General features: G+C 70.3%; 97 protein-coding genes, 1 tRNA gene and 1 pseudogene (2 of these 99 cut by a window edge). 49 read left to right on the forward strand and 50 right to left on the reverse strand.

Annotation, left to right across the window (positions count from 1 at the left end):
• A protein-coding gene (gene sppA / locus LAJ50_RS04375) for a signal peptide peptidase SppA (RefSeq protein WP_138654924.1) crosses the window boundary here: on the forward strand, positions 1-355 show its final stretch. The gene continues 1556 nt to the left of window position 1, outside the view; 355 of the gene's 1911 nt are visible here — the last part of the coding sequence; the start codon falls outside the window, past its left edge; its stop codon occupies positions 353-355.
• Between the two features lie 114 nt (positions 356-469).
• Here the strand turns inward: sppA and LAJ50_RS04380 are convergent, their stop codons facing one another.
• Positions 470-691 (reverse strand): hypothetical protein, encoded by a 222-nt coding sequence (locus tag LAJ50_RS04380; RefSeq protein WP_130550707.1) that lies wholly within the window; start codon positions 689-691, stop codon positions 470-472.
• A 60-nt stretch (positions 692-751) separates the two neighbouring features.
• Between LAJ50_RS04380 and LAJ50_RS04385 the strand changes: the two genes are divergently transcribed.
• Both LAJ50_RS04385 and LAJ50_RS04390 read left to right on the forward strand, forming a co-directional pair.
• On the forward strand, positions 752-1162 hold the full coding sequence (locus LAJ50_RS04385) for a GNAT family N-acetyltransferase (protein ID WP_130550708.1): 411 nt from the start codon (positions 752-754) through the stop codon (positions 1160-1162).
• Positions 1163-1173: 11 nt separating this feature from the next.
• Positions 1174-1953: an SDR family oxidoreductase gene (locus LAJ50_RS04390; RefSeq protein ID WP_138654922.1), complete on the forward strand. Its 780-nt coding sequence runs from the start codon at positions 1174-1176 to the stop codon at positions 1951-1953.
• Positions 1954-2032: 79 nt separating this feature from the next.
• Here LAJ50_RS04390 and LAJ50_RS04395 read toward each other — a convergent pair whose 3' ends face one another.
• From LAJ50_RS04395 to LAJ50_RS04410, 4 genes are read right to left on the reverse strand one after another with little or no spacing between them, the layout of a single operon-like run.
• Entirely contained in the window at positions 2033-2758 is a 726-nt protein-coding gene (locus tag LAJ50_RS04395) for a DUF2894 domain-containing protein (protein WP_224096470.1), read from the reverse strand.
• A gap of 1 nt (position 2759) precedes the next feature.
• The gene (locus LAJ50_RS04400) at positions 2760-3380 is read right to left on the reverse strand and encodes an OmpA family protein (RefSeq protein WP_130550711.1); all 621 of its coding nucleotides are present in this window, start codon (positions 3378-3380) and stop codon (positions 2760-2762) included.
• Positions 3377-5734 (reverse strand): DUF802 domain-containing protein, encoded by a 2358-nt coding sequence (locus tag LAJ50_RS04405; RefSeq protein WP_138654920.1) that lies wholly within the window; start codon positions 5732-5734, stop codon positions 3377-3379. The genes LAJ50_RS04400 and LAJ50_RS04405 overlap by 4 nt, the downstream gene beginning before the upstream one ends.
• A complete protein-coding gene (locus tag LAJ50_RS04410; RefSeq protein ID WP_138654918.1) occupies positions 5716-6480 on the reverse strand; it encodes a DUF3348 domain-containing protein in 765 nt (254 codons plus the stop codon). Before LAJ50_RS04410 ends, LAJ50_RS04405 begins: the two co-directional genes overlap by 19 nt.
• 302 nt (positions 6481-6782) lie before the next feature.
• On the opposite strand from LAJ50_RS04410, the gene LAJ50_RS20210 reads away from it, so the two are divergent.
• Together LAJ50_RS20210 and LAJ50_RS20215 are read left to right on the forward strand one after the other, a co-directional pair.
• Positions 6783-7895 (forward strand): class I SAM-dependent methyltransferase, encoded by a 1113-nt coding sequence (locus LAJ50_RS20210; RefSeq protein WP_255613090.1) that lies wholly within the window; start codon positions 6783-6785, stop codon positions 7893-7895.
• Positions 7892-8329, forward strand: a complete 438-nt coding sequence (locus LAJ50_RS20215) for a hypothetical protein (protein WP_205961562.1) — start codon at positions 7892-7894, stop codon at positions 8327-8329. Before LAJ50_RS20210 ends, LAJ50_RS20215 begins: the two co-directional genes overlap by 4 nt.
• Here the strand turns inward: LAJ50_RS20215 and LAJ50_RS04425 are convergent.
• From LAJ50_RS04425 to LAJ50_RS04435, 3 genes are all read right to left on the reverse strand, one after another.
• Positions 8245-9018 carry a glutaminyl-peptide cyclotransferase gene (locus LAJ50_RS04425; RefSeq protein WP_130550716.1) on the reverse strand — a complete coding sequence of 258 codons (774 nt, stop codon included), beginning with the start codon at positions 9016-9018 and terminating at the stop codon, positions 8245-8247. The two genes, LAJ50_RS20215 and LAJ50_RS04425, sit on opposite strands and share 85 nt — an antisense overlap.
• 117 nt (positions 9019-9135) lie before the next feature.
• On the reverse strand, positions 9136-10350 hold the full coding sequence (locus LAJ50_RS04430; RefSeq protein WP_171044672.1) for a serine hydrolase domain-containing protein: 1215 nt from the start codon (positions 10348-10350) through the stop codon (positions 9136-9138).
• A gap of 142 nt (positions 10351-10492) precedes the next feature.
• Positions 10493-11869, reverse strand: coding sequence for a short-chain fatty acyl-CoA regulator family protein (locus LAJ50_RS04435; protein ID WP_171044671.1), 1377 nt, complete (start codon positions 11867-11869; stop codon positions 10493-10495).
• Positions 11870-11993: 124 nt separating this feature from the next.
• On the opposite strand from LAJ50_RS04435, the gene LAJ50_RS04440 reads away from it, so the two are divergent.
• The 5 genes from LAJ50_RS04440 to mmsB are packed head-to-tail and all read left to right on the forward strand — an operon-like array spanning position 11994 to position 17562.
• Entirely contained in the window at positions 11994-13499 is a 1506-nt protein-coding gene (locus LAJ50_RS04440) for a CoA-acylating methylmalonate-semialdehyde dehydrogenase (RefSeq protein ID WP_138654910.1), read from the forward strand.
• A gap of 22 nt (positions 13500-13521) precedes the next feature.
• Entirely contained in the window at positions 13522-14703 is a 1182-nt protein-coding gene (locus LAJ50_RS04445; RefSeq protein ID WP_138654908.1) for an acyl-CoA dehydrogenase family protein, read from the forward strand.
• Entirely contained in the window at positions 14700-15494 is a 795-nt protein-coding gene (locus LAJ50_RS04450) for an enoyl-CoA hydratase (protein WP_138654906.1), read from the forward strand. Before LAJ50_RS04445 ends, LAJ50_RS04450 begins: the two co-directional genes overlap by 4 nt.
• Entirely contained in the window at positions 15491-16669 is a 1179-nt protein-coding gene (locus LAJ50_RS04455; protein ID WP_138654904.1) for an enoyl-CoA hydratase/isomerase family protein, read from the forward strand. The genes LAJ50_RS04450 and LAJ50_RS04455 overlap by 4 nt, the downstream gene beginning before the upstream one ends.
• Entirely contained in the window at positions 16666-17562 is an 897-nt protein-coding gene (mmsB, locus tag LAJ50_RS04460) for a 3-hydroxyisobutyrate dehydrogenase (RefSeq protein ID WP_138654902.1), read from the forward strand. Before LAJ50_RS04455 ends, mmsB begins: the two co-directional genes overlap by 4 nt.
• Positions 17563-17700: 138 nt before the next feature.
• Here the strand turns inward: mmsB and LAJ50_RS04465 are convergent, their stop codons facing one another.
• The 9 genes from LAJ50_RS04465 to LAJ50_RS04505 form a co-directional block, all read right to left on the reverse strand.
• A complete protein-coding gene (locus tag LAJ50_RS04465; RefSeq protein WP_224096471.1) occupies positions 17701-18813 on the reverse strand; it encodes a DUF4124 domain-containing protein in 1113 nt (370 codons plus the stop codon).
• Positions 18813-19436: a DUF4124 domain-containing protein gene (locus LAJ50_RS04470; RefSeq protein WP_138655455.1), complete on the reverse strand. Its 624-nt coding sequence runs from the start codon at positions 19434-19436 to the stop codon at positions 18813-18815. The genes LAJ50_RS04465 and LAJ50_RS04470 overlap by 1 nt, the downstream gene beginning before the upstream one ends.
• 54 nt (positions 19437-19490) lie before the next feature.
• On the reverse strand, positions 19491-20057 hold the full coding sequence (locus LAJ50_RS04475; protein ID WP_138655453.1) for a Sua5/YciO/YrdC/YwlC family protein: 567 nt from the start codon (positions 20055-20057) through the stop codon (positions 19491-19493).
• A 4-nt stretch (positions 20058-20061) separates the two neighbouring features.
• Positions 20062-22617, reverse strand: a complete 2556-nt coding sequence (locus LAJ50_RS04480) for a DNA topoisomerase I (protein WP_138655451.1) — start codon at positions 22615-22617, stop codon at positions 20062-20064.
• Positions 22618-22784: 167 nt separating this feature from the next.
• Complete coding sequence (locus tag LAJ50_RS04485; RefSeq protein ID WP_130550728.1) at positions 22785-23741, reverse strand: RDD family protein; 957 nt, start codon at positions 23739-23741, stop codon at positions 22785-22787.
• Positions 23742-23826: 85 nt separating this feature from the next.
• The gene (locus LAJ50_RS04490; RefSeq protein WP_130550729.1) at positions 23827-24510 is read right to left on the reverse strand and encodes a GYF domain-containing protein; all 684 of its coding nucleotides are present in this window, start codon (positions 24508-24510) and stop codon (positions 23827-23829) included.
• Positions 24511-24571: 61 nt separating this feature from the next.
• Entirely contained in the window at positions 24572-25045 is a 474-nt protein-coding gene (locus tag LAJ50_RS04495) for a DUF494 family protein (protein ID WP_130516831.1), read from the reverse strand.
• Between the two features lie 42 nt (positions 25046-25087).
• The gene (dprA, locus tag LAJ50_RS04500) at positions 25088-26206 is read right to left on the reverse strand and encodes a DNA-processing protein DprA (RefSeq protein WP_130550730.1); all 1119 of its coding nucleotides are present in this window, start codon (positions 26204-26206) and stop codon (positions 25088-25090) included.
• A 73-nt stretch (positions 26207-26279) separates the two neighbouring features.
• Positions 26280-27437, reverse strand: a complete 1158-nt coding sequence (locus tag LAJ50_RS04505) for a LysM peptidoglycan-binding domain-containing protein (protein WP_130550731.1) — start codon at positions 27435-27437, stop codon at positions 26280-26282.
• A gap of 146 nt (positions 27438-27583) precedes the next feature.
• Between LAJ50_RS04505 and def the strand changes: the two genes are divergently transcribed.
• From def to LAJ50_RS04530, 5 genes are all read left to right on the forward strand, one after another.
• Positions 27584-28096, forward strand: a complete 513-nt coding sequence (gene def / locus LAJ50_RS04510; RefSeq protein WP_138655467.1) for a peptide deformylase — start codon at positions 27584-27586, stop codon at positions 28094-28096.
• Between the two features lie 117 nt (positions 28097-28213).
• The gene (fmt, locus tag LAJ50_RS04515; RefSeq protein ID WP_130550733.1) at positions 28214-29134 is read left to right on the forward strand and encodes a methionyl-tRNA formyltransferase; all 921 of its coding nucleotides are present in this window, start codon (positions 28214-28216) and stop codon (positions 29132-29134) included.
• On the forward strand, positions 29131-30429 hold the full coding sequence (gene rsmB, locus LAJ50_RS04520) for a 16S rRNA (cytosine(967)-C(5))-methyltransferase RsmB (RefSeq protein WP_224096472.1): 1299 nt from the start codon (positions 29131-29133) through the stop codon (positions 30427-30429). The genes fmt and rsmB overlap by 4 nt, the downstream gene beginning before the upstream one ends.
• A 61-nt stretch (positions 30430-30490) precedes the next feature.
• Positions 30491-32224, forward strand: a complete 1734-nt coding sequence (locus LAJ50_RS04525; RefSeq protein WP_138654295.1) for a glycosyltransferase family 39 protein — start codon at positions 30491-30493, stop codon at positions 32222-32224.
• 35 nt (positions 32225-32259) lie between these two features.
• Positions 32260-33516, forward strand: coding sequence for an O-antigen ligase family protein (locus LAJ50_RS04530; protein WP_224096473.1), 1257 nt, complete (start codon positions 32260-32262; stop codon positions 33514-33516).
• A 34-nt stretch (positions 33517-33550) separates the two neighbouring features.
• Here LAJ50_RS04530 and LAJ50_RS04535 read toward each other — a convergent pair whose 3' ends face one another.
• Positions 33551-34381: a glycosyltransferase family 2 protein gene (locus LAJ50_RS04535; protein WP_138654291.1), complete on the reverse strand. Its 831-nt coding sequence runs from the start codon at positions 34379-34381 to the stop codon at positions 33551-33553.
• Positions 34382-34390: 9 nt separating this feature from the next.
• On the opposite strand from LAJ50_RS04535, the gene LAJ50_RS04540 reads away from it, so the two are divergent.
• The gene (locus LAJ50_RS04540) at positions 34391-35458 is read left to right on the forward strand and encodes a CDP-glycerol glycerophosphotransferase family protein (protein ID WP_138654289.1); all 1068 of its coding nucleotides are present in this window, start codon (positions 34391-34393) and stop codon (positions 35456-35458) included.
• 229 nt (positions 35459-35687) lie between these two features.
• Here the strand turns inward: LAJ50_RS04540 and LAJ50_RS04545 are convergent, their stop codons facing one another.
• The 4 genes from LAJ50_RS04545 to LAJ50_RS04560 form a co-directional block, all read right to left on the reverse strand.
• A complete protein-coding gene (locus LAJ50_RS04545) occupies positions 35688-37202 on the reverse strand; it encodes a PH domain-containing protein (protein ID WP_205961549.1) in 1515 nt (504 codons plus the stop codon).
• Positions 37199-37732 (reverse strand): PH domain-containing protein, encoded by a 534-nt coding sequence (locus LAJ50_RS04550; protein ID WP_205961548.1) that lies wholly within the window; start codon positions 37730-37732, stop codon positions 37199-37201. The genes LAJ50_RS04545 and LAJ50_RS04550 overlap by 4 nt, the downstream gene beginning before the upstream one ends.
• Before the next feature lie 261 nt (positions 37733-37993).
• Positions 37994-39109 (reverse strand): GTP cyclohydrolase II RibA, encoded by a 1116-nt coding sequence (gene ribA / locus LAJ50_RS04555; RefSeq protein ID WP_138654287.1) that lies wholly within the window; start codon positions 39107-39109, stop codon positions 37994-37996.
• Between the two features lie 131 nt (positions 39110-39240).
• Entirely contained in the window at positions 39241-40161 is a 921-nt protein-coding gene (locus LAJ50_RS04560; protein ID WP_138654285.1) for a lauroyl acyltransferase, read from the reverse strand.
• Positions 40162-40264: 103 nt separating this feature from the next.
• On the opposite strand from LAJ50_RS04560, the gene dtd reads away from it, so the two are divergent.
• From dtd to mdoH, 3 genes are all read left to right on the forward strand, one after another.
• Entirely contained in the window at positions 40265-40702 is a 438-nt protein-coding gene (gene dtd / locus LAJ50_RS04565) for a D-aminoacyl-tRNA deacylase (RefSeq protein WP_130516857.1), read from the forward strand.
• A 108-nt stretch (positions 40703-40810) separates the two neighbouring features.
• The gene (gene rpoD, locus LAJ50_RS04570; RefSeq protein WP_130550743.1) at positions 40811-42676 is read left to right on the forward strand and encodes an RNA polymerase sigma factor RpoD; all 1866 of its coding nucleotides are present in this window, start codon (positions 40811-40813) and stop codon (positions 42674-42676) included.
• A gap of 411 nt (positions 42677-43087) precedes the next feature.
• Positions 43088-45040: a glucans biosynthesis glucosyltransferase MdoH gene (gene mdoH, locus LAJ50_RS04575; protein WP_130550745.1), complete on the forward strand. Its 1953-nt coding sequence runs from the start codon at positions 43088-43090 to the stop codon at positions 45038-45040.
• Between the two features lie 183 nt (positions 45041-45223).
• On the opposite strand, the gene LAJ50_RS04580 is transcribed toward mdoH, so the two are convergent.
• The 4 genes from LAJ50_RS04580 to LAJ50_RS04595 all read right to left on the reverse strand — a co-directional run bounded on the left by LAJ50_RS04580 (position 45224) and on the right by LAJ50_RS04595 (position 48736).
• Positions 45224-46138 (reverse strand): hypothetical protein, encoded by a 915-nt coding sequence (locus LAJ50_RS04580; RefSeq protein WP_138654283.1) that lies wholly within the window; start codon positions 46136-46138, stop codon positions 45224-45226.
• A 241-nt stretch (positions 46139-46379) separates the two neighbouring features.
• Complete coding sequence (locus LAJ50_RS04585) at positions 46380-47087, reverse strand: alpha/beta hydrolase (protein WP_138654281.1); 708 nt, start codon at positions 47085-47087, stop codon at positions 46380-46382.
• 208 nt (positions 47088-47295) lie between these two features.
• On the reverse strand, positions 47296-48138 hold the full coding sequence (locus tag LAJ50_RS04590) for an alpha/beta hydrolase (RefSeq protein ID WP_224096542.1): 843 nt from the start codon (positions 48136-48138) through the stop codon (positions 47296-47298).
• Positions 48139-48364: 226 nt separating this feature from the next.
• Complete coding sequence (locus LAJ50_RS04595) at positions 48365-48736, reverse strand: hypothetical protein (protein ID WP_138654277.1); 372 nt, start codon at positions 48734-48736, stop codon at positions 48365-48367.
• Positions 48737-48832: 96 nt separating this feature from the next.
• Here LAJ50_RS04595 and LAJ50_RS04600 point away from each other — a divergent pair, with 96 nt between their 5' ends.
• Positions 48833-51865 (forward strand): sensor histidine kinase, encoded by a 3033-nt coding sequence (locus LAJ50_RS04600; RefSeq protein ID WP_138654275.1) that lies wholly within the window; start codon positions 48833-48835, stop codon positions 51863-51865.
• Positions 51865-52506 (forward strand): response regulator transcription factor, encoded by a 642-nt coding sequence (locus LAJ50_RS04605; RefSeq protein ID WP_130550751.1) that lies wholly within the window; start codon positions 51865-51867, stop codon positions 52504-52506. Before LAJ50_RS04600 ends, LAJ50_RS04605 begins: the two co-directional genes overlap by 1 nt.
• Before the next feature lie 93 nt (positions 52507-52599).
• Here the strand turns inward: LAJ50_RS04605 and LAJ50_RS04610 are convergent, their stop codons facing one another.
• The 4 genes from LAJ50_RS04610 to LAJ50_RS04625 form a co-directional block, all read right to left on the reverse strand.
• Positions 52600-52872, reverse strand: a complete 273-nt coding sequence (locus LAJ50_RS04610) for an EF-hand domain-containing protein (RefSeq protein ID WP_130550752.1) — start codon at positions 52870-52872, stop codon at positions 52600-52602.
• A gap of 35 nt (positions 52873-52907) precedes the next feature.
• The gene (locus LAJ50_RS04615) at positions 52908-53747 is read right to left on the reverse strand and encodes a copper resistance protein B (RefSeq protein WP_224096474.1); all 840 of its coding nucleotides are present in this window, start codon (positions 53745-53747) and stop codon (positions 52908-52910) included.
• Positions 53748-53911: 164 nt separating this feature from the next.
• Positions 53912-55765, reverse strand: coding sequence for a copper resistance system multicopper oxidase (locus LAJ50_RS04620; RefSeq protein WP_130550754.1), 1854 nt, complete (start codon positions 55763-55765; stop codon positions 53912-53914).
• Between the two features lie 114 nt (positions 55766-55879).
• Positions 55880-56314, reverse strand: coding sequence for a CopL family metal-binding regulatory protein (locus LAJ50_RS04625; RefSeq protein ID WP_130550755.1), 435 nt, complete (start codon positions 56312-56314; stop codon positions 55880-55882).
• A gap of 227 nt (positions 56315-56541) precedes the next feature.
• On the opposite strand from LAJ50_RS04625, the pseudogene LAJ50_RS04630 reads away from it, so the two are divergent.
• The 7 genes and pseudogenes from LAJ50_RS04630 to LAJ50_RS04660 form a co-directional block, all read left to right on the forward strand.
• Positions 56542-56940, forward strand: a pseudogene (locus LAJ50_RS04630) (heavy metal-responsive transcriptional regulator); the annotation flags it as partial.
• A gap of 107 nt (positions 56941-57047) precedes the next feature.
• A complete protein-coding gene (locus LAJ50_RS04635) occupies positions 57048-59480 on the forward strand; it encodes a heavy metal translocating P-type ATPase (RefSeq protein ID WP_130550757.1) in 2433 nt (810 codons plus the stop codon).
• Positions 59481-59541: 61 nt separating this feature from the next.
• Positions 59542-59751: a heavy-metal-associated domain-containing protein gene (locus LAJ50_RS04640; protein WP_224096475.1), complete on the forward strand. Its 210-nt coding sequence runs from the start codon at positions 59542-59544 to the stop codon at positions 59749-59751.
• A gap of 293 nt (positions 59752-60044) precedes the next feature.
• On the forward strand, positions 60045-61805 hold the full coding sequence (locus tag LAJ50_RS04645) for an ABC transporter ATP-binding protein/permease (RefSeq protein ID WP_130550758.1): 1761 nt from the start codon (positions 60045-60047) through the stop codon (positions 61803-61805).
• Between the two features lie 185 nt (positions 61806-61990).
• A complete protein-coding gene (locus LAJ50_RS04650) occupies positions 61991-64693 on the forward strand; it encodes a TonB-dependent receptor (RefSeq protein WP_138654271.1) in 2703 nt (900 codons plus the stop codon).
• 73 nt (positions 64694-64766) lie between these two features.
• Positions 64767-66209: a metalloprotease TldD gene (tldD, locus tag LAJ50_RS04655; protein ID WP_130550760.1), complete on the forward strand. Its 1443-nt coding sequence runs from the start codon at positions 64767-64769 to the stop codon at positions 66207-66209.
• Positions 66206-67567, forward strand: coding sequence for a metallopeptidase TldD-related protein (locus tag LAJ50_RS04660; protein ID WP_130550761.1), 1362 nt, complete (start codon positions 66206-66208; stop codon positions 67565-67567). The genes tldD and LAJ50_RS04660 overlap by 4 nt, the downstream gene beginning before the upstream one ends.
• A 97-nt stretch (positions 67568-67664) precedes the next feature.
• On the opposite strand, the gene LAJ50_RS04665 is transcribed toward LAJ50_RS04660, so the two are convergent.
• Positions 67665-68408 carry an SDR family oxidoreductase gene (locus LAJ50_RS04665; RefSeq protein WP_130550762.1) on the reverse strand — a complete coding sequence of 248 codons (744 nt, stop codon included), beginning with the start codon at positions 68406-68408 and terminating at the stop codon, positions 67665-67667.
• Positions 68409-68507: 99 nt separating this feature from the next.
• On the opposite strand from LAJ50_RS04665, the gene LAJ50_RS04670 reads away from it, so the two are divergent.
• Positions 68508-69428 carry an AraC family transcriptional regulator gene (locus LAJ50_RS04670; RefSeq protein WP_130550763.1) on the forward strand — a complete coding sequence of 307 codons (921 nt, stop codon included), beginning with the start codon at positions 68508-68510 and terminating at the stop codon, positions 69426-69428.
• Positions 69429-69736: 308 nt separating this feature from the next.
• On the opposite strand, the gene LAJ50_RS04675 is transcribed toward LAJ50_RS04670, so the two are convergent.
• Positions 69737-70618: a LysR family transcriptional regulator gene (locus LAJ50_RS04675; RefSeq protein ID WP_130550764.1), complete on the reverse strand. Its 882-nt coding sequence runs from the start codon at positions 70616-70618 to the stop codon at positions 69737-69739.
• Between the two features lie 119 nt (positions 70619-70737).
• Here LAJ50_RS04675 and LAJ50_RS04680 point away from each other — a divergent pair, with 119 nt between their 5' ends.
• A complete protein-coding gene (locus LAJ50_RS04680; protein WP_138654269.1) occupies positions 70738-71625 on the forward strand; it encodes an aldo/keto reductase family oxidoreductase in 888 nt (295 codons plus the stop codon).
• Between the two features lie 65 nt (positions 71626-71690).
• Here LAJ50_RS04680 and LAJ50_RS04685 read toward each other — a convergent pair whose 3' ends face one another.
• Positions 71691-72089, reverse strand: a complete 399-nt coding sequence (locus LAJ50_RS04685; protein WP_138654267.1) for a hypothetical protein — start codon at positions 72087-72089, stop codon at positions 71691-71693.
• Positions 72090-72494: 405 nt separating this feature from the next.
• Between LAJ50_RS04685 and LAJ50_RS04690 the strand changes: the two genes are divergently transcribed.
• From LAJ50_RS04690 to LAJ50_RS04730, 9 genes are all read left to right on the forward strand, one after another.
• Entirely contained in the window at positions 72495-73364 is an 870-nt protein-coding gene (locus tag LAJ50_RS04690; RefSeq protein WP_138654265.1) for a CoA ester lyase, read from the forward strand.
• Positions 73361-75745, forward strand: coding sequence for a sodium:solute symporter (locus LAJ50_RS04695; RefSeq protein WP_138654263.1), 2385 nt, complete (start codon positions 73361-73363; stop codon positions 75743-75745). Before LAJ50_RS04690 ends, LAJ50_RS04695 begins: the two co-directional genes overlap by 4 nt.
• Positions 75746-75793: 48 nt before the next feature.
• On the forward strand, positions 75794-76681 hold the full coding sequence (locus tag LAJ50_RS04700) for a LysR family transcriptional regulator (protein WP_130550769.1): 888 nt from the start codon (positions 75794-75796) through the stop codon (positions 76679-76681).
• Between the two features lie 224 nt (positions 76682-76905).
• A complete protein-coding gene (locus LAJ50_RS04705) occupies positions 76906-79167 on the forward strand; it encodes a TonB-dependent receptor (RefSeq protein ID WP_138654261.1) in 2262 nt (753 codons plus the stop codon).
• Between the two features lie 181 nt (positions 79168-79348).
• The gene (locus LAJ50_RS04710; RefSeq protein WP_171044644.1) at positions 79349-80527 is read left to right on the forward strand and encodes a serine hydrolase domain-containing protein; all 1179 of its coding nucleotides are present in this window, start codon (positions 79349-79351) and stop codon (positions 80525-80527) included.
• Positions 80524-81507 (forward strand): ribokinase, encoded by a 984-nt coding sequence (locus LAJ50_RS04715; protein WP_224096476.1) that lies wholly within the window; start codon positions 80524-80526, stop codon positions 81505-81507. Before LAJ50_RS04710 ends, LAJ50_RS04715 begins: the two co-directional genes overlap by 4 nt.
• Complete coding sequence (locus tag LAJ50_RS04720; protein WP_138652235.1) at positions 81507-83666, forward strand: SUMF1/EgtB/PvdO family nonheme iron enzyme; 2160 nt, start codon at positions 81507-81509, stop codon at positions 83664-83666. The genes LAJ50_RS04715 and LAJ50_RS04720 overlap by 1 nt, the downstream gene beginning before the upstream one ends.
• Positions 83663-85543: a beta-L-arabinofuranosidase domain-containing protein gene (locus LAJ50_RS04725; protein ID WP_224096477.1), complete on the forward strand. Its 1881-nt coding sequence runs from the start codon at positions 83663-83665 to the stop codon at positions 85541-85543. Before LAJ50_RS04720 ends, LAJ50_RS04725 begins: the two co-directional genes overlap by 4 nt.
• A gap of 54 nt (positions 85544-85597) precedes the next feature.
• Entirely contained in the window at positions 85598-86767 is a 1170-nt protein-coding gene (locus LAJ50_RS04730) for a CoA transferase (protein WP_224096478.1), read from the forward strand.
• 157 nt (positions 86768-86924) lie between these two features.
• Here the strand turns inward: LAJ50_RS04730 and LAJ50_RS04735 are convergent, their stop codons facing one another.
• Positions 86925-87398: an AtaL-like protein gene (locus LAJ50_RS04735; protein WP_130550774.1), complete on the reverse strand. Its 474-nt coding sequence runs from the start codon at positions 87396-87398 to the stop codon at positions 86925-86927.
• Between the two features lie 32 nt (positions 87399-87430).
• Entirely contained in the window at positions 87431-88300 is an 870-nt protein-coding gene (locus tag LAJ50_RS04740; RefSeq protein WP_130550775.1) for an NmrA/HSCARG family protein, read from the reverse strand.
• Positions 88301-88398: 98 nt separating this feature from the next.
• Between LAJ50_RS04740 and LAJ50_RS04745 the strand changes: the two genes are divergently transcribed.
• A complete protein-coding gene (locus LAJ50_RS04745) occupies positions 88399-89304 on the forward strand; it encodes a LysR family transcriptional regulator (RefSeq protein ID WP_130550776.1) in 906 nt (301 codons plus the stop codon).
• A gap of 60 nt (positions 89305-89364) precedes the next feature.
• Here the strand turns inward: LAJ50_RS04745 and LAJ50_RS04750 are convergent, their stop codons facing one another.
• The gene (locus LAJ50_RS04750) at positions 89365-90834 is read right to left on the reverse strand and encodes a serine hydrolase domain-containing protein (RefSeq protein WP_171044559.1); all 1470 of its coding nucleotides are present in this window, start codon (positions 90832-90834) and stop codon (positions 89365-89367) included.
• A gap of 67 nt (positions 90835-90901) precedes the next feature.
• Entirely contained in the window at positions 90902-91672 is a 771-nt protein-coding gene (locus LAJ50_RS04755) for a hypothetical protein (RefSeq protein ID WP_138652233.1), read from the reverse strand.
• A gap of 192 nt (positions 91673-91864) precedes the next feature.
• On the opposite strand from LAJ50_RS04755, the gene LAJ50_RS04760 reads away from it, so the two are divergent.
• The 3 genes from LAJ50_RS04760 to LAJ50_RS04775 all read left to right on the forward strand — a co-directional run bounded on the left by LAJ50_RS04760 (position 91865) and on the right by LAJ50_RS04775 (position 95967).
• On the forward strand, positions 91865-92653 hold the full coding sequence (locus tag LAJ50_RS04760) for a winged helix-turn-helix domain-containing protein (RefSeq protein ID WP_138652231.1): 789 nt from the start codon (positions 91865-91867) through the stop codon (positions 92651-92653).
• Between the two features lie 28 nt (positions 92654-92681).
• The gene (locus LAJ50_RS04765) at positions 92682-93017 is read left to right on the forward strand and encodes a hypothetical protein (protein WP_138652229.1); all 336 of its coding nucleotides are present in this window, start codon (positions 92682-92684) and stop codon (positions 93015-93017) included.
• Between the two features lie 289 nt (positions 93018-93306).
• Positions 93307-95967 carry an excinuclease ABC subunit UvrA gene (locus LAJ50_RS04775; RefSeq protein ID WP_138652225.1) on the forward strand — a complete coding sequence of 887 codons (2661 nt, stop codon included), beginning with the start codon at positions 93307-93309 and terminating at the stop codon, positions 95965-95967.
• Positions 95968-96129: 162 nt separating this feature from the next.
• Here the strand turns inward: LAJ50_RS04775 and LAJ50_RS04780 are convergent, their stop codons facing one another.
• The 6 genes from LAJ50_RS04780 to LAJ50_RS04810 all read right to left on the reverse strand — a co-directional run bounded on the left by LAJ50_RS04780 (position 96130) and on the right by LAJ50_RS04810 (position 100228).
• Complete coding sequence (locus LAJ50_RS04780) at positions 96130-97113, reverse strand: MarR family winged helix-turn-helix transcriptional regulator (RefSeq protein ID WP_130550781.1); 984 nt, start codon at positions 97111-97113, stop codon at positions 96130-96132.
• A gap of 176 nt (positions 97114-97289) precedes the next feature.
• Positions 97290-97724: a hypothetical protein gene (locus tag LAJ50_RS04785; protein WP_138652223.1), complete on the reverse strand. Its 435-nt coding sequence runs from the start codon at positions 97722-97724 to the stop codon at positions 97290-97292.
• A 41-nt stretch (positions 97725-97765) separates the two neighbouring features.
• The gene (locus LAJ50_RS04790) at positions 97766-98173 is read right to left on the reverse strand and encodes an Imm10 family immunity protein (RefSeq protein WP_130550783.1); all 408 of its coding nucleotides are present in this window, start codon (positions 98171-98173) and stop codon (positions 97766-97768) included.
• A 49-nt stretch (positions 98174-98222) separates the two neighbouring features.
• Positions 98223-98627: a hypothetical protein gene (locus LAJ50_RS04795; protein WP_130550784.1), complete on the reverse strand. Its 405-nt coding sequence runs from the start codon at positions 98625-98627 to the stop codon at positions 98223-98225.
• 353 nt (positions 98628-98980) lie between these two features.
• Positions 98981-99643, reverse strand: coding sequence for a hypothetical protein (locus tag LAJ50_RS04805; protein ID WP_138652221.1), 663 nt, complete (start codon positions 99641-99643; stop codon positions 98981-98983).
• Positions 99644-100152: 509 nt separating this feature from the next.
• Positions 100153-100228: transfer RNA gene (locus LAJ50_RS04810), tRNA-Ile, on the reverse strand.
• Positions 100229-100868: 640 nt separating this feature from the next.
• Here LAJ50_RS04810 and LAJ50_RS04815 point away from each other — a divergent pair.
• The 4 genes from LAJ50_RS04815 (at position 100869) to LAJ50_RS04830 (ending at position 104838) form a co-directional block, all read left to right on the forward strand.
• A complete protein-coding gene (locus LAJ50_RS04815; RefSeq protein ID WP_130550786.1) occupies positions 100869-101750 on the forward strand; it encodes a TIM barrel protein in 882 nt (293 codons plus the stop codon).
• A gap of 34 nt (positions 101751-101784) precedes the next feature.
• Complete coding sequence (locus tag LAJ50_RS04820; RefSeq protein WP_138652219.1) at positions 101785-103470, forward strand: GMC family oxidoreductase; 1686 nt, start codon at positions 101785-101787, stop codon at positions 103468-103470.
• Positions 103470-104054, forward strand: a complete 585-nt coding sequence (locus tag LAJ50_RS04825; RefSeq protein ID WP_130550788.1) for a gluconate 2-dehydrogenase subunit 3 family protein — start codon at positions 103470-103472, stop codon at positions 104052-104054. Before LAJ50_RS04820 ends, LAJ50_RS04825 begins: the two co-directional genes overlap by 1 nt.
• Positions 104055-104121: 67 nt before the next feature.
• On the forward strand, positions 104122-104838 hold the full coding sequence (locus tag LAJ50_RS04830; protein WP_130551007.1) for a DUF1080 domain-containing protein: 717 nt from the start codon (positions 104122-104124) through the stop codon (positions 104836-104838).
• Between the two features lie 191 nt (positions 104839-105029).
• On the opposite strand, the gene LAJ50_RS04835 is transcribed toward LAJ50_RS04830, so the two are convergent.
• Both LAJ50_RS04835 and LAJ50_RS04840 read right to left on the reverse strand, forming a co-directional pair.
• Positions 105030-105890 (reverse strand): DMT family transporter, encoded by an 861-nt coding sequence (locus tag LAJ50_RS04835; RefSeq protein ID WP_130550789.1) that lies wholly within the window; start codon positions 105888-105890, stop codon positions 105030-105032.
• Positions 105890-106774, reverse strand: a complete 885-nt coding sequence (locus tag LAJ50_RS04840; protein WP_138652241.1) for a MurR/RpiR family transcriptional regulator — start codon at positions 106772-106774, stop codon at positions 105890-105892. Before LAJ50_RS04840 ends, LAJ50_RS04835 begins: the two co-directional genes overlap by 1 nt.
• 80 nt (positions 106775-106854) lie before the next feature.
• Here LAJ50_RS04840 and LAJ50_RS04845 point away from each other — a divergent pair, with 80 nt between their 5' ends.
• On the forward strand, positions 106855-107760 hold the full coding sequence (locus tag LAJ50_RS04845) for an oxidoreductase (protein ID WP_138652217.1): 906 nt from the start codon (positions 106855-106857) through the stop codon (positions 107758-107760).
• A gap of 250 nt (positions 107761-108010) precedes the next feature.
• Here the strand turns inward: LAJ50_RS04845 and LAJ50_RS04850 are convergent, their stop codons facing one another.
• The 4 genes from LAJ50_RS04850 to LAJ50_RS04865 are packed head-to-tail and all read right to left on the reverse strand — an operon-like array spanning position 108011 to position 112353.
• Positions 108011-108868, reverse strand: coding sequence for a sugar phosphate isomerase/epimerase (locus LAJ50_RS04850; protein ID WP_138652215.1), 858 nt, complete (start codon positions 108866-108868; stop codon positions 108011-108013).
• A gap of 43 nt (positions 108869-108911) precedes the next feature.
• The gene (locus LAJ50_RS04855; protein WP_138652213.1) at positions 108912-110039 is read right to left on the reverse strand and encodes a Gfo/Idh/MocA family oxidoreductase; all 1128 of its coding nucleotides are present in this window, start codon (positions 110037-110039) and stop codon (positions 108912-108914) included.
• Positions 110040-110052: 13 nt separating this feature from the next.
• Positions 110053-111273: a nucleoside permease gene (locus LAJ50_RS04860; RefSeq protein ID WP_130550793.1), complete on the reverse strand. Its 1221-nt coding sequence runs from the start codon at positions 111271-111273 to the stop codon at positions 110053-110055.
• A gap of 27 nt (positions 111274-111300) precedes the next feature.
• Complete coding sequence (locus tag LAJ50_RS04865; protein WP_130550794.1) at positions 111301-112353, reverse strand: sugar phosphate isomerase/epimerase family protein; 1053 nt, start codon at positions 112351-112353, stop codon at positions 111301-111303.
• Positions 112354-112500: 147 nt separating this feature from the next.
• Here LAJ50_RS04865 and LAJ50_RS04870 point away from each other — a divergent pair, with 147 nt between their 5' ends.
• Positions 112501-113505 (forward strand): LacI family DNA-binding transcriptional regulator, encoded by a 1005-nt coding sequence (locus LAJ50_RS04870; RefSeq protein ID WP_138652211.1) that lies wholly within the window; start codon positions 112501-112503, stop codon positions 113503-113505.
• A 245-nt stretch (positions 113506-113750) separates the two neighbouring features.
• Here LAJ50_RS04870 and LAJ50_RS04875 read toward each other — a convergent pair whose 3' ends face one another.
• A protein-coding gene (locus LAJ50_RS04875) for a GH92 family glycosyl hydrolase (protein WP_138652209.1) crosses the window boundary here: on the reverse strand, positions 113751-113792 show its end. The gene runs 2442 nt beyond the window's last position; only the last 42 of its 2484 coding nucleotides appear in the window; its start codon lies beyond the right edge, outside the window; its stop codon occupies positions 113751-113753.

Here is a 113792-nt window from a genome sequence, read left to right on the forward strand (position 1 = left end):
CCGCGGCCGCGTGTGGACCGGCCAGCAGGCCATGGAGCGCGGCCTGGTGGACCAGATGGGCGGGCTGAAGGACGCCATCGCCGACGCCGCCGCGCGCGCCAAGCTGGGCGCGGCCGACAAGTATCGCGTGCAGTACGTGGAGAAGGAGCTGTCGCCGTTCGAGCAGTTCCTGGCCAACGCCGCGGGCAGCCCGATGGGCCAGGCGCTGGTGGGGCGTTCGGACTTCGCCCAGAGCCTGCTGCTCAAGGCGATGCCGCACACCGCCGAGCAGCTGAAGTTCGTGCAGGACGCGATGGAGCGCAAGCCCGGCGGCAAGCCGGTCAGCGAGCTGGCGTACTGCTTCTGCGGGCTTTGAGGCCTCCGGCCGGTCGGGTTCGACCGGCGCGGTGCGGGTGAGCGCGAAGGCGGGCCTCGGCCCGCCTTTGTGTTGGCGCCAGGACGATGCGCGGCGCTGGGGACCGTCCGGCCGCTATTGCGTCGCCGCTTCGATCTGCCTGGCCTGGGCGTCCTGGGCCTGCTGCAGCTGGCCTTCGACCGCCTTGGCACGGTCCAGCGGCCGGTGCAGTGCCTGCGCGGCGGCGCTGCGCGGCGCCGGCGGTTTGTCCGGTTGCGGTGCGGCCGGTGGGCTGCAGGCGGCCAGCGTGCCCAGGCACGCGGCGAACAGGACACGATGGAGCGGTGATGCGGCCATGGCGGCTGCCTCGCGATGGATGCATGGCTATCCTACGCCGATGCCCCCGCCGAGCCGCCCATGCCATCCGGATACACGCTGATCGAAGCCATCCCCGGCGTCGAGGTCTACCGCGCGCTGCGCGTCGGCGCGGGCCTGAGCGCGAAGACCGCCGACGCCGCGGCGCGCGGACTGCCCAACTCCTGCTTCGCCGTGCAGGTGCTGCATGACGGCGTGCCGGTGGGCATGGGGCGCGTGATCGGCGACGGCGGCTGCTTCTACCAGGTGGTCGACATCGCGGTGCTGCCGGCGCATCAGGGCCAGGGCCTGGGCAAGCGCATCATGGACGCGATCAGCGCGTACCTGCGCGACCGGGTGCCGGCCAGTGCCTACGTCAGCCTGATCGCCGACGGTCAGGCGCATCGGCTGTATGCGCAGTATGGGTTCGCCGCGACCGCGCCGGCCTCGATCGGCATGGCGCTGGTGCGCTGAAGGAGAACGCGATGTCGCACCCACAACGCTGGCGCCTGGACGGACAGCTGGCCCTGGTGACCGGCGCCAGCGCCGGGATCGGCCTGGCCGCCGCCGCCGAGCTGCTCGCGCTCGGTGCCGACGTGCTGCTGGTCGCGCGCGACGCCGATGCGCTGGAGGCGGCGCGCGACGAACTCACCGATGCCCATCCGGAGCGGATGATCGAGGGCTTCGCCGCGGACGTGGCCGACGACGAGGAGCGGCGCGCGCTGCTGGACTGGGTCGAGGACCAGGGTGAGGGCCTGCACATCCTGGTCAACACCGTCGGCGCGGGGGCCAACGGCAGCCTGCTGGACCTGGACGAAGCGACCTGGCGGGCGGTGTTCGAGACCGGGCTGTTCTCCGCCTTCGAACTGTGCCGCTACGCGCAGCCGCTGCTGGCGCGGCACCCGGCCAGCAGCATCGTCAACGTGGGCGCGGCCAGCGGCCTGCGCGCGGTGCGCGGCGCCACGGTCGAGGGCATGGCCAAGGCCGCGCTGCACCAGATGACGCGCAGCCTGGCGGTGGAATGGGCGCAGGACGGCATCCGCGTCAACGCGGTCGCGCCCTGGGCCATCCGCACGCCACGCACCGCCGCGCGCCTGACCTCGCCGGCACAGCACGAGCGGGTGCTGGCGCGCACCCCGCTGCGGCGCCTGGGCGAAGCGGAGGAGGTGGCCGGCGCGATCGCCTTCCTGTGCCTGCCGACGGCGGCCTACATCACCGGCGTCTGCCTGGAGGTCGACGGCGGCTTCGGCTGCAGCGGCTTCTAGCCAGCACGCGCGAATCCCTCCGCTCGCAGCGATCAGCTCCCCTTCGCTACGCGAAAGGGAGGGGCAGACGCGCTAGGTGTCAGGCGGGCTTTTTGCGGGCGCGGCTGCGTGAGGGTTTGGAGGGCCTGGCGCCGCTGGGGAGGCGGGGGGCGTCGGCGTCGGGGTCGGCGCCGCCCTGCAGCTGGGCCATCCATGACAGCGCATCGACATAGCCGAGGAAGTGCCGCAGATAGCCAGGCGCGATGTCGTGCATCAGCGTCAGTGCGCGGTGGACCAGCAGGTGCGAGTTGAGCGGGCCCGCGTCTTCCGGCGCCGGCTCCAGCGACTGGCGCAGCTGGCGCGCGGTGCGCACTTCCTCCCACAGGCGCTGGAACTCGTCCAGCGCCGGCAGCTGCGGATAGTGCGCCGCGGCAGGTGGCATCGTTGCCGCGTCGGCCGCGGCGCCCGCGCCGGCATCGGGCGCGGTGCCAGGCCGTGTTCCCACCTGAGACGCGGCGTGGGCCTCATCACGCGCGGCAAATCGCTGCTGCGCGCCGGCGTTCAGGGCATCGAGCAGTTCGGCCAGCGGGCCGGCCTCGCTCACCGCCTGTGTGGCGGACTTGCGCCTGCGCGCCCGGGCCTGCCCGATGCGCGTGCGGTACTCGGCCAGCAGCGCGTCCAGGCGCGCCTCCAGCAAGGCGCGGGTCGCGCCGGTCTGCGCCTGCGTGCGCGTGGCCAACGCATCGAGCAGGGCGAAGCGCACCGGATCGATGCGGTCGGCGCCCTGCGCGCGCCAGCGTTCCAGTTGGCCCAGCACCGCGTGCACGTCAGGGCGTCGCGGCGGTCTTGGACGGACGCGGCATCGGCGCGATCTCCACGCGGCGGTTGCGCGCGCGGCCCTCGGCGTCGTCGTTGGAGGCGACCGGCTGTTCAGAGCCGAAGGCCGCGGCGAACACGGAAGAAGCCGGCACGCCCTCGGCGATCAGCGTGCGCGTCACCGTCAGCGCGCGCTGGGCGGAGAGTTCCCAGTTGTCGGCGTAGTGCAGGTTGTCGTCGTGGATCGGGCGGTCGTCGGTGAAGCCGCTGACCATCAGCACTTCGTCGCGCGCGTGCAGGTACTGGCGCAGCGGCGCGGCCAGGCTGTGCAGCACCTCGCGTCCCTCCGGCTGCAGCTGGTCGGAGTTGAGCGCGAACAGCACGTTGCCGCGGATGCCGATGCGGCCATCGACGATGGTGACCCGGCCGGCGGCCAGGGGCCCGGCCAGCGCCTGTTCCAGCGCCTGGCGCCGGTGCGCCTCCTCGTCCAGCTTGCTCGACAGCTGCAGCTGCACGGCGATCACGCCGACCAGAATCAGCACGAAGGCGCCCAGCAGCACCGACATCAGATCGCCGAACGCCGCCCACACCGGCGTGCCGGCGCCTTCGTCCAGCTCGATCTCGCCACTCACGCCGCCGTGCTCCTGGCATCGCCCAGCTGGCGCAGGTCCTCGATGATCTGGCGCTGCGAGAGCAGGCTCAGGTCGATCACTTCGCGCGCCTGGGCCACGTAGTAGGCCAGCTGCTCATCGCTGCGCGCCAGCGACTTGTCCAGCGCCTGCTCGATGCCATGCAGGCGCTCGGTCAGCTCCGCATTGGCCTGGCCGAACTGCGCCACCGCCGCGCCGAAGGCATCGCCCAGGCTGGCCACTTCCGTGGCGCTGGCGCCGACCTGCGCGGCGGCCTGCTCCAGCTTGCCGGTCTGCGCCTCGACATGGTCGGTGAAGCGCGTGCCGACGCGTTCCAGCAGCTGCGCCGAGGTGGAGACCAGGGCGTCGATCGCGCCGCGCTGCTCGGTGGAGGCGTGGTTGACCGCGTTCAGCAGCGTATCCAGCGTGGACATCAGCTGGTTGCGCTCGGCCAGCAGCTCGGTGTCGCGCACCATGGAGTCGGAGAGCTTCTGGCGCAGTTCGGCGATGACCTCGGCCGCCGCGCGCGGCGCCTCGGCGGCGGCATCGACCAGGCGCGTGATCTGGGCGATCGTCTCCTGCGCATGCGTCTGCGCCTGGCCGGTGATCGCCTCGGCGGTCTGCGCCAGAGTGTCGCAGATGGCCTGCTGGCGCTGCGCGGTCTCGGCACCGGCCTGCCGCCATTCCTCGCGCAGGGCCTGATGGGTGGAGGCGAGCGCCTCGGACCAGGCGGCCAGGCGCTGCCCGTCCTGGGCGGCCAGCGCGTCCTGCAGCGCGGTGTGCGAGCGGGTCAGGGCCTCGGCCACGGTGGCGGTGTGCTGGTCGAAGGCCGCGGCTGCCTCGCGCAGCTGGCGCGCGTGTTGTTCGGCCTGTTGCGCCAGCGCGTCGCGCAGCTGCTGCCGGGTGTCGTCGGCGTTGCGTGCCAGGTCGCCGGCGTGCGCCTCGAAGGCGCTCGCGGTCTCGGCGCCGTGGCGCGCGAATGCGGCACTGGCCGCCTCGAGCTGCGCGCTGCCGCGTTCGGCCTGGGCGGTGAGCGTGTCGTGCAGCTGCGCCTGCGCCTGGCGGGCGTGGTCCAGCAGCGCGGCGGTGTGGGCCTGGAACGCACTGCCGGCCTGCTCCAGCGCCTGCGCGTGCTGCGCGGCCTGGGCCGCGTGCAGCTCGCGCTGCTGGGCCAGGGCCTGGGTCCACTGCGTGTCGAGCTGCTGCGCGGTGCCGTCCAGGCGCGCGCCGATGGCATCGACGGTGCGCGTGGCGTGCGTGGACAGCGCCTGGCCGGCACCGTCCAGCGCCTGCTGCAGCGCGAGCACCTGCGCGGCATGGGCCTGGCGCTGGGTGTCGAGCGCGGCGGTCCAGCTGTCGCGGGCGGCGCTGGTGGCGCCGGCGAAGCCCCTGTCCAGCGCGTCCAGCTGCTGCTGCACCGCGTCGCGCACGCTGGCCTGCAGCGTCTGCGCGTCGCGCGCCAGTCCGGTGAGGGTGCGTTCGACCACCGGCTGCAGCGCGGCGTTCACCGCCTGCGCGCTGTCGGCGACGCTGGCGGCCAGGGCGCGGGCGAGCACCTCGCTCAGCTGCGCGTGCGCGGCCTCGGTGCGGGCGTGCAGCACCTCGTGGCGTTCGACCAGCTGCGCGTGGGTGCTGCTGCTGTGGGTCTGGATGGTCTGCATCAGCGCGCCGAGCTGCTCGATCAGCTGCGGCATCAGCGCGGTCTGCGCCTGCTGCAGGCGGAAGGCTTCCTCCTGGCGATGCGCGCGCGAATGCGGGTGCAGCGAGGTGGCGATGGCCGCATCCAGCTGCTGCACGGCTTCCAGGCGCTCGCGCCGGCACAGCGCCGAGAGCAGGCCCAGCATCGCCGAGGTCGCCACGCCGGCGATCGAGGTGCCGAAGGCGAAGCCCAGGCCCTTCACCGGCGCGGCCAGCGAGCCGCGCATGGCCTGCAGGTCGATCGCGCTCTCCAGCGCCAGGCCGGTGCCGCGCAGCGTGGCCATCATGCCCAGCAGCGTGCCGAGCATGCCCAGCAGCACCAGCAGGCCGGTCAGGTACGGCGTCAGCGTCGGCGCGGGCAGGGCCACGCGCGCGCCCTCGATGCGCAGGCGCACGGGCTGGCGCAGGCCGGGGGCGAGGCGTTCGAGCCATGCCGGGATGCCGGCGGCCGCGGTGGGGTCCTCGCGCAGGGCCAGTTCCAGCGAGCGCGTGGCCTGGCGGTAGCGGTAAAGCTCGATCGCGCCGGCGATGTAGCAGGCGGCGATCACCAGCGACACGGCCACGCCCAGGGCGTTGTTGCCGAGGTAGCCGGCGCCGACCCAGCCCACCGCGAGCAGGCCCAGGAGGAAGACGATGAGGTTCAGGACGGTTCTTGGCATGGAGGCATCAATGGGAGCGTGAGCGCCGCGAGCAGCGCATCGATCGGTTGGAAGCGCAGGTCCAGCTCGGCCAGCAGCGCGCGCTGCATGTCCTGGGCGAAGGTCTGCAGCCAGGCAGGCATCGGCGCGGCATCGGCCGTGGGGTCGACGGTGGCCGGAGGAGGTTCGGCCTCGGCCGGGCGCAGGCGCAGGAAGTGCTGTTCCAGCAGGGCCGGGCCGGCGGCCAGCACGGTCTGCTCGCGCGGGCTCAGGGTCGATTCCATCACCGCGTCCACCTCGGCCAGCCGCGCCAGCGCCGCCGGGCCGTGGCCGAGCATGTCGCGCAGGCGGCCGCGCAGCAGGCCGGTGGTGGACAGCATGGCGCGCTGGTGGGCCAGGTAGCGCTGGCGGAACACGGCGAAGTCCACGGCCTGGTCCAGGCTCGCGCCTTCGCCGGCCGCCTTGTCCAGGCGCCGCTGGATGACCGCGGCCAGCTCGCGGTCCTCGCGGATCGCACTGGTCAGGGCCGCGCGCTGGGCGTGGCAGGCCTCGGCTTCGGCGGCGTCGAAGCCCGGGCCGTCGGCGGCCGGCGACGGCGCGCCGTCCAGCGCCCGCGACAGGGCGACCGCGCGGTTCCAGTCCACCCACTGCGCCAGCCGCTCGGGCAGCGCGGGCGGGGCCGCCGGCACGGCGACCTGGCCCAGCCGCGCGAGCAGGCGCACGAAGGCCGGGCCGGGGACGGGCCCGTGTTGTCGGGGTTTGGCCATGGACGGGCGCGCCGGGCGCACTGAAAAAGACGGCGATTTTACACGGGCGGCCCAGCCGGCCCGGACGGGCCGTTCCGGGGTGCCGGCACGCTGGGGGAGGCGCACCGAACAGGCTTCATCGCCGCACCGGCCCTTCCACGTCGTGCCGGACGCGCCAAGTGGCCCGTCCAGTGAGCACAGGGCGCGTCTGGCGGACGGGCGGAGCCCCGCGCGGGGCCTGCACGCCAACGCGATGACAGCTGTCACTGGAGGCGGTGCCGGCGCAAGCGCACGATGGCGGCGTCCTTTCGGAGAACACACCCATGTCCGCATCGCTTCGCGCCGGTCGCTACGGCATCGACGCGCCCTATGCCCCGCTCGGCATGCTGGCCGGCGCCTTGGCCTGCGCGGCCGTCGCGCTGTTCGTGGCACCGCAGTGGTGGCTGAGCGCGGTCATCCTGGTGCTCATGGCCGCCCTGTACCTGCACACCACGCGGCGCGGCAAGTTCCTCGCCTGGCGCCGCCTGCTCGCGGCGCAACCGTGGCGCGGCGACGAGCGGGTGCTGGACCTGGGCTGCGGCCGCGGCATGGTGCTGCTGGAGGTCGCGCGCCACCTGCCGCAAGGGCGCGCGGTGGGCGTGGACATCTGGAGCAGCAAGGACCAGTCGGGCAACGCCATGGCGGCGGCGATGGCCAATGCCGCGGCCGAGGGCGTCGCCGCGCGCGTCGAACTGCACACGGCCGACATGCGCCACCTGCCGTTCGCCGACGCGAGTTTCGATGCGGTGGTGTCCAACGTGGCCCTCCACAACATCGCCACGCGCGAGGGGCGCGCACAGGCCATTGACGAGGCCTGGCGCGTGCTGCGCCCGGGCGGCGTGCTGCTGATCGCCGACATCAACAAGACCGGGGAGTACGTCGCCAGGCTCTCCACGCACGGCGTGACGGCCTCGCGCCGCAGCCTGGGCTGGCGCATGTGGTGGGGCGGTCCGTGGGTGCCGACGCACCTGGTCGAGGGACGCAAGCCCGTTCCCGGGCGTGTCTGGCTGAGCGTTCCCGCCGTGCGTCCGGCGCGCCTTGCGACGCCATGCGGTGAGGGCAGCGGCAGGTTTCGCCGGGGAAGCCTCTCGCCGCGACCGGCCCAAAGGGCGGCTCCCACGAATCGCCTCGCTTGCCCGGCTTGCGGTCCCGCTCAGTCGGAAGGTGTGGGGTCTGCCAGGGCGGGACGATGCGGATCCAGTCGCGTCACGAAGACCTGTTCCACACACCATTCGCCCTTGTACTCGTCTTCGCGCCGGTGCGAGGGCGTCATGCCCGCGCGCTGGAGCAGCGCCAGGCAGGGCAGGTTGCGCAGATCGCTGGCGGCCTGGATCTCCCTCAGCGACGGGATGCAGGCCAGTCGCGCCAGCAGCCCGCGGACACAGGCCGTGCCGTGACCCTGTCCCTGCGCGTCCGGCGTGATGCTCAGGCCGAACTCGATCTGCGTGGCATCGGCCGACAGCCAGAGACCGACGTCGCCGATCAGCACATCGTCCGCCGCGCGCGCGATCGCCAGCTGCCGCCAGCCGTCGGGCACCAGCGCGTCGTGTCCGGCCTGCTCGCGCAGGAACGCCTCGCACGCCGGCCGGTCCATCGGCGGCCAGCCCTGGAAGCGGGCCACGGCCGGATCGCGGCGGTAGGCGTGGAAGGCGTCCAGATCGTCCAGGCGCAGCGCGCGCAGGCGCAGGCCCGCGAAGGTGTGGGGAAACAGGTCGACGGTGTGCATGGTCTGTGGGTCTCGGGCGCTCAACGCGGCCCGGTCAGCTTGATCTCGAACAGCTTGGGCCAGCGCTTGCCGGTGACGAAGATGCGGTCGCCCTGCGCGTCGTAGGCGATGCCGTTGGGCACATCATCGTTCGGGTCGGCCAGCTTGCGGTAATCGAACAGGCCCTTGAGGTCGACCCAGCCCACCACCGCGCCGGTGGCCGGGTCGATGCGCGCGATGCGGTCGGTCATCCAGACGTTGGCCCACAGCTCGCCCTTGATCCATTCCAGCTCGTTGACGCGCTGCAGGGGCGTGCCATCCACGGTGACGGTGATGCTGCCGGTCTGCTGCAGCGTGTCCGGATCGAGCACGCGGATGACCGGCGTGCCGTCGCTCATGTACAGATGCGTGTCGTCACGTGTCAGCGCCCAGCCCTCACCGGGGTAACGGAAGCTGCCGATGAGGTCGAACGTCGCCAGGTCGCGGATCGCGCCCACGCCGCTGCGCCAGGTCAGCTGCAGCAGCTTGCCGTCGTGCGCGACGATGCCCTCGCCGAAGTACTGCGGCGGCAGCGCCGCCTCCTGCAGCACCTTGCCGGTGGCCAGCTCCACCTTGCGCACCACCGACTGGCCCAGCTCGCCGGTGCTCTCGTACAGCACGCCATCCAGGTAGAACAGCCCCTCGGTGAAGGCCTGCGTGTCATGCGGATACGTCTTGACCGCCTTGACGCCCTGGACCGGCACGCGCGCGCAGGCGGGCAGGATGAAGAGCGCCAGCAGCAGCACGAAAGCCGGGCGCAGGGTGGAGGCGGACATGAGCTGCATCGGAGCGACGGTCGAGAAGCGAGGCCGCAGCTTAGCCCAGCGTGGGCGGTTGCCGTGCGCTTTCAGCGCGCCCGGACCGAGCGCGCCAGCCGCAAGGCGCGCGCGTCGCTACCGCGCCGTATCCGGGCCCTTCAGCGCCTGGGCCTGGGCGAACAGCAGCTTGAGGATGGCCACATACGCCTTCTCGGTGTCCGGCCCGGCCGTGTTGGTGAAGAACACGATCCCCGTCCGCAGGTCGGGCGTGGCCAGCATTTCGGTCTTCAGGCCCGGATCGCTGCCGCCGTGGCCGACGTACTTGGTGTTGAACTTGGTCTGCCAGAACAGGCCGGAGTTCTTTTCGGCGATATCGACGTTGGCCGGCTTGTGCGCGGCCGTGAACTGCAGGCGCAGCATGTCCTCCACCGACGACTCCTTCAGGATGCGCACCCCGTTGGCCTGGCCGCCGTCAAGCAGGGCGATGAAGAACTTGGACAGGTCGTCGACCGAGGTGCGCAGGCCGCCATCGGGCCAGGTCGTGCCGGTGTAGGGCTGCAGCGCGACGGCGATGCCGTCCTGCGACAGATACAGCGTGGCGCCCTGTTTGAGATCGCTCGGCTCGAGTCGCCAGTGGGTGCTGGCCATGCCGAGCGGGCGGAAGATGCGGTCCTCGGTATAGCGATCCAGCGGCTGGCCGGTGGTGCGCTCGATGATGTAACCGGCCAGTCCGGCGCCGATGTTGGAGTAGTCGCGTTCGGCGCCGGGCGCGGAGGCGTTGTAGTTCTCCGGACTGTAGTCGGCGCCGCCCGGCACGAAGTAGCCGCGCAGGAAATCGCCCAGCGGCTGCGGCGCATTGCGGCCGAAGTGGTAGCTCGCGGCATACACGTCCCAGCGATCGGTGATGCTGGAGGTGTGCGTGGCGATCTGGCGCAGCGTGATCGGGGTATCGGGGTGGCGCGGGTTGCGCACCTGGAACGGCAGGTAGCCATCGATGTCCGTGTCGACGCTGAGCTTGCCTTCCTCCTGCGCGCGCATCATCGCCGCGCCCACGACGGTCTTGCTGATGGACGCGATGTTCATGACGGTCGCGGTGGTGAACGGACGTCCGCTCTCGCGGTCGGCCAGCCCGTACGCGCCGCGCCAGGCCACCTTGCCGTCCACGATGACCGCGGCCCCCGCGCCGACCAGCCCGCCCTCGCGCATCTGCTGCTCGATCGCCGCATCGATCGAGGTCGCCGCAGCGGCAGGTTCGGCGCTTGGCTCGGCGGCGCGCGCTTCGGCCAGAACCAGTGGGCCGCCAGCGAGCGACATGGCCAGCAGCGTGAGCAGCGTCGTACGAAGGTGCATGCGAAACCTCCCTGTTGGAACGTCCAGCGTCTCAGTCGCGGCATCGCCGCCGCGTCTGCCGGAAGTCACTTGCGCGGGCATGCTGGCCGACCGGTCATCGGTGCGCTGCCCGTCCCACCACGGCGCGCCCGGCAGCCAACCTTCAGCGCGCCACCGCGCCCAGCTGCGGCAGCGCGGGGAAGGCGCGCTGCAGGCAGTCGCTCCATTCGCAGGTGCGGCAGCCCGGGCCGATGGGCACGGCCGATTCGGGGCGGATGTCGATGCCGCGCGCGTAGACCAGGCGCTCGGCGTGGCGCAGGTCGCAGCCCACGGTGACGGCGAAGGTCTTGCGCGGCTGGCTGTAGCCGACCGGGCCGGTGCTGACCTGCCGCGCGAGCCAGAAGTGGCGGCGGCCGTCGGGCAGGCGGGTGACCTGGGTCAGCACGCGCCCGGGCTGGTTGAAGGCCTCGTACACGATCCACAGCGGGCAGGAGCCGCCGACCTGGGAGAAGTGGAAGTCGGTGGACGAATGACGCTTGGACACGTTGCCGGCGCGGTCCACGCGCATGAAGAAGATCGGCAGGCCCAGCGCGCCCTCGCGCTGCAGCGTGGACAGGCGATGGCACACCGCCTCGAAGCCGACGCCGAAGCGGTGCGCCAGCCATTCGATGTCGTAGCGGCTCTGCTCGGCGCTGCGCAGGAATTCGCCGTAGGGCATCACCAGCGCGCCGGCGAAGTAGTTGGACAGGCCGATGCGCGCCAGCGCCACGCGCTCGGCGTCGTCGAAACCGGCGCGCGCGGTCAGCGCGGCGATCAGGCCCGGGTGTTCCAGCAGCACCAGTTCGGCGGCCATCTGGAACGCCTGCTGCCCCGGGCGCAGGTAGTCGGGCAGGTGCAGCACGCGCGCGACGGTGTCCAGGCGGCGCTTGGCCTGGCCGCCGCCGTGCACCTCGACCAGCACGCCGTGGCGGTCGGCCAGGCGCTGGCGCAGGCGCGGCCCGGTGTGGCCGGGCGCCAGGCCGAGCTCGTCGAACAGGCGCTCGGCCAGCGTGTCCAGCTCGGGGATGTGGTTGCGCAGGCGGTTGAAATAGTCGCGCACCTGGTCGCCCGGCGGCAGCAGCGCCGGCGCGCCGGCGCTCGGGTCGCCGACCTGCAGTTCCAGGGCCGCGGCGCGCTCGCGCAGGGCGCGGTGCTCGCGATGCAGGTCCAGCAGCGCATGGGCGACCTGCGGCAGGTTGCCGGCCAGCGCGCGCAGCTCGGCCGTGGTCACGCCGGGCCGGTCCAGCGCGGCCAGGGTCTCGTGCAGCGGGTCGACCAGCGCGGCCGGATCGTCGGCGTCGAACAGGCCGGCGGTGTCCTCCAGGACCTGGCGCAGGCGCTGCTGCACGGCCGGGGTCAGCGGTCGCTTATTGCGCTCGATCTGGTTGAGGTAGCTGGGCGACAGGCCCAGCGCCTGGGCCAGCTGGGCCTGGGACAGGCCGTGGCGCTGGCGCAGGCGCTGCAGGCGCAGGCCGAGTTCGAGGCGGCGATGGGGGCTCATCTTCGCAATCTTCGCAGAAATCCGGCATTCCGTTGGCCGGATTAAGCAGATTTGCGGCTGAAATCGGCCCCGATCTTGCGAAAGATGCGAATCCCGTCATTCGCCATCGCCCCAAGGGCCGCCCATGAACGCTGAACTGCCGCGCGTGTCTCTGCTGATCGACGGTGCCTTTGTCGAATCGCGCACCTCCACCTGGAAGGACATCGTCAACCCGGCCACGCAGGAGGTGCTGGGGCAGGTGCCCTTCGCCACCGTGGACGAGGTGGACCGCGCCGTGGCCGCGGCCAAGGAGGCGTTCAAGACCTGGCGCAAGACGCCCATCGGCACCCGCGCCCGCATCTTCCTCAAGTACCAGCAGCTGATCCGCGAGCACATGGGCGAGCTGGCGGCGATCCTCACCGCCGAACAGGGCAAGACCCTGCCCGATGCCGAGGGCGACGTGTTCCGCGGCCTGGAGGTGGTCGAACACGCGGCGGCCATCGGCAACCTGCAGCTGGGCGAGCTGGCCAACAACGTGGCCAACGGCGTGGACACCTACACGCTCATGCAGCCGCTGGGCGTGTGCGCCGGCATCACCCCGTTCAACTTCCCGGCGATGATCCCGCTGTGGATGTTCCCGATGGCCATCGCCACCGGCAACACCTTCATCCTCAAGCCCTCCGAGCAGGACCCGATGGTGACCATGCGCCTGGTCGAACTGGCGCTGGAGGCGGGCATCCCCAAGGGCGTGCTCAACGTCGTCCACGGCGGCGAGGACGTGGTCAACGCCATCTGCGACCACCCCGACATCAAGGCGGTGTCCTTCGTAGGCTCGACCAGGGTCGGCACGCATGTCTACAACCGCGCCTCGCTGGCCGGCAAGCGCGTGCAGTGCATGATGGGCGCGAAGAACCATGCCGTCGTCCTGCCCGATGCCAACAAGGAGCAGACGCTCAACGCGATGGCGGGCGCTGCGTTCGGCGCCGCCGGCCAGCGCTGCATGGCCGCCTCGACGATGGTGGTGGTCGGCGCGGCGCGCGACTGGATCCCCGACCTGGTCGAAAAGGCCAAGACGCTGAAGGTGGGTCCGGGCGACGCCAGCGGCGTGGACGTCGGCCCGCTGATCTCCACCGCCGCGTGCTCGCGCGTGGAGGCGTTGATCGAATCGGGCATCGCCCAGGGCGCCAAGCTCGAACTGGACGGCCGCAAGCCGCGGGTCGAGGGCCACGAGCAGGGCAACTTCGTCGGCCCGACCATCTTCTCCGGCGTCAAGCCGGGCATGCGCATCTACGACGAGGAGATCTTCGGGCCGGTGCTGGTGATCGTGGAGGTCGACACGCTCGATGAGGCCATCGCCTTCGTCAACGCCAACCCGAACGGCAACGGCACCGCGGTGTTCACCCAGTCCGGCGCGGCCGCGCGCAGGTTCCAGGAAGACATCGACGTGGGCCAGGTCGGCATCAACGTGCCGATCCCGGTGCCGGTGCCGCTGTTCTCCTTCACCGGCTCGCGCGCTTCCAAGCTCGGCGACCTGGGTCCGTACGGCAAGCAGGTGGTGCTGTTCTACACCCAGACCAAGACGGTGACCGCGCGCTGGTTCGACGACGACACGCTCAGCCACGGCGTCAACACCACCATCAGTCTCAAGTGAGCCTTCGCACAAGGGCGATGCCATGAACGCAGTGATGAAACTCCCGCACGACGCGGCCGAGCTCACCGAGGAGCAGCAGGCCTTCCGCGAGGCCGCGCGCGACTTCGCCGACAAGGAATTCGCCCCGCACGCCGCGCGCTGGGACGCCGAATGCATCTTCCCGCGCGAGGCCATCGCCAAGGCCGGCGAGCTGGGCTTCTGCGGGCTGTACTCGCCCGAGGCCGTCGGCGGGCTGGGCCTGTCGCGGCTGGACGCGGCGGTGGTGTTCGAGGAGCTGGCCAGCGTCGATCCCTCGACCGCCGCCTTCATCACCATCCACAACATGGCCACCTGGCTGATCGCCGGCAACGCCACGCCGTCCGTGCGCGACGCCTGGTGCCCGGCGCTGGTCGCCGGCGAGAAGCTGGCTTCCTACTGCCTGACCGAACCGGGCGCGGGCTCGGATGCGGCCTCGCTCAAGACCCGCGCCGTGCGCGAGGGCGACCACTACGTGCTCGACGGCGCCAAGGCCTTCATCTCCGGCGCCGGCGCCACCGACGTGCTGGTGGTGATGGCGCGCACCGGCGAGCCCGGCGCGCGCGGCATCAGCGCCTTCGTCGTCCCCGCCGATGCGGAGGGCATCAGCTACGGCCGCAAGGAAGAGAAGATGGGCTGGAACAGCCAGCCCACGCGCGGCATCACCTTCCAGGGCGTGCGCGTGCCGGCCGCCAACCTGCTGGGCCAGGAGGGCGACGGCTTCCGCCTGGCGATGAAGGCGCTCGACGGCGGGCGCATCAACATCGCCGCGTGCTCGCTGGGCGCGGCGCAGGGCGCGCTGGATGCGGCGCGCCGCTATCTGGGCGAACGCAGCCAGTTCGGCAAGAAGCTGGGCGAGTTCCAGGCGCTGCAGTTCAAGCTGGCCGACATGGCCACCGAGCTGGTCGCCGCGCGCCAGATGGTGCACACCGCCGCGCGCAAGCTCGACGCCGACGCGCCGGACAAGACCGTGTGGTGCGCGATGGCCAAGCGCTTCGCCACCGATGCCGGCTTCTCGGTGTGCAACGACGCGCTGCAGCTGCACGGCGGCTATGGCTACATCCGCGAGTACCCGGTCGAGCGCCTGCTGCGCGACTGCCGCGTGCACCAGATCCTGGAAGGCACCAACGAGATCATGCGCGTGATCATCTCACGTCACCTGCTGGCCAGCGACGAGGCGCTGCGATGAGCTGGCGCGATACCGAGTACACCGGGCTCAAGGTGGAGGCCGACGGCCATGTCGCCCTCGTCACCCTTGCCAACCCGCCGGCCAACACCTGGACCGTGCACAGCCTGGCCGCGCTGCGCGACCTGGTCGCCGCCCTCAACGCCGACCGCGACATCTATGCGCTGGTGATCACCGGCGAGGGCGAGAAGTTCTTCTCGGCCGGCGCGGACCTGAAGCAGTTCGCCTCCGGCGACAAGGCGGCCGCGCGGGAGGCGGCGCGCCGCTTCGGCGAGGCCTTCGAGGCGCTGGCCGCGTTCCGGGGCGTGTCCATCGCCGCGATCAACGGCTATGCCATGGGCGGCGGGCTGGAGTGCGCGCTGGCCTGCGACCTGCGCATCGCCGAGGAGCACGCGCAGCTCGCCCTTCCCGAAGCGGCCGTCGGCCTGCTGCCGTGTGCGGGAGGCACACAGGCGCTGCCACGGCTGGTCGGGGAGGGCTGGGCCAAGCGCATGATCCTGCTCGGCGAGCGTGTCGATGCGGCCACCGCGCTGCGCATCGGCCTGGTCGAGGAGGTGGTGCCGCGGGGTGAGGGCCGCGCACGTGCCCTGGACTGGGCGCGCAGCGCGGGCCGTCAGAGCCCGACCAGCGTGGCCGCGTGCAAGGCACTGGTGCAGGCCACGCGCAGCGGCAGCTTCGCTGCGGCGCTGGTGGCCGAGCGCGAGGCCTTCGTCGATCTGTTCGATACCGCCGACCAGGCCGAGGGCGTCAATGCGTTCCTCGCCAAGCGCACGCCGCAATGGACCAACGCATGAACCCGCACGATTCGGTGGTCGAGGCGCCGGTGCTGTTCGAGACCCGCGAGGGCGCAGGCGGCAAGCGCATCGGCATCGCCACGCTCAACGCGCCCAAGACGCTCAACGGCCTGTCGCTGGAGATGACGCGCCTGCTGGACGCGCAGCTGCGCGCCTGGGCCGACGAGGCCGCCATCGCCTGCGTGGTGCTGCAGGGCGCGGGCGAGAAGGCCTTCTGCGCCGGCGGCGACCTGCACGGCCTGTACCGCAGCATGCGCGAGTACCGCGACGGCGGCGGCGAAGACATCACCTCCAACGCATACGCGGCGGCGTTCTTCGAAGAGGAATACCGCCTGGACTATTTCATTCACACCTATCCCAAGCCGCTGCTGTGCTGGGGCCATGGCATCGTGATGGGCGGCGGCATCGGCCTGATGTCGGGCGCCAGCCACCGCGTGGTCACCGAGCGCTCGCGGCTGGCCATGCCGGAGATCGGCATCGGCCTGTTCCCCGATGTCGGCGGCAGCTGGCTGCTGGCGCGCGTGCCGCGCGGGGCGGGCCTGTTCCTGGCGCTGACCGGCGCGCCGCTCAACGCCGGCGATGCGATCTACGCCGGTCTGGCCGATGTGTGCATCGACAGCGGCCGGCACGCCGCGCTGCTCGACGCGCTGGTCGCGCAGCCCTGGGATGAGGCGCCTCAAGCCAATCGCGCCGCATTGACCAAGCTGCTGGCCGGCATGTCCATGCCAGCGCCGCCCGGGCCGCTGCAGTCGCATGCCGAGCAGGTCGAAGCGCTGGTCGGCGCCGGTTCGCTGGAACAGGTGGTGGCCGCCATCGGCGCCGCGTCCAGCGACGACGATCCGTGGCTGCAGACCGCGCAGGCCACGCTGGCCGCCGGTGCGCCGGGCTCGGCGCGCCTGGCCTGGGAACTGCAGCGCCGCGCCGCCGACCTGAGCCTGGCCGACACCTTCCGCCTGGAATGCATCGCCGCCCTGCACGTGGCCGCGCACGGCGACTTCGCCGAGGGCATCCGCGCGCTGCTGATCGACAAGGACCGCAAGCCGCGCTGGAACCCGGCCGCGCTGGCCCAGGCCGACGCGCAGTGGGCACAGGGTTTCCTCATCTCGCCCTGGCCGGCCGACGCGCATCCGCTGGCCGATCTGGATTCTTCTTCGCACCACGGGAGTCACGCATGAGCCGCATCGCCTTCATCGGTCTGGGCAACATGGGCGGGCCGATGGCCGCCAACCTGGTCAAGGCCGGGCACACGCTGTCGGTGTTCGACCTGGCGCCCGCGGCGCTGGAGGCGGCCAAGGCCGCCGGTGCCCACGCCGCCGCCTCGGCCATCGACACGCTGGACGGTGCCGAAGTGGTGATCTCGATGCTGCCGGCCAGCCGCCACGTCGAAGGCCTGTACCTGGGCGAAGGCGGCCTGCTCGACCGGATCCCGGCCGGCGCGCTGGTGATCGACTGCAGCACCATCGCCCCGGCCAGCGCGCGCAAGGTCGCCCAGGCCGCGGCCAAGCGCGGCCTGGCGATGCTCGATGCGCCGGTGTCCGGCGGCACCGCCGGCGCCCAGGCCGGCACGCTGACCTTCATCGTCGGCGGCGAGGCGGAGGTGCTCGAACGCGCCCGCCCCGTGCTGCAGGCGATGGGCAAGAACATCTTCCACGTCGGCGCCAGCGGCGCCGGCCAGGTCGCCAAGCTGTGCAACAACATGGCCCTGGGCGTGATCATGGCGGTGACCGGCGAGGCCATCGGCTTGGGCGTCGCGCACGGCCTGGACCCCAAAGTGCTCTCGCAGATGATGGCGGTCAGCACCGGGCGCAGCTGGGCCACCGAGGTCTGCAACCCATGGCCGGGCGTGCTGGAGAACGCGCCGGCCTCTCGCGGCTACAGTGGCGGCTTCGGCAACGACCTGATGCTCAAGGACCTGGGCCTGGCCGTGGAAGCGGCCATGGGCGTGGGCGCGACCATCCCGCTGGGCGAACTGGCGCGCAACCTCTACGCCATGAACAAGCAGGCCGGCCGCGGCGGCCTGGACTTCTCCAGCGTGGTGCAGCTGCTCAGCGACAAGGCGCAAGGCTGAGGCCGCGCTGCAAAACATTGGGCCGTGCCTTGCAGCGCGGTCCAATCCAAAAGCCTCCGCCAACCCTCTCCCGTCATTCTCGCGAAAGCGGAAATCCCTGGGCGTCGGTATTGCGCATGAAAGCCACCGCCGCGCGTCTCACTTGCAATGCGCGTCGGTGACGATGCGCTGCACGCGGTCGTAGTCGGCCTTCCTGTCGGCCTGGTTTTCCGGTTTGGCGTAGCGCCAGGCCACTTCGGTCTCGCCCAGGCGCTTGTTCCAGGCCGCGCACAGGCGCTGGTCGGGCACGCGCGCGCAGACGTCGTGGATCACCTCGCAGGCGCGGCCCGCGCCGCCGGCCGGGTTGCCGTCCAGGCCGACGGTGTTCAGCGGAGCGCAGCGCGACTGCGGGTTGGCCTCTTCGGTCAGGTAGGTGCCGCTGTCGTAGGTGGTGCACTGGAACAGGATCGGCGGCGCCGAGCCGGTGACCAGCCCGGCCGCGGCCTGGCTGGCCTGCGCGGGCTTGCGACCGGCCAGCGCGTCGGCGGCCGCGTCGTCCTTGTGCAGGGTCGGGTCCTGGATCAGCGTCATGCCCGGGATCGTCTGCAGCACCTGCGCCTCCTCGGCCGCCGGCACGATGGCCGAATCGCGCGTGCGCTCGCCGCCCTGGCGCGCCGGAGGCGGCGCAGCCAACGGCGCGGTCTGTGCGGCTGTTGGAGCCGCCGCCTGTGCCGCCGGCACCGCTGTCGCCGTCGGCGCCGCGGCGGCGGCGGGCCTGTTGCCGGGCAACGGCATGCTGGCCACGCCCTGCACGGCGCGCTTGTCGGTTTTGCTGCCGGCCGGGCAGGGGCTGTTCTGGACGGTCAGCGCGCCGGCGGCATCGGTGCAGCGGTAGATCGTCGTCGCCGGCCCGGTCGGCGCGGGCGGCGTCACGGTCGGGTCGGGGGTAGCGCTCAGGTGCAGCGGCGCGGGCGGCGGTCCGGAAGGGGCGGGCAACGCGACCGGCGGCGCCTCGACGCTGCGCGCTGGGGGCGCCGTCGATGCGGCGGCCGGCGCTGGCGCGTTCCGCAGCGTGGACGGCAGCGGCCGGCTCGCCACCTCGCCGACCTGGCGCTTGTCTTCCTTGGTCCCGGCCGGGCAGGGCGCGTTCTGCACCGTCATCTCGCCCTTGGCGTCGGTGCAGCGGTAGATCGTGGTCTGCGCCAGCAGCGGCCATGCCAGGCCCAGCGCCGTCGCCGCCAGGGCGACGCGCGCCCAGTTCCTCACTCCCATCAACCTGCTCCGCAATCGTTGTCCAGGCGCGCGTCGAGACCGCGCTGTTCTTTGTCCAGCGCATGCCGCTCGCTCTGCAGCGCGCTGTGGTACTGGCGCTGGATCTCGTAGCGCCGGTCGCGCAGCCGGTCGCAGACCTCGGCCTGCGGCAGCTGGTGACAGGCGTCGCGCACCCAGGTGTTGCCGACCACCACCGGTCCGCCGGGCCGATGATGGCCGGGCGGGCCGAAGCCGCCGGCGGGATAACCCAGCGACCACAGCGGCACCAGGCGCGGATTCCCGTCGCCGTTGTCGCTGGTGTAGGTGCGCCCATCGTCGCCGGTACACAGATACATCGGCCGCGGTGGCGTGCGATAGACCACCACCTGCGTCGGTGCCTGCGGGGCGGCGGAACGCGCCGGCGCGGACGGCGGGGGCGAGGCCGGCACCGGCGGCGGATCCTGCGGGCGCAGCATCTCGCGCACTTCCTGACGCTGGCCCGGCGGGCACTTGGCGTCGCTCAGCGTCACCGTGCCGTCGCGGCCCACGCAGCGGTAGATCGTGACCGGATCGGCCGCGCGCGCTTCACCGGCCGACAGCGCGGCGAACACGAGCAACAGCGGCGACAGCGGTGGGCGCGACATGCGCGCATCTTGCGCGCTGGCCCGCGGGGCGGGAAGCCTTGCGGCGCTGACGGTTCAGTCCCGCAGCACCTGCCCGGTGCCGGCGTCGCGGATCACGCTGGGGCGATCCAGGCCGCCGGTGCGGCCTTCCAGCACGCCATCCACGCGCGCCAGCAGGCGCAGGTCGAGGTCCTCGAACCGGCGCACCGACGGCTCACCGGCCAGGTTGGCGCTTGTGGACACCAGCGGCCCGCCGAAGGCCTGGCACAGCGCGATCACCTGCGGATGGGCGGTGACGCGCACGGCGATGCCGCTGTGCGCGCCGGTGACCCAGCGCGGCGCCTGCGGCGAGGCCGGCACGATCCAGGTGTTGGCGCCGGGCCAGCTGTCGAGCACCGCGGCCTGGCGCGCGGCCGGCAGCGCGTCCCAGTCCAGCAGCGGGGCGAGCTGGGCCAGCTCTGCGGCGATCAGGATCAGGCCCTTGTCGACGCTGCGCTGCTTGATCGCCAGCAGGCGCATCACGGCCGGCTGCGACATCGGATCGCAGCCCAGGCCCCACACCCCTTCGGTGGGATAGGCCAGCACGCCGCCTTCGCGCAGCAGCGCGACGGCGGCGTCCAGGGGCAGGGTCGAGACCGGCATGGCGTCAGAACGGTGCCGCGTCGTCGGCCGGCTTCTTCTTGACGACGGTCTTCTTGCCCGAGACGGGCATGGCCTTGGGCGAGAGCACCGACACGGCCGGCTCGGGCTGGGCGGCGACCTTCTTCACGGCCTTTTTGGCGGCTTTCTTTGCGGGAGTCTTCTTGGCGGCCTTCTTGGCGGCCTTCTTCGCGGCCGGTTCCTTGGCGACCTTGGCGCTCTTCGCCGGTGCCTTGGCCGCGGTCTTCTTCGCGCCGAAGCCCTTGCGCACCGGCTTGCCGGTCTCTTCCAGCAGCTTGACCACCTCGTCCAGCGTCAGCGACGCCGGCTCGCGATCCTTGGGGATCTTGCCGTTGAGCTTGCCGTCGGAGATGTACGGGCCGAAGCGGCCGTTGAGCACCTGGATGTCGCTGCCGTCGAATTCCTTGATGATCCGGTTGCGCGCGATCTCTTCCTTCTCCTCGATCAGGAACACCGCGCGGGCCAGGTCGATCGTGTACGGGTCGTCTTCCTTCTTCAGCGAGGCATAGGTGTTGCCGCGCCGGGCGAACGGGCCGAAGCGGCCGATGCCGACGCTGACGTCCTCGCCCTTGTCCTGGCCCAGCGCGCGCGGCATCAGGAACAGCTCCAGCGCCTCGTCCAGGGTGATGGTGTGCATCGACTGGCCCGGGCGCAGCGAGGCGAACTTGGGCTTCTCCTCGGCGTCCTCGGCGGTGCTGCCGATGGCCGCGTACGGCCCGAAGCGGCCCAGCCGCACGCTGACCGGCTTGCCGGTCTTGGGATCGGTGCCCAGCTCGCGCGCGCCGCTGGCCTCGGCGCGGTCGACCGATTCCTTCTTCTCGTCCACCAGCTGGATGAAGGGCTCCCAGAAGCGCGTCATCAGCGGCACCCAGTCCTCCTCGCCGCGGCTGACCGCATCCAGCTCGTCTTCCATCTTGGCGGTGAAGTCGTAGTCCACGTAGCGGGTGAAGTGCCCGGACAGGAACTTGCTGACCGCGCGGCCGACGTCGGAGGGCCGGAAGCTGCGGCCTTCCATCTCCACGTACTTGCGGAAGATCAGGGTCTGGATGATCGAGGCATAGGTGGAGGGACGGCCGATGCCGTATTCCTCCAGCGCCTTGACCAGCGCCGCTTCGGTGAAGCGCGGCGGCGGCTGGGTGAAGTGCTGTTCGGCGTTGATGCGGTCCAGCGGCACCGTGTCGCCCGGCTTCATCGCCGGCAGCTTGCGGCCTTCGTCCTCGTCCTCGGCGCTCTTGGTGTCCTTGCCTTCCTCATACACGGCCAGGAAGCCGGGCACCACCACGGTGGTGCCACTGGCGCGGAAGGCGTGCTGGCTGCCGGCGGCCAGTTCGACGCTGACCGTGTTGAGCGTGGCCGGGATCATCTGGCAGGCCACCGCGCGCTTCCAGATCAGCTCGTACAGGCGGCGCTCGTCGTCGGACAGGTAGCGGGACACCTGCGCGGGCGTGCGCAGGGCCGAGGTCGGGCGCACGGCCTCGTGCGCCTCCTGGGCGTTCTTGGACTTGGTCTGGTAGGTGTTGGGCTTGTCCGGCAGCGAGGCGGTGCCGTAGTCGCGGGCGATGACGTCGCGGATCTCGTCCAGCGCGTCCTGCGACAGGTTCACCGAGTCGGTACGCATGTAGGAGATCAGGCCGACCGTGCCTTCCTCGCCGATGGCCACGCCCTCGTACAGCTTCTGCGCCACCTGCATGGTCTTGCGCGTGGTGAAACCCAGCTTGCGCGAGGCCTCCTGCTGCAGGGTGGAGGTGGTGAACGGCGGCGCCGGGCGGCGCTTGCGCTCCTTGCTCGCCACGTCGGTGACGTGCAGCGAGCCCTGCGCGGCCTGCTGGATGCGCAGGCGCGCGGCCTCGGCCGTCTCGCCGTCGGTGACGGTGAATTGTTCGAACTTCTGCCCGTCCAGCTTCACCAGTTTGGCGCTGAAATGCTGGCTGGGGTGCGCGCACTCGGCGGCGATGGTCCAGTACTCGCGGGCGACGAAGGCTTCGATCTCCTCCTCGCGCTCGACGATCATGCGCAGCGCCGGGCTCTGCACGCGCCCGGCCGACAGGCCGCGCTGCACCTTGCGCCACAGCACCGGCGAGAGGTTGAAGCCCACCAGGTAGTCCAGCGCGCGGCGCGCCTGCTGCGCATCGACCAGGTCGGCGGCGATGCTGCGCGGCTTGGTCATGGCCTCCTTGATCGCGCGCGGCGTGATCTCGGTGAACACCACTCGGTGCATGGGCTTGTCCTGGACCAGGTTGCGTTCCTTCAGGATCTCGGCGATGTGCCAGCTGATCGCCTCGCCCTCGCGATCCGGGTCGGTCGCCAGATAGATGTCGTCGGCCGCCTTGGCCGCCTTGGCGATCGCATCGACGTGCTTCTCGTTCTTCTCGATCAGGTCGTAGCGCATGGCGAAGCCGTTGTCCGGATCGACCGCGCCTTCCTTGGGCACCAGGTCGCGCACGTGCCCGTAGCTGGCCAGGACGGTGAAGTCCTTGCCGAGGTATTTGTTGATCGTCTTGGCCTTGGCGGGCGACTCGACGATGAGCAGGTGCTTGGGCATTGGCTTGGGGAGCTTTCGATGCGGGCCGTGCGGGGCGGCGAGTGTGGGGCAGATCGGAGGAGGACAGAAGGCGACGCCCGGTCCTTTCGGGCCCGGGCGTTCAGCTTGTGGCTTTTTATAGTGGAATCACGGCCATGGTCCGGCTGTCAAGCCGGCCCGGTCGCGGCTCACCGGTGGCTCATGGCCGCGCCGATGCCCGCGAACACCACGATGGCCACGTAGCCGAGCACCAACAGGCCGGTCAGCACCAGCATGGTGATGGTCACCGCGCCCAGCTCGCGGCGCTGGCGTTCGGGGTGGGCGGTGAAGGCCCAGCGGTCCACCACCAGAGTGTCGCTCATCATGTCGTGCAGGCCCTGCTTGCGCGCGGTGAGGCCGGCCATGATGGCCGAGGCCAGCAGGGTCAGATTGCAGGTGACCACGCCCAGCAGCACCAGTCCGGCGAACCGGCCGAAGCTGCGCAGCACCGAAATGCGCTCGCCATTGGAGCGCACCACCTTGATGCCCACCGCCAGCTTGCCCAGCGTGGCCTGGCTGCCGGAGGCGTGCATCAGGGTGAAATAGGCCGCCTGCAGGGCGAAGGGCACCAGATAGAACAGCAGCACGAAGGTCACCCCCAGCATCGGGGCGCGTCCGGCCTGCATGTCCGAGAACAGGTTGCCGCCGACGCCCATCACCACCACCACGATCATCAGCACCGCCATCATCACCGCGCCGACGATCAGGCCGTCCAGCATCGAGGCGGCGAGGCGCTTGAGGAAGCCGGCGTAGACGATCTCGCCGCCGTCGACCACGTCCTGCTCGCGGGCGATCGTCGCCCGCGGGGCGGCGTAGGGCGAGGCCGGTTCGACCGTGGCGCCCGGCACGGCGGCGCGCCAGTCGGCGGCGGGCGCGACGGCCTCGGCGGCGAACGGCGCGGGGCCCGCCGCTGGCGCGACCGGCGCGTCGCCCAGCAGGCCCAGCTCGGCGGCGTGCCGGCCCAGCGGCTGCCAGTCCGGCAGCCCCTCGCGCCAGACCAGGGCGTCCTGGCCGATGCGGCCGGCGTTGAAGGCCTGCGCCAGCGCGGCCGCGTCCATCGGGCCGTGACGCTGGCGGTCACGGTCTGCGTAGTACCAGTTCGACATGGAATTCCCGTGCTTTCTCGATTGTCCCCGGGCGCCACGTTAACCCAGCCCCGTGGGCGACCCAACACCCTGCCCTGGGCGGGCGCTAGCGCCTGGCGCCTCGGCACCGGGCCGGCAGCTGGGTGTCCGGCAGTTCCGAACTGCAGCGCCAGTGACCCGCGCCATCCAGCTGCAGCCAGACCCGCTTGCCGTCCACGCGGGCCCGGTCAGGCTTGCGCAGGACGAGCTCCAGGCCGCAGGCGCCGCTCGACGGAAACGCGCCGATGGTGATCGACGAAACCGTGGCCCCGGCGTAGTCGCCAGGCGCGCGGAAGGGCGGCTGGCCATTGCTTGGACAGGACCCGGACGGCGCCTGGGCCATGGCCTGCTGGATCTGCGCCTGCACCGGCGTCGCCTCGGCCAGGGCCTGGGCCACCACCGCGCGGTTCAGATACTGCTGATAGGCGGGGAAGGCGATGGCCGCCAGCAGCGCCACCGGCACCAGGCACGCCAGCGCGACGATCGCCGCGATCGCGCAGCCGGACAGGCCACGCCGGGCGGGTGCGCGGGCGGCGGCGGTCGCGACCGCCGGCGGCGGTGGGGCGGGAGGCAATGCCGGGCCCAGGCCCAGCTCGTGGCGCAGGGTCGACAGTGGCTGCCACTGGGCCAGGCCTTCCCGCCACAGCAGGGTCTGCTGGCCGAGCGTCCCGGTGCGCAGCAGGCGCAGGATGTCTTCGGTCGGCACCGGACCCTCGGTCCGCTCCCCGTGCCGGTAATACCACTGGCTCATCGATCCCCCGCTTCCCTGCGCGGCCTGCGTCGGAGGACGCAGGCCGGTTGACGTCCTGGCGCTAGTGCACCGGTTCCGGCTCGTCGGCGAACATCTGGGTTTCCATCCAGGCGTAGGCCGCTTCAGATCCGGGCTGGTTGAACAGCACCATCAGCACGACCCACTTGAGGTCGTCCAGGTCCAGTTCGTCCTGGTCCAGCGCCATGGCACGGTCCAGCACCAGCTCGCGCTGGTCGGCATCCAGGATGCCGTGCTGCTCCAGGAACATCAGGAAGCCGCGGCCTTCCACGTCCAGCTTCTCCAGCTCAAGGCCGTGGAAGATGCGGATCGGGCCGTCCACGCGCGGCTCGCCGGCGCTGGGCCGCTGCTCGGCCAGCGCATCAAGCCAGTCGAAGGCCTTGTTGATTTCGGTGGGGCTGAAACCGGCCTGGATCAGGCCGTTCTGGAGGGAGTCGCGGTCGCGGACCGGATCGGCGTCTTCGGTGAAGTAGTGTTCGAACAGGTATAGCAGGACGTCCAGGATGCTCTCTTTCATTGCCCTCGGCCTGTGCTCAAAAGCACTGTGGAGGTGGGAAAACTACGATCTGCGTGCGTAACGGCCATGTTCGACCGCCACCTGCCCATCCAGTTCCATGACCAGCAGCATGGAGGACACTTCCGCGGCCGTCAATCCGGTCCGCGCGAGCAGTTGATCCATACCGGTTGGGTCGTGGCCGAGCGCTTCCCACAAGCGCTGGTAGTCGGGGTCCGGCTGCGTGGGGGTAGGTGCCCCCCCTGGATGGGGGCGGACCGGGGGCGGCGCAAGCCGTCTGGCCAGGGCGCCTGCGGCCGGTGCCAGGCCCTGGAGGATTTCCAGCGGCTGCTCGACCAGCGCCGCGCCGTCCCGGATCAGACGATGGCAGCCGCGCGCCTTCGGGTTGTGGATCGAGCCGGGCAGGGCGAACACCTCGCGGCCGGCCTCCGCCGCCAGCCGCGCGGTGATCAGCGCGCCGGAACGCTCGGCCGCCTCGATCACCACGGTGCCCAGCGCCAGCCCGGCCAGCACCCGGTTGCGGCTGGGGAAGTGCGGTGCCCGCGCCCGCGTGCCGGGCGGGAACTCGCTGACCACCGCGCCGCGTTCGGCCAGGCGCGCGCGCAGGCGGGCATGGCGGGCCGGGTAGGCCAGGTCCGGTCCGGTCCCCACCACCGCCACGGTGCGCCCGTCGGCCAGCGCCAGCGCGGCCTCGTGTGCCGCCGCATCGATGCCCGCGGCCATGCCGCTGAACACCGCCCAGCCCGCCGCCGCCAGCGCGTGGGCGAAGGCGGCGGCGTTGTCGCGGCCGCCGGCGGTGGGCGCGCGGCTGCCGACCACCGCCACGCCCGGGTGCCAGAGCAGGTCGGCATCGCCCTCGACGAACAGCGCCAGCGGCGGTGAGGCGGTCTGCGCCAGCAGGGGCGGGTAATCCGGATGCCGCCAGTGCAGCAGGCGCCGCCGCGGCCCGGCGAGCCAGTCCAGGCTGCGCGCCAGGGCCGTGGCGCAGGGCGCGGCCAGGCGCGCGCAGCGCTTGTCCTCCAGCCCGGCCTGGCGCCAGGCCGCGGGCCCGGCGGCCAGCGCGGCGCCGGCGCTGCCGTGGGTCTCCAGCAGCTGCCGGCGCGGCGCGGTGGCGCCGCCGGCCAGCACCAGGGCCAGCCAGGCGCGGGTGTCTTCATCGTCCATGCCGGCCAGCGTGGCCAGGAAACGGCGACGGCGCCCTCGGGCGCCGTCGTGGTGTTGCGTAGGAAAAGTCGGATCAGTCGGCGCTGGCGGTGGCCGTGTTCGGCATGCCGGCGTCCGGATCGCGCAGGAAGTAGCCCACGCGCGAGGGCGCCGAGCCTTCCATGATCAGGCCGTAGCTGACCTTCTCGTAGGTCTTGAAGATCATCACGTGCGCGGTGTACTGGTCGGGCAGCTTGTTGCGGCCCTGGCCGGGCTTCTTGATCTCGGCGATGCGCGAGGTCGAGCCCTTGAACGGATCCAGCTTGTAGCTGCCCGGGCGCCACACCGACAGCACCGTGCCGTTGTCCAGGCCTTCGCGGCTGCCGCCGGACAGGGCGACCACATCGTGCGCGCCGCCGTAGGCCAGCGTGTCGGACACCGACATGATGCGCACCTTGCCGTCCACCAGCGGCGTCCGGGGCGGATGCGGGAAGAACTGCAGGTCGAAGGGCTGGGCCTCGACCGGGATCAGGCGGTCGCCGGCGCGGACCTCGCGGCCGTTGCCCTCCAGGCGCAGCGTGCTGGCGTTGCCGTCCGGATCGACCGCCGTGACGGTGCCGATGGCCATCTGCTCCAGCTCATAGCCCAGGAAGTCGCGGTTCTCGTTGGGGGCCTGGAACTCCTTCCACAGGCTGCCCTCGCCGAGCGTGCGCTCGCCGCGGAAGTCCAGGTCGGTGCTGGGCTTGGGTTCGTCGTAGTACTTGGTCGGCCGCACCACCGCGTAGCGCTGGCCGACCTGCGGGGCCTCCAGGTCGACGGCGTAGACGTCCTGGCCGGCGAAGGCGCGCAGGCGGTCGTCCTGCAGGCCGGCGATGTAGGGCAGGTCGTCGATGCTGTCGACCACGTGCATGTGGCGCAGGAACGGCTCGATGTCCGACAGCGGCACGCCGGTGATCGGCGCGTCCTGGCGCGGACCGGGCTTGACCTGGGCCTGGGCCACGCGGTCCAGGTAGGCCAGGCTGATCACGTCGCCCGGGTAGATCAGGTGCGGGTTGGCGATCTGCGGGTTGGCCTGCCAGATCTCCGGCCACAGCCAGGGCTTCTTGAGGAACCGCGCCGAGATGTCCCACAGCGTGTCGCCCTTGCGCACCACGTAGGTGTCGGGGTGGTCGCCGGCGAGCTCTTGGGCCGTGGCGAAGGCGGCAAGGGTCAGGAACGCGACAGCCACAGCTGTGCGGCATTGTTTGAACATGGCGGTATGTACCTGATTCCCCTACAGGTGGTCGCCACTATAGTCCAGAAAACGGCAGCCGACGCAAGCGATGGCGGGAGTCGGCTGCGCTACAATGTGCGGTCCGTCGCCGGACCGCATCCCGGCCTCCCCACCAGGTGCTCGCCATGGCCCAGTTGCCCATCCTCGAATTCCCAGACCCGCGCCTGCGCACCAAGGCGGTGCCGGTGCGCGCGGAACAGATCGCCGATCCGGCGTTCCAGACCCTGCTCGACGACATGTTCGAGACCATGTACGAGGCGCCGGGCATCGGCCTGGCCGCCAGTCAGGTGGACGTGCACCAGCGCTTCATGGTCATCGACGTGAGCGAGGAGAAGAACGCCCCGCAGGTGTTCATCAACCCCGAGATCCTGGACAAGGCCGGCGAGCAGGTCTACCAGGAGGGCTGCCTGTCGGTGCCGGGGATCTTCGCCGACGTGACCCGCGCCGATGCGATCACGGTGAAGTTCCTCGACCGCGCCGGCACGGCGCAGCAGCTGCGCGTGGACGGTCTGCTGGCGGTCTGCATCCAGCACGAGATGGACCACCTGGACGGCAAGCTGTTCGTCGATTACCTGTCTCCGCTCAAGCGCGAGATGGTCAAGAAGAAGCTGGCCAAGGTGCGGCGGAATGCGGCATGAGGTGACGCCGGGGCGCGGGTCTTCGGACCCGGGGCCCGGCCGGTCGCCCCTGCCGACGCTTGCGTCACGCCCGCGTCTCCCGTCTTTCGTTCCGCCCCCAGAGCTCCGCCCCTCCGCATGAAGATCGTCTTTGCCGGCACGCCGGACTTCGCCGTGCCGTCGCTGCGCGCGGCCGTGCGCCACAACGAAGTGGTCGCCGTCTACACCCAGCCCGACCGTCCCGCCGGGCGCGGGCGCGGGCTGACCGCCTCGCCGGTCAAGCTGGAGGCGGTCAAGCGCGGGATCCCGGTGCTGCAGCCGGAGACGCTGCGCAACCCCGAGACCCAGGCCGCGCTGCGGCAGATGGCGCCGGACGTGATGGTGGTAGTCGCCTACGGCCTGATCCTGCCCAGGGCGGTGCTGGAGATCCCGCGCTACGGCTGCTGGAACGTGCACGCCTCGCTGCTGCCGCGCTGGCGCGGCGCCGCGCCGATCCAGCGTGCGATCGAGGCCGGCGATAGCGAGAGCGGCGTGTGCCTGATGCAGATGGAGGCGGGCCTGGACACCGGGCCGGTGCTGCTGTCGCTGTCCGCACCGATCTCCGAGACCGACACCGGCGGCCAGCTGCACGACCGCCTGGCCGAGCTGGGCGGGCAGGTGCTGGCCGACGGCTTGGGCCTGCTGCGCGCGGGCATCCGCCCGGTGCCGCGTCCGCAGCCGGCGCAGGGCGTGACCTACGCGCACAAGCTGGACAAGGCCGAGGCGCGGCTGGACTGGACCCAGCCGGCCGCGGTGCTGGCGCGCAAGGTGCGCGCCTTCGTGCCCTGGCCGATCGCGGAAGGCGAGGTGGCCGGCGAACGCCTGCGCATCCACGGCGCCATCGCGATCGACCTCGCCCACAACGCCGCGCCCGGCACCCTGCTGGCCGCCACCCGCCAGGGCCTGGACATCGCCTGTGGGCAGGGTGCGCTGCGCCTGCGCGTGGTCCAGCGCGAGGGCGGCAAGGCGATCACCGCCGCCGACTACCTCAACGCACGCCGCGATCTGGGCGGCGCATGAGCGGCCAGGCCGGCGTGGTGGTGCGGGTCACGGCCGCCCGCGTGCTGGACGCGGTGCTGCATCGCGGCCGCTCGCTCAAGGCCGAACTGGCCACCACGCTGCCGCAGCTGGCCGATCCGCGCGACCGCGCCCTGCTCGAGGCGATCTGCTTCGCCGCGCTGCGCCGGCGAACCGCCTACAACGCCGCGCTGAGCGGCTGGATGCCGCGCCCGCTGCAGTCCAGGGACAACGAACTGCGCGCGCTGCTGCTGGCCGGCCTGGCCCAGCTCGACGCGCTGCAGCTGCCGGCGCACGCGGCGCTGTCGGCCACGGTCGAGGCCGCGCGCACGCTGGGCCGGCCGCACCAGGCCGGCATGGTCAACGCGCTGCTGCGCCGCGCCCAGCGCGAAGGCGTGCCGGCCGCCGATGCGTCCGCGGCCTGGCCGCAGTGGCTGCAGCAGCGCCTGCGCGCCGACTGGCCGACGCAGGCCGACGCCCTCTTCGCCGCCAGCGCGGAGCCGGCGCCGCTGTGGCTGCGCGTCAACCGGCGCTTGGCGGATCGCGACGCCTACCGCGTGCAGCTGGCCGAGAGCGGGATCCACGCCGAGACCATCGCCGCCTTGCCCGACGGCCTGCGGCTGGCCGAATCGACCGCCGTCGGCGGCCTGCCGGGCTTCGAGGCGGGCGTGGTGTCGGTCCAGGACGGCTCGGCCCAGCAGGTCGCCGACCTGTTCGCGCTGGCCGAGGGCGCGCGCGTGCTCGACGCCTGCGCGGCGCCGGGCGGCAAGTCCGCGCACCTGCTCGAACGCCAGCCGGGCCTGCGGCTGACGGCGCTGGATGTGGATGCGCGCCGGCTGCGCCGGGTCGAGCAGACCCTGCAGCGGGTCGGCGCGACGGCCACGCTCAAGGCGGCCGATGCCAGCGATCCAGCCGGCTGGTGGGACGGGGTGCCGTTCGATGCGGTGCTGCTGGACGCGCCGTGCTCGGCCACCGGCATCGTGCGCCGCCAGCCCGACGTGCTGCTGCATCGCCGGCCCGAGGACATCGCCGCGCTGACCGCGTTGCAGGCGCGACTGCTGGACGCGGCCTGGGCGGTGCTCGCCCCGGGCGGCACGCTGGTGTATGCGACCTGCTCGCTGCTGGCCGCGGAGAACGCCGCGCAGATCGAGGCTTTCGTCGCGCGTCATGACGCTGCGCGGCTGGACGACCCCGGTGACGCCTTCGGCCATGCCAGCGGCGGCGGGCGCCAGCGCCTGACCGGCGAGGACGGCATGGACGGCTTCTTCTACGCCCGTCTGCGCAAGGCCACCGCCTGAGCCGAGGGCGCGCTCCGCGCCACCACTGCGTTCCGACATCGCCTCGCTATCATCCCGCGCCATGCGCCCCATGACCTACGCCAAGACCCGCTCGCTCGACACCTGGTTGCTGTTCATCACGGCCCTGCTGGTCATCGGCGCGGGCATCGGCCTGCGCGATCCCTGGCCGGCCGACGAGCCGCGGTTCACGCTGGTCGCCAAGCACATGGTGGAGAGCGGCGACTGGTTGTTCCCGCATCGCGGCGTGGAGCTGTACTCGGACAAGCCGCCGATGCTGATGTGGCTGGAGGGGCTGTTCTTCCTGCTCACCGGCAACTGGCGCGTGGCCTTCCTGATGCCCTCGCTGCTGGCCACGCTGGGCGCGATCTGGTGCGTCAAGGACCTGGGCCAGCGGCTGTGGACGCGCAAGGTCGGGCTGTACGCAGGGTGGGCGCTGCTGTTCGCCTTCCAGTTCACCTACCAGGCCAAGCGCGCGCAGATCGACGCGCTGGTGCTGGGCATGATCACGCTGGCCAACTATGGCCTGCTGCGGCACCTGCTCAAGGGGCCGGACTGGAAGATGTGGGTGCTGGGCTGGTTCTTCGCCGGCCTGGGCACGATCACCAAGGGCGTGGGTTTCCTGGCGCTGCTGAGCATCGTGCCGGCGGCGGTGGCCTCGGTCCGCGGCTGGCCGGGGGTGAAGGTGTGGGCCGGCGACCGGCGCTTCTGGCTGGGACCGCTGGCGTTCCTGGTGGCGGTGTCGATCTGGCTGGTGCCGATGGTGGCCACGGTGCTGCTGTCGGGCGACCCGGAACACCGCGCCTACCTCAACGACATCCTGTTCCGGCAGACGGCCAAGCGCTACGCGCGCTCCTGGGACCATCCGCAGCCGGCGTGGTACTTCCTGCAGGTGCTGCTGATGTGGGCGCCGACCATCCTGGCGCTGCCCTGGGCGATCGCGCCGTGGGCGCGGCGGCTGCGCCTGCGCCACGACCCGCGCTACCTGGTGCCGCTGGCGTGGTGGCTGATCGTGATGGTGTTCTTCTCCATCCCGCACGGCAAGCGCGACGTCTACATCATGCCGGCGCTGCCGATGCTGTGCCTGGCGCTGGCGCCGCTGCTGCCCGGCCTGTTGCGGCGGCGCGACGTGCGCGCGGTGGCGCATGCGTTCAGCGCGGTGCTGGTGCTGGCGCTGCTGGGGATGGGCATCGCGATGCTGACCGGCGAGCCTTCGTTCGAACGCGGCCTGCATCGCGATCGCGACCTGGACGAGACGGCCACCCAGGCGATGGCCTGGGTGCTGGTGGCGATCGGCACCTGGGGCTTGGCCAGCCTGCTGGCGTTCTGGCGTCGGCCGGTGGTGGCGATGTGCTCGATGCTGGGCGCGATCTGGGTGCTGTATGGCCTGGTGGTCTGCCCGCTGCTCAACGACTCCAGCTCCGCGCGCGGGGTGATGCGCGAGGTGGCCCAGTCCATCGGTCCGCAGGCCGAGCTCGGCCTGGTGGCGTGGAAGGAGCAGAACCTGCTCATGAGCCAGTCCAACACCACCACCTTCGGCTTCCGCAAGCTGTGGAAGGAGCAGCTGCGCGAAGGCCTGGCCTGGCAGGCGCAGGCGCCGCAGCGGCGCTGGCTGCTGGTGCAGGATGTCGCGCTGCCGGCGTGCATCGACCGCACCGTGGCCCGGCATGCGGGGCAGGCGGGGCGCCGCGGCTGGTGGCTGGTGCCGATGGGCGCGCGCATGGCGTGTCCGGCCTCGCCGGAGATTCCGTTCGATGATTCGGCGCGCAAGGCGCAGGTCGAGGCCGAGGGTGAGTAACGCGATGTTGTGGATGACTGGCGTACATGGGCCTGATGCCCTCGCCTGACCGGACATCGCTGCTGTCCCAGCCCTTCCCGGCCTCGCCGCGGCTGCGCGCCGCGCGCGCGCTGTACACGCTGGCGCTGGTGCTGCTGCCGGCCTGCCTGATCGCCACGCCCGCCGGCCTCCTGCCGGCGGCGGTGTGCACGCTGCTGGCGGTGCTGCTGGCGCCGGACCGGATCTGGGCCGCACGTTTCGATGCCGGCCGGCCGCTGCTGTGGATGACCCTGGCCGTGGTGCTGGTCGCCCTGGTGGCGAGCACCTCGACGATGATCCACCACGACCGCTGGAGCGAGGCCGGCAACCGCGGCCGCGTGCTGGTGATGCCGCTGGCCATGCTGCTGGTGGTCGGCCTGGCGCCGCCGCGCGCGGCGCTGTGGGGCGGCGCGGTGCTGGGCCTGTTCGGTGCCTGCGCCGTGGCCTTGGTGCAGCTGTGGCAGGGCGTGGCCCGCGCCGATGGCTGGATCAATGCCATCACCTTCGGCGACCTGGCCGTGCTGCTGATCGCGCTGGTCGTGTTCCTGCGTCCGTCCGGGCGGCTGCTGCTGACCATCGCGGCCACCTGCGCCGGCCTGGTGGCGGTGGTGCTGAGCGGCACCCGCGGGGCCTGGCCGGCCGCCGTGCTGGTGCTGGCCATCGCGCTGATCTCGCGCGCCAGCGGCGGCAGGGCCCGGCGCTGGGAATTCTGGGCGCTGGCGGGGCTGGCGGTCGTGGCGCTGGCGGCGCTGCTGCCGCATGTCAGCCAGCGGATGGAGGCGCTGCGCGGCGACATCCAGCGCTATGCGGTCGGCGATGTGGATTCTTCCTCCGGCGCGCGCATCGAGCTGATCGGCATGGCCGTGGACGAGCTGCGGCGACAGCCCTGGACCGGGGTGGGCGTGGGGCATTTCGAACGCGTGGTGCTGGCCTCGCCGGAGTGCAGGCCGCCCGAACCCCTGAGCTGGTGCGACCTGGACCACGCGCACAGCGACTTCCCCGAATGGGGCGCGACCATGGGCGTCCCCGGCATCGTCGCGCTGCTGGCGCTGTACGGGGTGCCGGCCTGGCTGTTCGCGCGCCAGCTGCGCGTACGGCCGTTTCCGCGGCGCTCGCGCAGCGCCGCGCTGGCCGGCCTGGCGGTCGTGATGTCCTTCGTGCTGTGCGGCCTGAGCCAGTCGATGTGGGCACACCAGCTCAGCGGCGGCGCCTATCTGACGCTGGTCGGGATCCTGCTGGGATTCAGCCTGCGCGAGGATCCGCGCAAGGGCTAGGAACGAGTGGAGGTGAATGAGGAACGCGTCGTCGTCACGCGTTTCCTGTTTCTCGTTTTTCGCTCCCTGGGCCATCGGCCAGCGGCTGTCCGTGCTGCAGCAGCCACAGCATGATCGCCTTCTGCCGCACGTAGTTGGCGCGCACATAGGCGTAGACCAGGCCGCGCCAGCCGTCCAGGAAGCCCAGCCGGAACACATAGCCGCGCCAGAAGCGCCACGCCGGCGAGAGCACCAGCTTGGCCAGCGAGGCGCGCTTGCCACGGGCGAACTCGTGCTCGGCCATCATCCGCGCGTAGCGCTGGGTCTTGGCCAGCTGCTGCTCCAGCGAGCGGTAGGGGTAGTGGATCAGGTCGCCGGCCAGCGTGTGGACGGGGCCGTCCACGCTGGCGGCTTCGTGGATCTCGCGCTGTCCGCGCCAACCGCCGCGCCGGCGGTCGAACAGGCGCAGCACGCGGTCCGGATAGGCGTTGCCATGCCGCAGGAAGCGGCCGAAGTAATCCGATAGCCGGTTGAAGCGATAGCCCGCCGCGCCCGCGAAACCGCCGTCGCGCGCGGCCTCGATCGCCGCGCGCAGCGTCGCATCCACGCGCTCGTCCGCATCCAGGCACAGCACCCAGTCGTGCGCCGCGCTGCGCACCGCGAAATCCTTCTGGCTGCGGTAGCCATCGAAGCCACGCAGCAGCACGCGCGCGCCGCGGGCCTGGGCGATGGCGGCCGTGGCATCGGTGGAATGCGAGTCCACCACCACGCACTCGTCGCAGAAGGCCAGCGAGTCCAGGCAGTCGCCGATGCGGTCGGCTTCGTTGAACGCGATAATGCAGGCCGAAATGCGCGGCCGCGGGTCGTGTGGCGACGTCAAGGACATAGCACGCTCATGGCCGACTACCTGCTGTTTGCGACCGAACGGTACGCCCTGCCTATTCTGGCGCCTCTGGCCCAGGCGCTGCACGCATCCGGCCAACAGGTCCATGCGTGGTTCGAGGGCAACGCGCGCGGGCTGGAGGCGCAGGTGGCGCCTTGCGTGCGCCCGGTCGATCTGAAGGGCGCCGTGGCGCTGCGCCCGCGCGCGGTGTTCAGCGCGGCCAACTGGGTGCCCCCCTTCGTGGCCGGGGCCAAGGTGCAGCTGTTCCATGGCTTCAACGTGGAGAAGCGCGCCGATGGGCGCGGGCACTTCCGCGTGCGCGGCCTGTTCGACCTGTACTGCACCCAGGGGCCGGCCACCACCGCGCCCTTCCGCGCGCTGGCCGAGCGCGAAGGCCACTTCGCCGTGGCCCAGACCGGCTGGCCCAAGCTCGACCCGCTGTTCCGCGACGACGGCGGCGCCAGCGCCGCGCTGCGCGCGCCGGCGGGCGGGCGGCCGGTGATCCTGTTCGGCTCGACCTTCACGGAACGCCTGAGCGCCGCGCCGCTGCTGATCGACCAGATCGCCGCCGACATCGCGCGCGGTGAACGCTACTGGCTGCTGACCCTGCATCCCAAGTGCCCGCCGGCGCTGTTCGATCGCTACCGCGCGCTGGCCGGGGCCAACGCCGCCTTCGTCGAGCCCGAGCAGGTGATGGCGGCCCAGCGCGCGGCCGATGTGCTGGTGTCCGATACCTCCTCGATCGTCTCGGAGTTCGTCGTCCAGCACAAACCGGTGGTGACCCTGCGCAATCGCGCGCCCAAGCCGCACATGCTCGATTTCGACGACCCGGCGCAGCTGCCGGCGCAGCTGGAGCGCGCGCTGCAGCCAGCGCCGGCGCTGATGGAGGCGATCGTGCGCTATGCCGATTCGATTCATCCCGATCGCGATGGCTTCAGCGCCGAGCGGGTGATCGCCGCGACCGAGGACTTCATCGCCGGCGAGCTGGGCGTGCTCAAGCCCAAGCCCTTCAGCGCGCGCCTGCGCGCCCTGCAGATCCGCAAGGATCTGGGCTACTGGGGACCCGGCGCCAGGCCTTGACCTCGTGGGAGCCGGCCGGCCGGCGATGGGGCTTTACCGGTAAGGCCCCATCGCCGCCGTGGCGGCTCCCACCCGTGGAGCGGAGCTTGCTCCGCTGGAGCCTCCCCCACGAACCGAACGAAGGGCAGCGGAGTCCCCAAGAGGGGATTGCCACAAGCTCCGCTCTCCAGGCAGGCCGCTGCGAGATCTGAGGAGGCAGTTGCTTCCACCCTGCCAAGCGATGGCCTTCTTACCAGCGCAGCTGTCGGCGCGCGAGGGTGGCGGTGAGCTGGTCGTGCAACGCGCGCGCCTGTTCCACCGGCATCAGGCGCAGCTCCAGGCGCGGTCCCTGGCGGGAGGCGCCGGCCGAATCGAGCAGCAGCGTGGCCGTGCCGCAGCGCCGATCCAGCGGCGAGCGTGTCAGGCGCAGCGCCTGCAGCTTGTCGACTTCGGCGAAGCGCCACCAGCGCGTCCACCAGCCGCCGCGCACGGCCACCAGGCGCGCATCCACGCTCCAGGCCATGCGCCGCATCTGCCGCCAGGCCTTGAACGCCGACCACGGCCACCACGCCAGCACGGCCAGCGCCAGGACACCCAGCAGCGGCCACAGCGCCGCGGCCAGGACGATCAGCCAGAACGCCGGCCACAGGCACAGCCGCCACCAGTGCCTGGCCGCCATCGGATGCCAGTGCGCCGGCGGCCAGTGCGCGTCGGGCAGCAGGTGCTGCAGCAGGGCATCGCAGCGCTCCGGCGTGGCCAGCGGCACCAGTTCGCGGATCGCGCGGTCCTGGTCGTGCGAGGCGCCGACCACGGCGGTGTCCACATCCAGGCTGCGGCGCTTGAACCAGCGATGCAGCACGCCTTCGCGCAGGGTCCAGGACTGGATGCGGCGGCGCGCCGCGCTGGAGCGCACGCGCGCCAGCAGGCCGCGCTCGACGGTCAGGCGCTGCTGCGCTTCGCTCAGGCGGAAACCGTGGTACTGCAGCGCCGCCAGCGCGATCGACAGCGCCCGCAGCAACGCCAGCGCCAGCAGGATCACGCTGGCCGCGGTCAGCAGCCCGGTCAGCCAGCCCAGGTGCAGGTGGCTGGCGAAGCCGAACGCCTGCCGGCCGTAGTGTTCGATGGCATTGGCGACCACGCGCTGCGGGAACAGCTGGTACAGCGCGCCGGCGGTGGCGGCCATGGCGATCATGCCGCGGTTGGAGATCAGGCCCACGCGCACGATCTCGCCCGCGTCCAGGGTCAGCAGGGTGGCGCCGTCCTGCGCCTCGGGCGTCGCTTCGGCGTCGTCGGCCTGGCCGCGATGGCGCACCAGCGCTTCGAGTGCGAGTGCCTGGTCCAGTCGCAGCACGCGCATCTGCGCCTCGGGCTTGCTGCCGCCGGCCGATTCCAGGCGCAGTTCGGCCACGCCGAACAGGCGATGCAGCAGGCTCTGGTGTACGGCCACGTTGTGGATGCGGGCGAACGGGATCTCGCGACGGCTGCGGTTGAGCAGGCCGCTGCGGATGCTCAGGCCGTCGGCACCGATGCGGTAGCGATAGGTCAGATAGCGCAGCAGCGAGGTGCCGACCAGGATCGCCATCACCACCAGCGTGACGGCGTGGTCGTAGCGGTCCGACTCGCCATCGCGGCCGCCGAACACCAACAGCACGACCAGCGGCAGCAGGAACTGCTTGAGCTGCTGCAGCAGCACGAACAGCCACGACCACGGATGCAGGCGCTGGTCGCGGGGGGCGGGCGGCGCCGTGTCGGGGGCGGCGCTCACAGGGCGTCGTCGTCGCGGTCGAGCTGGTGCGCCAGGCGCTCGCGCAGGCGTTCGGCATCGCGCTGGTCCAGCCCGGACACCGACACCGCGCTCAGGCGCGTGCCGGCGGTGTGGACCACCAGCGTGGCCAGCCGCGCGGCGCGGTCGAGCGGGCCGCGGCGCACGTCCAGATGCTGGACGCGGGAGATCGGCACATGGGTCTCGCTGCGCCACAGTCGGCCCTGCATCAGCGCGAAGCCCTGCGCGTCCAGACGCCAGCGGATGAAGCGATGGCGGCGATAGGCGATCACCGCCGCGCCCAGCGCCACCACCACGACCGCGACCGCGCCTTCGCCCAGCCACCGCGCCAGGCTCGATGCGTTCAGCCAGGCCACGCCCAAGGCGAACGCACCGGCCACCAGCGTGCCGACGAAGGCGCCGAGCGCGGCCAGCCTGGCGCCGCGAGGCGGCAGCGGCTGCCAGCCTTCGGGCAGCGCGGTGGCGGACGCGGGCGGCGGGGAGGTTTCGGGAAGCGGAGGCGGGAACGACACGCGGAGCCTGGACGGGAAGGGCGGGAGCGGGGCGCCGCCGAGTCTAGAGCCTGTGATGGCCCCTGCGGTGAGCGCGAGGCCGTGTCAGGAAGCTTGGACCCTGTGTCGCGCCGCCGGCCCTGGCGTCTTCGTCGCTTAGCGGCCGGCGCACTCTCTGGCGTCGTTCCCGCGCAAGCGGGAACCCATGGAGTTTACGCACAACCTCCAAAGGCACCGGATCCCCGCTTTCGCAGGAATGACGATCCTGAAAGCCGCCCGCAATCAGGACAGCGAAGACAGCAGCGCGTCCACGTCCAGCGCGTGCCCGGCGCGGGCGGCCTTGGTGCGCAGGTACTGCTCGTTGTCGGTGGTGATGCGGCCGGTGACCGGCAGGCGTTCGACCACTTCCACGCCGACCGCGCGCAGGCGCTCGACCTTGGATGGGTTGTTGCTCAGCAGCCGCACCTGATGCACGCCCAGGCCACGCAGCATGGCCGCGGCGGTGCCGTAGCGGCGCTCGTCCGGGCCGAAGCCCAGCAGCGCGTCGGCATCGATCGTGTCCAGGCCCAGGTGCTGGTAGCCGTAGGCGCGCATCTTGGCGGCGATCCCGGTGCCGCGGCCTTCCTGGTCCAGGTACAGCAGCACGCCGCCGCCCAGTTCGGCCAGCTTGGCCAGGCCGTTGCGCAGCTGGTCGCCGCAGTCGCACTTGAGCGAGCCGAACAGGTCGCCGGTCAGGCACGAGGAATGCACCCGCACCGGCACCGGCCGGCTGAAGTCCGGGGTGCCGACGATGATCGCCACCTGGTCGCGCTGGGCCACCCCGCCGCGGAACACCACGAAGCGCGCATCGCCCAGCCCGCGCAGCGGCACGCGGGTGCTGGCGACTTCCTCCCAGTCCTGCCCGGCGTCGGCCTGGCCGGCCTCGACCTGGTCCAGGGTGATGGCCAGACAGGCGTCGAACGGACCGGCCTGCGCCTCCAGGTCGTGCACCACCAGCGCCGGCAGCAGCAGCCCCAGGCGCGCGAGCTGCAACCCGGCGGCATCGCGGGCGTTGGCCGGGTGCCAGGCGTCGCCGTGCGGCTGGGCCGGCAGATAGCTCAGGTCGGCGAGCTGATCGAAGCGCCCGTCCAGCGCCAGACGCGCCCCTTGCGGCGCGTCCAGGCCGAGCACGCCGGCGCGGATCGGCCCGATCGACAGCGTCGCCCGCCCGCCGCTGGCCTCCAGGAAGCCGTGGAAGCTGTCCGGTGACGCGGTGTCCACCGCCAGCACGGCGGTCTGCCCGCCCTGCGCATCGACCACGCGCAGCGGCCGGCCCGCGCGCAGTTCGGCGGCCGCCCGCTCGCACGCCACCGCGGCGGGATGGCCGAACAGGGCGAGGTGGAGGTGGGAAGCGGTCATGGCGGTCGGAATCAGCGGCGGGGCGAGGAACGGGGGCGGCGTGCGATGGATCGAATGCGGCCTGTTGGGCATTTTCGCCGATCCGCCGTGCGGCGACGGCCACGCCAGCGGAACGATGCGGGCATGGGCCGTCAGTGCGGGTGCCTGGCGGTCCAGTACGGGTCGGTCTCGCCACTGCCAGGGGGGCGCAGCGTATAGCGCTTGTAGGTCCACTGGTACTGGGCCGGGTCGCGCCGGGCCACGCGCTCGATCTGCGCGTTGAGCAGCGCCGTGCCCGCCACCGGGTCCGCGTCGCCGATGCCCGGCGGGGTCGGCTCGACGTGCAGGGCGAAATCCAGCCCGCTGCCCACCCGCTCGCACCAGCCCAGCAGCACGATGGCGCCGGTGCGCTCGGCCAGCCGGTTGACCAGGGTCATGGTCAGCGCGGGCACGCCGAAGAACGGCACGAACACCCCATCGCCGGCCTTGGGCTGCTGGTCGGGCAGGATGCCGACCGCGCCGCCTTCCTTGAGCACCTTGAACAGCTGGCGCACGGCCGGGCCCTCGGCGCGCACCTGGCGGATGTTCTCCGCCCCGCGCACGCGCTGCAGGAAGGCGTCGCCGGCGGCCGAGGCCGGCGGCTTGTAGACGATGGCGATGTCCCCGCGCGAGGCCAGCCACTGGTTCAGCAGCTCCCAGTTGCCGAAATGCGGCGCGGCCACGATCACCCCGCGCCCGGACTTGAGCGCTGCGTCGTACAGGTCCTGGCCGTGGCGCTGGCGCAGGTGCGCGTCCAGGTTCCGCGCGTGCGGCCGGGTCCAGAAGCGCAGCGTCTCCAGCGCCTGGCGCGCGGTGCCGCGCAGGATGCGCCGGTGCAGGTCGGCGCGCTGGCTGGGCAGCAGCTCGGGATAGGCCAGCTCCAGGTTGCGGCGGGCCACCCGGCTCTCGCGCGCGTCCAGCCGGCCCCAGGTCCAGGCCAGCGCATCGGCGAGGCGGCGCAGCAGCGGCCAGGGCAGGGAGGTGAGGGCGGCGGCGGCGCGGTAGGCGCCAGCGGCCAGCAGGTGCGGCTTCATCGCGCCAGTCTATCGGCGCTGTCAACCGGGCGGGGATTGCAAAGCCCGGCCCGCGTCCGCACCTTGGGCGGCCGAGACCGGCGCCCCGAGGAGATCCCAGCCGATGTTGTCGCTGATCCAGCGGGTGACCCGCGCCAGCGTGACGGTGGACGGCCAGACCGTCGGCGCGATCGGCCCCGGGCTGCTGGCCCTGGTCGGGCTGGAGCCGGGCGACGGCGAGGCGCAGATCCAGCGCATGGCCCAGCGCCTGCTGGGCTACCGGGTCTTCGCCGATGACGCCGGGCGGATGAACCGCTCGCTGACCGACACCGGCGGCGGCCTGCTGCTGGTCAGCCAGTTCACCCTGGCGGCCGATACGGCCTCGGGCATGCGGCCCAGCTTCACCACCGCCGCCCCGCCTGAAGAGGCTGAACGCGGCTTCAACCGGCTGGTGGAGGTCTGCCGGGCGCGGCACGGGGGGGTGGAAACCGGGCGTTTCGGCGCCCATATGGTGGTGGACCTGGTCAACGACGGCCCGGTGACTTTCCTGCTGCGGCCCTGAGCTGCCGCGAAAACAGCTGCACAAGCCCCACTAAATCCAGACTGGACGCGGTCCGGCTGGTATAATACGTGGTTCTCCAGACCTTTCTTTTAGGCGGCGCAAGCACTCATGGCCAACGAACGTCCTGCCCAGGCATCCGACATCAAGCTGCTGATCAGCAAGGGCCTTGAACAAGGCTACCTGACCTATGCCGAGGTCAACGATCACCTGCCTGACGACATGGTCGATCCGGAGCAGATCGAAGACATCATCGGCATGATCAACGGCATGGGCATCCAGGTCCATGAAGTGGCGCCGGATGCCGAGACCCTGCTGCTGGCCGGCGAGGCCAGCGGCAACCGCGAGGTCGACGAGACCGCCGCCGAGGAAGCCGCCGCCGCGCTGACCTCGCTGGACACCGAGGGTGGCCGCACCACCGACCCGGTGCGCATGTACATGCGCGAGATGGGCACGGTCGAGCTGCTGACCCGCGAGGGCGAGATCGCCATCGCCAAGCGCATCGAGGAAGGCCTGGGCCAGGTGCAGGCCTCGCTGGGCCTGCTGCCGTCGATCGTGGACATGGTCCTGGAGGACTACGAGCTGCACAAGGCCGGCAAGAAGCGCCTGGCCGAGGTGGTCGTGGGCTTCAACGACATCGTCGAAGAGCCGGAGGCCCCCGCGGTCGAGGCGGCCGACGTCAGCGACGCCGATGCCGATGCCGACACCGACGACGAGGATGAGGACGAAGAGGGCGGCGCCGAAGAGGAAGCCGGCCCGACTGGTCCGGACCCGGAGGAAGTGGCGCGCCGCATGGAAGTGATGGCCGCCGCCATGGCCAAGTTCAAGAAGGGCTACGCCAAGAGCGGTGCCGACAGCAAGGCCGGCGCCAAGCTGCGCGCCGAGATGGCCGAGGTGTTCGTCACCCTGAAGCTGCCGCTGGCCCTGACCGACAACCTGGTCAAGCACGTGCGCGACGTCCTGCAGCAGATCAAGGACCAGGAGCGCCGCGTACTGCACCTGTCCACGGTCACCGCCAAGATGCCGCGCAAGGATTTCATCCGCTCCTGGGAAGGCAACCAGACCAACCTGGAATGGGTCGACGAGGCGCTCAAGCGCAAGCAGAAGTGGTCTTCGGGCCTGCGTGAGGTCAAGGACCAGATCATCGCCCAGCAGCAGGCCACCATCGAGGTGGAGCAGGCGATGTACCTGACCCTGGCCGACCTGAAGGACATCAGCCGGCAGATGGCCTATGGCGAGGCCAAGGCGCGCAAGGCCAAAAAGGAAATGGTCGAGGCCAACCTGCGCCTGGTGATCTCCATCGCCAAGAAGTACACCAACCGCGGCCTGCAGTTCCTGGACCTGATCCAGGAGGGCAACATCGGCCTGATGAAGGCGGTGGACAAGTTCGAATACCGTCGCGGCTACAAGTTCTCGACCTACGCCACCTGGTGGATCCGCCAGGCGATCACCCGCTCGATCGCCGACCAGGCGCGCACCATCCGTATTCCGGTGCACATGATCGAGACGATCAACAAGCTCAACCGCATCTCCCGCCAGATGCTCCAGCAGTACGGCCGCGAGGCCACGCCGGAGGAGCTGGCCAAGGAGATGGACATGCCCGAGGACAAGATCCGCAAGGTCATGAAGATCGCCAAGGAGCCGATCTCCATGGAGACCCCGATCGGCGACGACGAGGACTCGCACCTGGGCGACTTCATCGAGGACACCAACGTGGAGTCCCCGATCGAGAACACCACCAACATCAACCTCATGGAAACGGTGCGCGACGTGCTGGCCGGGCTAACCCCGCGCGAGGCCAAGGTGCTGCGCATGCGCTTCGGCATCGACATGAACACCGACCACACCCTCGAGGAAGTCGGCAAGCAGTTCGACGTCACCCGCGAGCGCATCCGCCAGATCGAGGCCAAGGCGCTGCGCAAGCTGCGTCATCCCTCGCGCTCGGAGACGCTGCGCAGCTTCCTGGACATCGACTGATCCAAGCCAGGCGCGGGGCCGTCCAGGCCCCGCGAGGCGATCCACGACAGGCCCGCCATCGGCGGGCCTGTCGCGTTCTGGGCGGCGGCACGCGCGCCGGTCCGGCGAAACCCTAACGTTCCATCGTCTAGCATCGGCGTTCTTGTCCCCCCAACAAGGAGTCTGCGTGCGTGCCAACGCCGCCGACTGCGGTGTCTCCATCGCGGTCTTCCCGCAACGCCCCCTGTCCGCGCCGCGGCCCGAGTCGCCTTCGCCGGCGGATCGGATTCGCCAAGCGCGCCGGCGCCTGTATTCTTTCGCGCATGTCCCCGCGTCCGACCCTGTCGTCTCCCTTCCGCTGCGCCTGCACGCCAGCGTGGCGATCGCGCGCGTGATCCCTCTCCCGCAGCCTGGCCCCGCGCGCCGCACCGAATGAAGATCGCCGAACCCATCCGCGTGCCGTATCCCGAGCACGTCATCGACGAGCAGGCCTTCGCCTACGAACTGCTGCCGCCACCGGCGCCGCTGGAGATGCCACAGCAGTCGCTGCGCACCGGCAAGCTGCGCAGCCCGCCCATGCCCTCGGCACCGCCGAACATGGCGCTGCGCCGCTTCTACATCTTCGGCGGCACCCTGGCCATCACCCTGGCCGGCCTGTTCCAGATGTTCCGGGTGATGGCGACCGACGGCATCAATCTGCTCGAAGGCGTGTTCCTGACCCTGTTCGCGCTGCTGTTCGCCTGGGTGTCGCTGTCGTTCTGCAGCGCGCTGGCGGGCTTCCTGCTGATCGTCACGCGCCGCCGTCGCCGCCTTGGCCTGCGCCCGGAGGATCCGCTGCCCACGCCGACCGTGCGCACCGCGCTGCTGATGCCCACCTACAACGAGGAGCCGCAGCGGCTGATGGCCGGCCTGCAGGCGATCTACGAGTCGGTGCGCGAGACCGGGCATATCGACCGCTTCGATTTCTTCATCCTCTCCGACACCACGCGCGGGCCGATCCGCATGGACGAGGTGGAGGAATTCCATCGCCTGCGCGAACGCCTGGGCGGCGCGCCCAACCTCTACTACCGCCACCGCGCGGACAACGCCGAGCGCAAGGCCGGCAACATCGCCGAGTGGGTGCGTCGCTTCGGCGCGGCCTATCCGCAGATGCTGATCCTGGACGCGGACAGCCTGATGACCGGCGATACCATCGTGCGCCTGGCCTGGGGCATGGAGACCCACCCGGACGTGGGGCTGATCCAGTCGCTGCCGCTGATCGTCAACGGCAGCACACTGTTCGCGCGCATGCAGCAGTTCGCCGGGCGGGTCTACGGCCCGGTGATCGCGCACGGCGTGGCCTGGTGGCACGGCACCGAGAGCAACTACTGGGGCCACAACGCGGTCATCCGCACCCAGGCCTTCGCCGATCATGCCGGCCTGCCCAAGCTCGGCGGCATCCGCCCGTTCAAGGGCCATGTGCTCAGCCACGACTTCGTCGAGGCGGCGCTGATCCGCCGCGGCGGCTGGGCCTGCCACATGACCCCGGCGCTGGGCGGCAGCTTCGAGGAGGGTCCGCCGTCGCTGACCGACCTGCTGGTGCGCGACCGCCGCTGGTGCCAGGGCAACCTGCAGCACGTCGGCGTGCTGCCCACGCGCGGCCTGCACTGGATCAGCCGCACCCACTTCATGATCGGCATCGGCCATTACCTGACCGCGCCGATGTGGGCGATGATGATGCTGATCGGCATCGCCATCCCGCTGGAGCAGGCCGGCACGCTGCTGAGCCTGTCGGACCTGGCGCATTTCTCGCCGGTGAGCTACTGGCGCTCGCTCGACCCGGACCGGATCCTGTACGTGTTCGAGGCGACGATGTTCGCGCTGTTCGCGCCCAAGGTCATGGGCTACCTGGCGGTGCTGGCCGACCGCCGGGTGCGGCGCGGCTGCGGCGGCTGGTTCCGCATGATCGTGAGCATCGTGATCGAGAGCGTGCTGGCCGCGCTGATGGCGCCGATCGTGATGTACGTGCAGTCGCGCGGCGTGGCCGAGGTGCTGGCCGGCAAGGACTCGGGCTGGGACGCGCAGCGCCGCGACGACGGCTCGATGCCGTGGGGCCTGCTGGTGCGCCGCTACGGTGGGCTGACCGTGTTCGGGCTGCTGATGGGCGCGGCGGCGTACTTCGTCTCGCCGTCGCTGGCGCTGTGGATGTCGCCGGTGATCGCCGGGCTGGTGCTGTCGATCCCGATCGTGGCCCTGACCTCCGCGCGCGGGCCGGGTCAGGCGCTGCGCCGGCTCAAGCTGCTCAGCATCCCCGAGGAAACGCGCCCGCCCGCGATCCTGGTCCGCGCCGGCCGCCTGCGCCGGCGCATCGAGGCCGAAGCCGAAGCCGCCGCCGAAGCGAACTGAGCGCCCCGGCGGCTACCGCTCCGCTGCGTGCGGCGCGGTCCCCACAGATCGCCGCGCTGCGATCGCCGGACCAAAACCGGAGCCTTCCCGGTTCGGCTTACGCTGACCGGGGGTGTCCGAAGCGGCATGACGGAAGGCCGGGAGCCGCCGCGACGCCATGCGTGCCGCCGGACGGCATCCAGGTCAGTTGGCTTGGCGGCAGTCGCGCAGTTCCATGCCATTCGGGGTGATGTCGCTCACGGTGCCGCTCAGCTTGACCCAGTCGCCGCCCGACAGGGTCAGGAAGAACTTCGCCTGATCGGGGGCCAGGGTGCACGTGATGCCGAAGTTGAGATTGTTGTAGTCCGAGCGCTGGCGGACCTTGAACAGTCCTTTGGTCTGCGTGACCAGGTAGGCGACCTGCATATCCCCGTTGTATTGGGTCGACACCGTATAGACCTGTCCGTCGATCCGGTACTTGCGCCCCTGGTACTTGGCGACGATGGGGGCGAACGCCTGGTTGCGTTCGCCTTGGGTCGCAATCTTGTCGTACGAGCCGATGAGAAGCTTCTTGAGCTGCCCCTGGTTGTTCACCCCGGCCATCGTCTTCTGGATATCGCCGCCGATCTCCGCCGACAGCTTGGGAGCTTCCGCGTCGATGACCTGCTGGCCTGCCTCGTGCCTGGCGCGTGCCGAAGCAGCGATCGCCTCGCCCTCCTTGCCGGGCTTGAGCATGTTGAGCATCAAGCAGATTTCATTGCGCGCGTTCTCCACGTCCACCTGCTGCCCGCGGCCCAGCTTCGTGCCCAACGACACCTGGCCAGTGCTGTCGGCCTGCGCACGCATCACGATGGGCGGGCTGACGTTGGTCTGGGTGAAGACGAGTTCGCCGGACGCGTCGGTGATCGACTCGTTGCCGATCTGGTAGCTCTTGCCGCGCGCGATCTCCTGCAGTTGCCCCAGGGCGCTGCTCACGCTCATTCCTGGTTTCTGTATCGACCCCATGAAGACCAGGCCGTTTCGGGCGTCGCCCAGCGCCTCGAAATCGTCTTCGCACGTGCCTGCGCGGGCCACCGAGGACAGGGCCAACAGCCCCGCGAAGCACAACATCCTGTTCACCATACAAACTCCCTGTCAGTGCCATGGCTTGAGCGGAACCGCTCTTTCTGGATGAGCCGCGAGGCGCAGGTGCGCTCGCAGCGGGCCGATACTATAGGAATCTCAGCCGGTTCCGTGCCCCTGGCGCCGGATAGTGGCCTCGCGCTGCCTGGACCTGGGCATTTCTCCCGAGCGAGCCGCGGTGGGTCGCCTCGCTGGGGGATCCTTCGGTGGCCCCCGTGCTGCGCGCCGGCGACGGCGGCTACGCGGGCGACGCGGAGATCGCGGCTGCCGCCTGCGCGATGACCTCGGCCACCGCGTCGGGCATGGACAGCAGCGACATGTGGCTGGCGGGAAGTTCGGTGGTGCGGGCCTGCAGGCGCGCGGCCAGCGCGCGCTGCAGCTCGACGCTGACCGCGCGGTCCCGGGTCGAGACCACATACCAGGTCGGTCGGTCGCGCCAGGCGGGATGGCCGATCCTGTCGTCGAACGTGGTCAGCGCGAGCGGCGTCTGCACGACGGAGAGGACGCGCGCCTCCTCCTCGGGCAGGTCCTGGGCGACGTTGGCGATCCAACTGGCCTGGCCCATCTTGAGAAACCCCTCGCCGAACGGCACCACACCCCCCAGCCCCGGCGGCGGTGCGTGCTGGCCGACCTGGTCGCCGGTCGATTCGCCGGCATCGGGCGCGAACGCCGCCACGTAGACCAGGGCGCGCACCTTCGGATCGTGGCCGGCCTCGGTGATCACCGTGCCGCCCCAGCTATGGCCGACCAGGACGACCGGCCCGTCGATCGCCGCGAGGGTGCGGCGCGTGGCCGCCACGTCATCGGCCAGCGACGTGGTCGGGTTCTGCACCGCGACCACGTCCAGCCCTGCGCGCAGCAGCCGCGCGATGACGGGGCGCCAGCTGGAAGCATCGGCCCAGGCGCCGTGCACCAGCACGACGGTGGGAGGGAAGTGCTGCGTCATCGACTGCTCCTCCTGATGAGGCGAGGTGCCGGTGCGTCGCCTGGAAATCCGTTGAAGCGGGCCGCGGGTCGGACGGCAGTCCGACCACTCCGGCGGCGCATGCCGCTTGTCGGGCATCGGGCGCGCGACGGCGGCAGGCCCCGGTGCCTGGTGAATGGCGCCGTGGCGGTTGCGCGAGGGGCCGGCATGCCGGCCCCCACGCGCCGGCTCAGGCCTTGACGAAGGCCAGCAGGTCCGGGTTGATGACGTCGGCGTGTGTGGTCAGCATGCCGTGCGGGTAGCCCTTGTAGACCTTGAGCGTGCCGTTCTTGAGCAGCTTGATCGACTTCAGCGCCGAAGCCTGGATCGGCACCACCTGATCGTCGTCGCCGTGCAGCACCAGGGTCGGCACGGTGATGGCCTTGAGGTCCTCGGTCTGGTCGGTCTCGGAGAAGGCCTTGACGCCTTCGACGTGCGCCTTGGCGCTGCCCATCATGCCCTGGCGCCACCAGTTCTGGATCACGCCGGGATAGACCTTCGCATCGGGCCGATTGAAGCCGTAGAACGGTCCGGACGCCACGTCGAGGAAGAACTGCGCGCGGTTGCCCGCGGTGTTGTTGCGGAAGCCGTCGAACACCTCCAGCGGCAGGCCTTCCGGACTGGCCGGGGTCTTGAGCATCAGCGGCGGCACGGCGCTCACCAGGACCGCCTTGGCCACGCGACCCTGCGGCTGGCCGAACTTGGCCACGTAGCGCGCGACTTCGCCGCCGCCGGTGGAGTGGCCGATATGCACGGCGTTGCGCAGGTCCAGGTGCTCGGCCACGGCCGAGGCGTCGGCGGCGTAGTGGTCCATGTCGTGGCCTTCGCTGACCTGGGCCGAGCGGCCGTGGCCGCGGCGGTCGTGGGCGACCACGCGGTAGCCGTGCTGCACGAAGAACATCATCTGCGCGTCCCAGTCGTCGGAGGACAGCGGCCAGCCGTGGTGGAACACGATCGGCTGGGCGTCCCGCGGGCCCCAGTCCTTGTAGAAGATCTGGACGCCGTCTTTGGTCTGGACGTAGCTGCTGGTCATGGGCGGGATTCCTTTTGAGGTGGGGGATGGGACCGGTCGGGGCAGGGCCATGGCCGGCAGGACGGCGGTCGCGATCAGGGCCGCACCGGCCTGGAGGGTCTGGCGGCGCGAGAACAGCAGCGGATCGTGCGGATCATGCGACATGCTAAGTCCTCGTGGGGCGAAAGGTGCCGCGCGGTCAGGCGCGGTGGGAAGGGCCATCGTGTCGCCAGCGCCGGATCTTCGCCTACCCTCGTTCGTTGCGTCCGCCACTCCCTCTTTCGGGGGAAGGCGCGGCCGGGCGGAGCACGCGGCGGCCGAAGCGGCGTGCGTCCAGCGAGTAGGCGCCGGGCCCGAGCAGGGCCATGCCGGCGATGAGCAGCAGGGTCGGCGCCTGGTCCAGGGCCAGGTGCGCCAGCGCATGCGCGCAGGCGAGCAGCAGCGCCAGGGGCGTGATCCACCCGGACATCAGCAGCAGGCCGGCCGCCAGCGCCACGCCGGTCCACGCGGCGCTGCCCGGCGTGTGCGATTGCCACAGCGCCATCGCCAGCGCCACGCGCAGCAGCAGCAGGCCCACGCCGGGCCCCCGGTCCGGAAACATCGAGAACAGTCGCTGCATGTCCACCTCCGCCCGCGATGGGCGCATGGTCCATGCGCCGTGCGCATCCCTCGAAAGAGGCGTCAGGACCTCACCCCGTCCTGACACAATCGGCCCATGGCGGGCTTCAGCGTGCGGCGACATCGAGGAGAATGGGTCATCCGCGCATGCTCGGCGTGGCTGCTCCTCGCCTGCCTGTGGCCGCGCGACGCGCGCGCCGGCGACACGCCCCCCGACGCGGCGCTGTCGGGGTTCGACCACAGCAGCTGGACGCTGGGGCGCGGCGCGCCCGCGGACATCTGGGACATGTTCCAGGGCAGCGACCGGGCCCTGTGGCTGGGCACCGGCAGCGGGCTGTACCGCTTCGACGGGCAGCGCTTCATGCGTACCCCGCCGCCGCCGGGCCAGTCCTTCCCGTCCAACAACCTCACGGTCGTCAAGGACGACGGTGCCGGCGGTGTCTGGGCCGGCACCTACGATGCCGGGGTGTTCCACCTGCAGGGCCGGACGCTGCAGCGCTACGGCCTCGAGCAGGGCCTGCCCGCCGGGATCGCCTTCTCGATGGCGCGCGACGCGCGCGGGCGCTGGTGGGTGGCCAACGGCGACAGCCTGCGCTGGTTCGACGGGCAACGCTGGCGCGCGCCCGAAGCGGGCCAGGGGTTCGCCGCGGGTGAGGCGTACTGGGTGCTGTGCGACGACCGCGGCGTGCTGTGGGTGGCCACGGCCGACCGCCTGCTGTACCTGCCGCCGGCGGGCCAGCGCTTCGCCGACGCCGGCGTGCCCCTTGGGCGCTATGCGACGCTGGCGCAGGCGCCTGACGGCACGGTGTGGGTGGCCGATCGCAAGCAGGGGCTGTGGCCGGTGGCCGATCGTGCCGGGCTGCTGCCGGCCGACGCGCGGCGGCGGCGCGCGCTGCCGCAGCTGCGGCTCCAGCGCTTCGCGTTCCAGCGCGATGGCAGCCTGTGGGCCAGCGTGCTGGGCGGCGGTGGGATCGTGCGGCTGAGCTGGGAGCGGTCCGGGCCGACGCCGCGTCTCGAACGCTTCGACATCGCCCAGGGCCTGCCCTCGACCTATGCCTCTCCGATCATGGAAGACCTGGAGGGCGATCTCTGGGTGGGGACGAACCTGGGCCTGTCGCGGTTCCGCCGGCACCTGATCCATCGCCTGCCCTGGCCGGGAGGCGACGCCCCGGACACGCTGACGACGCTGCCCGGCGGCCAGGTGCGTGCCTATGGCGAGGACGGCATCGTCTGGCCGCTGGACCGCACCAGCCTGGCCACGCTGGGCGGCGGGCGACGCCCGATGCCGGCGCAGGACGCGGCGCTGGTCTGGAGGTGGCAGGGCGGTCCGATCGTGCGTGCAGCGCATCCGCCCGCACCGGCCGGGTCCGTGACCGACGCCAGTCCCGGCGACGTGTCGGCCTTCACCCAGGCCACGCAGGGCGTGTGGGCATGCGCGAGCGCTGGCGGGGTGCTGCGCAATGTCGGCCAAGGCTGGGAGCGCGAGACGCGCCTGCCCGCCAGGCGCTGTTCGACGCTGCGGGCGGACGCGCGCGGCGAGGTGCTGGTCGGCTATCCCGATGGGGGCGTCGCCGTGCTGCGCGGGGATGCGCAGGGTCCGGCCCGAGTGTCGCAGGCCGGCGTCGGGCCGATCACCGGGCTTTACCGCGACGATGCGCTCACCCTGGTGGCCGGCGAGGAGGGGCTGGCGCTGGCCGATGCAAACGGCGGTTACACCCGCGTGCGCGGACCGCGCGAGGAGATGCTGCTCGGCGTCAGCGGCATCGTGCGCCAGGGAACGGGCGATCTGTGGCTGTACGGTCTGCGCGGGCTGGTGCGGATCACGCCCGGGGATCTGCGGCGCAGCGCGGCCACCGGCCTGCCGCTGGATCGTGCGCGCGTCTTCGACGCCATCGATGGATTGCCCGGTGTGGCACTGCAGGCCAACGCCGCGCCCACGCTGGCGCTGGGCCACGATGGCGTGCTGTGGATGGCGAGCAACCAGGGGCTGGCATGGCTGGACGTGAACGCCATCGCCCGCAACCCGGTCGCGCCGCAGGCCCGCCTGGGCGAGGTGGTCGCGGGCCAGGGCCGCCAGCCGCTGGTGGACGGTCTGGTCCTGCCCAAGCGCACGCGCGAACTGGAGCTGGACTACTCGGCCGCCAGCCTCGCGCGCCCGGACCGGGTCCGTTACCGGGTCCGGCTGGGTGGCGTGGACGAACACTGGCGCGAGATGGGCGAGCTGGCGCAGGTGCGCTACGCCAACCTGCGACCGGGACGCTACGTGTTCGAGGTCATGGCCGCCAACGAGGACGGCGTGTGGAGCACGCCGGTCCGGGCCGGCTTCGCCATCCGCCCTGCGTGGACCCAGACCGGGCTCTTCCGCGCGGCGCTGCTGGTGCTGCTGGCCCTGGCCATCGCCGCGGTCATCGCCCTGCGCAGCCGCGCGCTGGCCGCCCGCTGGCAGGCGCGGATGGAGGAGCGTCACGGCGAGCGCGAGCGCATCGCCCGCGACCTGCACGACACCCTGCTGCAGGGCATGCAGGGCCTGGTGCTGCGCCTGCATGCGGCCAACCAGCGGCTGCCGCCGACAGAGCCGGTCCGCCACGAGGTCGAGCGCGCGCTGGAACTGGCCGAATCCACCCTGCGCGAGGGCCGCGACCGCGTGGTCGGCCTGCGCGGCGAGGACACCGGGATCGAGCTGGGCGCACGCCTGGCGGCGGTCGGCGAGCGCCTGGCCGATGGCGCCTCGCCCCGCCTGCGCCTGCTGGTCGAGGGCCAGCCGCGCGCGCTGCCGACGTGCGTGGCCGAGGAAGCGTTCCTGATCGGCCGCGAGGCGCTGACCAATGCCCTGCGGCACGCGCAGGCCAGTGCCATCGAAGTGGAGATCGGCTACGGCCGCGACGCCCTGCACCTGCGCGTGCGCGACGACGGCCTGGGCATGGCCGCCGATGCGCCATCCGGCGGCGCGCGCTTCGGCCTGCGCGGCATGCGCGAGCGCGCCGCCCGCATCGGCGGCACGCTCCAGGTCTGGTCGGCGCCGCAGCGGGGCACGGAGATCGCCCTTTCGATCCCGGCCGCGCACGCCTACGCTGTCGCCCGTCAGCGCTGGTGGCAGCGCCCGCGCCGGCATTCACGGGAGGAGGACTGATGCGATCGCCGATCGGCGTGCTGGTGGTGGACGATCACCCGCTGCTGCGCGATGGCCTGCGCGCCATGCTCGAGGCGCAGCCGGACATGCGGCTGCTGGGCGAGGCCGGCGACGGGCAGCAGGCGCTGGAGCGGTATGCGCAGCTGGCGCCCGACGTGGTGCTGATGGACCTGCAGATGCCCGGCATGGACGGCGTGGAAGCCATCCGCCAGCTGCGCCAGCGCGATCCGGGCGCGCGCATCCTGGTGCTGACCACCTACAGCGGCGATGCGCGCGCGGTGCGTGCGCTGCAGGCCGGCGCGGCCGGCTACCTGCTCAAGGACATGCTGCGCCACGATCTGCTGGACACCATCCGCGCGGTCCACGCCGGCCAGCGTCCGCGCATGCCGATGCACATCGCCGAGGGCATCGCCTGCCACGTGGCCGACGACGGGCTGTCCCAGCGCGAGACGGTGGTCCTGTCGGCCGCCGCCAGCGGCCTGACCAACAAGGCCATCGGCCAGCGTCTGTCGATCTCCGAGCAGACCGTCAAGGCGCACATGAAGAGCCTCATGGCCAAGCTCGGCGCGCGCGATCGCACGCACGCGGTCACCATCGCCCTGCAGCGCGGGATTATCTCGCTGGAGCGGATCGAGCTGTAGGCGCGCGGCGAGGATTCGTGTGCGCGTTGTGGCGTGCCCGGCGCGTCGGTCATGCGTCCCGACGCGCCAGGCGCGCCTTGGACTGCGCTGGCCTCAGCGCAGCATCTTCAGGCCGGCGTCGTACTCGGCGGGGCTGAGCTTGCCGTCGCGGTCCATGTCGATCATGCCGAAGTGCGGCGCCAGCGGATGGTCCTTGGGCAGCTCGGCCTTGTCGATGAAGCCGTCGTGGTTCCTGTCCAGCGCGGCGAAGTCGCCCTGGGCCGGGGCGGCATGGTCGCCGTGCTGGTGCGCCTGCGGGCCGGCCCAGGCGGCGCCGGCGAGCAGGCCGGCGCAGATCAGGGAGACGGCGAAGAACGGATGTTTCATGGAGAGCCTCTTGGGGTGGGAGAAGAACGGAAACCTCAGAACCACACGCGCACGCCGGCCACCAGCGCGGTCTCGCGCGGGTGGTCGGCCGCATCGGCGCTGCCGCCGAAATGGCGGGTGTGGTTCACGCCGATGTAGGGCGCGAAGCGGCGGGTGACCTCGTAGCGCAGGCGCAGGCCGGCCTCGACGCTGTTGAGCCCGCTGCCCTGGCCGGTGCGCGGATCGTCCCTGGCCGACAGGTCGGCCTCGATGCGCGGCTGCAGGATCAGGCGGTTGCTGAGCAGCAGCTCGTACTCGGCCTCCAGGCGCGCGCCGAACTGGCCGCCGCTGCCCAGATACGCGGTGGCGGCGACCTCGAACTTGTAGGGGGCCAGGCCCTGCACGCCGAGCGCGGCCCAGGTGCGGCCGTCCCGGGGGCGGAAGTCCTGGCGCACGCCGGCGACCACATCCCACCACGGCGTGACGCTGCGGCCGTACAGGATCTCCAGGTCCGAGGATTCGGTGCGTCCCTCGCTGCGCTCGCCTTCGCTGCGCAGCCACAGGCGATTGACGTCGCCGCCGATCCAGCTGCTGGCCTCCCAGGCCTGGCCATGCGCGTCGCTGGCGTTCCAGGCTTCCAGGCGATCGATCTGCACCAGCCAGTTGAGCGTCGAGCCGTGCGCCATCGTGTCGTGCGCAAGCTTCGGGAACGCGGCCGCGCGATCCTCGTCGGTCAGGACCGGAATGGGCTCGCGCGGTTCCTGCATTGCGACGTGAGCCATCATCGAGTGGTCCATCGAGGCGTGATCCATCGAGGAGTGATCCATCGCCGCGTGATCCATCGCCGCGTGGTCCATCGCGGCGCCTCCCATGGACGAGGCGTGCTGCTTCGACATGTGTGGGCATGGCGAGGACGAAGGTGGTCCACTGGCTTGCCGCTGCGCGGCCTGTCTGCAAGTTGCCTGCGGTGTCTCTGCGGTGGTCTGGCCAGCCAGCGCCGGCGACGAAAGGAGCAGGCCCAGGGCGAGGGCCAGTGCGGTGCGCGGGAAGGTCTGCATGCTCATTCCTCCACCCGCACTTCGCGCATCATGCCGCCGTCCATGTGGTAGAGCAGGTGGCAGTGGTAGGCCCAGCGGCCCAGCGCGTCGGCGCGCACGCGATAGCTGCGGCGCGTGCCCGGCGGCATGTCCACGGTGTGCTTGCGCACCTGGAACCGGCCCTGCGCATCCTCCACATCGCTCCACATGCCGTGCAGATGGATGGGGTGCTGCATCATGGTGTCGTTGACCAGCACGATGCGCACGCGCTCGCCGTAGTTGAGCCGCAGCGGCTCGGCGCTGGCGAACGGGATGCCGTTGAACGACCAGGCGAACTTCTCCATGTTCCCGGTCAGGTGCAGCTCGATCTCGCGCCCGGGCTCGCGCCCGTCGGGATCGTCGAACACGCTGCGCAGGTCGGCATAGGTCAGCACCCTGCGGCCGTTGTCGCGCAGGCCGATGCCGGGGTCGTCCAGCTTGGGCGCGGTGGCCATCGACTGCATGTCCACCAGTGGATTGCGGGTCTCGCTGGCCGGATGCGCGGGCATGCCGCCGGCACCATGGCCCGTCGTGCCGTGATCCATGCCCGCCATGCCGCCGCCCATGGCCGAGTGATCCATGCCGGCCATGTCGCCGTGCCCCATCGCCGCATGGTCCATGCCCGGCATGCCGGTCATGTCGTGTCCAGCGGCGCTGTGGTCCATGCCGCCCATCGCGCCCATGTCGTGGCCCATGTCGCCCATGCTCAGCAGCGGACGCGGATCGAGCGCGGGAATCGGTGCCTCCAGCCCGATGCGGGTGGTCAGCGTGCCGCGCGCGTAGCCGGTGCGGCCCATGTCCTGGGCGAAGACGGTGTAGGCGTCCTGGCCGCGCGGCTCGACGATCACGTCCACCGTCTCGGCCACCGCCATGCGGAACTCGTCCACGCTGACCGGATGGACGTATTGCCCATCCACCGCGACCACGGTCATCTTCAGGCCCGGGATGCGGATGTCGAAATAGGTCATGTTGGCGGCGTTGATGAAGCGCAGCAGCACTTTCTCGCCCGGGCGGAACTCGCCGCTCCAGTTGGCCGCCGGCGTCGTGCCGTTCATCAGATAGGTGTAGGTGTGGCCGTTGACGTCGGACAGGTCGCTGGGCGTCATCCGCATCCGGCCCCACATGCCGCGGTCGGCCAGCGTGGCCGAGAGTCCGTCGCGTCGCGCATCGCGCACGAAGTCGCCCACCGTGCGCTGGTAGTAGTTGTCGTAGGACGGCATCTTCTTGAGCCGCCGGAACAGCGCGGCCGGATCCAGGTCGGTCCAGTCCGACAGCAGCACCACGTGCTCGCGGTCGTAGTGGTACGGCGGCGGCGTGGCCGGCTCGATGACGATCGGCCCGTACAGTCCGGCCTGTTCCTGGTGCAGTGAATGGCTGTGGTACCAGTAGGTGCCCGACTGGCGCAGCTTGAAGCGGTACAGATAGGCCTCGCCCGGATAGATGCCGTCGAAGCTCAGGCCCGGCACGCCATCCATGTTGGCCGGCAGCAGCAGGCCATGCCAGTGCACCGAGGCCTGCGTGCCGGCGGCCAGGCGGTTGCTGACGCGGATGGTGACCGTGTCGCCCTCGCGCCAGCGCAGCAACGGGGCGGGCAGGCGGCCGTTGACGGTGATCGCCGGCCGCTCGCGGCCGGTGAAGTTGACGCGGCTGGCGCCGATGGCCAGGTCGAATGCGGTGCCGCGCAGTTCGTTGGCGGCCGCAAGGCGGTCCTGGGCGAAGGCGGGCACCCGCGCCAGCCCGAGGCCGAGCGTGGCGCCGCCCAGCGCCAGGCCGGTGACGAAGGTACGGCGGGAGGGGTCCGGGACCCGATCGGGCCCGGAGGAAAAGCGTGATGGCATATGCGCCTCGATCGAAAGCCGTGCCGATGCGGCACGAAGTGCAGGCGCAGCGCGCCAGGCCGAAGCCGGGCTGCGACTGCGATCCAGGCCGCGACGGACGCGGCCGAGCGGGCGCTAGCGGATCGGGGGGCGGATCAGGGGCGGCACGGCGGGCGCGCCGCGCGTGCTCGCGTCGAAGGCCAGCGTGCGGCTGGCGGGCGCGTGCGGGTGCACCAGGGTCGGCAGCGCCGGCACGATGACCTGCGAGGCCGCGGCGCAGTGGCATTCGGACGAAGCGCAGCAGTGCTCGCCATGCTGCTGGTGCGCGCCCTCCATCGCCTGCCCGCAGGCCGGCGCGGCGCGCAGGTGCATCTGGCAATCGGCCTGCGCGTGGCCGGGCCGATGGTGCATCGACGCGTGCGCATCATGGCCGTGCGATGCCGACGATGCGACCGGCCCGTGCGCATTCGCCGCCGCCTGCGCCCAGGCGCGCGCGGCCGCGTCGCCTGCGCCATTCAGCAGCAGGATCGTGCACAGCAGCAGGCGCAGGAGAGCGGACGGCAGCGACAAGGCGATTGCGGAGCAAGCGAGGGGATGGCTGCAGGATAACCAAGAGAACCGCATCGGCAACACGACCGCCGCGGATGCCCCCAGATAGGAAAGAACCCTGGAGCCCACTCCACAAGGCGCTGCACGACGCGTCGTCGTTCGCAAAATGAACAAATAATGAATGTCGATTGCGCGACGCAACAATCACGTTGACTCTGGACTTAGGTCCACCTCTTAGGGTCCAACCCATGAACTCCACACCGCCACGTTCCCACTTCACGATCGGCGTGCTGGCCCAGCAGTCCGGCGTGGCGATCGACACGATCCGCTACTACGAGCGCGAGGGGCTGCTCTCGCCCGCCTATCGCCGCGCCTCGGGCTATCGCGAATACGACACGCAGTCGGTCGAGCGCATGCGCTTCATCCTGCGCGCCAAGGAACTGGGCTTCAGCCTGGAGGAGATCCGCGAGCTGCTCGCGCTCGAATCCGACCGCGTCAACGGCGTGGAAGGCGTCAAGCAGCGCGCCAGCCGGCGCCTGCAGGAGTTGAACGTGCGCATCGCCCAGCTCACCGAGATGCGCGACGCCCTGGCGCGGCTGATCGACGCCTGCCCGGGCTGCGGCGAGCCGGAAGGCTGCCCGATCCTCTCCAGCATCCACGGGGCACCGCCCGACGCGAACGACGCGCCGGCCGCGCCTTCGCCCGCGCCGGCCTCGTGCTGCGGCGGGGAACCCACAGACAGGAAACACGATCCATGAGTCAGGCGGCAGCCACCACGTTGAACTTCCCGGTCCGCGGCATGACCTGCGCGGCGTGCGCGACCACGATCGAGAAACTGCTCAACAAGCATCCGGGCGTCAAGGCGACGGTCAACTTCGCCAGCGAACGCGTGCAGCTGCAGTACGACCGCGCCCAGGTCCAGCCGCAGGCCCTGGTGGAGACGCTGGACAAGGCCGGCTTCTCTGTGCCGCCGGAAACCGTGGCGCTGGAGATCACCGGCATGAGCTGCGCCGCCTGCGCGGCCGGCATCGAGGGCGTGCTGGCCAAGACGCCCGGCGTGATCGCCGGCAACGTCAACTTCGCCTCGGCCAAGGCGCGGGTGGACTACACCCCGGGCGTGGTCGACGTGGCGCAGATCGTCGAACGCATCGGCAAGGCCGGTTTCGGCGCGAGCGAGGTGCGCGAGATCGGCGAGGCCGAGATGGCCGCGCGCGAGGCCGGCGAACGCGCGGCCTGGCGCCGCCAGGTCTGGATGTTCGTGGCCTCGGTGGTGCTGACCCTGCCGCTGTTCGCGCAGATGTTCACCATGTTCGACTTCGCCAACCTGCGCCACTCGCTGGGCGGCCACCACGCCGAGCTGCTGCCGCGCTGGCTGCAGCTGGTGCTGGCCACGCCGGTGCAGTTCTGGATCGGCGCGCGTTTCTACAAAGCGGCCTTCAAGTCGCTGCGCAGCGGCACGGCCAATATGGACGTGCTCGTGGCGCTGGGCACGTCCATGGCCTACCTGTACAGCGTGGTGGTGACGGTGCTGGACCTGCCTGGCCAGCATGTGTACTTCGAAGCCAGCGCGTCGATCATCACCCTGATCCTGCTCGGACGCCTGCTGGAGGCGCGCGCCAAGCGCAAGACCTCCTCGGCGATCCGCGCGCTGCTCAACCTCAAGCCCAAGACCGCCAAGGTCGAACGGGACGGCAAGCTGGTCGAGGTCGATGCCGGAAGCCTGGTGGTGGGCGATGTGTTCGTGGTCGCCGCGGGCGAAAGCGTGCCGGTGGACGGCGAAGTGCTCAGCGGCACCTCGAGCGTGGACGAGGCGATGCTCTCGGGCGAGTCGATGCCGGTGAACAAGGAACCCGGCAGCCGGCTGTTCGCCGCCACGGTCAACCAGTACGGCATGCTGCGCGCGCGCGCCACCGGCATCGGCGCGGACACCATGCTGGCCCAGATCATCCGCATGGTCGACGAGGCGCAGGGCTCGAAGGCGCCGATCCAGCATCTGGTCGACCGGATCGCCGGCATCTTCGTCCCCGTCGTCGTGGCCATCGCCGCGCTGACCCTGGCCGTCACCTGGCTGGTGACCGGCACCTTCTCCGTCGCGCTGGTGCACGCGGTGGCCGTGCTGGTGATCGCCTGCCCGTGCTCGCTTGGCCTGGCCACGCCGACGGCGATCATGGTCGGCACCGGCATGGGCGCGCGCGCCGGCATCCTGATCCGCAACGCCGAGGTGCTCGAACGCGCCCGCGCGCTCAAGACCCTGGTGGTCGACAAGACCGGCACCCTGACCGAAGGGCGGCCGCAGGTGACCGACCTGCTGCCCGGCGCGCAGACCGAACGCGACGCGCTGCTGCGGCTGGCCGCCAGCCTGGAGGCAGGCTCGGAGCATCCACTGGCCAAGGCGATCATGAAGGCCGCCGAGGCGGCCGGCGTGCAGGCGGCGGGCGTGACCGACTTCGAGACGATCCCGGGCAAGGGCGTGCGCGGCGTGATCGACGGGCGCCAGGCGATCCTGGGCTCGCCGGCCTGGCTGGCGGCCGAGCAGGCCCGCACCAGCACCGCGCTGGAAGCCCGCGCCCAGGCCGTGCAGGCGCAGGGCAAGACCGTGGTCGGTATCGCGGTGGACGGCGTGACCGCCGGCTTCATCGCCATCGCCGACCAGCTGCGCGACACCTCGCGCGAGGCCGTGCGCCGGCTGCAGGCCATGGGCGTGGACGTGGTGATGATGACCGGCGACAACCGCCACACCGCCGAGGCGATCGCGCGCCAGGCCGGGATCACGCGCTACTTCGCCGAAGTCCTGCCGCAGCACAAGGCCGACGAGGTCAGGCGCCTGCAGCAGGCGCAGGGCGGGCACGTGGGCATGGTCGGCGACGGCATCAACGACGCGCCGGCGCTGGCCGCGGCCGACGTGAGCCTGGCCATCGGCGCCGGCTCGGACATCGCCATCGAGGCGGCCGACGTGGTGCTGGTCAAGGGCGACCTGCGCCACGTGGCCACCGCCATCGACCTGTCCAGCGCCACGCTGCGCAAGATCCGCCAGAACCTGTTCTTCGCCTTCTTCTACAACGTGCTCGGCATCCCGCTGGCCGCCTTCGGCCTGCTCAATCCGGTCATCGCCGGCGCGGCGATGGCGATGAGCTCGATCTCGGTGGTGAGCAACTCGCTGCTGCTCAACCGCTGGCGTCCGAAATGATCGGCCCGCCCTGGCAGGCCCGCCTCCAAGTCCCACCTCCCACACCCAAGGAAACCTCAAGATGCATATCGAACTGACCGTAGACGGCATGAAGTGCGGAGGCTGCTCCGGCCGCCTCAAGCGCGTGCTGGAAGGCACCGATGGCGTGCAGGCCACGCAGATCGTGCTGGAGACCAAGCAGGTCGCCGTCGATTTCGACGAGGCCGGCATCGACGTGGAGGCGATCAAGCACGTGATCACCGACGCCGGCTTCACCGTGCTGGCCGCCTGAGGCAGGACCGGCCTGCGCCTGGCGGAATGACGGCGCGCCCGCGGCCCGCGTTCGACGCGGGCCGCAGGTGCCCGGCCAGCCGCCAGCACGCGCAGGCCACCGACGCTGCGGCGGGGGGACGCCGCAGCGGAGGATGAAGGACAAGGACCGGACCGGCGGAGGGGCCGTCCGAGGAGAAGGGGAACGCTTTCGCAGACGCCCGGTGTGCTGGCCGCCTTCCAGGCGACCAGTGCGCGGTGCGCTGCCACCTGGGGCCATCGCGCTCTGCCCGCTGCCGTTGCCACGGAGCCTCGATGAACGACACCGACCACGACGAAAGGCACCTGCCGAAGGTCCCGGCGCGTCAGCTCTGGCGCCTGCTGGGCGGCTACTGGCGCTCGGACGACCGGCTCATGGCCTGGCTGCTGCTGCTGTCCATCCCCGCGCTGCACGGGGTGATGGTCTACCAGGGCCTGCTGCAGAACCGCATCTACGGGGTGATGTTCGATGCGCTGGGCGATCGCCAGGCCAGCGTGTTCTGGCGGCAGCTGATCCTCACCGGCGTCGTCATGGCCACCTGGGTGCTGGCCCATACCGTGGTGGAGTGGCTGATGCAGCTGCTCTACATGCGCTGGCGCACCTGGCTCAACGCGTATTTCTCCGACCGCTGGCTGGAGCGCAAGGCCTATTACCGGATGGACCGCGCCGGCAGCATCGACAACCCGGACCAGCGCCTGTCCGAGGACCTGCAGATCCTGACCGAAAAGGGCGTGACCAAGGGCTTCGAATTCCTGCACCAGATGGGCGTGGTGGTGGTCTTCACCGGCGTGCTGTGGAACCTCTCGCGCGATATCGCCTTCACCGTGGCCGGGCAGCAGGTCGCCATCCCCGGGCTGGTGGTGTTCGTGTTCCTGGGCTTCTGCCTGCTCAGCACCGGCCTGGTCGAATGGTTGGGGCGGCCGCTGCTGCGTGCCCGCTACCGCCAGCAGGCGCGCGAGGGCGACTACCGCTTCGCCCTGGTGCGCGTGCGCGAGAACGCCGAGCCCATCGCGCTCTACGCGGGCGAGGCGTCCGAACGTCGTCGCCTGGGTGGCGCCTTCGTCCGCATCCGTCAGAACTGGCGCAAGGTCGTGCGCCATACCTTCAGCGTCAATCTGGCCACCGATACCGGCAACCAGGGCGTGCAGCTGCTGCCGTGGATGCTCGGCGCCGGCGCTTATTTCGCCGGTGGTCTCTCGCTCGGCCAGCTGACGCGGCTGCACCAGACCTGCAACCAGACCCGCATCGGCCTGCTGTGGTTCATCCAGAACTACACCGAGCTGGCCGACGTGCGCGCCGCGCTGGCGCGCCTGGTCGAACTGGACCACGCGCTCGACGCGCACGATGCGCGCCACGACATCGTCGTGGCCGACAGCCAGGACGAGGTGCTGCGCACCTATGCGCTGGCGCTGGAATGCCCGGACGGGCGCGCGCTGGGCGAGCCGGTCTCGGTGGACATCAAGGCCGGGTCGAGCTGCGTGATCGTGGGGCCGTCCGGCTGCGGCAAGAGCACGTTCCTGCTGTCGCTGGCCGGCCTGTGGCCGCACGGACACGGCCGCATCGAGATGCCGCGCAGGCGGCGCAGCATGTTCATTCCGCAGCGGCCCTATGTGCCCATCGGCTCGTTGAAGGAGGCGCTGTGCTACCCGGGCGACAGCGCCGATTTCGACGACCAAAGCTGCGTCAGCGCATTGCGCGCCTGCCGGCTGGAGCATCACGCCCAGCGCCTGGACGAGGTCGATCACTGGAGCAAGCGGCTCTCGCCCGGCGAGCAGCAGCGCCTGGCGTTCGCGCGCGTGCTGATGCAGCGCCCGCAGACGCTGTTCCTGGACGAGGCCACCTCGGCCCTGGACCAGGACACCGAGGCCTTGCTCTACCGGCAACTGCGCGAGCGGCTGCCGGGCTGCACGGTGATCAGCGTCGCCCACCGCGACTCGGTCATCGCCATGCACGAACGCAAGCTGAGTTTCTCCGGCGCGGGCAGGCCGGCGTGGTGTTCCGCCCCGCCTGCACAGGTGGTCCCCGCGACGGGCTAGCCAGCCGGACCACGCAACAGCGGTAAGCGCCCAGGTGGGAAGGCCGGGCGCGCAGGCGTGCGGGGAGCGCGCCTGCGACAAGCAAGCGGGAGCGTGGCTCCCATCCCGGACGAGGCGGCCCGTGCCGCAGCGGCGGGCGAGGTTGACCCAGCGGTTCCCTTCTTCTCACGACCGGAGAGCCTTCGTTGAACACGATCACCCTGAGCGCACTGGCCATCGCCGTGTCCCTCTGCCTTGCCAGCGCGGCGCATGCCCAGACCGGCGATGCCGACGAATCGCAGGCGTCCACCCCGTCCACCCAGCAGGTCCAGCCGCGACAGCTGGACGGCGTCAGCGTCACCGGCTCGCTGCTGCCGCGCAGCCAGCTGGAGACCTTCGTGCCCACCGTGACCATCACCCATCAGGACATGGTCAGGCAGGGCTTCAAGGACGTCGCCACCGCGCTGCGCGCGTCCACCCTGGGCGGCGGTGGCCTGCGCGAAGGCGCGCCGATCGGCTCGGGCAATACGCAGGCCACGCGCTCGGTCAACCTGTTCGGCCTGGGCGCCAGCTATACCAAGATCCTGATCAACGGCCATCCCTTCGCCAACTTCCCGATGGCGGCCAATACCACCGACGGCGGCATGCTGGCCGACCTGAGCAACATCCCGATGGCGATGATCGACCGCGTCGAGATCCTGCCAGGCAGCCAGTCGGCGACCTATGGCGCCGACGCGGTGGCCGGCGTGGTCAACATCCTCCTGCGCCGCGATGTGGAAGGCACGGAAGTCAGCGTCCAGTCCAACGTCTACACCGAGGGCGGCGGCGCCAGCCAGCGGCTGCAGCTGGTGGGCGGAAGCGCGCTGGGCAGCGCCACCTCGCTGACCTATGCGCTGCAGTACGACCATGCCGCGCCGCTGCTGGGCACCGAGCGCAGGCTCACCGCCTACACGCCGGCCAAGGACGATGCCTTCGCCCGCACCTCGGCCACGTCCTACTACGATCCGGGCGCCCAGGGCTGCGCCCAGATGGCCGACCTGTTCGGCGGCACGATGGAATACAAGACCAACGGCGCGGCCAGGTACTGCGGCTCGGACAACACCGCGGCCTCGGTCTCCACTTACGACGCGGCGCGGCGCACGGTGGCCGGCTATCTCTCGCTCCAGCACGATGTCTCCGAGCGCATGACCGCCTATGCGGACCTGAACTACGCCCTGGGCCAGACGCAGAGCAACTGCTGCCTGACCTGGTACTGGCAGAACGTCACCGACCAGGCCTCCGGCAGGAACTACCTGATCTCGCGCGAGTTCGCGCTGGAGGAGATCGGCGGATTCGGCAACGCGGCCCGGCGCAACCGGACCCATCAATACGACGTCACCGGTGGCCTGCGCGGCGATCTCGGCGATGGCGACTGGCGCTACGACGCCTACTATTCGCGCTCGGCCTACGCGGTCAAGCAGCACCAGCTGCAGCCGGTGACGCCGACGATGAATGCCTACCTGGCCCAGCGCTACCGCGATGTGCGCCAGGTCTTCGTGCCGCTGACGCCGCAGGAGTATCTGGGTTTCAACTACGACCAGACCCGCAAGGCCGACACCATGACCCAGCAGGTCAGCGCGCGGGTCTACAACACCCGCCTGTTCGGCTTGCCCGGCGGCGACGCGGGCCTGGCGATCCTGCTGGAAGGCGGCAACGAGCGCTGGAACGACAGCCCCGACGCCATGTCCCGCTCCGGCGCGATGTTCGGCGGCGCGACCCAGGCCAGCCACGGCGATCGCGATCGCTGGGGCGGCGCGGTGCAGATGGACCTGCCGGTGGCCTCGATGCTGACCGCGACCCTGGCCGGCCGCTACGACGACTATCGCTACTCCGGCTACGACCGCAACCGCCCGACCTGGCGCCTGGGCCTGGAGTTCCGGCCGTTCGAAAGCCTGCTGCTGCGCGGCGGCCTGGGCACCTCGTTCCGCGCGCCGGACATGTCCTTCCTGTATTCGGGCGCCAGCAAGGGCAACCAGAACACCTACGATTTCTATCGCTGCGACCAGCTGGGCGTGTCGCGCAGCAGTGCCCAGTGCCGCTACATCATGCCCAGCTACACCAGCGGCAACCTGGCGCTGGAGCCGGTCACCTCCAAGTCCAAGAGCATCGGCCTGGTGTGGGCGCCGCTGCGCAACCTGACCTTCAACGCCGACTTCATGGACATCGAGATCCACAACGAGGTGCGCGCGCTGAGTCTGGCCAACATCCTCTTCGACGAGGCCGCCTGCCGCCAGAACGGCCAGGCGTCCTACCTGCCCAGCTGCGCCGACGCGCTGGCCCGGGTCAGCCGCGGCGCCGACGGTCTGATCACCGCCGTGCAGAGCGGGTACTTCAACGTGGCCTACAAGCAGATGAAGCTGCTGATGGGCGGGGCCAACTATCGCCTGGCCACCGAGCGCCTGGGCAGCTGGAACTTCAAGCTCAACGCCAGTCGCATCGTCGACTACCGGGCGCAGCTGGATTCGGTGTCGCCCGTCGTCGATGTGATCGACGAGCCCAAGGGGCAGGCCAGCTTCTTCCCGCGCATGCTCAACGCCACCATCGGCTGGGAGCAGGGACCGCTGTCGCTCACCCTGTGGGGCGTGCGCTACGGCAAGACGCCCAACTTCTCGGTGCGCACCTGGGGCTGGAGCCCGACCGCGGCGCAGGTGGCGCTGTATGGCCCGCCGGGCTACGACGACGCCTGGCTGCTGTTCAATGGCTCGGTGCAGTACCAGCTGCCGTTCCAGGCCACGCTGTCGCTGGCGGTCACCAACCTGGCCAACAAGATGCCGCCGAACCGCAACTGGACCTCCGCGCCGTACTTCAACTCCCAGCTCTACAACGTCTACGGGCGCGGCCTGAGCTTCGAGGTCACCAAGAAGTTCTGAGCGCGCATGCGGTCGCCCGCTTCGCCCGACCGGGCATCGGCGCGAGCGCCTTCCACACCAACCGGGAATCCCCATGTCTTCTTTGATAGCCCAGGCGGAGCAGCGCCTGCTGGCGCCGGCCTGCCTGTCCCTGGACGGGCTGGACCGGGTCTTCGCGCGGCTGCTGGCGCCGTCCACCGATGAGGCCGACCTCTACTTCCAGCAGACGCGCAGCGAGTCCTGGTCGCTCGAGGACGGCATCGTCAAGCAGGCGCGCCACAGCAGCGCGCAGGGCGTCGGCCTGCGCGCGGTCTGCGGCGACAGGACCGGCTTTGCCTACACCGATGCGATGGAGCTGCCGGCGCTGCTCGAGGCCGCCGGGTCGGCCCGGGCCATCGCACAGGCGAGCGGGCAGGGGCGTGCGCATGCGCTGGTCCGCAACGCGCCGGCCCCGCTGTACGAGGCCATCGATCCCATCGATGGCCTGGCCGCGGAGCAGAAGGTCGCGCTGCTGCGCACGATCGACGCGGCGGCGCGCGCCATGGACCCGCGCATCAGGCGGGTCAGCGCCAGCCTGATGGCCAGCTGCGAGACCGTCCTGATCGTCGCCGCCGACGGCACCCTGGTCGCCGACATGCGGCCGCTGGTGCGGCTCAACGTGCAGGTGATCGCCGAACACCAGGGCCGCCGCGAATCGGGCAGCGCCGGCGGCGGCGGACGCTACGACCTGGCGACGCTGATCGAGGGCGGCGCCGCCCTCGAGCACACGCGCGAGGCGGTGCGCCGCGCGCTGGTCAATCTGGAATCGGTCGCCGCGCCCGCCGGTGAGATGACCGTCGTGGTGGGGCCCGGATGGCCGGGCGTGCTGCTGCACGAGGCCGTGGGCCATGGCCTGGAGGGCGACTTCAACCGCAAGCAGACCTCGGTGTTCTCCGAGCGCATGGGCCAGCGCGTGGCGGCCAGGGGCGTGACCATCGTCGACGACGGCACGCTGGCCGAGCGGCGTGGCTCGCTCTCGGTGGACGACGAGGGCACGCCGACCCAGCGCACCACGCTGATCGAGGACGGCATGCTCAAGGGCTATCTGCACGACCGCATGAGCGCCCGGCTGATGGGCAAGGCGCGCACCGGCAACGGCCGGCGCGAGTCGTATGCCCACCTGCCGATGCCGCGCATGACCAACACCTACATGCTGCCAGGCGAGCACGCGCCCGAGGAGATCCTGCGCTCGGTCAGGCGCGGGCTGTATGCGGTGAACTTCGCCGGCGGCCAGGTCGACATCACCAGCGGCAAGTTCGTGTTCTCCGCCAACGAGGCCTATCTGGTCGAGGACGGGCGCATCGTCGCGCCGGTGCGGGGCGCGACCCTGATCGGCGCCGGCGCCGAGGTGCTGAGCCGGATATCGATGATCGGCAACGACCTGCGGCTGGACGCCGGCATCGCCATCTGCGGCAAGGCCGGACAGAGCGTGCCGGTCGGCGTGGGCCAGCCCACCCTGCGCATCGACGCGATGACCGTGGGCGGGACCGCCGCATGAACCTGCGCGTTCTTCCCGATGCGAACCAGGACGATCCGCAGCTGCTCGAGCTCGCCACGCTGTGCGAGCAGACCGTGGCCGCGTGCCGCGTCCTGGGCGCCGACCAGGCCGAGGTCGTGGCGCATGCCGCCAGCGGCCTGGAGGTGGGCGTGCGCAGGGATCAGGTGGAGACCCTGATCCGCAGCCAGGACGTCAGCGCCACCGTGACGGCCTGGCGCGCGGGCCGCAAGGGCGTGGTCAGCGTGGGCGACATGCGCGCCGCCTCCCTGCGCCAGGCGGCCGAGCGCGCCTGCGCCTTCGCGCGCCTGACCGAGCCGGATGTCCACGGCGGACTGGCCGATCCGGACCCGTCTCCGCGCCAGCGGCCGCCGCTGGACCTGTGGCATCCCTGGGCGCTTGAGGCCGAGCAGGCCATTGAGCTGGCCCGGCAGACCGAAGCCGCAGGGCGCGACTTCGATGCCCCGATCGCCAACACCAACGGCGCGCAGCTCAGCACGCGTGCGGAACGTTCGGCGCGCGCCGATTCCAACGGCTTCCTGGGCACCGCCAGGCGGACCCGCCACCAGCTGTGGGCCTCGTTCATCACCCGCGACGCGCGTGGCATGCAGACGGGCAGCTGGTACGACAGCCGCTGCTCGCACCAGGACCTGCAGGATCCGGCCGAGATCGGCCGGCGCGCGGCGCTGCATGCCGTGCAGCGGCTGGGCGCGCGCCGGCTTGGGACGCGCCAGTGCCCGGTGCTGTTCGCCCCGGACGTCGCGGCCGGCCTGTTCGGCCACTTCCTGGAGGCGGTGAGCGGCGCCGCGCTCTGCCAGCGGGCCAGCTTCCTCTCCGATGGCCTGGGGCAGCCGGTATTGCCCGCTTTCATGGACCTGCACGAGCGCCCGCATCTGCCGCGCGGCGCCGGTTCACGCCACTTCGATGCCGAAGGTGTCGCCGCGGCAGACGACGCCTTGGTCCTGGGCGGCCGGCTGCAGCGTTATGCCCTCGACGGCCGTTCGGCGCGGGAGCTGGGCATGGCCAGCACCGGCAACGCCGGCGGTATCAGCAATCTGCAGGTCCGGCATGGGCCGGAGGATCTCGATGGCCTGCTGCGCCGCATGCACACCGGCCTGCTGGTGACGCAGGTGATGGGGCAGGGCGTATCGATCGTGACCGGCGACTATTCGCGCGGCGTGTCCGGCTTCTGGGTCGAGCATGGCGCCATCGCCTATCCCGTGGACGAGATCACCATCGCCTCCAACCTGCGCGAGATGTTCGCCGGCATCGTCGCGGTCGGCCGCGATGTGGACACGCGCGGGCGGATCCGGACGGGATCGCTGCTGATCGAGCGGATGACGGTTGCCGGTGCCGGTTGAGGCGCCGGGGGGCGCGGGAACAGGCGCGGGTTGCCTTGTTTCCCGAGCGCGGATCCCTGGCGCCGGATCGCCTTCCGGGCCTTGCCTGCCAGGGCGATCACCGCGGTCCTGCCAGGGCGATGGCATCGGCGCCCGCGGGGAAATGGAGCTGGTCCGAGCCATCGTGCACGGCCCGCCAGACGGCCTCGGCGACCTCCTTGGGGCGCGTGGTCGCCTGCGGGCGCGAGAAGGCCTCGAAGATCGGACGCGCATAGTCGGCATAGGCGTCCGGAATGAGGCCGTGCATGCGCCCGGCACCGTTCTCGGCGAACCGCGTGGTCGGTCCGTAGCCGGGCTCGACCAGCTTGACCCGGATGCCGAACGCGCCCAGTTCGTGCGCCAGCGAACCGGTGAAGCCTTCGACCGCGGTCTTGCTGCCTGTGTAGGCGGCGGCCAGCGGCATGCTGGCCAGGGTGACGCTCGAGGTGACGTTCACGATCGTGCCGGCTCCGCGCGCGCGCATCTGCGGAATCACCGCCTGCGCCATGGCCATCGTGCCGAAGGTGTTGGTTTCGAACACCTCGCGCACCGTGCGCATGGACGTGGCCTCGAAGGCGCCGACGACCCCGATGCCCGCGTTGTTGACCAGCGCATCGATCGGGCCGGCCTCGGCGACCGCGCGCGCGATGCTGTCGGCGTCGGTGACATCCAGCGCGACCAGCCTGATGCGTTCGGACGCGGGCAGCAGGTCGGAACGCGGACGGCGCATGGTGGCCACGACCTGCCAGCCGTGGTCGTGGAAGTAACGGGCGGTTTCCAGCCCGTAGCCGGAGGAACTGCCGGTGATCAGGACGGTCTTCATTGCGGGGAACTCCGTGGTGGTCAGGTGCCACCACGTTAGGTCCGCGCCGCAGGACTGACGATGCTGGGGAGTCCATGAAACATTGGCTATAGTCCTGCCATGACCGACCCCCTCGCCGAACTGATCACCCTGCTCAGGCCCGCGCGGGTCATGGGCAAGCGCATTTCCGGCGCCGGCCGCTGGGGCGTCCGCTACGCGCCGTTCGGGCACCCGGGCTTCTGTGTGGTGACCGATGGCGCGTGCCTGCTGACGGTCGATGGCGCCGACGCCCTGCATCTGCAGGCAGGCGACTTCGTGTTCCTGCCCGCGACGCCGGGATTCGTCCTGTCCGGCTTCGCGCCCGTCGAGCCGCAGCTGGTCGAACCCGCCGCCATCGCGACCGAGGACCTGGAGCTGCGCCATGGCGCCCTCGAGGGGGAGCCCGACATGCGCATGCTGGGCGGCTACTTCGTCTTCGATTCGCCCGACACGGCCCTGCTGGTGGCGCTGCTGCCACCGGTCATCCACGTCCGCGGCGAGGATCGACTCGGCGTGCTGGTGCGGCTCGTGCGCGAGGAAGCCATGCAGACCAAGGCGGGGCGCGACCTCATCCTGACCCGGCTGGTCGAGGTGCTGCTGATCGAAGCCCTGCGCGCGGCGCCAGGCGATGGCGCGCCCGCGGGGCTGCTCCGTGGCCTGGCGGACGAGCGCCTGGCCCGCTCGATCCGCGAGATGCACCGCGACCCGGCCCGCGCCTGGACGGTCGAGCAGCTGGCCAAGGTCGCCGCGCTGTCCAGGTCGGCCTATTTCCAGCGCTTCACACGGGCGGTCGGCCTGCCGCCCATGGAGTACCTGGTCGCCTGGCGGATGGCGATCGCCAAGGACATGCTCGATCGCCAGGATGTGGGTATGGAGCAGGTGGCCGAGCGCGTGGGCTATTCGTCGGCGAGCACCTTCAGTGCCGCCTTTGCCCGCTACGTCGGGCGTCCGCCGAGCGGCTATGCCAGGGAGCGACGCCGGCTGCGTGCGGAGGTGGCCTGAAGTCTGCTGTGGATCGGAAGCAGGGGCCGGACAAGGCGCGAAGCGCAAGGCATGAGCGCCTGACCTGCGTCCATCTGCTCACTCCCGGGTCAACGCAGCAGCAACCTGCCGGTCCGTCCTAAATGGGGAAGGTCTCGCTGCGTTGCTGCGCGCGTGTACATCGGCCTGCTGGTGACAGGTGATGGGGCAGGGCGTGTCGATCGTGACCGGCGACTGTTCGCGCGGCGTGTCCGGCTTCTGGGTCGAGCACCGTCAGAGGCCAATGGTCGTCAAGGGCAGATGCGGGGGCGCGTGCTCGATGGACGCCGTTACGCGCCCTGCGCCCTGACGAACTCGATGAAGGCCCGCAGCGGCGGCGGCACCAGTGCGCGGTTGGGGTAGTACAGGAAGGGGCCCTGGAATGTCTGCCACCACGGCTTGAGCACCGGCTCCAGCGCACCGGACGCCAGATGCGGCTGGAGCCAGTCCTCGAACAGATGGACGATGCCATTGCCGGCCACGGCCGCCTCGATCGCCAGGTCGACCCCTCCGCCGAGCTCCACCAGCAGCTGTCCGCGCGGGACGATGGTGATCACGTCCTCGCCCTGCTCGAACTCCCATTCGGACACCACGCCGCTGGGAAAGCGCCCGCGGATGCAGTCGTGGTCGAAGAGGTCGCGGGGATGGGCCGGGCGCCCGCGCCGGTCCAGATACGAGGGGGAGGCCGCGGTGGCGCTGCGCTGCGCGCGCGGGCCGATCGGGAGCGCGATCATGTCCTGCTGCAGGCGCTCGCCATAGCGGATCCCCGCATCGCATCCGGCGGCGATGACGTCGACGAAGCTTTCCTGGGTCAGCACTTCCACGCTGATATCGGGATAGCGCGCCATGAAGGGCGGCAGGATCCGTGGCAGCACCAGACGCGCGGCGCTGACCGGCACGTTGAGCCGCAGCGTGCCGGTGGGCGTGCTCCTGAATCCGCTCATCGCGTCGGTCGCGGTGTCCAGCTCCCGCAGGGCGGGCTCGATGCGCGCCAGCAGCGCCTTGCCTGCGTCGGTCAGGCCGACACTGCGGGTCGTGCGGTTGAGCAGGCGCACCCCGAGCCGCGCTTCCAGACGCTTGACCGCATCGCTGAGCTTGGACGCACTGATCCCGGCCACCCTGGCCGCCTCGCGGAATCCTGCGGCCCGCGTCACCAGGACAAAGGCCTGCATATCACCCAGCTCGTTCGCCATTGTTCGCTGATCCGGACGACCTGTTCGCTTTGTGATGGATTGTCGCACAGCCATGGCGGCCGTAGTTTTCCTCCACCTCCGACGAAACGAGCGCCGCCATGAACGCTTCTTCCATCCCTTCCACCACGCCGCAAGAGTTCGCCCTAGGCGACGGCAGCGTGGCCCGCCTCGGCTATGGCGCCATGCAGCTGGCCGGCCCGCACGCCTTCGGGCCGCCAAAGGATCGGGATGCGGCCGTGCGCGTGCTGCGCCATGCGGTGGAACTGGGCGTCGACCATCTCGACACCAGCGACTTCTATGGCCCGCACATCACCAACCAGATCATCCGCGAGGCCCTGCATCCCTACCGCGACGGGCTCACGATCGTGACCAAGGTTGGTGCCCGGCGCGGCGCGGGCGGCGAGTGGTTGCCGGCGATGTCCGCCGCCGAGCTCACCAGCGCCGTGCACGACAACCTGCGCAACCTCGGGCTCGAGGTCCTGGACGTGGTCAACCTGCGCTGCATGTTCGACGTGATGGCTCCGGCCGAAGGTACGATCGAGCCCTATCTCACCGTTCTGGCCGAGCTGCAGCAGCGTGGGCTCATCCGCCACATCGGCCTGAGCAACGTCACCGCCACGCAGGTCGCCGAAGGCCGAAAGCTCTGCCGCATCGTCTGCGTGCAGAACCAGTACAACCTGGTGCACCGCGCCGATGACGCGCTCGTGGATTCCCTGGCGCGCGACGGCATCGCCTACGTGCCCTTCTTCCCGCTCGGCGGCTTCAACCCGCTGCAGGTCTCGGCACTGTCCGCCGTCGCGCAGAAGCTGGGCGCCACGCCGATGCAGGTGGCACTGGCCTGGCTGCTGCAGCGCTCGCCCAATCTGCTGCTGATCCCGGGCACCTCCTCGGTGGAACACCTGCGCGAGAACATGCAGTCGGCGCAGCTAGTGCTCGATCGTGAGGACGTGGCCACGCTCGATGCGGTCGCTCAGCTGAAGGCCTGACCGTCTTCCCATGGGCGAGCGCTAAACGGCGCTGCAGAGCCGGGCGCTTGGAAGACTGCTGGGCGCTAATCCGCGATCTTCGGGATCGAACCGATGGGGCCATGGAAGATGCGTTGCCATGGATGGCTTGAGCGATCCAGAACTGTCAGAACGCAGTTGGCGTCCTGCCCCTCCGCGAGGGAGATGAAGATGAGCTCTTCGTTGACGGAGCCAAAGGGCGACGTCCTTGGGCTGAGCTGCGCCTTCAATGGATGAGCGCCCGAACAGTCAATCCCAACCACGTAGTCGCCAACCACCTGGCGGAAGTCGGCCGGAGACGATCTGGGAATATGGATGATCTGATCCTGGCCGAGGATCTCTCGCTCCACCGTAACCGGGGTCCCCTCGATGATGCGCGGGGCGGGCGGTGGAACAAATCGCGCGGCGCCGGCGGCCGTGCTGGCGACCAGAAGCAGTGCAATCAACGAGTATCGAGTCACTTGCAATCTCCCCTTTAGCGCTTGGCGCCTGAATTGAACCGACCCCGTGAAGCAGATTCGGCCTGAACCAATAGTGTGTAGGCCGGGTTGTTCAACGTATCGATGCCGACATCACCTGTTCCGCCAGCCCTAATCACATTGCCGGAACACCATCTTTGAGGAAGCGCTACGGCGTCGGCGGCTCGGCCAGTCCGGTCGCCACCAGCCGCTAAGGGCAATATGCCTGAATGATGGCGTCGTGCCGATGGTGGTGCTTGCCTGACGATCCTGTGCTCACCGCACAACTTCCCGCTACAAACCCTTTCTTCTGAACAAAGGCCGGGGCGGCTGCTCGGGCGGGGGGCGTCCAGCAGACTCGTGCATGGTCGTCTGGTAGGGAATGTGCCCGGGATGCGGAGCAAGCTGTTCGTGCCGGGGGGGCGCCCGGAGCTGTTCGCCAAGGCAATGGCGGGCCAGGCCGATGCGGTCTCCTTCGATCTGGAGGATGCCGTGCCGGTGGAAGGCAAGGACCAGGCGCGGGAGGGCCTGGCGGCGTATCTGCGCGGGCTGACGCCGGCGCAGGCGGCGGGCAAGTGCATCATCGTGCGGATCAACGCCTACGATTCGCCGTACTTCTCCCAGGACCTGCAGGCGCTGGCGATCGCCGGCGTCGCGATGATCAACGTGCCCAAGCTCGAGCATGCCCAGACCGTCAGCGCCGTCGCCGAGCGTCTGGCCGCGGCCGAACAGGCCAACGGCGTCACAGCGCCGATCGGCCTGCTGGTCAACATCGAGACGCCGGGCGGGTTGGCCAATGCCGCGGCGCTGGCCGCCGCGCATCCGCGGGTGGCCGGGCTGCAGCTGGGGCTGGGCGATCTGTTCGCGCCGTTCGCCATCGCCAGGACGCCGGCCAATGTCCATGCGGCGATGTTCGCCGTGCGTATGGCCGCGGCGCGGGCCGGCATCGCCGCGTACGACGGGGCCTGGCCCGATGTCGCCGACGAGGCGGGCTTCCTGGCCGAGGCCACGCTGGCCCGCGCGCTGGGCTTCAGTGGCAAGAGCTGCATCCATCCGCGCCAGGTCGCCCTGGCGCATCAGGTCTTCTCGCTGGACCAGGAGGCGCTGGCGCATGCGCAGCGCGTGGTCGAGGCCGCGGCCGCGGCACAGGCGCGCGGGCATGGCGCCTTCCTCGTCGATGGACGCATGGTGGACGCTCCTTACCTGGCCAGGGCCCGGGCGCTGGTGGCCGCGGCCCGCAGCGAAGCGGAGGCCTCAGGATGAGCCCGCGCCTTCCTCAATCGCGGCCCGGCAGGCGCGCCATCCGGTCTGTCGCGCTGGTCCTGCTCTGGCTGCTGTGCGTGTCGCTTCCGGCCGCCGCGTCCAATCTGGTCGGCCTGTCCGCCGCGCACCTCCCGCCGCTGCCCGCAGCGAAAGAGGCCCGGCTGGAGGCGGCCGGCGATTCGCTGCTGGCGCTGCAGGCCGGCCAGGCGTGGCGACGCGAGGCAGGCGCCAAGGGGTGGCGCCCGCTGCGCTGGTCCCTGCCGATCGAGGCGGCGCGGGTGCAAGGCCTCGCCAGCGACGGGAACCGGGTCTGGCTGCTCTCGGCCGCGGCGAACGGCGACCTGACGCTGACCGTGGCGCGACTGACCCACGACGCGCTCGTGGAGGCCGCACCGCTTCCGCCCCCGCCCGTCGCGCTGCGCAGCGCACGCGTGACCTTCGAGAACGGGCTGCTGACCCTGGCCGGGCTCGACGCCTCCAGCCAGCCGCACGTGCTCCAGGAGGACGACGGCGGTTGGCATCGACTGCCTGCGTGGCCCGGCGGCGGACCCGTGCAGGGGCTGATGGCGCGCGGTTCCAGGCTGTATCTGGTCGCGGGCCAGCCGACGGCGCCGACGCTGTTCTCCTGGTCCTCCGACGCCGGCTGGCAGTCGCTGGGCGCCTTGCCCGGCGCCCTCGTGCCGGGCTCGGCGCAGCCGCTGGGCCAGGCGCATCTGATGTTCCTGGTGCAGGGCCAGCCCGATCTGCGCACCTTCCACACCATCACCCAAGCCTGGAACCGGATGTCTCTGCCGAGCGCGGACCGCGCGGTCCAGGCCGCCAGGCTGGGCAGCGGCCTGGCCTGGGTCGATGCCTCAGGCCGCATCGAAGCCGCCGCGATCGAATCGGGCAAGTACCTGCTCAAGTGGCAGGACTGGGCGGTGATCGTGTTCTACCTGGCCCTGGTCATCGGCATCGGCGGCTACTTCTATCTGCGCGAGCGGCGGCAGTCGACCTCGGACTTCTTCGTCGGCGGCCGCTCGATCCCGTTCTGGGCCGCGGGCATCAGCCTGTACGCGACCAACACCAGTTCGATCAGTTTCATCGCCATCCCGGCCAAGGCGTTCGAGACCAACTGGCAGTACATGACCAACAACCTGATCGCGGTGGTCGGGCTGATGTTCGTGGCGGTATGGATCGTGCCGCTGCTGCGGCGGCTCAACCTGATGTCGGTGTTCTCCTATCTGGAGACGCGCTTCCACCCGGCGATCCGCATGCTGGCCAGCGCGCTGTGCATCGCCATGCAGGTCGGCGCGCGGATGAGCGTGATCCTGTTCCTGCCGGCGCTGGCCATCGCTACCATCACCGGCATCAGCGTGGCCCTAAGCGTGGTGCTGATGGGGGTGTTCACCATCATCTACACCGCCATGGGCGGCATGAAGGCGGTGATCTGGACCGACGTGGTCCAGGTCATCGTCAAGATGGGCGGGGCGATCTTCGCCATCGGCTTCATCATCTGGCACATCCCGGGCGGGGCGCCGGAGTTCTGGGACGTGGCCATGGCCAACCAGAAGGTGAAGACCTTCGATTTCAGCTTCGACCTGACCAAGGCGACGGTCTGGGGCTTCATCTTCCTGGTGCTGTTCGACGTGGTGCTGACCTTCCCGAAGGATCAGGTGCTGATGCAGCGCACCCTGTCCACGCCGTCGGACAAGGAGGCGGGGCGCTCGATCTGGGCCTTCGCCGCGATCATGATCCCCGGCGGGCTGGTGTTCTACTCCATCGGCACCGCGCTGTTCGTCTACTACAAGGCGCATCCGGAGCGGCTCAACCCGACGCTGCCCATCGATGCCACCTTCCCGTTGTTCATCGCCGCCGAACTGCCGACCGGGGTGACCGGGCTGATCGTGGCCGGCATCTTCGCCGCCGCCATGGCCACGCTGTCCTCGATCATGAACTCGGTCGCCACGCTGGTCTCGGTGGACTTCTACGAGCGGCTGGTCAAGGCGCCCGATCAGCGCCGCAGCGTGCTGTTCGCCGAGATCACCACGGTGGTGGTGGGCCTGGTGGGCATCGGCCTGGCGCTGCTGATGTCGCGCTACGACATCCACTCGCTGTTCGATGTGTCCATCGAGCTGGCCGGACTGCTGGGCGGCGGCTTCGCCGGCTCGTACACGCTGGGCATGTTCACGCGCCGGGCCAACTCGCCGGGCGTGGCGATTGGCATCGGCTGCAGCATCGTGCTCACCTTCGTGGCCTGGTGGTTCGACCTGGTCCATCCGTACTTCTACCTGGCCATCTCGATCCTGCTGAGCATCGTCATCGGCTACCTGGCCAGCCTGTGCTTCCCGGCGCCGCGGCGCTCGCTCAAGGGGCTGACGATCTACCGCGATGCAGAATGAGCCGGGCCGCGCCGCTGTGTAATCTCATGCCCCGGGCTGGGGGCTGATGTGGACACGCAATTCCTGAAGACGTTCGTCACGGTCGCCGACCGTGGCTCCATGGCGGCGGCCGCGCGCGATCTGGACATCAGCCCGGCCGCGGTGGCCCAGCAGCTGCGCACGCTCGAGCGCGAACTCGGCACCGGCCTGCTGGCGCGGGCCGGGCGCACCGTGACCCTGACCGAGGCCGGCGCGCGCATCCTCGAGCGCGCCCGCGACCTGCTGCGCAACGTCTCGGACCTGCGCTCGGTGGCGCACGAGGGCGACATCAGCGGCGAGCTGCGGCTCGGCGCCTGCCCGACCGCGCTGGCGGGCATGCTGCCGGACGTGCTGACGTCCATGGTCTCGGCCTTCCCGCAGATCAACGTCTTCATCAAGCCGGGCTATTCGGCCGATCTGTATCGCGCGGTCGAGTCGGGCGAGCTGGACGCGGCCATGGTGCTGGAGGCGCCGTTCGAGCTGCCCAAGACCTGCGACTGGCTGCTGGTGCGCGAGGAGCCGCTGATCGTGCTGGCGCCGGCGCAGCTGGCCGACCAGGATCCGCACGTGCTGTTGTCCACCCAGCCGCTGATCCGCTACGACCGCCACCAGTGGGGCGGGCGGCAGGCGGACGACTACCTGCGCCGGCACGGCATCGTGCCCAAGGAGCGCTTCGAGCTCAACGCGCTCAACGCGATCGCGGTGATGGTCGACCGCGGCCTGGGCGTGTCGCTGGTGCCGGACTGGGCGCGTCCCTGGCCCGAAGGCCTGCGCCTGGCGCGCATCCCGCTGCCCGATGCCGACGTGTCCCGGCGCATCGGCGTGGTGTGGTCGCGCTCCTCGGTGCGCCTGCGCCTGGTCAACGCGCTGCTGCGCGAATGCCGTGCCCGGGCGGAGGCGGCGCTGCCGGTCGAATGAGGCCGCCCATCGCAGCCTTGCGCGCGTAAGCAACAAAAGCTGCGGTTTGAACAAAGTCCGCTGCGCTTCCTTCCCCTCGAGGGCCCTTCTACGCTGATTGCATGGTCCGGCAGGCGCGTCTGGGAGGAACGCGCCACACGGGCAGACCCGTTGCTGCCCAGCAAGCATCCGTTGCGGCCACCTGCGCGTGCGCCCGCTCTCGCCAAAGTCCATGAGATCGACACATGAAGAAGATGCCCGTGACACTCGGGGTGTTCGTGCTGGCCGCCGCCGTGAGCGCCAGCGTGCGCGCGCAGCAGGCGCAGGCCGCCGCCGAACAAGGTGCAACCGAACAGAACCCGCAGGATGCGCCCGCCACGAAGGCCAAGGACCTGGACAGGATGATCGTGACCGGCACGCGCGCGCCCAAGGCGGTCGACAAGATCCCGGGTGCGATCTCGGTGATCTCCCAGCAGGAGGTCGCCCAGACGCTGGCGGTCACCGAGGACGCGACCGCGGTCCTGGCCCGGACCGTGCCCGGCTATTCCGAGTCCTCGCAGGCGATGAGCAATACTGGCGAGACGCTGCGCGGGCGCATTCCGCTGCGCCTGTTCGACGGCATCCCGCAGGGCTCGCCGCTGCGCGAGGGCACGCGCAACGGCACCTTCACCGACATGGGGATCGTGGGCCGGATCGAGGTGATCAACGGCCCGTCCGCGTCCGAGGGCATCGGCGCCACCGGTGGCGTGATCAACTACATCTCCAAGGTGCCCGACAAGATCGGCAGCGAGACCACCTTCACCGCGCGCTACCTGACCCAGGGGCATTCGGACAGCGACGGCTACAAGCTGGGCCTGACCTACGGCCTGAAGCAGGACCGTTACGACTTCATCGGCGCGGTGTCCTACCTGGATCGCGGCATCGCCTACGACGGCAAGGGCCGCACCGTCGGCATGAACACCAGCGGTTCGCTGGCCGATTCGGAGTCGCGCAACATTTACCTGAAGGGTGGCTACAACTTCGGCGAGGACGGCGAACAGCGCCTGCAGGCCACCTACAGCCGCTTCAAGATCGAGGGCAAGGGCGAGTGGATCCAGGTGCTGGGCTGCCGCGGCCCGACCGATTCGCCGCCGTGCGCCACGCCGTACCCCAACACCTCGGTGAAGGGGCAGATCTTCGGCTCCAAGGACGCCTTCAACGACTTCGAGCAGTACAGCCTGCAGTACACCCACCAGGACTTCTTCGGCGGCCGGCTGGATCTGGTCGGCTACAAGGCCGACCAGGCCATGCGCTACCTGCCGGAGAACGGCGACGACAAGCAGCTGGTCAAGGTCGGCCCGGGCTTCGACGAGTCCACGCGCATCTACGACCAGTCCGAGATCGTCTCGAACAAGAAGGGCCTGCGCACCTCGTGGACGCGCTCGTCGCTGTTCGACGTATCCGGCCTTGAACTGCACACCGGCGTGGACCTGGTCGAGGACAGGGCGCAGCAGCGCCTGGCGCTGACCAACCGCCTGTGGGTGCCGCCGATGGACTACAAGAGCACCGCGCCCTACGCGCAGCTGTCCTGGGACATCGGCCCGCTGACCCTGAGCGGCGGCTATAGGCGCGAGGACGGCACGCTCAAGATCGACAGCTACACCACCACCGCCTACCGCAACAGCGTCTTCGTCCAGGGCGGCAAGCTGGACTACACCGCCAGCCTGCCGAACTTCGGCGCGATCTGGCGCGTCAACGACCAGTGGTCGATCTTCAGCGCCTACAGCAAGGGCTTCACCCTGCCCAACGTCGGCATCCCGCTGCGCAACGTCAACTACCCGGGGCAGTCGGTCCAGGGCATCCTCGACCTGCAGGCGGTGATCGTCAGCAACGTCGACGTGGGCTTCAACTGGCGCGGCGAGCGCGGGGCGCTCAACGGTACCTGGTACCACTCCAAGTCCGACCTGGGCGTCTCGCTGCAGATCGATCCGAACACCAGCGATTTCATCATGAGCCGCGTGCCCACCGACATCAAGGGCATCGAACTCAGCGGCGAATGGAACTTCACCGACGCCTTCAAGCTGACCGGGCTGTACTCGCGGATCCGCGGCAAGACCGCGTTCTGGGGCTCCGACGCGCTGGGCCGCTATGGCGCAGGTCCGCTGACCAAGCCGATGGGCATCCTCGACCTCAGTCCCGACAAGATCGGCGCCTCGGCGGTGTGGAAGTTCCTGCCCAACGCCGACGCCACGCTGGGGGCGACCAAGCTGCTGGATCGCCACATCAGCGGCGAGGACACCCGGCCGTTCGACGGCCGCAGGTTCACCTACGACGAGCGCACCACCGGCTATACCCTGTGGGACCTGAGCGTGAACTACGACGCCGGCCGCGTGGGCAAGTTCACCCTGGGCGTGGAGAACCTGTTCGACAAGTACTACATCCTGAGCTGGTCGCAGCTGGCGGGTTACCAGAACTACTGGGCCGGACGCGGACGCGTGGTCTCGCTGACCTACAACTACACGTTCTAAGCGGATGCGGGAACCTCGTTTCGCACAAGGAGCAGGCGCCATGGCCGGCCAGGCCGATGCAGTGCGACGTGCGCGATCGGCCGATGTGCGGCGGCGGCGCGGACAGGCGCAACGTCCCCGGGATCGAGGCCGATCCTGGGGGCGGTCGGTCCTGGCGGCCTGGCTGTGTCTGCTGCCGCTGGTGCTGCAGGCCGAGGATCGCTGGCAGCGGCTGGATGCGTTCCTGACGCAGTCCACGTCCGCGTCCGGTTATCCCGGCGCGGTGGCGATGGTCGAGGTCGGTGGCAAGCCGGTGTTCCAGGGCGCCTACGGCCATCCCGATCTGGCGCGCGCCCGGCCGATGCGGGCCGATGCGATCTTCCGCATCTACTCCATGACCAAGCCCGTGGCCACGGTGGCGGTGCTGACGCTGATGGAGCAGGGCAGGCTGGCGCTGGACGATCCCTTGAGCCGCTATCTGCCCGCCTTCGCGCGGACGCAGGTGGTGGTCGGCGGCGACCTCGCGCAGCCGCGCCTGGCGCCGGTGGCCCGGGCGATCAGCCTGCGCCATCTGCTGACCCATACCAGCGGCCTTGCGGCGGATTCCGCCCGATATCCGGTGGCCACGGCGCTGCTGGAGCGGGCCGGGGTGGAGCAGGCGCGCGACCTGGCCGATGTCGCCGACCGCCTGGCCAAAGTCCCGCTGGCCGCCCAGCCGGGAACCGAATTCCATTACGAAGGCGCCAATACCGAGCTGCTGGCGCGCGTGGTGGAGGTCGTCAGCGGCGAGTCGTTCTCGCACTATCTCCAGGCGCAGGTGCTCGGGCCGCTGGGCATGCGCGACACCGGGTTCGAGGTGCCGATGGCGCAGCGCGGCCGGGTCGTGGATCTGCCGACGCTGGACGACCGCGGTGCGTTGCGCATCGCCGACACGCCGAGCGCGCGCCGGCCCGGCGCGCGGCTGCGGGCCTACGACAGCGCGGCCGGTGGCCTGTATTCCACGGCGGGCGATTACCTGCGATTCGCCCGGATGCTGCTCGACGATGGCGCATCCGGCGGCGTGCGCGTGCTCTCGCGCAAGACGGTCGAGCTGATGATGCGCGATCAGCTGGGAGGCTTCGACCCTGCGGTGAAGAGCCCCGGCCCCGGCGAGGGCTTCGGACTGGGCGGCTATGTGGTCACCGACCCGGCCGCGCGCGGGCGGCTGGGCAGCGTCGGTCAGTTCGGCTGGTCCGGCGCGGCCTCGACCTATTTCACGGTGGACCGCCAGGAACATCTCGTCGCGGTGCTGCTGCTGCAATACCTGCCCGCCGATCGTCCGGGCGACCTGCCCAGGCTGGCGACCCCGTTCTACAACCTCGTCTATCAGGCGTTGCCATGAGCCCCGTCGTGCTGGTGGCCGGCTCGGCCAACCTCGATTTCGTGGTGCAGGCCGATCATGTGCCCGCGCCCGGCGAGACCGTGCTCGGCCAGGACCTGCAGACCTTCCCCGGCGGCAAGGGCGCCAACCAGGCCGTCGCCTGCGCGCGCGCCGGTGGCGTGCGCACGCGCATGCTGCTGGCCCTGGGCGAGGACGGTTTCGCCGTGCCGGTGCGGGCCGCGCTGGAGCAGGCCGGCGTGGCCCTGCATGTGGTGCCGGCGCGCGATCGCGCCACCGGCACGGCGCTGGTGTGCCTGGCCGGCGATGGCGAGAACGCGATCATCGTCGCCCCTGGCGCCAATCACGCCTTGACCAGGGACGACCTGCCGCCGCTGGCGGACGTGGCCTTTCTGCTCATGCAGCTGGAAGTGCCCCTGGCGGCCGTGTGCGGTTGGGCAGAGGCGGCGCATGCCGCCGGCGTCAGGGTCGTACTCAACGCCGCGCCGGCGTGCGCCTTGCCCGACGACCTGCTGCGCAGGCTGGACGTGCTGGTGGTCAACGAGGGCGAGCTCGACCTGCTGGCCGGGCACGCGGGCGTCCGCGCCGATGCGCCCACGGCCGACAAGCTCGCGGCGCTGCCGGTGGCCTGGGTGGTGGTGACGCTGGGCGCGCGCGGCTGCTATGCGTGGTCCGGCGGGCGGGTCGCGCTGCAGCCGGCCTTCGCCGTGCAGGCCGTGGACACCACTGGCGCGGGCGATGCGTTCTGCGGCGCGCTGACCGCCGCCCTGGCCGGCGGTGCGACGCTTGCCGCCGCGCTGCGCCGCGCCTGCGCCGTCTCGGCCCTGGCCTGCACGCGCGTGGGCGCCCAGTCCGGCGTCCCGCGCTGCGCCGACGTCGAGGCCTTCCTGCGTGCCGCGCCTCCCGTCGCCGCCTCGGCCGTCTCCGCGCTGGCCGACTATGCTGGCCTGGCGCACTGTCCTCTTCTCGAACCGACCTGCTGATGTCCGACCAAGACGCCCCCCAGCGCGAGCCCGTGCGCACCGAGTTCAAGTTCTCCCACGTCACCACCGGGCGCTACCTGCCCTCGCCGGGCAAGGCGCCAGGCTGGCCCTTCGCCGATATCGGCCAGTGGAAGATCCAGACCGCGCCGGCCTGGCGCGACTGGTTGACCGAACTGCGCGACTGGCGGCGCGAGCACCTGGTGCGCATCGGCTTCGACGATGCCAACTACCGCCGGCCGGAACTGCAATGGGCGCAGCGCAACTTCGTCCATGCGCAGATGATGGTCGAGGATCGCTACTTCTACGATCCGCAGCGTGGGCGCTACACGGTCGACCGTTACCTGGACGATCTGGAAGCGCGCTTCGGTGGCATCGACAGCGTCCTGGTCTGGTACATCTACCCCAACATCGGCATCGACGACCGCAACCAGTTCGACATGGCGGCCGACCTGCCGGGCGGACTCGACGGGCTGCGCGCGGTCGTGGAGGCCTTCCACCAGCGCGGCGTGCGGGTCTTCCTGCCCACCATGCCCTGGGATCACGGCACCCGCGCACCGGAGGGGCCGCACTGGGACGCCATCGCGCGCATCGTCGAGGCGGTCGGCGCCGACGGCATCAACGGCGATACCTACAACGGGGTGCCGCGCGCCTTCTTCGACGCCTGCCTGGCGCGTGGGCGGCCGGTGGTGCTGCAGCCCGAGTCCACCATCAGCGCCGAGGAGCAGCTGGTCTGGAACGTGCAGAGCTGGGGCAAGAAGGCACCGAACGAGTTCGTGCCGCCGCTGGCCAAGTTCAAGTGGCTCGAGCCTCGCCACATGATCAATTACGAGAACCGCTGGGGCCGCGATCGCCGCCACGACCTGCAGTACATCTTCTTCAACGGCATCGGCTACAACGCCTGGGAGAACGTGTGGGGCATCTGGAACGGGCTGACCGAGCGCGATGCCGAGACGCTGCGCCGCATCGCCGCGATCCAGCGCCGGTTCGCACCGCTGTTCGTGTCCATGGACTGGGAGCCGTACTGGCCCACGCTGCTGCGCGGCCTGTTCGCCAGCCGCTTCCCCGGCGAGGGCCGCGCGCTGTGGACGCTGGTCAACCGGCTGGAGTCGCCGCTGCGCGGTGAGCTGCTGCGCATCGAACATGCGCCGGGCGCGCGCTATTTCGACCTGTGGAACGGCGCCGAGCTCGCGCCGCTCGTGCGCGACGGCAGCGCCTATCTCACGCTGGAGCTGGAGGCCTTGGGGTTCGGCGCGATCCTGGCGTTGGACGAGGGCACCGATGCGCCTGAGCTGGACGCGTTCCTGGCCCGGATGCGGCAACACGCCGCGACACCGCTGGGCCAGCGGTCGGCGCAGTGGCGCGCGCTGCCGCAGCGGTGCGTCGAGGTCCCAGACACCGCGCCCGCGGCGCAGGCACCCGAGGGCATGGTCACCATCCCCGCAGGCGAGTTCGTCTTCGCCGTGGGCGGCATCGAGGTCGAAGGCGGGGTCTGGGATGGCGTGGACGTGCAGTATCCGTGGGAGGACAGCGCACGCCGGTTCCACCGCGAACGTTTTCAGATGCGCGCCTTCCATATCGACCGCACGCCGGTGACCAACGCGCAGTTCAAGGCGTTCATCGACGACAGCGGCTACATGCCGGCCGATGCCCATCGTTTCCTGCACCACTGGCGCGAAGGCGCGCCGGTGGCCGGCAGCGAGCAGCAGCCGGTGGTGTGGGTCTCGCTCGAGGACGCACGCGCGTACGCGGCCTGGGCCGGCAAGCGCCTGCCGCGCGAGTGGGAATGGCAGTACGCCGCGCAGGGGCACGATGGCCGCGCCTACCCGTGGGGCGAGAGTTGGGACGCCTCGGCCGTGCCGGCGCCGCAGTACGGGCCGCAGGCCGGCGCGCCGGCCGACGTGACCGCGCACCCCGGCGGCGCCAGCCCGTTCGGCGTGCTCGACCTGGTCGGCAATGTCTGGCAGTGGACCGACGAATACGTGGATGCGCACACGCGTGCGGCGGTGCTGCGGGGCGGCAGCCGCTACCGGCCGCAGACCTCGCACTGGTACTTCCCGCAGGCGCTGCGCCTGGACGAGCACGGCAAGTATCTGCTGATGGCGCCGTGCCGGGATCGCTCGGCCTATATCGGCTTCCGCTGCGTGGTGGATGCCGCATGAGCCCGGTGCTGCGCTTTCCTTCGCCCGGGCAGGTGCGGCTGGGCGGTGTGCTCGGCGAGGCCATCGAGGCCAGCCGCAAGGGGCGGCTGTCGCACTTCATCGTGGATGCGCATAGCCCGGCGATCGCGCTGTTCGATCCGGCCCGCGCCGAAGACAACCACGAAGGCGACTGGTACGGCGAGCACGCCGGAAAATGGCTGATCGCCGCCGCCCGCGCGGCCGCGCGCCAGGAGGACGACGTGCTGCGCGCGCGGGTGCTGGAGGTGGCCGATCATCTCGCCGCCATCCAGCGCGCCGATGGCTATCTCGGCACCTACGCGCCCGAGCGGCGCTTCACCGTGCCGCAGCCGCCGCGCCCGTGGAGCTGGGACGGCGCGCCGGCGCTGCGGACCTGGGACGTGTGGACCCATGCCTATCTTGTGCTGGGCCTGATCGAAGCATGGCGCCTGGGCGGCAAGCCCGCGCATCTGGACGCCGCACGCGCCATCGGCCGCCTCTGCCATGCCGCCTTCGTCGAGGGCGGGCTGGACATCACCACCTGCGGCAATCACTTCGGCATGTCGGCCACGGTGCTGCTGGATGGCGCGGCGGAACTGTTCCTGGTCACCGAAGATCCGCAGTGTCTCGAACTGGCCAGGCGCATCGTCGAACAGGCGGACCACAACCCGCCGCTGGCCCTGGTCCAGCGCCTGCTGGCGGGTGCGGACGCCTCCGAGATCGGCACCGGCAAGGCCTACCAGCTGCTGTGGAACGCCGCCGCGCTTGCCAAGCTGGCCCGCGCTACCGGCGATGCGACGCTGCTGCCTGCGCTGGAGCGGCTATGGGCCAATGTCCACGACCATCATCTGAGCCTGGGCGGCGGGCCGTGGGGCGGGGCAGGGCTGCGTTCGCGCGAGTGCTTCAACCCGCCGTTCGTGTTCGATCCGCAGGGGTATGTCGAGACCTGTTCCACCCTGGCCTGGCTGCAGTTCACCCGCGAGCTGCTGGCCTGGACCGGCCACGCGCGCTACGCCGATGCGATCGAGCGCACCGCGCTCAACGACCTGCTCGGCGCGATGGCGGCCGACGGCCAGGACTGGTGCTACTACAGCTTCGGCAACGGGCGCCGGACGCACACCACCTATTGGCGCTGCTGCAAGTCCAGTGGCGCGATGGCGATGGAAGAGCTGCCGATGCTGGCGTATGCGACCAGCGAGCGGGACGTGCGCGTCAATCTCTTCGTCCCGGGCGAGGTCGCCTTCGAAGACGGGCCCGCGCCCGGCCTGCGCATCGTCCAGCGAGGGCAGGGCGAGGTGCCGATGCAGGTCGGGCTGATGCTGGAGCCGGCTCAATCTTCGACCTTCGTGCTTGCCTTGCGACAGCCCGCGTGGAGTGCACCCATGCAGGTCCGCATCGACGGCGAACTCCAGGACGCGCGCGCCGACGACGATGGCTACGTGCGGCTGCAACGCCAGTGGCGGATCGGCACGCGCATCGAGATCGCTTTCAGCGCACGTCCGCAGCTGCAGCAGCGCAGCAACCGCAACGTGCAGGAGTCGCGTGCCCCCGACGGGTCGCCCGTGGCGCAGGAAGTGCTGCGCCACGATTACGTGGCCGTGTCCTGGGGACCTCTGGCCTATGCCACGGCCCTGGCCGAAGGCGACAGTCCCTCGCCCGACCTGCCGTTGTCCGAGGCGTTGCTCGAGATGCAGCTCGATCCGGCCGAGTCGCCAGGTGCGCAGATCACGCTGGCGCTGCCCGGAGGCACCAGACGCCTGACCCCCTTCTGGCGTGTGGGCGAGCGCCGCGACGGTAGCTGGCATGCCACCTGGTTCCGCCTGCCGCTGACCGCGGAGGATGGGACGACTTCGCCAACAAATTGTCGGTCCAGAACCTAGGCTGGCGGCCTGTATCGCATTGCCCTGGCGCCACACACTTCCCCCATGGGATCCATGCAAGCGCATTCATCGATGGCCACGACCTCGCTGTTCGACCAGATCCATCGCGATGGTCCGCCGGGACCGCTGACGGGTGTCAACGTGCTCGACCTCAGCGCCTACATCGCCGGCCCCTACGGATGCACCCTGCTGGCCGACCAGGGCGCCAAAGTGCTCAAGGTCGAGCCGCCGGGCGGAGACAACCTGCGGCAGTACCCCTCGACGCTGCCCAGCGAGAGCCGCGCCTTCCTTGGCGTCAATCGCAGCAAGCGCGGCATCGTGCTGGACCTGAAGGACCCCGCGCAGCATGCGCAGCTGTTGCGTCTGGTGCGCGAGGCCGACGTGCTGGTCCACAACTTCCGCCCCAGCGTGCCGGCGCGCCTGGGTATCGATTTCGAGCGGCTGTCGGCCTTCAATCCGCGGCTGGTGTACTGCGCGGTTTCCGGCTACGGCGAACGTGGGCCGATGCGCGAGAAGGCCGGCTACGACCAGGTGCTGCAGGCCATGACCGGCATGTCCGCGCTGCAGGGCAAGCGCAACGGCCCGCCGGAGATCATCTACGGCTCGGTGGTGGACTACTACGCCGCGGCCCTGGTCGCTTCGGGCGTGACCGCCGCGTTGTACGAACGCGAGCGCAGCGGCGTGGGGCAGTTCGTCGGTGTCTCGCTGCTGCGCGCCGCGCTGACCATGCAGTCGGCCAGGCTGGTCTGGGTCGAGGGCGAAGCGCTGGATATCGGCCGCGACATGCGCTCGGGCGGCGTGACCGGCATCCATCCGGCCAAGGAGGGATATCTCTACCTCTCGGCCAATACCGCGCGCTTCTGGCAGGCCCTGTGCCGGCTCACCGGCCTGGAGGCCCTCGCCGAGGATCCGCGCTACGCCAGCGTCAAGCTGCGCGCCCAGCACGCCGGCGAGATCCTGCCGCGCCTGCACGAGGCCCTGCAGGCGCGGACCGCGGCGCAGTGGGAGGAGATCTTCGGCGACGCCGTGCCCTGCGCGGCGGCCCGCAAGATCGAGGACATGTTCCAGCACCCCCAGGTCCATGCCGAGCAGATGATCGGCGAGGTCGCCCATCCCGTGGTCGGCAAGTACCAGAACGTCACCCGCCCCATCGTCTACGGCCGCACTCCCGGCCCCGAACCCTTCGCCGCGCCGACGCTGGGCCAGGACAACGCCTTGCTTTGAGCGGCAGGGACTACGGGCTGTCGCAGCGCTTTGCTGGCTTGCCCGCGGAGAGGGGCCGCCGGCGCATCCCCAGGCGGGTGCCGATGCCCGCTCTGGCCGGAAGCGGACATCGACCTGCGTGATGGCGGCGGCTTCCCGCGCGCGCATTCGCACGAGGTCAGATGCTTCCCTGGGCGACAAGCTCGCGCGTCCGCCTGAGCGTCGAATGGATCGCGGCCTTGAAGCCCCTGTCGCTGTCCATCCAGGCCTGTGCCGCCTGCTCTTCTGGTCCGTCGGGCGTCTTGCCGCGCAGCCCGATGTAGCAATAGAAACGAAGCTGCAGGTCGCCGTTCTGGTCTTCGTACAGCTCGTTGACGATCGCACCCTCGCGCGGGCTGACGGCCTGGAAGAAGGTGATCTTCCGATCCGCCTCGAACGTGATGATCTCGGTGAGGTCATCGCCGAGGATGGTGGCTTCGCGCATCAGGTGCGATGCGCTTTCCTCGACGACCTCGCTGCGCGTGCATTCTCCGGGCGGGAAGAACAGCGTGGCGTTGCGTGCTTTTTCGACCAGGCCGGCCCAGGCCTGGGCATGGGTGAGCGGGGTCAGTCCGGGCGCGTTGACCGGAACGGTTGCGGTCGAGTAGATCATGGCGGGTTCCTTGGGAATGAGGGTGAGGGTGTTCAGGCGGCCGCTGCGACATGCGCGGCGAAGTCGCGATAGCGGCGCAGAGGACGTCCAAGCAGTTCGGTCAGGCGCGCGACATCGCCGGCCTCGGGCACCATGCCGTCGGTGAGGAAGCGCTCGGCCATCTGGCGCATGTCGTAGGCCATCCACGCGGGCATGAACTGGCGCAGGTTCTGCTCGAGGCCCACCGTGTCGTCGCCGCCGTATGCGATCGCCCGGCCGAGGGCGCCCGACCAGATGCCCGCGATCTCCGTGCCCGTCAGCGTCTCGGGGCCGACCAGGTTGATCCGGGTCGACGCGCTGTCTGCGGCCGCGCGATCGCGCGACAGCAGTTCGATGGCGGCGATCTCGCCGATGTCGCGGGTATCGATCATCGCCAGGCCGCGGCTGCCGATCGGCATGGGATACACGCCGTAGCCCAGCACCGCGTCCTTGATCGTCAGGTCGTTGTCCATGAAGTACGCCGGGCGCAGGATCGTGGCGCTGAAGCCCATCTGTTCGATCATGCGCTCCACGCCGAACTTGCCGGCGAAGTGAGGCACGTTGACGTAGCGGTCGCTGTGGATCACCGACAGGTAGACCACCCGCTTCACGCCGGCCTCGCGGGCGACGTTGAGGGTGATGAGCGCCTGGGTGAACTCGTCGGCCACCACGGCGTTGAGCAGGAAGAGCGTGGAAACGCCCTGGAAGGCCTGGCGCAGGGCATCGACATCCAGCAGGTCGCCCTGGCGGATCTCCACGTCCGCGGGGAGGTCGGCGGTCGCGGGATCGCGGACGAGGGCGCGCACGCTGGCGCCGCGCTGGATGAGCTGCTGGACGACGTGGCGGCCGACATGGCCGGTGGCGCCGGTGACGAGGATGGTCATGGAAGTGCTCCGGGTTGGTGAGGAGGCTCCATGGTTGTTGATCCGGATTCGGGCCGATAGCCCATATAATTGGACCACCTGTCTCGCTGGCGGAACACATGGACCTCCTGGCCCTGGCCGACTTCAACCTGGTGGCGCGTCACGGCGGCCTCGGGCGGGCGGCCCGCGCCGCGGACCGGCCCAAGGCCACGTTGTCGCGGCGGGTGTCGGATCTGGAGGCGAGCCTGGGCGTGCGCCTGTTCGAGCGCGGCTCGCATACGCTGAAGCTGACCCAGGAGGGGCGCGCACTGTTCGAGCGCACCGAAACCCTGCTGACCGAGATCGGCGAAGCGGCCACCTCGATCGCCTCGGGCGGCGAAGCGCCGCGGGGCAGGCTGCGCATCAGCGCGCCGCTGCTGTTCTCGCAGATGGCGCTGGGCACGCTGTCGGCCCGGTTCGCGCTGCGCTACCCGGAAGTGCGCCTGGAGATCACCACCGAGGACCGCGCGGTCGACATGGTGGAGGAGGGCTACGAACTGGTGATCCGGGTCAATCCCGATCCGGACGAACGGCTGGTCGGCCGCGTGCTGTTGCGCGATCGCCTGGTCGCCGTGGCCAGTCCGGCGCTGCAGAGGCCGATGCCGGAGGTCGCGGCGCGCGCGGTGGTGCGCGCGTCCGGCCACCCCTCCGTGTGGGAACTGGCATCGGGACAAGGCGACCTGCGGATGTCCATCGAACCGGTGCTGCGCCTGGCGTCGCTGATCATGATCCGCGATGCGGCGCGGACCGGGATCGGCGCCGCCGTGCTCCCGCTCTCGCTGGTCGCGGGCGATCTGCACTCCGGTGCGCTTGTCCACTGGGGCGACGTGAAGGGTCGCCCGATCGAGATCTGGGCGCTCTATCCGTCACGCCGCCTGCTGAGCGCGCGTGTCTCGGCCTTTCTCGAATTCCTGAAGGAGGCTTTCCCGTTGGGGCAGCCGGAAGAGCTGGCGGCCTACCTCACCCATGAAGCCGCCGCGCGCTAGAGCGAACGCCGAGCCCGGCACAGGACGACCGCAGGTCACCAGCCCGGCCCCGCAGACGGGCTAGCCGCCGGGGCGTCCCGCTTTGGCGTCCTCGTCCCTCGGCTTGTCGCGGAGGCCGCGCGCCTTCTCGTACAGGGCCTTGGCCTGCGCCGCATCCCCGCGCGTCGCATGCGCCTCGGCCAGGCTGTCCCAGGCGTTCGCCGAATCCGGGAAGAGCACCGTGTTCAGTGCGAACACGCGCAGCGCGGGGTCGATGCCCAGGTTGTCGCGAAGGGTATAGCCGGCATTGTTGATGGTCCGCTCCAGCGTGGCGGCGTCCAGCGTGGTGCCGGCACGGATCGCCTTCGCCTGCGCCAGCGCATCGCCCTCGGCCTGCGGCTGCAGTGCATAGCGCACCATGGCTTCGGACAGCGTCTCCACGGGAAACCGCTCTGGTGCCACCACCGCCATCGCGCTGTCCACCAGCACGCGCGACCAGACGTTCTTCGCGCTGCCATTGGTCAGATAGACGAAGGTGTAGAGGTCGCCGTCCAGCGAGCCCTCGAAGAGGATGCGGACGCGGACGCGGGTGCCGCCGTCATGGCCGACCTGCCGGTACGCGCCGCTCTCCCCGGATTCCCAGCCGGCAGCGAACCAGCCGCGCCGCCCGTTCGCCAGCAGTCGCGGCTGCCAGAGCCGCTGCAGGGTGGCCTTGCCCACCAGCTCACCGGAGGTCATGGCCTGCAGGAACCGGGCGAGGTCGTCCAGCGAGGTGTACAGCGCGGCATGGCCGTAGGCGTACGCGGGCCAAGGCAGCTCCTGTTCCTCCTCCAGATGGCCCTGCCTGCCGATGTAGGAAGTGACCACGCGCTGCTCGGGCAACGCGGAGCCACCGAGCCAGGTGTGCCGCAGGTGCAGTCTGCGGATGATGCGTTCCTGCGCCACCTGCGGATAGGGCTTGCCGTACTGCCTGGCCAGCAGTGCCGCCAGCACGAGATAGTTCGTCTGGGTGTAGCGGGATTCGGTCCCCGGCGGAAACTGCAGCGGGGCGTCGGCCAGGGACGCGAACACCGTCTGCAGGTCGGGCGGAAACACCGTGTCCGCCGCGGCGCCCTTGCCCTGGCGGGCGTCGAAATAATCCGGTACGCCCGAGGTGTGGTCGAGGAAGTCGCGCACCGGGATCGCCTTCCAGCGTGCCGGCAGGCCGGGCAGGTAGGCGCTCGCAGGCATGTCCAGCGCCACTTTCCCCTGCTCCACCAGCTGCATGACCAGGGTGCTGACGAAGAGCTTGCTCAAGGAGTAGACGGGGAACACGAAGTCGGTCGTCAGGCGTTCGTGGGTTCTTACGTCGGCCTCGCCCTGCGCACCCCGAAAGAGCACTTGGCCATCGTGCGCCACCAGCATCGCCTGGCCCGGGATGCCGTAGCGCTCCGCGTTGACCGCCATCTGCCGCGCCAGCGCATGGGGCAGCGGGTCTTCCGCAGTCACGCCAAAAGGAGAGAGAAGTGCGGCCGCGAGCAGCAGCACCGCCAGACGCTTGAACGACATCATGTATCGCATGCAAGAACGGCCTCGGTCGTCGATTCCGGATCGCGGTGTCTATCGCCTGGCCAGACGGTCAGTGGACAAAGAAGGCGGTGCGCGCGACACCTGCATTGTTGTGCTTCTCCATCCAGGCGCGTACTTCCACTTCGTACAGGCCGGGCGCGGTGGCGGGAAGGTTTGCCTCGAACATCGCGCTCCCTGGATCGAACCGAAGCCCCACCTTGCCGAGCGTTGCGCCGTCGACCGTGACGTAGGCTTCGACCTCTACGTCGCGCGCGTGCCACGGGCCGTTCTCGGAGAGCGCACAGCCGCAGAGCATCGTGACGCCCGCCCGCAAGGGCACGGTCGTCCCCGACTTGATCCATTGATAGGCGACGGGCTGGGCCAGGTCGACGATCAGGCCGGGGAGTTCCATCAGCCAGCCGTCGCCGGCCGTGAGGTCGCGCCCCGGCAGAATCCATTGGGTGCTGGTGGCCGTGGTGGTGGCCTGCGGCTGGCTGAGCGGGCCGGTCACGCTCAGGGTCACGCGGTGGGGACGATCGAGGTCGAGCGTGGCGTGGAAGACGGCCGAATCCGGCGTGGAGCGCCTGGTGCCCGGCGGGTTCTTCCCGTCCATGATCCGGCGGGTGTCGCCCGTCGTGCCGGACGTCTGGCCCTGCGCCAGGATCTGGCCGGTCTCGGCATCGCTCAGGACGACGCGGGCCGCGGCGGCGTAGCCGCCGAGGAACTTGGCGCCGCGCGCGAGCACCCTGACGTCCACCCTGGTCGGTTCCGCCATGGCCTGGGCACTGGTCCCGGCGACGGTCGCGGCCAGGCACAGGAAGAAGGGGAGGGTGGGGCGCATGCGGGCACTCCTGGACATGGACGGGAGAAGGGAGCGGGGAGGACCGGGCGGTGCGCAGGCGACCGCGCCGTCGTAGCCCCACGAGGATCCCGGACAAGCCTGCGGCGCTCTGCCAGAATGGTCGAATGACATGTCATGACTTCTGCTGACATGCCGTGATGGCAAGGGTTTCAACGGGTTCGGGAGAGGTTGATGTCGTTGCGTTTCGACCATTTCAGGCTGGACCCGGCCGCCCTGCAGATCTTCCGGGGGGATGCGCAGCTGGACGCCCCGCCTCAGGTGGTGGAGGTCCTCTGCCATCTCATTCAGAACGCGGACCGGGTCGTGCCGCGACAGGAACTGCTGGACCGGTTCTGGCCGCGCGCGGGCACCGGCGGAGACGCGGCCCTCAATACCTGCATTCGCCGCATCCGCACCCTGCTGGAGGACGATGCCGATGCGCCGCGCTACATCCAGACGCGGCCCCGGGCGGGTTATCGTTTCGTCGGGTCGCTCATGGCCGATGCGCCACCGCCATCTCCCGTTCCCCGTCGCGCCTTCAGGCCGGCGCTGGCCGTCGGCCTGTCCGTGGCCCTGACGCTCGGCGGCGCGGTCTGGGCATGGGGGGCCGGCATGTTCTCGCGGCCGGACCAGCGCATCGCCATCGAGCCTGCGCAGGGACTGTGCGAATACGTGCTGTTCCCGCACTTCAACCTGGGCCTGCGCGAGAGTCTGCTGGCGCAGGTCAGCGACCGTCTGCCCGCCGGCTACAGCGTGGCCTCGGACGGCCAGCACGCCGACCTGCATGTCCGCGTCAGCGTGCGGCAGACCGCGCAGCAGACCGTGGTCGTCCTGACCCTGCTCGACGAAGGCCAGGGGCGCGTGCTGTGGTCGGGCGAATTCTCGGAGGCCACGGACCTGGAGAACTACGTGCCGCTGCAGCGCTCGCTGGCCAGGCGCATGGCCGCGGGCCTGACCCAGGCCCTGGATCGACATTCCTGAGGCCGGATCGCTCGCGTCAGGCGCTTGCGTGCTTGTCGCATCGGCTTGCGCCGCTGGAGGCAAGGGCAAGGACGGCCGGATCTCGCTTCCGGCGCTGTCCGTGAACTGCCAGGACGACCAGATCAACACCACCAAGCGCAATCGCTACGGCGCGCCCATGCGCGCGGCCTGCGCGGGCATGACGATAACCGGCCTGCTCGGCGCGCACTGGCTGCCGCTTGAGCGCAAGCAAGAGCTTGTCGGCGCCATCCAGGCGCGGCTGCAGGCCAGGCAACCGTCCGCCAGGCGAGCGTGTCGCAAGCATCGATGCCCGCAGCCGGGCCGGAGTGGCCCTTACACACCAGCCCTTCATGCACGAGCCTGAAAGATGCACCACAGCGAGCGGGCAGGCGAGTCGGTCGCCCGCCGCATGATGGCGATGTCCCGGCGAGGGCGTTGGCCATGCCGACCCGCAGGCGCTTTGAAGATGTCAGCCAATGCCGCGCGGGCCTGCGACCGGCTGGATGCTGCCGAAGGCGAAGGAGCGCTTGCCCGGGACGTGACCTGGCTCGCGTTGGCGCCCCACTCGCGGGCGCACAGTCGCTAAGCCCGGCCCCTTGACCGACTTGGCTCGTAACGGCCCATCGCTCCCTCACGAACCACAGGATCAGGACATGCCAGGCTCTTCTCGCGTTGAATCCCCTCCCGCGACAACGGCCGGCGGCTTCGTCCAGGTGCGCGGCGCGCGCGAGCACAACCTCAAGGATGTGGATGTGTCCATCCCGCGCAACGCGCTGGTGGTGTTCTCGGGGGTCTCCGGCTCCGGAAAGTCTTCGCTCGCCTTCGGCACCCTCTATGCCGAGGCCCAGCGACGCTACTTCGAGTCCGTGGCCCCCTATGCACGGCGGCTGATCGACCAGGTGGGCGTGCCGGACGTCGATGCGATCGAAGGCCTGCCGCCCGCGGTGGCGCTGCAGCAGCAGCGGGGCGCCAGCAACACGCGTTCCTCCGTGGGGAGTGTGACCACGCTATCCAGTCTGGTGCGGATGATGTACTCACGCGCGGGCGCCTATCCGGCCGGGCAGCCGATGCTGTATGTCGAGGACTTCTCGCCCAACACGCCGCAGGGGGCGTGCCCCACCTGTCATGGCCTGGGCCACGTGTACGAAGTGACCGAGGCGATCATGGTCCCCGATCCCTCGCTGTCCATCCGCGAGCGTGCGATCGCCTCGTGGCCACCCGCCTGGCAGGGCCAGAACCTGCGCGACATCCTGGTCAGCCTGGGCTACGACGTCGACCGGCCGTGGAAGGACCTGCCGAAGAAGGACCGCGACTGGATCCTGTTCACCGAGGAAACGCCAACGGTGCCGGTGTATGCGGGCTTCACGCCTGCCGAGACCCGTGCCGCGCTCAAGCGCAAGCTGGAGCCAAGCTACATGGGCACCTTCACCGGTGCCCGGCGGTATGTGCTGCACACCTTCGCCAACACCCAGAGCGCGCTGATGCGAAAGCGCGTGTCCCGTTTCATGGAGGGCAAGCTGTGCCCCAGCTGCCACGGCAAGCGGCTCAAGCCCGAGGCGCTGTCGGTCACCTTCGCCGGCGTGGACATCGGCGCCTTCCTGCAGATGCCGCTGGACCAGCTGGCGGCCCTGCTCGAACCGATTGCCCAAGGCGACTTCGGCGCCCATGCGGAGGGGGCGGGGACGGACAGGGAGGCGACCCGACGTGACCGTGCCAAGCGCGCGGCCTCCGGCCGTGCGACGCATGCGGTAGCGCCCGACGTGCGGCGCACCTCCGCACTGTCGGAAGAAAAGCGCCTTGCCGCGCAGCGCCTGGCCGGCAGCGTGGTGGCACGCCTGCGCCAACTGCGCGGTCTGGGCCTCGGCTACCTCACGCTGGAACGCGCCACGCCGACGCTTTCGGCAGGCGAGTTGCAGCGATTGCGATTGGCGACGCAGCTGAGTTCGCTGCTGTTCGGCGTGGTGTACGTGCTCGACGAGCCTTCGGCCGGACTGCACCCCTCCGACAGCCAGGCGTTGTACGACGCGCTCGATCGGCTGCGTGACGCGGGCAATTCGGTGTTCGTGGTGGAACACGACCTGGACCTGATGCGTCGCGCGCAATGGCTGGTGGATGTCGGGCCGGATGCCGGGGAGCATGGCGGCCATGTGCTCTACAGCGGCGAGCCGGATGGCCTGCGCAAGATTGCCCAGTCGCGCACCGCGCGCTACCTGTTCGGTGAAATCCCCACGCCGGCCAGCCGGGCACGCGAAGCGGCCGGCTGGCTGGAGATGCAGGGCATCCATCGCCATAACCTGCGTGGCGTGGATGCGCGTATTCCGCTGGGCGTGCTGACCGCCGTCACCGGGATCTCCGGCTCCGGCAAGTCCAGCCTCGTCGCGCAGGCCCTGCCGGAGCTGCTACTGCTGCACCTGGGCCACGAGCCGGAAGACGACGCCGACAGCGCCACCAGCGAAGGGCCTGCGGTGATCGAAGCGACCGGCGGTCATCTGGCGGGCGACGTGGACGCCCTGCAACGGCTGGTGCAGGTCGACCAGAAGCCGATCGGGCGCACGCCGCGCTCGAATCTGGCGACCTATACGGGCCTGTTCGACCATGTGCGCAAGCTGTTTGCCGCCACGGCCGATGCGCGGCGCCGCCGCTACGACGCCGGACGGTTCTCGTTCAACGTCGCCAAGGGGCGCTGCGAGACCTGCGAGGGCGAGGGCTTCGTCAGCGTGGAACTGCTGTTCATGCCCAGCGTGTATGCGCCGTGCCCGACGTGCCACGGCGCGCGCTACAACGAGGCCACGCTGAAGGTGCGCTGGAACGGGCGCAACATCGCCGAGGTCCTGCAGATGACCGTGGACGAAGCCGGCGCGTTCTTTGTCGGGGAAGACGCCGTGGCGCGGCCCCTGCACCTGCTGCGTGACATCGGACTGGGCTATCTGCGCCTGGGGCAGCCGGCGACCGAGCTTTCCGGTGGCGAGGCGCAGCGGATCAAGCTGGCGACCGAGCTTCAGCGCAGCCAGCGCGGCCGCAGCCTGTATGTGCTCGACGAGCCGACCACCGGGCTGCATGCCTCGGATGTCGACCGCTTGCTGGTGCAGTTGCAGCGCCTGGTCGATGCCGGCAATACCGTGGTGATGATCGAGCACGACATGCGTGCGGTGGCCCAGGCCGACTGGGTGATCGACGTGGGGCCAGGTGCGGGCGCGGCCGGCGGTCGCATCGTGGTGGCAGGCTCCCCGCGCACAGTGGCTGGAACGCCTGGCAGCCTGACCGCTCCGTTTCTTGCGCAGGCATTGGTCGCCGGATCCGCTGGCGAGGGTTGAAGGCGGTATCGCCATGCGTCACGGCATGCCTGCTTTCGGCAGGACGCAGCTCACGCAACCGCGAGGTCGATCCCACCGCTCAGGCATCCGCTGCTGCGTGGCCTGTTGTCAGGGTCGATGGCGGGTGACCGGCGGGGTAGGGCGAAGCCCGGGCGACCGCCGCTAGAGGCGCTTGCGCACGAAACGCTGCTCCAATACTTCCCGCCCCCACTGGCTCCCCGGTCGCTCCTCCACGCAGGCAAAGCCGTGCGCCTCGTACAGGCGTCGCGCGGCCTGCAGGCCATCGAAGGTCCACAGGTGCGTTTCGGCGAAGGCCGGCCGGGCGTCCACGAACGCGAGCGCCTCGGTCAGCAGACGGCGGCCGATACCGCCGCCGCGCACCCCGTCATCCACGATGAACCAGCGCAGGTGGGCGACGGTTGGCCCGAGATCTTCGCCGTCGATGGCCACCGCACCCACGATCCGTTCGTCCACCTCGGCCGTCCACACGGCGTTGGGCGAGGGTGCCCGGGCGTCCAGCCGCCCGCAGAACTCCGCCAGGCCGCCCGCCACCATGGACTCGAACCGCTGGCCGAAGCCTGCCTCGCGCGCATAGAAGCGCGCGTGCATTTCGGTAATGCGGGCGATCAGTCCGGGGCGGTAGCCGCAGCGCACGGTCACCTCGGGCCCCGGGCGCGGCGGTTGCGGGACAGCCGGAGGGGCGCCATGGCCCGCGCGTGCCAGCGCAGCGGCATAGAGGCGCATGCCCTCGAGCACCGCGCGGTCCTCGCCCGGTCCGAGGTGCTCCAGGGCGCCAGTCACCTGGGCTCGCGCGAACGCATGGATGCCCGCCACCCGCCGCCGGCCGCGCGCGGTCAGGGCCAGTCGCTTCATACGCCCGTCTTCCGCGCCGGTTGTTTCCCGCACCTCGCCCGAAGCCACCAGCTTGCGCAGCATGCGGCTCACGCTGGATTTCTCAAGACGCAGATGCTCGCCCAGATCGCGCGCCGTCAGCGTTCCCCCGTGCTGCTCGATCTCGATCAGGGCATGCACGGCGGAGGGGGACAGATCGGTCCCGGCGAAGTCGCCCCCCATGAAACCGAGCGCGCGGACCATGGCGCGGGAGACGGCCCGCAGTTCTTCGACGATAGGGTGAGGGGTGGGCATGGTCATCTCCAGTCAGTTGTAGAATACAACCAAGCTGGAGGGGCCGCCTGCAGGCCCTCAACGCGCCCCGGGGCAGCGCCTTGGTCATCACCGCGTCACCGCCGGCCCCATGCGCTTCGGACAGTCTGTCCGCGGGATTCGCCGAATCGGGAGAAGAGCACGGTGTTCAGCGCCAATCATTCGCCCGAGGCGTAGTGCCACGGTCCGGACGTCTGGCCGTCGTAGCGGTCTTCGATCCGCTTGAACCACCGCTTCAGATCACGCAGGAAGCGCTTGTGGTCGAAATCCCTGAACTTCCTCCTGTTCAACTGCTCGGACAACTGCTCGAGGATCTCGCGGAAGACGTAACGCATCTTGTCTTTCATCGGGAGCGGGATGATGACCGACAGATCCAGCATGATGTCGGTATAGAACTCGGCCTTCTCACGCCTGAACCTAAGCCTGCGTTTCAAGCGCGCCTGATCGGAAACGCACATCAGAAGCAGGGCCACGCTGGTGACCTCCTGGCCGTAGGAGAGACGCGCGGACCTGGCGATCGCGTAATCATAGTGGGACGTGATTCTTCCCAGCCTCGCTCTCCAGTCGGAAACCGACGTAATGCTCAGTTTCATTTGCTCCTTCTCCCTGGACCACGCTGCAACTGCCTGTCGGCTTACTCCGCGTTGTCGCCGGGCATGCTTTGGATAAACGGGATTTTCTCCGCGGCACATATCTGCTCGAGCGCCTGCTGAAGCCGTTCACGGTGATCCCGCGTCGCCAGCAGGATCTCGATGCCCTCCGTGATGCCGAGCCTGCCTCGCGTCTCGGCAGAAAGCGAAAGCGCAAGGACGTCGCCAAGCAGGGACACCTGCTCCAAGCCCCCGTAGCAGGATTCGGATCCTCCGCCGATTTCCAGGTGGACATGATCCATCTGCAGATGCCTGTCCTGTTCGTCGTAGGCCTTCGCGTTCTGCAGGATCAGGTGACGCGAGGGCATAGCGGCGTCATCGGCCAGCCCAACCACTACGCAGTCGTCGTCTTCCTCGACCGACACAACTTCCGCCGTGAACCTGTAGATCATTCGAACTCCCTTCGCCAGTCCGGCCCATCGACGTCGATCGGCCTGTTTCTCAGTCTCCGCGCGTGAGGGGCGGGAAAGGGGGTGCCACCCACTCCGGATGGTAGCGCTCCTGGTATTCGTCTTGAACGACGCCTCGATTCACGTAGCGGTCGTGGCTGGCGCCTAGCGCGTCCTTCGCGAAAGCCAGAGCGCCTTCTATGGAGTCGAATGTCCATTCTTCTCCGAACGGGAAATCCGGATCTACCGCCTCGAATTCATAGAGATCGATGAAATCGGGACTTCCGTTGTCGAACACCTCGCAGAGGCGGACTTTCCAGCAATCCGGCCTGGAGCGTTCAAGGGAGACATGGCGGATCACGAGTTGATCCACCTCGTGCCGCTCAGGCAGTAGCTGTTCTACATCGCGTCCAGCGGCCAGGTTGATTCTGACGTCCAGGTCGGTGAGGTGGCGCATCGCTCCTCCAAGAAGGGCTTCCAATTCCTACTTTACTGGGCGACCGGATTGCCAGTGGATTCTAGCTAGATGCAGACTCAATTCGTTGGCACCGCCGGCAAGGTCCGGGTGCTCCGATTGAACCGGGTCGTCCTCCCAATTGCATACATCACAAATCTCATATCCGCCTGGCTCGCCAATCGTCCGATGTCCGCAGCAGGGGCATGGAAAGGAATCATTGATCTCGTCTGTGCTCATGGCCTGCCCTGGTCGTCCTTGTCGTCCGGAATCCTGCGCGCCCGCTTGCGTCTGCTGAGGACATGGTGATCGCGCTCGATAGGGAATGGATCCGAATCGATCATTGGGCTCCGCGCCTATACGTCCCTGACGATCATTTCGCTCTCGGTCGCGTTCGCAATGGAGATGCGCCTCCCCTTCACCGTGACACGCGAGACATGGTAGTGGACCTGGAAGGGGTCGGGCATCAATTCCATGAGGATGAATTCGGATGGCGCGTGGCCGTCCTGCCCCTCGTTTTCCCTTGCAATGAGCTGGTACTGATCCCTGGTATACCGGTGGAACAGCCTCAGTCTGCTCTTTTTCACCGCCTGTCCATCGACCGGGCGTTCATAGGCCAAATGCTGTGAGAAATGCAGTTTCAGCGTCTCGGCCAGCGGCGCCGCCAGCGACAGGTTGAAGTGCTTGTCGATGCGATCGAAGCCTTCCAGGTACTTCCCGACGAAGTAACTGTGGGTCTCAGCGGTGGAGCTCTGCCCCTCTTGGGCTAACGGCGATCCTGGTGCCTTCGCAGTCTCGGAGATGTTCACCGCGAACGCACGGTCGCCCACGACCCGCATGTCGATCCGGGAACCCTCCACAAACACGAATCTGTCGAACCGCCCCAGATTCAGCTCACGCTCCCGCAACCAGTCGGAAATGAAAAGAGAAAGGTAGTTGGAGGCCAGCTGGTAGCGAGCCCTCGTCGCCGTGGGGTGGCTGTACTGCTCAAGATCGATGTAGACCGCGGTGACCTTCACGATGACCTCTGGCGATAGGGACGCGTGCGGATGCTGGAGGCGTCATGTTCCGGCTTGTTCGCTCGATCCGTAGGCCTCTGCCCGGCGCTCGACCCAGCGTGGGTCTCTGCAGTGCATGGCAGCTTCGGGTCCGCCCGCCACGTCAGGGCATGCGGAGGATCGTCGAGAAAGGGTCTGCATGATAAGCACTGGCGGATTATGTCCTTACGACATCGTCGGTCTGGGAATTTTTTCGCCTTGCTGGGCATTCCCATAATGACGTTGATGACAGCATTATCGCTTCGAGCTGCGCGGTCACATCTTGGCGCAGAACTCGCTCGTACTATCAGCGGTTCTGGCCTCGTGCCGCCATTCATCAGTGGATGAATGGCGCGATCCGGCGTAATGCTGGCTCGGCTTCATGCCGACGCACTGCGATACCAGCTTCACGGGGTTCCTTTGACCAGCCAGAAACCAAAGCCGTTATCTGGGTGGTCCCGGCACCAGACAGGATTCCTGTGACCTGAACATGGTGGGCCCACCAGGATTCGAACCTGGAACCAAAGGATTATGAGTCCTCTGCTCTAACCGTTGAGCTATAGGCCCGCTGGGGGCCGGGCATTGTAGCGTCCGTGGCGCTGGCGTCGATGCGGTGGGCATTGGAGACCTGCGTCGCCGGGGCTGTGGTCGAGTGCGAAATGGGGTGCCCGGGCCGACCGAAGTGGCGTGTTTGCTGCGCGGCTCAGACGCGCCCGCCCGGAGCCTGAGTGGCTCGGATGCTCCTGAGGAAGCGAAAGCGGATGAGCGCCGGCGCTTTCCTTTGGTGAGGCCGTGGCGCCGGTCATTGCCGTTGCGCGTGCCGCCGGGTGACACATGCTCCGTTGCGCCACGGCTCCGGCGACTTGGCGTGCGTGGCGTTGTGCTGCGCAGCACGCGCAAATGCGGGCTTGCAGCTTGCAATCGGCCCGGCGGCTGCTATCGTGCAATCGATTGCATGGGGAGGCTCATGCGACGTCATGTCCGGTTGGGAGGCCGAGGCGATGGCACGAAGCGACGATACGCAGGGCTCATGTCGGATCCACGTGGAGGGCGGTCTTTCGCCATCGCGTAGGCGTCGTCGACTTGGGCGTTCCGGCGCGCGATGCGCCACTGGGTCTCGTGCGGCGTGTCCCGTTCCCCTGGCTACCGCGCTTCTGCGCGGCCCGAGCCCGTCCGGGCTCTGCCCGCGCGCGCAGTGGCACTCCGCATGAACAGCGGTCCCACCCGCCGCGATCTGCTGCGCATGGGCGTGCTGGGCGGCGTCGGGCTCGCCTCCTCCGCGTTGCTTCCTGCTTGGGCCGCGGCCCCTGCGACGGCGCCGTCCGCGCCTAAGGGCCGGCTGAAGCAGTCGGTGGCGCGCTGGCTCTTCCAGCAGCCCATCGACCAGCTGTGCGTGACCGTCAAGCAGGTCGGCCTGTCGGCCATCGACCTGGTCGGGCCGGAGGAGTGGCCGGTGCTGAAGGCGCACGGCATCGACAGCCCGATGTGCAACGGGGCGGAGATCAGCCTGAAGCAGGGCTTCGCCGGCACCGAGTTCCACGATGAGCTGGTCGCGCGCTACACGCGTCACATCGACCTGGTCGCCGACGCGGGCTACCGCAACCTGATCTGTTTCTCCGGGAACCGCAACGGCATGGACCCGCTGCAGGGCATGCGCAATGCCGAGGTCGGGCTCAAGCGGGTGCTGGGCCATGCCGAGAAGCGCGGCGTGGTGCTGGTGATGGAGCTGCTGAACTCGCGCGTGGACCACGCCGATTACTTGTGCGATCACTCGGCCTGGGGCGTGGAGCTGTGCAAGCGCATCGGCTCGCCCAATTTCGGCCTGCTGTTCGACATCTATCACATGCAGATCATGGAAGGCGACATCATCGCGAGCATCCGTCGCAACCATGAATACTTCGTCCACTACCATACCGCCGGCGTGCCCGGACGGCATGAGCTGGACGACACCCAGGAGCTCAACTACGCCGCCATCTGCCGCGCGATCCGCGACACCGGCTTTGGCGGCTACGTGGCGCACGAATTCAGCGCTGCCCACACCGATCCGATCGACGCGCTGCGCCAGGCCATCGCCCTGTGCGACGTGTGAGAGACCCACTATCCACCGAGGGAAGCAGTCACCCATGGCAGACAACCACTACGACGCGATCGTCGTCGGCTCCGGCATCAGCGGCGGCTGGGCCGCCAAGGAGCTGACCGAGCGCGGCCTGAAAGTCCTGATGCTCGAGCGCGGCCGCAACATCGAGCACATCAAGGACTACGTCAATGCGGGCAAGGAGGCCTGGGACTATCCGCACCACGACACGCCGACCCAGCAGATGAAGGCCGATCATCCGGTCCTCAAGCGCGACTATCCGCTGTCGGAAAGTACTTACGGCATGTGGGCCAACGAGAAGGACTGCCCCTACACCGAAACCAAGCGCTTCGACTGGTTCCGTGGCTATCACGTGGGCGGACGCTCGCTGATGTGGGGACGGCAGAGCTATCGCCTGTCCGACATCGACTTCGGCGCCAACGCGAAGGAGGGCATCGCGGTGGACTGGCCGATCCGCTACGCCGACATCGCGCCGTGGTACGACCATGTCGAGCGCTTCGCCGGCATCGCCGGCACCACCGAGGGGCTGGACGTGCTGCCCGACGGGCAGTTCCTGCCGCCGATCCCGCTGAACATCGTCGAGCAGGACGTGGCCGCGCGCCTGAAGAAGGCTTTCGGCGGCACGCGCCACATGATCCACTCGCGCACGGCCAACATCACCCAGCCCAAGCCCGAGCAGGGCCGGGTCAACTGCCAGTACCGCAACAAGTGCATCCTGGGCTGCCCGTTCGGTGCCTACTTCTCAACGCAGTCGGCCACGCTGCCGGCGGCGATGGCCACCGGCAACCTGACGCTGCGGCCGTTTTCCATCGTCAAGGAAGTGCTCTACGACAAGGACCGCAAGCGGGCCAAGGGCGTGGAGATCATCGACGCGGAGACCGGGCAGACCTACGTCTTCACGGCCAGGGTGGTGTTCCTCAACGCCTCGGCGTTCAACTCGACCTGGCTGCTGATGAACTCGGCCACCGATGTGTGGGAAGGCGGGCTGGGCTCGTCCTCCGGCGAGCTGGGCCACAACGTCATGGACCATCACTTCCGCGTCGGCGCTTCCGGCCGGGTGGATGGCTATGAGGACAAGTACTACTACGGCCGCCGGCCGTGCGGTTTCTACATCCCGCGCTTCCGCAATCTGGGCGAGGAGCGGCGCGACTACGTGCGCGGCTTCGGCTACCAGGGCGGCGCCAGCCGCACCGGCTGGTCGCGCGACATCGCCGAGCTCAACATCGGCGCCGACCTGAAGCAGGCGCTGACCGTGCCGGGCGAGTGGCGCATCGGCATGACCGCCTTCGGCGAGATCCTGCCCTACCACGACAACACCATCAGCCTGAACCGCAACGTCAAGGACAAGTGGGGCCTGCCGGTGCTGGCGATGGACGTGTCCCTGCGCGAGAACGAGCACGCCATGCGCAAGGACATGGGCGCCGACGCGGCCGAGATGCTCGAGGCCGCCGGCGTCAAGGACGTCGAGGTCTACGAGAGCGACTATGCGCCGGGCATGGGCATCCACGAGATGGGCACCGCGCGCATGGGCCGCGACCGCAAGACCTCGGTGCTGAACATGCACAACCAGGTCTGGGACGCGCCCAACGTGTACGTGACCGACGGGGCGTGCATGACCTCGGCGGCCTGCGTGAACCCATCGCTGACCTACATGGCGCTGACCGCGCGCGCGGCCGACCATGCCGTGCGCGAACTCAAGGCGGGGAACCTGTAATGCAACGACGCGAACTGCTCAAGATGATCACCGCCGCCACCGGCATGGCCATGATCGGCCTGCCGTCGGTGGTGTTCGCCCAGGCGCAGCTGGAAGTGCCGCCGGCCAACAACGCCTTCTCGGCGGCGCAGGTGGCGCTGCTGGACGAGATCGCCGAGACCATCCTGCCGCGCACCGATACGCCGGGCGCCAAGGATGCGGGCGTGGGACTGTTCATGGCCCGCTTCGTGACCGATTGCTACGACCCGCGGCAGCAGGCGGTGTTCCGTGCCGGCCTGGCCGATCTGGACAAGCGGGCCAAGGGCGGCTTCCTGGCGCTCAAGCCGGCCCAGCGCGCCGAGCTGCTGGGCAAGCTGGACGCCGAGGCCCGGGCCGCCAGCCCCGATCCGAAAAAGGCCGACGACGAGGGTGCCGACAGCGCGGCGATCCCGCCGCATTACTTCACCATGATCAAGCAGCTGGTGCTGTTCGGCTTCTTCACCTCCGAGGTGGGCGCGACCAAGGTGCTGCGCTACGTGCCGGTGCCGGGACGCTTCGATGGCGATTTGCCCTACGAGCCGGGCACCCCGGCCTGGGCGACCTGAAGGCCAACAACGCGCGATGCCACGGCATCGCCCAAGGGAGAGCAAGATGAACAAGCAAGCGATCGCGATGCTGGCCTGTGCGCTGGCCGCCGTGCCGGCGTGTGCGCAGCAGACGCAGAGCGACCCGGCCAAGACCGAGGTGTGGAAGCCGGTGCCGGCGGCCGTGGCCACGCCGCCAGGCGCGGCGCCGTCCGATGCGGTGGTGCTGTTCGACGGCAAGGACCTGTCGGCCTGGGAGGGCGAGGACGGCGGCAAGCCGGGCTGGAGCGTGGCCGATGGCGCGGTCACCGTGGTGCCGGGCAGCAAGGGCCTCCGCAGCAAGAAGAGTTTCTGCGATGTGCAGCTGCACGTGGAATGGCGCACGCCGACCGAGACCAAGGGCCTGGAAGGGCAGAACCGCGGCAACAGCGGCATCTTCCTGCAGGACCGCTATGAGCTGCAGGTGCTGGACAGCTACCAGAGCGCGACCTACTCCAACGGCCAGGCCGGTTCGATCTACAAGCAGGCCATCCCGCTGGTCAACGCCTCGCGCGCGCCGGGCCAGTGGCAGACCTACGATGTGATCTGGACCGCGCCGCGCTTCTCGCAGGGCGCCGGCCTGACCGCGCCGGCGCGCATCACCGTGCTGCATAACGGTGTGCTGGTGCAGAACGACACCGTCGTCGCGGGCAAGACCGAGTACATCGGTGCCCCGTCCTACGCACCGCACGGCTGTGCGCCGATCTTCCTGCAGGACCACAACGCCAAGGTGAGCTACCGCAACATCTGGGTGCGGGAGCTGTAGGTTCGATCGATTCCCGATGGGAATCGTGGGAGCCGCCCTTGTGGCCTTTTCGGCCAATGGCGGCGATAGAGCTTTCGCCCGTATTGTCCCATCGTGGGAGCCGCCATGGCGGCGATGAGGCTTTCCCGGTAGGGCCCCATCGCCGCCATTGGCGGCTCCCACAAAAGCAGCGCTAGGCCAGCGGCCTTGCTTCAAAGACCGATCGCCGCGATGCCGGCCAGCACGATCACGGCGCCGGTAACGCGGCGCGCGAGATGGTCCTCGCCGAACAGCCAGCAGGCGAGCAGGGCGCCGATGACGATGGACGACTCGCGCAGCGGCGCGACCAGCGCCACCGGTGCGCGCTGCATGGCGGTGAGCACCAGCAGGTAGGCCAGCGGCGAGAACAGCGCCACCACCAGGATCGGCCTGGCGTCGCTGCGCAGGGTCGCCGCCAGCCGCTGCCTGCGGCGCAGCGCCAGCGGCGTCATGATCAGGCCCTGCAGCAGCAGGGTGCCTGCGTAGTAGCTTGCCGGCGCCAGCTGCCAAGTGGTGACCGCGTAACTGTCCCACAGGGTGTAGGCCGCGATCGCGGCCCCGGTCGCGCCGCCCCAGAGGATTCCCGGCAACGCATGCCGGCTCCCGTTGCGGAAGGGATTGCCGATGACGACGAGGATGCCGGCGACGATGACCAGCGCGCCGAACACCGCCGCCGGCGTCAGGCGTTCGCCCAGCACCAGCACCGCGAAGCCCATCGTCAGCATGGGCCCGGTGGCGCGCGCCACCGGGTAGACCACGCCCAGCGCGGCACGGTCGTAGCCGGCCTGCAGCGTCAGCGAATAGGCCGTGTGCAGCCCCGCCGAAAGGACCGAGGCCACGACCAGTCGCGCATCGAACGGCTGCTGCCCGCGGATCGCCATCGCCATGCCGAGCGGGACGAACAGCAGCGTGGACGCCCAGGTATAGGCCCACACGAACAGGAAGGCGTCGCCGCGCTTGGACTTCGAGGCGAGATTCCACACCGCGTGCGCCCCGGCCGCGCCGAGGACCATCGCGACCGTGCCGGGCGACATCAGGACAGGTCGGGCAGATCGATGCCCGTCCGCTCCGCGCGGCGGGTGCGCGCCGGATCCCGCAATGCGAGCGCGGCGACCAGCGCATCGACGACGACCAGCTGTGCCAGCCGGCTGCCCGCCGCGGCCATCTGCGCCGGCAGCGGCGGCCCGCCGACGACCAGCGCCACATCGGCCAGTTTCGCCAGCGGAGTGCCGTACTGATTGGTGATGGCGATGAGCGAGGCGCCGGCGGAGGCCGCCGCATCGGCGATGGCCAGCGTGGTCGCGGTGCGCCCCGTCGAACTGACGGCGATCACGGCATCGCCCTGGCCGAGCAGGCGCACCGCGATCATCGCCGACAGATGATCCGCGATGCCGACGGTGGTGACGCCGATCGCGCGCAGGCGAAAGACCGCATCGGCGGCCACCGTCGCCGAAGGGCCGGCGCCGAAGACGATGACCTGGCGCGCGGCATGCAGCACGTCGACCGCCTTGCCCAGCGCCGCTGGCTCCACCGCACCGCCGAGCGCGGCCAGTGCATCGGTGCCGGCGCGGATGGACGCCTCCAGCACGGCGGCCAGCGGTGCGTCGGCAGCGAGCGCGGCGGGAGGCGCGAAGAAGGCCGTGGTGCCGCGGGCGCGCGCGATCTCGAGCTTGAGCTCGGCGAAACCGGCGAAGCCGATCGCCCGCGCGGCGCGCACCACGCTCGGCGGCGACACGCCCGCGCGCGCGGCGACCTCCGCCGTCGTGCCGGCGCCCACGAACAGCGGGTCGGCGAGCAGCAGCGCCACCACCTTGGCCTCGCTCGCGGCCAGATCGCCGCAGCGCGCCTGGATGGCGCCGAGCCATTGGCCGAGCCGGCCTTCCACCTTCGTAACGGAGTTACCTTTCTTCTCGCTCATATGGAATATGTTACATATCCGGCTCGGCCCGCGCGACTGGCGCGTAGGGCAAGCCCTTCCCACCAAGCAACAGGTGCGCGATGCACACGCAGTCCAATCCTTCCGACATTACCGTCGCGGTCGTGGGCCCCGGCGCCATCGGCACCACGGTCGCGGCGATGCTGCACGAGGTCGGCCGCACGCCCGTGCTGTGTGGCCGCACGGCCCGCGACCAGCTGTGGCTGCAGGACGGCGATCGCCGCATCGGCGTTCCTGGGCCAGTGCTGAGCGACCCCGCGCAGTGCGATCGCACGGTCGACCTGATCTTCCTGGCGGTGAAGGCGACGCAGAACGCGGCAGCGGCGCCGTGGCTCGCGGCGCTGAGCGGCCCGCGCACGGTCGTGTGCGCGCTGCAGAACGGTGTCGAGCAGGTCGACTCGCTCGCGCCATATTGCCCGCAGGGACGGATCGTACCTGCGGTCGTATGGTTCCCCGCGCAGGCGCAGGCCGACGGCGTGATCCGCTTGCGCGCACCCGCACGCCTCAGCCTGCCGGACACGCCCGATGCGGGCCTCGTCGCCGAGGCACTGCACGGCACCCGCTGCGCGGTGGAACTGGTCGCCGACTTCCACACCGTGGCCTGGCGCAAGCTGCTGCAGAACGCGGTGGCCGGCCTCATGGCGCTCACGCAGCGGCGTTCCGGCATGTTCGCCCGCCCGGACATCGCCGAGCTCGCCCTGGCGTATCTGCGCGAAGGCCTTGCCGTGGCGCGAGCCGAAGGCGCCGCGCTCGGCGACGAAGTGCCGCAGGCGATCCTGGACAAGTTCCAGTCCTCGCCGCCCGATCTGGGGACTTCCATCCTCGGCGACCGCCAGGCCGGCAGGCCGCTGGAATGGGACATCCGCAACGGCGTCATCGCCCGCCGCGGCCGCGCCCACGGCCTGCCGACCCCCATCAGTGACATCGTGGTGCCGCTGCTGGCCGCGGCCAGTGACGGCCCAGGCTGATCTGTGTGGGGAGCCGCCATGGCGGCTCCCACCAAGCAGGGGGCTTCAAGGCGGATAGCCGCGATGCCGGTCAGTAAGATCGCGGCGCTCGCGACTTGATGCATGGGATGGTCTTCCCCGCGCGCTGGACCGCTGCGCCTCCAAAGCGAGGACGCTCACATGCCGAGCGATCTGGCGATCCCGCAGCAACACCCAAAAGAAAACGGCGCCCGAAGGCGCCGCTTTCCATCCAGCGTCCGCGTGCCGCGCCTCAGCGCTTCACGTCGGCCGGCAGATGCTCGACCAGATAGGCCGCGCCAGCCTTGACCACGGCGGCCGGGTCGCGCGGATTGTCGTGCTCGATGATGTACCACTTGACCCCGGCGCGATCGGCGGCCGGCAGGATCGCCTTCCAGTCCAGCACGCCATGGCCGACCGCGGCGAAGCCGCTCTCGTCGGCGGCCTGACCCTTCGGCGCATTGTCCTTGGCATGCACCGCGTACAGACGGCCCTTGAGCTTGCCCAGGTACACCACCGGGTCGTTGCCCGAACGGGCCACCCAGGCCAGATCCAGCTCGGACTTCAGCGCCGGGCCGGCGCCTTCGAGCAGCAGCTCCAGGCCGGTCTTGTCCCCGAACCGGGCGAACTCGAAATCGTGGTTGTGGTACGCCAGCGTCATGCCCTGCGCCTTGAGCGTGCCCGCCAGTTGGCCCAGTTCCTTGCCCAGCGCGGTCCAGCCCGCGGCGTCCTTCGGCCGCTCGGCATCGCCCAGGTAGGGCACGACCAGCACGCGGTTGCCGACGGCCTTGTTGAAGGCGACCACGCCGGCCAGATCCTTGCGCAGGTCGGCCAGCTGCACGTGCGAGGAAGTGACGATGATCCCGTACTTGTCCAGCAGGGCCTTGAGCTGCGGCGCGGTGGTGTCCTGCGTGCCCACGGTTTCCACCGCGGTGATGCCGGCGTCGTGGACCAGCTTGAGCCGGTCTTCCAGCGAGGGGATGTTGCGCAGCGAGTACATCTGCACGGCGATGGGCAGCTGCGCGGCGGTGCGCTCCTTGGCCAGTGCGGGAAGCGCTGCGCAGAGCAGCAGGGCGGTGGCCGCGAGGCGGCGGGGCAGGGTGAGCGTCATGGGTCCTCCCGGAGATTCGACGATCGAGAATGGCGGCGCGGGGTCACGCGCCGATGGATGTCCAGGCGCGCGCGCGCGCCGAGGCGATCACGCCTTCGACGATGCGCGCCGAGCGCAGGCCGTCGGCGAAGGTCGGCAGGCCCTCGGGCGTCTGCCCGGCGATGGCGCGGTAAGTGTCGGCGACGAAGGATTCGAAGCACTGCGCATAGCCCTGCGCATGGCCGGGTGGCAGCGAGGAGAGACGGCGCTGCTCGGCGCTGCCCGCGCCCGGCCCGCGCACGAAGATCTCCTCGCGCTGATCGGGCCGACCGATCCACAGGCGCTCGCAGTCCTCCTGGTCGAAGGCCACGGCGGCCTTGGCGCCGTCGATCTCGAACCACAGCCGGTTGTGGCGGCCGGCCGAGACCTGGCTCACCGTCAGCGTGGCCAGCGTGCCGCGCGTGGTCTTGAACAGCGCCGCGGCCACGTCCTCGCTGGACACCGCCTGCAGCGCGCCGCCGGCGGCCGGCGTGGCGAAGCTCTCGCCGGTGCTCGCGCCGCGCTCGGTGATGACGGTCTCGAAGGCCGCGCTCACCTCGGCGAAGCGCTCGCCGCCGATCCATTCCACCAGGTCGCACCAGTGCGAGCCGATGTCGGCGAAGGCGCGCGACGCGCCGCCCAGCCTGGGGTCCACGCGCCAGTTGTTGCTGGCCGGATCCAGCAGCCAGTCCTGCAGATAGCTGCCGTGGATCAGGCGCAGCGGCCCCAGCTCGCCGTCGGCGATGCGGGCGCGGGCCTCGCGCACCACCGGGTGGTAGCGATAGACGAAGGGCACGGTGGCCACCAGCCCGGTGGCGGCGGCCAGATCGGCCAGCGCCTGGGCGTCCTGCAGCGTGGTGGCCAGCGGTTTTTCGCAGATCACGTGGCGGCCGGATTCCAGCGCGGCCTGTGCCATCGGCCGGTGCAGATGATTGGGCGTGCACACGTGCACCACCCGCACCTGCGGGTCGGCCAGGGCCTCGTCCAGGTCACGGTAGGCGCGCGGCAGGTTCCAGGCGCGCGCGGCCTCCTCGCCGCGGGCCGGCGAGGAGCCGACCACGCCGCGGACCTGCGCGCCGGCCAACAGCGCGGCGCGGCGATGCACCGCGCCGATCATGCCGGTGCCGACGATGACGATGCCAAGCGGGCTCATGCGACAGCGCTCCTCAAGGCGTGGCCGAGGCGACGGCGGCCTTGGCCGGCCGATCGCGGAACAGCAGCAGGAAGGCGATCAGCACCACCAGCGCCACGCCGGCCGGGAACAGCCAGATGCTCTGCCAGTCGCGTCCCGCGGCGGTCGTGTAGTGCTCGACCACCGCGCCGGACAGGAAGGTGCCGATCAGCATGCCCACGCCATAGGTGGCCAGGGTGATGAAGCCCTGCGCGCTGCTGCGGAAGGCCGGGCCGGCATGGGCATCGGTATAGATCTGCCCGGTGACGAAGAAGAAGTCGTAGCAGATGCCGTGCAGCACGATGCCGATCACCAGCAGCGCGAAGCCGCCGCCGGCGTCGCCATAGGCAAACAGCGCGTAGCGCGCCACCCAGGCGGCCATGCCCAGCGCCAGCATGGTCTTGACTCCCAGCCGCGCGAACAGGAACGGCATGGCCAGCATCAGCAGCACTTCGGATACCTGGCCCAGCGACTGCAGCCCTGCCGCGCCGCGCACGCCCAGGTCGTTGAGATAGGGGTTGGTGAAGTTGTAGTAGAACGACAGCGGGATGCAGATGGCGATCGAGGCCAGGAAGAACACCAGGTACGAGCGCGACTTCAACAGCCCCAGCGCATCCAGGCCGATCATCTTGCCCAGGCTGGCGTTGCGCTGCTGCTCCAGCGGCGGGGTGTGCGGCAGGGTGAGGGCGTACAGGCCCAGCAGCAGCGAGGCCAGCGCGGCCATGCGGAAGGTCAGCTCCAGGCGGTGCGCCTGTTCCCAGCCCAGCCAGCCGATCAGCACGCCGGCCACGATCCAGCCGACGCTGCCGGCCACGCGCACCGGCGGGAACTGCTTCTCGGGTACTTGCATGTGGCGCATGGCGATGCTGTTGGCCAGCGCCAGGGTGGGCATGAACAGCAGCATGTAGCCCATCACGCAGGCGGCGAAGGTGTCGAACGTGGTCGCCACCGAGGCCCCCCACATCAGCGCCGCGCCGGCCAGGTGCAGTACGGCCAGGATGCGCTGGGCGGCGAAGTAGCGATCGGCGATCAGCCCCACCAGGAAGGGCGCGACGATCGCGCCGATCGACTGGCTCAGGAAAGCCGTGGCGACCTGGCCCGCGCTGGCCTGCAGCGGGCCCTGAACCAGATAGGTGCCCAGGGTCACGAACCACGCGCCCCAGATGAAGAACTGCAGGAACATCATCGCGCCGAGGCGCGACAGGATGGACGTCATGACTTCCCCTCCCAGGTCAGTGGTGTCTTAGAGCCCCAGCAAACCGCGCAGCGCTTCCGGGCTGGCGCCGCTGCCGGCGAAATCGTCGAAGGCGTGTTCGGTCACGCGGATGATGTGGTCGCGAATGAAGGGCGCGCCTTCGCGCGCGCCGTCCTCGGGGTGCTTGAGGCAGCACTCCCATTCCAGCACCGCCCATCCGGGGAAATCGTACTGGGCGAACTTGGAGAAGATCGCCTTGAAGTCGATCTGCCCATCGCCCAGCGAGCGGAAACGCCCGGGCCGGTCGATCCAGTCCTGGTAGCCGGCGTACACGCCGCTGCGCGCGCTGGGGCGGAACTCGGCGTCCTTGACGTGGAAGATGCCGATGCGCGCGTGGTAGCGGTCGATGAAGCCCAGGTAGTCCATCTGCTGCAGCAGCAGGTGGCTGGGGTCGTAGAGGATCTTGGCGCGCGGGTGGTGGTCGACCACCTCGAGGAAGCGCTCGAAGGTGGCGCCGTCGTGCAGGTCCTCGCCGGGGTGGATCTCGAAGCACAGGTCCACATCGCAGGCGTCGAACGCATCCAGGATCGGCCGCCAGCGGCGGCCGAGTTCGGCGAAGGCCTCATCGACCAGGCCGGCCGGGCGCTGCGGCCAGGGGTAGAAGTACGGCCAGGCCAGGGCGCCGGAGAAGGTGGCGTGGGCCTTGAGGCCCAGGCGCTGGCTGGCCTTGGCCGCCAGCTTGAGTTGTTCGACCGCCCAGGCCTGGCGTGCGGGCGGGTTGCCGCGCAGCGACTCCGGCGCGAAGCCGTCGAACAGTGTGTCGTAGGCCGGATGCACCGCGACCAGCTGACCCTGCAGATGGGTCGACAGCTCGGTGACCTGCACGCCGTGGCCGGCCAGCATGCCGGCCAGATCGTCGCAGTAGTCCTGGCTCTCGGCCGCCTTGGCCAGGTCGAAGATGTGCGGTGCGCTGGTCGGCACCTGCACCCCGCGGTAGCCCAGGCCTGCGGCCCATTGCGCCAGCGTGTCCAACCGGTTGAATGGCGCGGTGTCGCCGATGAACTGCGCCAGGAACAGCGCCGGGCCCTTGAGCGTTCGCATGCTTTGCGTTCTTGATGCAATCGATTGCACGATCCTAGCATGGCGTCGTGGCCGCGCACGTTGTGCATTGCACCGCGCGGCCGCACCGCCAGGGTACCGCTGCCCGCGGCGTAGCCATGGCCACCAAGGACGTGACACGCTTGCCCCATGCCGACCATCTACGACATTGCCAAGCACGCGGGCGTTTCGGCCGGCACGGTCTCGCGCGCGCTGTCGCGGCCGGAGAAGGTGCTGCCGGAAACGCGTGCGCGCATCGAGCGCGCCGTGGCCACGCTGGGCTATGTGCCCAACGCGGCCGCGCGCACGCTCAAGACCCAGCGCACCGGCAAGATCCTGGTCACCGTGCCGGACATCGCCAATCCGTTCTTCGCCCAGATCCTGCAGGGCGCCGAGGACGCCGCGCAGGCGGCCGGCTATGCGGTGCTGCTGGGCGATACCCAGCAGCAGCCGGCGCGCGAAGAGCGGTATGCGCAGATGCTGCGCCGGAACGAGGCCGACGGGCTGATCGTGCTCGGCCACCGGCTGCCGCCGACGGCGCGGCAGATCGTCAAGCAGCTGGGCGCCGCGGCGCCGGTGGTCAATGGCTGCGAGTTCGACCCGGCGCTGGGCATCCCCAGCGTGCACATCGACAACGCCGCCGCCGCGTGCGCGGCGATGGCGCATCTCTATGCGCTGGGCCACGAACGCATCGCCGTGGTCGGCGGCCCGCCGGACAACCCGCTGCACCAGCAGCGGCTGCAGGGCGTGCGCGCGGCGGCCAGGGCGCGCGGCCGGATGCGCCAGCTGCGGCTGGTGCCGGGGGACTTCTCGGTGGAGTCGGGGCATGCCGCGGCCAGCGCCTGGCTGGGCACCGACGATGCGCCGACCGCGGCGTTCTGCTTCAGCGACCAGTCGGCGCTGGGCGTGCTGGCGGCCTGCCGCGAACGCGGCCTACGCGTGCCGCGCGATCTCTCGGTGGTCGGCTTCGACGACCTGGCCTCATCGCGCTATCTCACCCCGCCGCTGACCACGGTGGCCCAGCCGATGCGCGAGATCGGCGTGCGCGCGGTGCAGCTGCTGCTGGACATCCTCGCCACGGCCAACGTGCCGCTGCAGCAGACGCTGACCTTCGAACTGATGCTGCGCGGTTCGACCGCCGCACCGAAGGCATAAGCACTGCGGTGCCATCGCGCCGCTGACCGCCGCCGCTGAAAAATCCCCTGCGTTATCTCCACGAAGGCGAAATCCGCCTTCCCTTTCGCGCAGCGAAGGGGGAGGCCGGGAGGGGCGTTTTGCTTTGGCTTTGCCGCGAAGAGCGACCCCTCCCCCTCAGTCGCTAGCCGCGACTTCGAGCTCCCCTTGGCCTACGGCCAAAGTGAGGGGGCAGGGCGCGGGCCGCTTCGAGACCGCTGGCGTTCTTAGACCGGGCAGGACGCCGCTGGCGCGGCATCGGCGGCGGT

The organism is Pseudoxanthomonas sp. X-1 (genome assembly GCF_020042665.1).
Lineage (GTDB): Bacteria > Pseudomonadota > Gammaproteobacteria > Xanthomonadales > Xanthomonadaceae > Pseudoxanthomonas_A > Pseudoxanthomonas_A spadix_A.

Coding starts and splice junctions, on each gene's coding strand:
- LAJ50_RS04380 (WP_130550707.1), bottom strand. CDS start 691: ATGGCCGCATCACCGCTCCATCGTGTCCTGTTCGCCGCGTGCCTGGGC.
- LAJ50_RS04385 (WP_130550708.1), top strand. CDS start 752: ATGCCATCCGGATACACGCTGATCGAAGCCATCCCCGGCGTCGAGGTC.
- LAJ50_RS04390 (WP_138654922.1), top strand. CDS start 1,174: ATGTCGCACCCACAACGCTGGCGCCTGGACGGACAGCTGGCCCTGGTG.
- LAJ50_RS04405 (WP_138654920.1), bottom strand. CDS start 5,734: ATGCCAAGAACCGTCCTGAACCTCATCGTCTTCCTCCTGGGCCTGCTC.
- LAJ50_RS04410 (WP_138654918.1), bottom strand. CDS start 6,480: ATGGCCAAACCCCGACAACACGGGCCCGTCCCCGGCCCGGCCTTCGTG.
- LAJ50_RS20210 (WP_255613090.1), top strand. CDS start 6,783: ATGTCCGCATCGCTTCGCGCCGGTCGCTACGGCATCGACGCGCCCTAT.
- LAJ50_RS04425 (WP_130550716.1), bottom strand. CDS start 9,018: ATGTCCGCCTCCACCCTGCGCCCGGCTTTCGTGCTGCTGCTGGCGCTC.
- LAJ50_RS04430 (WP_171044672.1), bottom strand. CDS start 10,350: ATGCACCTTCGTACGACGCTGCTCACGCTGCTGGCCATGTCGCTCGCT.
- LAJ50_RS04435 (WP_171044671.1), bottom strand. CDS start 11,869: ATGAGCCCCCATCGCCGCCTCGAACTCGGCCTGCGCCTGCAGCGCCTG.
- LAJ50_RS04440 (WP_138654910.1), top strand. CDS start 11,994: ATGAACGCTGAACTGCCGCGCGTGTCTCTGCTGATCGACGGTGCCTTT.
- LAJ50_RS04445 (WP_138654908.1), top strand. CDS start 13,522: ATGAACGCAGTGATGAAACTCCCGCACGACGCGGCCGAGCTCACCGAG.
- LAJ50_RS04450 (WP_138654906.1), top strand. CDS start 14,700: ATGAGCTGGCGCGATACCGAGTACACCGGGCTCAAGGTGGAGGCCGAC.
- LAJ50_RS04455 (WP_138654904.1), top strand. CDS start 15,491: ATGAACCCGCACGATTCGGTGGTCGAGGCGCCGGTGCTGTTCGAGACC.
- mmsB (WP_138654902.1), top strand. CDS start 16,666: ATGAGCCGCATCGCCTTCATCGGTCTGGGCAACATGGGCGGGCCGATG.
- LAJ50_RS04465 (WP_224096471.1), bottom strand. CDS start 18,813: ATGGGAGTGAGGAACTGGGCGCGCGTCGCCCTGGCGGCGACGGCGCTG.
- LAJ50_RS04470 (WP_138655455.1), bottom strand. CDS start 19,436: ATGTCGCGCCCACCGCTGTCGCCGCTGTTGCTCGTGTTCGCCGCGCTG.
- LAJ50_RS04475 (WP_138655453.1), bottom strand. CDS start 20,057: ATGCCGGTCTCGACCCTGCCCCTGGACGCCGCCGTCGCGCTGCTGCGC.
- LAJ50_RS04480 (WP_138655451.1), bottom strand. CDS start 22,617: ATGCCCAAGCACCTGCTCATCGTCGAGTCGCCCGCCAAGGCCAAGACG.
- LAJ50_RS04485 (WP_130550728.1), bottom strand. CDS start 23,741: ATGTCGAACTGGTACTACGCAGACCGTGACCGCCAGCGTCACGGCCCG.
- LAJ50_RS04490 (WP_130550729.1), bottom strand. CDS start 24,510: ATGAGCCAGTGGTATTACCGGCACGGGGAGCGGACCGAGGGTCCGGTG.
- LAJ50_RS04495 (WP_130516831.1), bottom strand. CDS start 25,045: ATGAAAGAGAGCATCCTGGACGTCCTGCTATACCTGTTCGAACACTAC.
- dprA (WP_130550730.1), bottom strand. CDS start 26,206: ATGGACGATGAAGACACCCGCGCCTGGCTGGCCCTGGTGCTGGCCGGC.
- LAJ50_RS04505 (WP_130550731.1), bottom strand. CDS start 27,437: ATGTTCAAACAATGCCGCACAGCTGTGGCTGTCGCGTTCCTGACCCTT.
- def (WP_138655467.1), top strand. CDS start 27,584: ATGGCCCAGTTGCCCATCCTCGAATTCCCAGACCCGCGCCTGCGCACC.
- fmt (WP_130550733.1), top strand. CDS start 28,214: ATGAAGATCGTCTTTGCCGGCACGCCGGACTTCGCCGTGCCGTCGCTG.
- rsmB (WP_224096472.1), top strand. CDS start 29,131: ATGAGCGGCCAGGCCGGCGTGGTGGTGCGGGTCACGGCCGCCCGCGTG.
- LAJ50_RS04525 (WP_138654295.1), top strand. CDS start 30,491: ATGCGCCCCATGACCTACGCCAAGACCCGCTCGCTCGACACCTGGTTG.
- LAJ50_RS04530 (WP_224096473.1), top strand. CDS start 32,260: ATGCCCTCGCCTGACCGGACATCGCTGCTGTCCCAGCCCTTCCCGGCC.
- LAJ50_RS04535 (WP_138654291.1), bottom strand. CDS start 34,381: ATGTCCTTGACGTCGCCACACGACCCGCGGCCGCGCATTTCGGCCTGC.
- LAJ50_RS04540 (WP_138654289.1), top strand. CDS start 34,391: ATGGCCGACTACCTGCTGTTTGCGACCGAACGGTACGCCCTGCCTATT.
- ribA (WP_138654287.1), bottom strand. CDS start 39,109: ATGACCGCTTCCCACCTCCACCTCGCCCTGTTCGGCCATCCCGCCGCG.
- LAJ50_RS04560 (WP_138654285.1), bottom strand. CDS start 40,161: ATGAAGCCGCACCTGCTGGCCGCTGGCGCCTACCGCGCCGCCGCCGCC.
- dtd (WP_130516857.1), top strand. CDS start 40,265: ATGTTGTCGCTGATCCAGCGGGTGACCCGCGCCAGCGTGACGGTGGAC.
- rpoD (WP_130550743.1), top strand. CDS start 40,811: ATGGCCAACGAACGTCCTGCCCAGGCATCCGACATCAAGCTGCTGATC.
- mdoH (WP_130550745.1), top strand. CDS start 43,088: ATGAAGATCGCCGAACCCATCCGCGTGCCGTATCCCGAGCACGTCATC.
- LAJ50_RS04585 (WP_138654281.1), bottom strand. CDS start 47,087: ATGACGCAGCACTTCCCTCCCACCGTCGTGCTGGTGCACGGCGCCTGG.
- LAJ50_RS04590 (WP_224096542.1), bottom strand. CDS start 48,138: ATGACCAGCAGCTACGTCCAGACCAAAGACGGCGTCCAGATCTTCTAC.
- LAJ50_RS04595 (WP_138654277.1), bottom strand. CDS start 48,736: ATGCAGCGACTGTTCTCGATGTTTCCGGACCGGGGGCCCGGCGTGGGC.
- LAJ50_RS04600 (WP_138654275.1), top strand. CDS start 48,833: ATGGCGGGCTTCAGCGTGCGGCGACATCGAGGAGAATGGGTCATCCGC.
- LAJ50_RS04605 (WP_130550751.1), top strand. CDS start 51,865: ATGCGATCGCCGATCGGCGTGCTGGTGGTGGACGATCACCCGCTGCTG.
- LAJ50_RS04610 (WP_130550752.1), bottom strand. CDS start 52,872: ATGAAACATCCGTTCTTCGCCGTCTCCCTGATCTGCGCCGGCCTGCTC.
- LAJ50_RS04615 (WP_224096474.1), bottom strand. CDS start 53,747: ATGTCGAAGCAGCACGCCTCGTCCATGGGAGGCGCCGCGATGGACCAC.
- LAJ50_RS04620 (WP_130550754.1), bottom strand. CDS start 55,765: ATGCCATCACGCTTTTCCTCCGGGCCCGATCGGGTCCCGGACCCCTCC.
- LAJ50_RS04635 (WP_130550757.1), top strand. CDS start 57,048: ATGAGTCAGGCGGCAGCCACCACGTTGAACTTCCCGGTCCGCGGCATG.
- LAJ50_RS04640 (WP_224096475.1), top strand. CDS start 59,542: ATGCATATCGAACTGACCGTAGACGGCATGAAGTGCGGAGGCTGCTCC.
- LAJ50_RS04645 (WP_130550758.1), top strand. CDS start 60,045: ATGAACGACACCGACCACGACGAAAGGCACCTGCCGAAGGTCCCGGCG.
- tldD (WP_130550760.1), top strand. CDS start 64,767: ATGTCTTCTTTGATAGCCCAGGCGGAGCAGCGCCTGCTGGCGCCGGCC.
- LAJ50_RS04660 (WP_130550761.1), top strand. CDS start 66,206: ATGAACCTGCGCGTTCTTCCCGATGCGAACCAGGACGATCCGCAGCTG.
- LAJ50_RS04665 (WP_130550762.1), bottom strand. CDS start 68,408: ATGAAGACCGTCCTGATCACCGGCAGTTCCTCCGGCTACGGGCTGGAA.
- LAJ50_RS04670 (WP_130550763.1), top strand. CDS start 68,508: ATGACCGACCCCCTCGCCGAACTGATCACCCTGCTCAGGCCCGCGCGG.
- LAJ50_RS04675 (WP_130550764.1), bottom strand. CDS start 70,618: ATGCAGGCCTTTGTCCTGGTGACGCGGGCCGCAGGATTCCGCGAGGCG.
- LAJ50_RS04680 (WP_138654269.1), top strand. CDS start 70,738: ATGAACGCTTCTTCCATCCCTTCCACCACGCCGCAAGAGTTCGCCCTA.
- LAJ50_RS04690 (WP_138654265.1), top strand. CDS start 72,495: ATGCGGAGCAAGCTGTTCGTGCCGGGGGGGCGCCCGGAGCTGTTCGCC.
- LAJ50_RS04695 (WP_138654263.1), top strand. CDS start 73,361: ATGAGCCCGCGCCTTCCTCAATCGCGGCCCGGCAGGCGCGCCATCCGG.
- LAJ50_RS04705 (WP_138654261.1), top strand. CDS start 76,906: ATGAAGAAGATGCCCGTGACACTCGGGGTGTTCGTGCTGGCCGCCGCC.
- LAJ50_RS04715 (WP_224096476.1), top strand. CDS start 80,524: ATGAGCCCCGTCGTGCTGGTGGCCGGCTCGGCCAACCTCGATTTCGTG.
- LAJ50_RS04720 (WP_138652235.1), top strand. CDS start 81,507: ATGTCCGACCAAGACGCCCCCCAGCGCGAGCCCGTGCGCACCGAGTTC.
- LAJ50_RS04725 (WP_224096477.1), top strand. CDS start 83,663: ATGAGCCCGGTGCTGCGCTTTCCTTCGCCCGGGCAGGTGCGGCTGGGC.
- LAJ50_RS04730 (WP_224096478.1), top strand. CDS start 85,598: ATGCAAGCGCATTCATCGATGGCCACGACCTCGCTGTTCGACCAGATC.
- LAJ50_RS04735 (WP_130550774.1), bottom strand. CDS start 87,398: ATGATCTACTCGACCGCAACCGTTCCGGTCAACGCGCCCGGACTGACC.
- LAJ50_RS04740 (WP_130550775.1), bottom strand. CDS start 88,300: ATGACCATCCTCGTCACCGGCGCCACCGGCCATGTCGGCCGCCACGTC.
- LAJ50_RS04745 (WP_130550776.1), top strand. CDS start 88,399: ATGGACCTCCTGGCCCTGGCCGACTTCAACCTGGTGGCGCGTCACGGC.
- LAJ50_RS04750 (WP_171044559.1), bottom strand. CDS start 90,834: ATGATGTCGTTCAAGCGTCTGGCGGTGCTGCTGCTCGCGGCCGCACTT.
- LAJ50_RS04755 (WP_138652233.1), bottom strand. CDS start 91,672: ATGCGCCCCACCCTCCCCTTCTTCCTGTGCCTGGCCGCGACCGTCGCC.
- LAJ50_RS04760 (WP_138652231.1), top strand. CDS start 91,865: ATGTCGTTGCGTTTCGACCATTTCAGGCTGGACCCGGCCGCCCTGCAG.
- LAJ50_RS04775 (WP_138652225.1), top strand. CDS start 93,307: ATGCCAGGCTCTTCTCGCGTTGAATCCCCTCCCGCGACAACGGCCGGC.
- LAJ50_RS04780 (WP_130550781.1), bottom strand. CDS start 97,113: ATGCCCACCCCTCACCCTATCGTCGAAGAACTGCGGGCCGTCTCCCGC.
- LAJ50_RS04785 (WP_138652223.1), bottom strand. CDS start 97,724: ATGAAACTGAGCATTACGTCGGTTTCCGACTGGAGAGCGAGGCTGGGA.
- LAJ50_RS04790 (WP_130550783.1), bottom strand. CDS start 98,173: ATGATCTACAGGTTCACGGCGGAAGTTGTGTCGGTCGAGGAAGACGAC.
- LAJ50_RS04795 (WP_130550784.1), bottom strand. CDS start 98,627: ATGCGCCACCTCACCGACCTGGACGTCAGAATCAACCTGGCCGCTGGA.
- LAJ50_RS04815 (WP_130550786.1), top strand. CDS start 100,869: ATGAACAGCGGTCCCACCCGCCGCGATCTGCTGCGCATGGGCGTGCTG.
- LAJ50_RS04820 (WP_138652219.1), top strand. CDS start 101,785: ATGGCAGACAACCACTACGACGCGATCGTCGTCGGCTCCGGCATCAGC.
- LAJ50_RS04825 (WP_130550788.1), top strand. CDS start 103,470: ATGCAACGACGCGAACTGCTCAAGATGATCACCGCCGCCACCGGCATG.
- LAJ50_RS04830 (WP_130551007.1), top strand. CDS start 104,122: ATGCTGGCCTGTGCGCTGGCCGCCGTGCCGGCGTGTGCGCAGCAGACG.
- LAJ50_RS04835 (WP_130550789.1), bottom strand. CDS start 105,890: ATGTCGCCCGGCACGGTCGCGATGGTCCTCGGCGCGGCCGGGGCGCAC.
- LAJ50_RS04840 (WP_138652241.1), bottom strand. CDS start 106,774: ATGAGCGAGAAGAAAGGTAACTCCGTTACGAAGGTGGAAGGCCGGCTC.
- LAJ50_RS04845 (WP_138652217.1), top strand. CDS start 106,855: ATGCACACGCAGTCCAATCCTTCCGACATTACCGTCGCGGTCGTGGGC.
- LAJ50_RS04850 (WP_138652215.1), bottom strand. CDS start 108,868: ATGACGCTCACCCTGCCCCGCCGCCTCGCGGCCACCGCCCTGCTGCTC.
- LAJ50_RS04855 (WP_138652213.1), bottom strand. CDS start 110,039: ATGAGCCCGCTTGGCATCGTCATCGTCGGCACCGGCATGATCGGCGCG.
- LAJ50_RS04860 (WP_130550793.1), bottom strand. CDS start 111,273: ATGACGTCCATCCTGTCGCGCCTCGGCGCGATGATGTTCCTGCAGTTC.
- LAJ50_RS04865 (WP_130550794.1), bottom strand. CDS start 112,353: ATGCGAACGCTCAAGGGCCCGGCGCTGTTCCTGGCGCAGTTCATCGGC.
- LAJ50_RS04870 (WP_138652211.1), top strand. CDS start 112,501: ATGCCGACCATCTACGACATTGCCAAGCACGCGGGCGTTTCGGCCGGC.